The organism is Streptomyces sp. JJ36 (assembly GCF_021696945.1).
Lineage (GTDB): Bacteria > Actinomycetota > Actinomycetes > Streptomycetales > Streptomycetaceae > Streptomyces.
Map to the genome: position 1 here is coordinate 1 of NZ_JACYHE010000011.1, position 115,343 is coordinate 115,343.

Annotated in this window: 91 protein-coding genes and 1 pseudogene (1 of these 92 running past the window's edge); 50 read left to right on the top strand and 42 right to left on the bottom strand. The window is 73.7% G+C overall.

The annotated features are described in order from the left end of the window. The coding region (locus tag HOY81_RS06620; protein WP_237319210.1) for a hypothetical protein at positions 1-573 on the bottom strand (573 nt) is incomplete at its 3' end. 75 nt (positions 574-648) lie between these two features. Further along, a complete protein-coding gene (locus tag HOY81_RS06625) occupies positions 649-2,847 on the bottom strand; it encodes a RecQ family ATP-dependent DNA helicase (RefSeq protein WP_237319211.1) in 2,199 nt (732 codons plus the stop codon). 174 nt (positions 2,848-3,021) lie between these two features. On the opposite strand from HOY81_RS06625, the gene HOY81_RS06630 reads away from it, so the two are divergent. The 5 genes from HOY81_RS06630 to HOY81_RS06650 all read left to right on the top strand — a co-directional run bounded on the left by HOY81_RS06630 (position 3,022) and on the right by HOY81_RS06650 (position 10,168). Further along, positions 3,022-4,269, top strand: coding sequence for a DUF4192 domain-containing protein (locus tag HOY81_RS06630; RefSeq protein WP_237319212.1), 1,248 nt, complete (start codon positions 3,022-3,024; stop codon positions 4,267-4,269). A gap of 45 nt (positions 4,270-4,314) precedes the next feature. Then, positions 4,315-5,070, top strand: a complete 756-nt coding sequence (locus HOY81_RS06635) for an NUDIX domain-containing protein (RefSeq protein WP_237319214.1) — start codon at positions 4,315-4,317, stop codon at positions 5,068-5,070. A gap of 83 nt (positions 5,071-5,153) precedes the next feature. Continuing rightward, entirely contained in the window at positions 5,154-7,073 is a 1,920-nt protein-coding gene (locus HOY81_RS06640; protein ID WP_237319216.1) for an ATP-binding cassette domain-containing protein, read from the top strand. A 144-nt stretch (positions 7,074-7,217) separates the two neighbouring features. Beyond that, complete coding sequence (locus HOY81_RS06645; protein WP_308340954.1) at positions 7,218-8,192, top strand: FadR/GntR family transcriptional regulator; 975 nt, start codon at positions 7,218-7,220, stop codon at positions 8,190-8,192. A gap of 359 nt (positions 8,193-8,551) precedes the next feature. Next, complete coding sequence (locus HOY81_RS06650) at positions 8,552-10,168, top strand: RNA polymerase sigma factor (RefSeq protein WP_237319219.1); 1,617 nt, start codon at positions 8,552-8,554, stop codon at positions 10,166-10,168. Positions 10,169-10,489: 321 nt separating this feature from the next. On the opposite strand, the gene HOY81_RS06655 is transcribed toward HOY81_RS06650, so the two are convergent. Then, positions 10,490-10,720, bottom strand: coding sequence for a hypothetical protein (locus tag HOY81_RS06655; RefSeq protein ID WP_237319222.1), 231 nt, complete (start codon positions 10,718-10,720; stop codon positions 10,490-10,492). A gap of 426 nt (positions 10,721-11,146) precedes the next feature. Between HOY81_RS06655 and HOY81_RS06660 the strand changes: the two genes are divergently transcribed. The 5 genes from HOY81_RS06660 (at position 11,147) to HOY81_RS06680 (ending at position 18,184) form a co-directional block, all read left to right on the top strand. After that, positions 11,147-13,273 carry a type IIA DNA topoisomerase subunit B gene (locus tag HOY81_RS06660; RefSeq protein ID WP_237319224.1) on the top strand — a complete coding sequence of 709 codons (2,127 nt, stop codon included), beginning with the start codon at positions 11,147-11,149 and terminating at the stop codon, positions 13,271-13,273. Between the two features lie 112 nt (positions 13,274-13,385). Beyond that, positions 13,386-13,949: a DUF485 domain-containing protein gene (locus HOY81_RS06665; RefSeq protein WP_237319226.1), complete on the top strand. Its 564-nt coding sequence runs from the start codon at positions 13,386-13,388 to the stop codon at positions 13,947-13,949. Then, positions 13,946-15,556 carry a cation acetate symporter gene (locus tag HOY81_RS06670; protein ID WP_237319227.1) on the top strand — a complete coding sequence of 537 codons (1,611 nt, stop codon included), beginning with the start codon at positions 13,946-13,948 and terminating at the stop codon, positions 15,554-15,556. The genes HOY81_RS06665 and HOY81_RS06670 overlap by 4 nt, the downstream gene beginning before the upstream one ends. Before the next feature lie 289 nt (positions 15,557-15,845). Then, complete coding sequence (locus HOY81_RS06675) at positions 15,846-17,705, top strand: glycoside hydrolase family 15 protein (protein ID WP_237319229.1); 1,860 nt, start codon at positions 15,846-15,848, stop codon at positions 17,703-17,705. Then, positions 17,702-18,184, top strand: a complete 483-nt coding sequence (locus tag HOY81_RS06680) for a hypothetical protein (protein WP_237319231.1) — start codon at positions 17,702-17,704, stop codon at positions 18,182-18,184. The genes HOY81_RS06675 and HOY81_RS06680 overlap by 4 nt, the downstream gene beginning before the upstream one ends. A 71-nt stretch (positions 18,185-18,255) precedes the next feature. Here the strand turns inward: HOY81_RS06680 and HOY81_RS06685 are convergent, their stop codons facing one another. Together HOY81_RS06685 and HOY81_RS06690 are read right to left on the bottom strand one after the other, a co-directional pair. Further along, a complete protein-coding gene (locus tag HOY81_RS06685) occupies positions 18,256-20,055 on the bottom strand; it encodes a sensor histidine kinase (protein WP_237319233.1) in 1,800 nt (599 codons plus the stop codon). Between the two features lie 16 nt (positions 20,056-20,071). After that, on the bottom strand, positions 20,072-21,013 hold the full coding sequence (locus HOY81_RS06690) for a sucrase ferredoxin (protein WP_237319235.1): 942 nt from the start codon (positions 21,011-21,013) through the stop codon (positions 20,072-20,074). 132 nt (positions 21,014-21,145) lie between these two features. Between HOY81_RS06690 and HOY81_RS06695 the strand changes: the two genes are divergently transcribed. Then, positions 21,146-22,252 carry a GTP-binding protein gene (locus tag HOY81_RS06695; RefSeq protein WP_237319237.1) on the top strand — a complete coding sequence of 369 codons (1,107 nt, stop codon included), beginning with the start codon at positions 21,146-21,148 and terminating at the stop codon, positions 22,250-22,252. Positions 22,253-22,508: 256 nt separating this feature from the next. Here the strand turns inward: HOY81_RS06695 and HOY81_RS06700 are convergent, their stop codons facing one another. After that, entirely contained in the window at positions 22,509-24,956 is a 2,448-nt protein-coding gene (locus HOY81_RS06700) for a DNA topoisomerase (ATP-hydrolyzing) subunit A (protein WP_237319239.1), read from the bottom strand. Between the two features lie 197 nt (positions 24,957-25,153). Between HOY81_RS06700 and HOY81_RS06705 the strand changes: the two genes are divergently transcribed. The 4 genes from HOY81_RS06705 to HOY81_RS06720 all read left to right on the top strand — a co-directional run bounded on the left by HOY81_RS06705 (position 25,154) and on the right by HOY81_RS06720 (position 30,184). Beyond that, positions 25,154-26,551, top strand: a complete 1,398-nt coding sequence (locus tag HOY81_RS06705; RefSeq protein ID WP_237319240.1) for a pitrilysin family protein — start codon at positions 25,154-25,156, stop codon at positions 26,549-26,551. 29 nt (positions 26,552-26,580) lie between these two features. After that, positions 26,581-27,951: a pitrilysin family protein gene (locus HOY81_RS06710; protein ID WP_237319348.1), complete on the top strand. Its 1,371-nt coding sequence runs from the start codon at positions 26,581-26,583 to the stop codon at positions 27,949-27,951. A 661-nt stretch (positions 27,952-28,612) separates the two neighbouring features. Then, a complete protein-coding gene (locus tag HOY81_RS06715; protein WP_237319242.1) occupies positions 28,613-29,392 on the top strand; it encodes a M23 family metallopeptidase in 780 nt (259 codons plus the stop codon). A 72-nt stretch (positions 29,393-29,464) separates the two neighbouring features. Further along, complete coding sequence (locus HOY81_RS06720) at positions 29,465-30,184, top strand: GntR family transcriptional regulator (protein ID WP_237319244.1); 720 nt, start codon at positions 29,465-29,467, stop codon at positions 30,182-30,184. A gap of 123 nt (positions 30,185-30,307) precedes the next feature. On the opposite strand, the gene HOY81_RS06725 is transcribed toward HOY81_RS06720, so the two are convergent. Then, entirely contained in the window at positions 30,308-30,589 is a 282-nt protein-coding gene (locus HOY81_RS06725) for an HPr family phosphocarrier protein (RefSeq protein ID WP_237319246.1), read from the bottom strand. Positions 30,590-30,697: 108 nt separating this feature from the next. Between HOY81_RS06725 and HOY81_RS06730 the strand changes: the two genes are divergently transcribed. The 4 genes from HOY81_RS06730 (at position 30,698) to HOY81_RS06745 (ending at position 36,199) form a co-directional block, all read left to right on the top strand. Then, complete coding sequence (locus HOY81_RS06730) at positions 30,698-33,541, top strand: GNAT family N-acetyltransferase (protein WP_237319247.1); 2,844 nt, start codon at positions 30,698-30,700, stop codon at positions 33,539-33,541. Between the two features lie 53 nt (positions 33,542-33,594). Then, on the top strand, positions 33,595-34,203 hold the full coding sequence (locus HOY81_RS06735; RefSeq protein ID WP_237319249.1) for a DUF5998 family protein: 609 nt from the start codon (positions 33,595-33,597) through the stop codon (positions 34,201-34,203). Further along, on the top strand, positions 34,200-35,414 hold the full coding sequence (locus tag HOY81_RS06740) for an alkaline phosphatase family protein (RefSeq protein WP_237319251.1): 1,215 nt from the start codon (positions 34,200-34,202) through the stop codon (positions 35,412-35,414). The genes HOY81_RS06735 and HOY81_RS06740 overlap by 4 nt, the downstream gene beginning before the upstream one ends. Before the next feature lie 74 nt (positions 35,415-35,488). Continuing rightward, the gene (locus tag HOY81_RS06745; RefSeq protein ID WP_237319252.1) at positions 35,489-36,199 is read left to right on the top strand and encodes a thymidine kinase; all 711 of its coding nucleotides are present in this window, start codon (positions 35,489-35,491) and stop codon (positions 36,197-36,199) included. On the opposite strand, the gene HOY81_RS06750 is transcribed toward HOY81_RS06745, so the two are convergent. Next, positions 36,174-36,977: a VOC family protein gene (locus HOY81_RS06750; RefSeq protein ID WP_237319254.1), complete on the bottom strand. Its 804-nt coding sequence runs from the start codon at positions 36,975-36,977 to the stop codon at positions 36,174-36,176. The genes HOY81_RS06745 and HOY81_RS06750 overlap by 26 nt on opposite strands. A gap of 214 nt (positions 36,978-37,191) precedes the next feature. Between HOY81_RS06750 and HOY81_RS06755 the strand changes: the two genes are divergently transcribed. Further along, positions 37,192-38,025 carry a sulfurtransferase gene (locus HOY81_RS06755; RefSeq protein WP_237319255.1) on the top strand — a complete coding sequence of 278 codons (834 nt, stop codon included), beginning with the start codon at positions 37,192-37,194 and terminating at the stop codon, positions 38,023-38,025. Positions 38,026-38,525: 500 nt separating this feature from the next. Here HOY81_RS06755 and sepH read toward each other — a convergent pair whose 3' ends face one another. Both sepH and HOY81_RS06765 read right to left on the bottom strand, forming a co-directional pair. Further along, complete coding sequence (sepH, locus tag HOY81_RS06760; RefSeq protein ID WP_237319256.1) at positions 38,526-39,623, bottom strand: septation protein SepH; 1,098 nt, start codon at positions 39,621-39,623, stop codon at positions 38,526-38,528. Positions 39,624-40,245: 622 nt separating this feature from the next. Continuing rightward, on the bottom strand, positions 40,246-41,601 hold the full coding sequence (locus HOY81_RS06765; RefSeq protein WP_237319257.1) for a D-arabinono-1,4-lactone oxidase: 1,356 nt from the start codon (positions 41,599-41,601) through the stop codon (positions 40,246-40,248). A gap of 150 nt (positions 41,602-41,751) precedes the next feature. Here HOY81_RS06765 and HOY81_RS06770 point away from each other — a divergent pair, with 150 nt between their 5' ends. Both HOY81_RS06770 and HOY81_RS06775 read left to right on the top strand, forming a co-directional pair. Then, a complete protein-coding gene (locus HOY81_RS06770; protein ID WP_237319258.1) occupies positions 41,752-42,864 on the top strand; it encodes a ferrochelatase in 1,113 nt (370 codons plus the stop codon). An 89-nt stretch (positions 42,865-42,953) separates the two neighbouring features. After that, positions 42,954-43,766 (top strand): inositol monophosphatase family protein, encoded by an 813-nt coding sequence (locus HOY81_RS06775; protein ID WP_237319259.1) that lies wholly within the window; start codon positions 42,954-42,956, stop codon positions 43,764-43,766. Between the two features lie 94 nt (positions 43,767-43,860). On the opposite strand, the gene HOY81_RS06780 is transcribed toward HOY81_RS06775, so the two are convergent. Further along, entirely contained in the window at positions 43,861-44,052 is a 192-nt protein-coding gene (locus HOY81_RS06780) for a hypothetical protein (RefSeq protein ID WP_237319354.1), read from the bottom strand. 275 nt (positions 44,053-44,327) lie between these two features. Between HOY81_RS06780 and HOY81_RS06785 the strand changes: the two genes are divergently transcribed. The 4 genes from HOY81_RS06785 (at position 44,328) to HOY81_RS06800 (ending at position 47,923) form a co-directional block, all read left to right on the top strand. After that, positions 44,328-44,981, top strand: coding sequence for a response regulator transcription factor (locus tag HOY81_RS06785; protein ID WP_237319260.1), 654 nt, complete (start codon positions 44,328-44,330; stop codon positions 44,979-44,981). Between the two features lie 8 nt (positions 44,982-44,989). Continuing rightward, positions 44,990-46,240, top strand: a complete 1,251-nt coding sequence (locus HOY81_RS06790) for a cell wall metabolism sensor histidine kinase WalK (RefSeq protein WP_237319261.1) — start codon at positions 44,990-44,992, stop codon at positions 46,238-46,240. Between the two features lie 468 nt (positions 46,241-46,708). After that, positions 46,709-47,008 (top strand): DUF4193 domain-containing protein, encoded by a 300-nt coding sequence (locus tag HOY81_RS06795; protein ID WP_093662716.1) that lies wholly within the window; start codon positions 46,709-46,711, stop codon positions 47,006-47,008. 12 nt (positions 47,009-47,020) lie between these two features. Then, positions 47,021-47,923 (top strand): hypothetical protein, encoded by a 903-nt coding sequence (locus HOY81_RS06800; protein ID WP_237319264.1) that lies wholly within the window; start codon positions 47,021-47,023, stop codon positions 47,921-47,923. Between the two features lie 76 nt (positions 47,924-47,999). On the opposite strand, the gene HOY81_RS06805 is transcribed toward HOY81_RS06800, so the two are convergent. After that, positions 48,000-48,461 (bottom strand): DUF3093 domain-containing protein, encoded by a 462-nt coding sequence (locus HOY81_RS06805; RefSeq protein WP_237319266.1) that lies wholly within the window; start codon positions 48,459-48,461, stop codon positions 48,000-48,002. Positions 48,462-48,537: 76 nt separating this feature from the next. Here HOY81_RS06805 and HOY81_RS06810 point away from each other — a divergent pair, with 76 nt between their 5' ends. The 3 genes from HOY81_RS06810 to HOY81_RS06820 are packed head-to-tail and all read left to right on the top strand — an operon-like array spanning position 48,538 to position 50,436. Continuing rightward, the gene (locus HOY81_RS06810; protein WP_237319349.1) at positions 48,538-49,113 is read left to right on the top strand and encodes a PaaI family thioesterase; all 576 of its coding nucleotides are present in this window, start codon (positions 48,538-48,540) and stop codon (positions 49,111-49,113) included. After that, positions 49,110-49,625, top strand: a complete 516-nt coding sequence (dut, locus tag HOY81_RS06815; protein ID WP_237319268.1) for a dUTP diphosphatase — start codon at positions 49,110-49,112, stop codon at positions 49,623-49,625. The genes HOY81_RS06810 and dut overlap by 4 nt, the downstream gene beginning before the upstream one ends. A 1-nt stretch (position 49,626) precedes the next feature. Beyond that, positions 49,627-50,436, top strand: a complete 810-nt coding sequence (locus HOY81_RS06820) for a DUF3710 domain-containing protein (protein ID WP_237319270.1) — start codon at positions 49,627-49,629, stop codon at positions 50,434-50,436. Between the two features lie 264 nt (positions 50,437-50,700). On the opposite strand, the gene HOY81_RS06825 is transcribed toward HOY81_RS06820, so the two are convergent. Further along, the gene (locus HOY81_RS06825) at positions 50,701-50,955 is read right to left on the bottom strand and encodes a DUF4235 domain-containing protein (protein WP_237319272.1); all 255 of its coding nucleotides are present in this window, start codon (positions 50,953-50,955) and stop codon (positions 50,701-50,703) included. Between the two features lie 168 nt (positions 50,956-51,123). Between HOY81_RS06825 and HOY81_RS06830 the strand changes: the two genes are divergently transcribed. Genes HOY81_RS06830 through HOY81_RS06845 form a run of 4 tightly spaced genes read left to right on the top strand, consistent with a single transcriptional unit; the run spans position 51,124 to position 55,723 of the window. Then, positions 51,124-53,703, top strand: coding sequence for an ATP-binding protein (locus tag HOY81_RS06830; protein WP_237319274.1), 2,580 nt, complete (start codon positions 51,124-51,126; stop codon positions 53,701-53,703). A 44-nt stretch (positions 53,704-53,747) separates the two neighbouring features. Continuing rightward, positions 53,748-54,443 carry a response regulator gene (locus HOY81_RS06835; RefSeq protein WP_237319276.1) on the top strand — a complete coding sequence of 232 codons (696 nt, stop codon included), beginning with the start codon at positions 53,748-53,750 and terminating at the stop codon, positions 54,441-54,443. Positions 54,444-54,475: 32 nt separating this feature from the next. Next, positions 54,476-54,880: an OB-fold nucleic acid binding domain-containing protein gene (locus tag HOY81_RS06840; RefSeq protein ID WP_237319278.1), complete on the top strand. Its 405-nt coding sequence runs from the start codon at positions 54,476-54,478 to the stop codon at positions 54,878-54,880. Positions 54,881-54,883: 3 nt separating this feature from the next. Further along, positions 54,884-55,723 (top strand): DUF3159 domain-containing protein, encoded by an 840-nt coding sequence (locus HOY81_RS06845; protein ID WP_237319280.1) that lies wholly within the window; start codon positions 54,884-54,886, stop codon positions 55,721-55,723. Between the two features lie 162 nt (positions 55,724-55,885). Here HOY81_RS06845 and HOY81_RS06850 read toward each other — a convergent pair whose 3' ends face one another. Together HOY81_RS06850 and HOY81_RS06860 are read right to left on the bottom strand one after the other, a co-directional pair. Further along, complete coding sequence (locus tag HOY81_RS06850) at positions 55,886-56,554, bottom strand: TrkA family potassium uptake protein (protein ID WP_272892462.1); 669 nt, start codon at positions 56,552-56,554, stop codon at positions 55,886-55,888. Beyond that, positions 56,551-57,222 (bottom strand): TrkA family potassium uptake protein, encoded by a 672-nt coding sequence (locus HOY81_RS06860; RefSeq protein ID WP_237319281.1) that lies wholly within the window; start codon positions 57,220-57,222, stop codon positions 56,551-56,553. The genes HOY81_RS06850 and HOY81_RS06860 overlap by 4 nt, the downstream gene beginning before the upstream one ends. Before the next feature lie 70 nt (positions 57,223-57,292). Between HOY81_RS06860 and HOY81_RS06865 the strand changes: the two genes are divergently transcribed. From HOY81_RS06865 to HOY81_RS06875, 3 genes are all read left to right on the top strand, one after another. Then, positions 57,293-59,395 (top strand): APC family permease, encoded by a 2,103-nt coding sequence (locus tag HOY81_RS06865; RefSeq protein WP_237319282.1) that lies wholly within the window; start codon positions 57,293-57,295, stop codon positions 59,393-59,395. A gap of 107 nt (positions 59,396-59,502) precedes the next feature. After that, the gene (locus HOY81_RS06870) at positions 59,503-60,993 is read left to right on the top strand and encodes a class I SAM-dependent RNA methyltransferase (RefSeq protein ID WP_237319283.1); all 1,491 of its coding nucleotides are present in this window, start codon (positions 59,503-59,505) and stop codon (positions 60,991-60,993) included. A gap of 541 nt (positions 60,994-61,534) precedes the next feature. Beyond that, positions 61,535-63,217 carry a hypothetical protein gene (locus tag HOY81_RS06875; protein ID WP_237319284.1) on the top strand — a complete coding sequence of 561 codons (1,683 nt, stop codon included), beginning with the start codon at positions 61,535-61,537 and terminating at the stop codon, positions 63,215-63,217. Positions 63,218-63,342: 125 nt separating this feature from the next. Here the strand turns inward: HOY81_RS06875 and HOY81_RS06880 are convergent, their stop codons facing one another. Further along, positions 63,343-63,525 carry a hypothetical protein gene (locus tag HOY81_RS06880; protein ID WP_237319285.1) on the bottom strand — a complete coding sequence of 61 codons (183 nt, stop codon included), beginning with the start codon at positions 63,523-63,525 and terminating at the stop codon, positions 63,343-63,345. A gap of 85 nt (positions 63,526-63,610) precedes the next feature. Between HOY81_RS06880 and HOY81_RS06885 the strand changes: the two are divergent. The 4 genes and pseudogenes from HOY81_RS06885 to HOY81_RS06900 form a co-directional block, all read left to right on the top strand. Then, positions 63,611-63,739: pseudogene (locus HOY81_RS06885) on the top strand (IS5/IS1182 family transposase); the annotation flags it as partial. A 164-nt stretch (positions 63,740-63,903) separates the two neighbouring features. Further along, complete coding sequence (locus HOY81_RS06890) at positions 63,904-64,743, top strand: radical SAM protein (RefSeq protein WP_237319286.1); 840 nt, start codon at positions 63,904-63,906, stop codon at positions 64,741-64,743. Beyond that, complete coding sequence (locus HOY81_RS06895; RefSeq protein ID WP_237319287.1) at positions 64,740-65,159, top strand: DUF6375 family protein; 420 nt, start codon at positions 64,740-64,742, stop codon at positions 65,157-65,159. The genes HOY81_RS06890 and HOY81_RS06895 overlap by 4 nt, the downstream gene beginning before the upstream one ends. 2 nt (positions 65,160-65,161) lie before the next feature. Continuing rightward, entirely contained in the window at positions 65,162-69,169 is a 4,008-nt protein-coding gene (locus HOY81_RS06900) for an NACHT domain-containing NTPase (protein WP_237319288.1), read from the top strand. Between the two features lie 192 nt (positions 69,170-69,361). On the opposite strand, the gene HOY81_RS06905 is transcribed toward HOY81_RS06900, so the two are convergent. From HOY81_RS06905 to HOY81_RS06945, 10 genes are all read right to left on the bottom strand, one after another. After that, entirely contained in the window at positions 69,362-69,733 is a 372-nt protein-coding gene (locus HOY81_RS06905) for a hypothetical protein (RefSeq protein ID WP_237319290.1), read from the bottom strand. A gap of 1,303 nt (positions 69,734-71,036) precedes the next feature. Then, a complete protein-coding gene (locus tag HOY81_RS06910) occupies positions 71,037-71,804 on the bottom strand; it encodes a TIGR02678 family protein (RefSeq protein WP_237319293.1) in 768 nt (255 codons plus the stop codon). Next, positions 71,801-73,390 carry a TIGR02677 family protein gene (locus HOY81_RS06915; RefSeq protein WP_237319295.1) on the bottom strand — a complete coding sequence of 530 codons (1,590 nt, stop codon included), beginning with the start codon at positions 73,388-73,390 and terminating at the stop codon, positions 71,801-71,803. The genes HOY81_RS06910 and HOY81_RS06915 overlap by 4 nt, the downstream gene beginning before the upstream one ends. Positions 73,391-73,461: 71 nt before the next feature. Further along, a complete protein-coding gene (locus HOY81_RS06920; protein ID WP_237319298.1) occupies positions 73,462-75,735 on the bottom strand; it encodes a UvrD-helicase domain-containing protein in 2,274 nt (757 codons plus the stop codon). Next, positions 75,732-82,667, bottom strand: a complete 6,936-nt coding sequence (locus HOY81_RS06925) for a DEAD/DEAH box helicase (protein ID WP_237319300.1) — start codon at positions 82,665-82,667, stop codon at positions 75,732-75,734. The genes HOY81_RS06920 and HOY81_RS06925 overlap by 4 nt, the downstream gene beginning before the upstream one ends. A gap of 82 nt (positions 82,668-82,749) precedes the next feature. Next, positions 82,750-82,872, bottom strand: a complete 123-nt coding sequence (locus HOY81_RS27300; RefSeq protein WP_272892463.1) for a hypothetical protein — start codon at positions 82,870-82,872, stop codon at positions 82,750-82,752. Positions 82,873-82,979: 107 nt separating this feature from the next. Then, positions 82,980-83,450 (bottom strand): ATP-binding protein, encoded by a 471-nt coding sequence (locus tag HOY81_RS06930; protein WP_237319302.1) that lies wholly within the window; start codon positions 83,448-83,450, stop codon positions 82,980-82,982. A gap of 85 nt (positions 83,451-83,535) precedes the next feature. After that, positions 83,536-83,724, bottom strand: a complete 189-nt coding sequence (locus tag HOY81_RS06935) for a hypothetical protein (protein ID WP_237319303.1) — start codon at positions 83,722-83,724, stop codon at positions 83,536-83,538. A gap of 54 nt (positions 83,725-83,778) precedes the next feature. After that, positions 83,779-85,950, bottom strand: a complete 2,172-nt coding sequence (locus HOY81_RS06940) for a hypothetical protein (protein ID WP_237319304.1) — start codon at positions 85,948-85,950, stop codon at positions 83,779-83,781. A gap of 222 nt (positions 85,951-86,172) precedes the next feature. Then, complete coding sequence (locus HOY81_RS06945) at positions 86,173-86,607, bottom strand: hypothetical protein (RefSeq protein WP_237319305.1); 435 nt, start codon at positions 86,605-86,607, stop codon at positions 86,173-86,175. 455 nt (positions 86,608-87,062) lie between these two features. On the opposite strand from HOY81_RS06945, the gene HOY81_RS06950 reads away from it, so the two are divergent. Both HOY81_RS06950 and HOY81_RS06955 read left to right on the top strand, forming a co-directional pair. After that, positions 87,063-87,752, top strand: coding sequence for a dienelactone hydrolase family protein (locus HOY81_RS06950; RefSeq protein ID WP_237319306.1), 690 nt, complete (start codon positions 87,063-87,065; stop codon positions 87,750-87,752). A 66-nt stretch (positions 87,753-87,818) separates the two neighbouring features. Continuing rightward, positions 87,819-88,478 carry an SMI1/KNR4 family protein gene (locus HOY81_RS06955; RefSeq protein WP_237319307.1) on the top strand — a complete coding sequence of 220 codons (660 nt, stop codon included), beginning with the start codon at positions 87,819-87,821 and terminating at the stop codon, positions 88,476-88,478. Between the two features lie 217 nt (positions 88,479-88,695). Here the strand turns inward: HOY81_RS06955 and HOY81_RS06960 are convergent, their stop codons facing one another. After that, the gene (locus HOY81_RS06960) at positions 88,696-89,277 is read right to left on the bottom strand and encodes an RICIN domain-containing protein (protein ID WP_237319308.1); all 582 of its coding nucleotides are present in this window, start codon (positions 89,275-89,277) and stop codon (positions 88,696-88,698) included. Between the two features lie 350 nt (positions 89,278-89,627). Here HOY81_RS06960 and HOY81_RS06965 point away from each other — a divergent pair, with 350 nt between their 5' ends. The 3 genes from HOY81_RS06965 (at position 89,628) to HOY81_RS06975 (ending at position 93,891) form a co-directional block, all read left to right on the top strand. Next, the gene (locus tag HOY81_RS06965) at positions 89,628-90,275 is read left to right on the top strand and encodes a dihydrofolate reductase family protein (RefSeq protein ID WP_237319309.1); all 648 of its coding nucleotides are present in this window, start codon (positions 89,628-89,630) and stop codon (positions 90,273-90,275) included. 232 nt (positions 90,276-90,507) lie between these two features. After that, positions 90,508-91,782, top strand: coding sequence for a wax ester/triacylglycerol synthase domain-containing protein (locus HOY81_RS06970; RefSeq protein ID WP_237319310.1), 1,275 nt, complete (start codon positions 90,508-90,510; stop codon positions 91,780-91,782). A gap of 285 nt (positions 91,783-92,067) precedes the next feature. Then, entirely contained in the window at positions 92,068-93,891 is a 1,824-nt protein-coding gene (locus HOY81_RS06975; RefSeq protein WP_237319311.1) for a hypothetical protein, read from the top strand. A gap of 67 nt (positions 93,892-93,958) precedes the next feature. Here the strand turns inward: HOY81_RS06975 and HOY81_RS06980 are convergent, their stop codons facing one another. The 6 genes from HOY81_RS06980 to HOY81_RS07005 form a co-directional block, all read right to left on the bottom strand. Next, complete coding sequence (locus HOY81_RS06980; protein WP_237319312.1) at positions 93,959-94,975, bottom strand: type IV toxin-antitoxin system AbiEi family antitoxin domain-containing protein; 1,017 nt, start codon at positions 94,973-94,975, stop codon at positions 93,959-93,961. Between the two features lie 210 nt (positions 94,976-95,185). Beyond that, positions 95,186-96,250, bottom strand: a complete 1,065-nt coding sequence (locus HOY81_RS06985; RefSeq protein ID WP_237319314.1) for an acetylserotonin O-methyltransferase — start codon at positions 96,248-96,250, stop codon at positions 95,186-95,188. Further along, positions 96,247-96,843, bottom strand: a complete 597-nt coding sequence (locus HOY81_RS06990) for a hypothetical protein (RefSeq protein WP_237319316.1) — start codon at positions 96,841-96,843, stop codon at positions 96,247-96,249. The genes HOY81_RS06985 and HOY81_RS06990 overlap by 4 nt, the downstream gene beginning before the upstream one ends. Then, positions 96,830-98,734, bottom strand: coding sequence for an alpha/beta fold hydrolase (locus HOY81_RS06995; protein WP_237319317.1), 1,905 nt, complete (start codon positions 98,732-98,734; stop codon positions 96,830-96,832). The genes HOY81_RS06990 and HOY81_RS06995 overlap by 14 nt, the downstream gene beginning before the upstream one ends. Before the next feature lie 79 nt (positions 98,735-98,813). Beyond that, on the bottom strand, positions 98,814-99,110 hold the full coding sequence (locus HOY81_RS07000) for a hypothetical protein (RefSeq protein WP_237319319.1): 297 nt from the start codon (positions 99,108-99,110) through the stop codon (positions 98,814-98,816). A 546-nt stretch (positions 99,111-99,656) separates the two neighbouring features. Next, positions 99,657-99,959 carry a helix-turn-helix transcriptional regulator gene (locus tag HOY81_RS07005; protein WP_237319321.1) on the bottom strand — a complete coding sequence of 101 codons (303 nt, stop codon included), beginning with the start codon at positions 99,957-99,959 and terminating at the stop codon, positions 99,657-99,659. 65 nt (positions 99,960-100,024) lie between these two features. On the opposite strand from HOY81_RS07005, the gene map reads away from it, so the two are divergent. Further along, positions 100,025-100,807, top strand: a complete 783-nt coding sequence (gene map, locus HOY81_RS07010; RefSeq protein WP_237319323.1) for a type I methionyl aminopeptidase — start codon at positions 100,025-100,027, stop codon at positions 100,805-100,807. A 73-nt stretch (positions 100,808-100,880) separates the two neighbouring features. Here the strand turns inward: map and HOY81_RS07015 are convergent, their stop codons facing one another. From HOY81_RS07015 to HOY81_RS07040, 5 genes are all read right to left on the bottom strand, one after another. Beyond that, positions 100,881-101,726 carry a pentapeptide repeat-containing protein gene (locus tag HOY81_RS07015; RefSeq protein WP_237319325.1) on the bottom strand — a complete coding sequence of 282 codons (846 nt, stop codon included), beginning with the start codon at positions 101,724-101,726 and terminating at the stop codon, positions 100,881-100,883. A gap of 189 nt (positions 101,727-101,915) precedes the next feature. Next, positions 101,916-104,219 carry a M48 family metalloprotease gene (locus HOY81_RS07020; RefSeq protein WP_237319327.1) on the bottom strand — a complete coding sequence of 768 codons (2,304 nt, stop codon included), beginning with the start codon at positions 104,217-104,219 and terminating at the stop codon, positions 101,916-101,918. Further along, positions 104,216-105,064: an RNA polymerase sigma factor gene (locus HOY81_RS07025; RefSeq protein ID WP_237319328.1), complete on the bottom strand. Its 849-nt coding sequence runs from the start codon at positions 105,062-105,064 to the stop codon at positions 104,216-104,218. The genes HOY81_RS07020 and HOY81_RS07025 overlap by 4 nt, the downstream gene beginning before the upstream one ends. Before the next feature lie 656 nt (positions 105,065-105,720). Beyond that, positions 105,721-107,124 (bottom strand): FAD-dependent oxidoreductase, encoded by a 1,404-nt coding sequence (locus tag HOY81_RS07030; RefSeq protein ID WP_308340957.1) that lies wholly within the window; start codon positions 107,122-107,124, stop codon positions 105,721-105,723. Positions 107,125-107,374: 250 nt separating this feature from the next. Beyond that, complete coding sequence (locus HOY81_RS07040) at positions 107,375-108,430, bottom strand: aldo/keto reductase (protein ID WP_237319329.1); 1,056 nt, start codon at positions 108,428-108,430, stop codon at positions 107,375-107,377. A gap of 99 nt (positions 108,431-108,529) precedes the next feature. Between HOY81_RS07040 and HOY81_RS07045 the strand changes: the two genes are divergently transcribed. After that, a complete protein-coding gene (locus HOY81_RS07045) occupies positions 108,530-109,150 on the top strand; it encodes a TetR/AcrR family transcriptional regulator (protein WP_237319330.1) in 621 nt (206 codons plus the stop codon). A 209-nt stretch (positions 109,151-109,359) separates the two neighbouring features. Here the strand turns inward: HOY81_RS07045 and arsB are convergent, their stop codons facing one another. Together arsB and HOY81_RS07055 are read right to left on the bottom strand one after the other, a co-directional pair. Then, a complete protein-coding gene (arsB, locus tag HOY81_RS07050) occupies positions 109,360-110,403 on the bottom strand; it encodes an ACR3 family arsenite efflux transporter (protein WP_308340959.1) in 1,044 nt (347 codons plus the stop codon). Between the two features lie 83 nt (positions 110,404-110,486). Continuing rightward, positions 110,487-110,801: a helix-turn-helix transcriptional regulator gene (locus HOY81_RS07055; protein ID WP_237319331.1), complete on the bottom strand. Its 315-nt coding sequence runs from the start codon at positions 110,799-110,801 to the stop codon at positions 110,487-110,489. 95 nt (positions 110,802-110,896) lie between these two features. Here HOY81_RS07055 and HOY81_RS07060 point away from each other — a divergent pair, with 95 nt between their 5' ends. Next, positions 110,897-111,319 carry an arsenate reductase ArsC gene (locus HOY81_RS07060; protein ID WP_237319332.1) on the top strand — a complete coding sequence of 141 codons (423 nt, stop codon included), beginning with the start codon at positions 110,897-110,899 and terminating at the stop codon, positions 111,317-111,319. A 94-nt stretch (positions 111,320-111,413) separates the two neighbouring features. Here the strand turns inward: HOY81_RS07060 and HOY81_RS07065 are convergent, their stop codons facing one another. Both HOY81_RS07065 and HOY81_RS07070 read right to left on the bottom strand, forming a co-directional pair. Beyond that, on the bottom strand, positions 111,414-113,636 hold the full coding sequence (locus HOY81_RS07065) for an NADP-dependent isocitrate dehydrogenase (RefSeq protein WP_237319333.1): 2,223 nt from the start codon (positions 113,634-113,636) through the stop codon (positions 111,414-111,416). A gap of 225 nt (positions 113,637-113,861) precedes the next feature. Further along, complete coding sequence (locus HOY81_RS07070; protein ID WP_237319334.1) at positions 113,862-114,296, bottom strand: PGPGW domain-containing protein; 435 nt, start codon at positions 114,294-114,296, stop codon at positions 113,862-113,864. A 309-nt stretch (positions 114,297-114,605) separates the two neighbouring features. Here HOY81_RS07070 and HOY81_RS07075 point away from each other — a divergent pair, with 309 nt between their 5' ends. Both HOY81_RS07075 and HOY81_RS07080 read left to right on the top strand, forming a co-directional pair. Next, positions 114,606-114,752: a hypothetical protein gene (locus HOY81_RS07075; RefSeq protein WP_237319335.1), complete on the top strand. Its 147-nt coding sequence runs from the start codon at positions 114,606-114,608 to the stop codon at positions 114,750-114,752. Positions 114,753-114,908: 156 nt separating this feature from the next. Continuing rightward, positions 114,909-115,343, top strand: the start of a protein-coding gene (locus tag HOY81_RS07080; protein WP_237319337.1) for a universal stress protein. It continues 636 nt past the right edge of the window; 435 of the gene's 1,071 nt are visible here — the first part of the coding sequence; the start codon lies at positions 114,909-114,911; its stop codon lies off the right edge, out of view.

The following is a 115,343-nucleotide window of genomic DNA, read 5'->3' on the forward strand; positions in this document are numbered from 1 at the left end:
GGCGGCCCCGGAACGGGCCGGCCCGGCGCGGCGCGGCCCCGGCACCTCGGGCGCCGGGGGCCCGGGAACGGCGCGCGGAGTGCGCCCCCCGCGGCCCTCGCCGAGCACCCGCCACCCCCTGCCGTTCAGCGCGATGTACGCGCCGCAGCGCAGCCCGTGCAGGGTGCTGGCGTCCCGCAGCCCCCACATCCAGGCGCCGTCCGTCTCCGTCCAGGACAGCTCGTCCTCCCGGCAGAAGAGCAACACGGCCGTACGGACGGGAAGGCGGAGGCGGAGGTCGTGCGGCAGCACGGCGCGCAGCCGGGCCAGCAGGGCGTTGCGGAACTCCCAGCCGTCGGGCCGGGCGGTGTCCTGGGTGAACGACGCGCTGGCCACCACGCGTTCGTCCCGGCCGAGGACCGCGACCACCGCGGTCGACGGTGCGGGCGCGTGCAGCGCGAACAGCCCGCTCACCACGGCCCGCGGGTCGCGCAGCAGCGGGATGCCCGCCGCGGCCCACTCGGCCGGTTCGAGGGTGCGGGAGAGCCGGGAGACGGAATCGGTGGTGGGGGCGGGGGAGAAGCCCGTTCTCACGTCTCCCCCTTCCGCCGGCTGCCGCCCCGATTGTCTCCCGCGCCCCTGCCCTGCGGCAATGCGCCCGGAGCCGCCTCACCCCTGGACGGCGAGCACCAGCGGCAGCACGCCGGACGCGCCGGCGGCGCGGAGCATCCGGGCCGCGACGGCCAGCGTCCATCCCGTCTCGGTGAAGTCGTCCACGAGCAGCACGGGCCCGTCCGCCCCGGCGACCGCGTCCGCCAGCGGCTCGGAAAGGCGCAGCGCGCCGTCGAGCTCCCGCAGCCGCTGAGCGCTGTTGGAGCGCGGCCCGGCGGCCCCCGGCGCGTCCGGTGCGTACTCCAGCGCGCCCAGCAGCGGCAACCGGCCGACCGTCGCTATGTGGGTGCCGAGTGAGCCCACCAGCTCCGGGCGGCTGCGGGAGGGCAGGGTCACCACCCCCGCCGGACGCGGTGCCGCCGGCTCGCCGGAAGCCCACCCCTCGGGACTGCGCGCCCAGTCCGTCAGCACGCCGACGACGGCGTCCAGCACGTCGCCCGGCACGGGGCCGTCCGGGGCACCGGAGGCGAGCAGCGGCCGCAGCCGGTTCCCCCAGCCGATGTCGGAGAGCCGGCCCAGAGCGCGACCGGGAGCGGCCTGCCGGTCGGCGGGGATACGCCCCTTCAGCTCCAGGCCGACCGCGGAGAGGCCGCTGGGCCACATCTTCCGCGGCTCCACCCGCACGCCCGCGCGTTCCAGCTCGCCCCGCGCGGCCTTGAGCGCGGCGGCGGAGACCTCGGTGGTGAAGCGGGGTCCCGCGCAGGTGTCGCAGCGGCCGCAGGACGCCGCCTCCGGATCGTCGAGCTGCAGGCGCAGGAACTCCATCCGGCACTTCCCGGTGGTCACGTACTCCCGCATGGCGTCCTGCTCGGCCTCGCGCTGGCGTGCCACCCAGGCGTACCGCTCGTGGTCGTACTCCCAGGGCCGGCCGGTCGCCTCCCAGCCGCCCTTGACCCGGCGCACCGCGCCGTCCACGTCGAGCACCTTGAGCATCGTCTCCAGGCGGGAGCGGCGCAGCTCGACCCGTGGCTCCAGCGCGGGGAGCGAGAGCGGGCGCCCGGCCTCGCGCAGCACGTCCAGGGTGTGCCGCACCTGCTCCTCGGGCGGGAAGGCCAGCGAGGCGAAGTAGCGCCAGATCGCCTCGTCCTCGCGGCCCGGCAGCAGCAGCACCTCCGCGTGCGCCACGCCGCGGCCGGCCCGCCCGACCTGCTGGTAGTAGGCGATGGGGGAGGAGGGTGAGCCCAGGTGGACCACGAAGCCCAGGTCGGGCTTGTCGAAGCCCATGCCGAGCGCGGAGGTCGCCACCACCGCCTTGACCCGGTTCGCCAGCAGGTCGGCCTCGGCCGCCTCGCGGTCGGCGTGCTCGCTCTGCCCGGTGTACTCGGCGACGGTGTGCCCGCACTGCCGGAGGAAGGCCGCGACCTCGCCGGCGGCCGCGACCGTGAGGGTGTAGACGATCCCCGAGCCCGGGAGCTCGTCCAGGTGGTCCGCGAGCCACGCCATCCGGTGCGCCGCGTCCGGGAGCCGCACCACCCCCAGCCGCAGGCTCTCCCGGTCGAGCGGGCCGCGCAGCACCAGCGGCCCGGCGCCGCCGGCGCCGTACGCCGGGCCGTCCCGGCCGGCCGTGCCGAGCTGGTCCGCGACGTCGGCGGTCACCCGGGCGTTGGCCGTGGCGGTCGTCGCGAGTACCGGGACGCCCGGGGGCAGGTCCGCGAGCATGCTGCGCAGCCTGCGGTAGTCCGGGCGGAAGTCGTGGCCCCAGTCCGAGATGCAGTGCGCCTCGTCGACCACGAGCAGGCCGGTGGCGGCGGCCAGTCGCGGGAGGACGTGCTCCCGGAAGTCCGGGTTGTTGAGCCGCTCCGGGCTCACCAGCAGCACGTCGACCGTGCCGGCGGACACCGCGGCGCGTACCTCGTCCCACTCCTCGGTGTTGGCGGAGTTCATGGTGCGGGCGTGGATTCCGGCGCGCTCCGCCGCGGCGATCTGATTGCGCATCAGGGCCAGCAGCGGGGAGACGATCACGGTCGGTCCCGCGCCCTCCCGGCGCAGCAGAGCCGTCGCCACGAAGTAGACCGCGGACTTGCCCCAGCCGGTGCGCTGCACCACCAGGGCGCGCCGGCGCTCCCGCACGAGCGCCTCGACGGCCCGCCACTGGTCCTCCCGGAGCCGGGGCGGCGGTGCGTCGCCGTCCTCCGGGGCGCCGACGAGCCGGGCGAGGAGTGCGTCGGCGGCGCGGCGCAGATCTGTGTCGCTCATGCCCCCATGCAAGCGGATCGGCGGGGCCGGGGGCCAGCCGGTGCGGGCGGGGCTGTGGAAAACGCGGTGCCGGGCGCTCGCTGGACGAGCAGCCCGGTACGACAAGCGTATGCATGCTGACCGCCTGTGGACGAGCGACCGCACGGGGTGCCTCCGGGACGGCACTGTCGGGGCATGACACAGCACGACAGCGGCCGACCCGCCGCGACCGACCGTTCCGTCCCCGACCCCGTGGCCGAGGTCTCCCTGCGCGGTCCGGCCGAGCTCGCCGACGCCCTGCCCTATCTCCTCGGGTTCCATCCGGACGACTCGATCGTCCTCGTCGCCCTGCACGGGGAGGCCGGCCGGTTCGGCGGCCGCATCCGCACGGGCATCCCCGCCGCGACGGGGGAGTGGCCCGCCGTGGCGCGCCAGCTCGCCTCCTGCCTGGAGAGCGGGTCCGTCTCCCGTGGGGGCCGTCCGGACGGCGTGGTGGTCTTCCTGTGCCAGGACCCGGCCCGCGGCGAGCCGGCGCGGGCCGTCAGCGAGCGGCTCCGCCCGCTGGCCCGGAGTCTGCGCACCGCATGTGGCGCGCTCGGCATGCCGGTCTTCGAGGCCCTGTGCCTCTCCGGCGGGAGGTACTGGTCCTACACCTGCCCCGACCCGGGCTGCTGTCCCCCGGAGGGCGCACCGGCCGGCCCGTCGGGCACCTCCGCGATGGCGGCCGCCGCGGTGTACGCCGGCATCCGGGTGCGCGGCTCCCTCCGGGAGATGGAGGCCCGGCTGGCACCCCTCGGCCCGGCCCTGGCGGAGCCCCAGCGCCGGGCACTCGACGCCGCGGCCGCCGACCTGGTGCCGCGCATGCTGCGGGAGGACCGGGGACGCACGGCGGTGCGGGCGGAGACGGTGGTGCGGGCCCGGAGGCTGATGGGGCGGCTCCGTGCCGCGCCGGGCGGGCAGGGCGAGGGCGGCGGGGACACCGCGGTCCAGGACGCCCGGGACGACGCGCTCGTTCCGCCCGGGGACGCGGCGACGGTGATTCTCGGCCTCCAGGACCGCGGCACGCGGGACCAGGCGGCGGAATGGATGGAGGGCCGGGATGCGCCCGCGGCCCTGCGCCTGTGGCGGACGCTGGCCCGCCGCTGTGTCGGGCCCTACCGCGAGCACGCCGCGGCCCCGCTCACCCTCGCCGGCTGGGTGGCCTGGTCCACGGGAGACGAGGCGTTCGCGCGGGTGGCCTTCGGGCGCGCGCTGGAGACCGATCCCGGCTATGTCTTCGCCCAGCTCCTGCACCGTGCGTGCAACGAAGGGCTGGACCCGGAGCCGCTCCGGCGCTGCATGCGGGAGGAGCGGGCGGCACGCCGGCGGCGTGGTGCCCGGCGCCGGCCGCGAGGCTCCGGTGGCCGCGGTGGGGGTCGGTGGCCGGATCGGGGCACCGGGTGACAGCAGAGCCCTTTTTATCGTCAGGGAGACGACTATGATCGCAGCATGCCCTATGACCCGTCGGCTTTCCCGCCCTTCGCCGTCACCGTCGACCTGGTCGTGCTCACCGTGCGCCGGCACGCGCTCTGCGCTCTGGCGGTCCGCCGCGGAGAACCGCCGTACCAGGGCCGCTGGGCGCTTCCGGGCGGCTTCGTGCGTGCCGACGAGGACCTCGCCGCGGCGGCCGCCAGGGAGCTCAACGAGGAGACGGGGCTCCGGGCCCACGAGCCGGGCAGCACCGGTCCCGAAGCCCACCTCGAGCAGCTCGCCACCTACGGCGACCCGGACCGCGACCCGCGGATGCGGGTCGTCAGCGTGGCCCATCTGGTGCTGGCCCCCGATCTGCCGTCTCCCACGGCCGGAGGGGACGCGCACAGCGTCCGCTGGGCGCCGGTGGAAACGCTGCTCGCGCCCGCCGGGAGTGCGGGTCGCGAGGGGGAGCAGGTCGCGCCGCTCGCCTTCGACCACGCACGGATCCTCGGCGACGGCGTGGAGCGGGCACGATCCAAGATCGAGTATTCCTCGCTCGCCACCGCCTTCTGCCCGCCGGAGTTCACCGTGGGCGAGCTGCGCCGGGTGTACGAGGCCGTGTGGGGCGTGGCGCTGGACCCGCGGAACTTCCACCGCAAGGTGACCGGCACCCCCGGCTTCCTGGTCCCCACCGGGGGCACGACGACCCGTCAGGGCGGCCGTCCCGCACAGCTCTTCCGGGCGGGCGGTGCGACACTGCTCAATCCGCCGATGCTGCGTCCGGAGGTCTGACGCCCCTCGCGCCGCACCGGAAAATCGGACATATCGCGCTATCGTGCCGGGGTGCGTCCTTCACGCGTCCCGCGGGAGAAGCGATGATCCAGGCCATCGGTCTCACCAGCCCTCCTCGTCGCGGTCAGCGGCCGGCCGTGGACGACCTGACCTTCGAGGCCCGGCCCGGAGCGGTCACGGTGCTGCTCGGACCGCGCGGAGCCGGGAAGACGACGGTCCTGCGGCTGATGCTGCAACTGGCCCCCGGGCGTGGTGTCGCGCTCTTCCGGGGCCGTCCGCTGCACCAGGCCGAACACCCCGCGCAGGAGGTGGGCATCCTGCTGGGCGATGTGCCCGGCCATCCGGAGCGCACCGCGCGTGGGCACTTGCGGATGCTCGCCGCGGCGGCGGGCGTCCCGGCTGCCCGGGCGGACGAACTGCTCGACGTGGTGGGCCTGGGCCCGCTCGCGGAACAGCCGCTCGGTACCTTCTCGCTCGGCATGGACCGCCGGCTCGGGCTGGCGGCGGCGCTGCTGGGCGATCCGCACGCGCTGGTGCTGGACGAGCCCGCGCAGGGGCTCTCCCCGCGGGAGACCGGCTGGTTGCACGGGATTCTGCGCGGCTACGCCGGGCAGGGCGGCACCGTGCTCACCACCCTGCGCGATCCCCGGGAAGCGGCCCGGATCGCCGACCGCGTGGTCACGATCGAGGGCGGCCGGCTCGTCGCGGACCAGGACGCACCCGAGTTCGCCCGCACGCGGCTGCGCCCCCGGGTGGCCGTCACCTCGCCGCACGCCGAGCGGCTGGCCTCCGTGCTGCGCCGGGAGGCGCGTTCCGCGGAGCCCGGCCCGGTGACCGGCGGCGGCCCGGAGCCCGGTGCCCGGGAGCTGGAGGTGGTGCGGGAGAGCGGCAACCGCCTCTCCGTGTACGGCGTCGGCTGTGCCGCCGTCGGGGAGACGGCCTACCGCAACGGCATCCTGGTGCACCGGCTGGCCGACGAGACCGGTGACATGGGCAGCCCGGCTCTACCGGCGGACCGGGCGGGCGGCGCGCTCCACGGGCATCCGGCGGCCGGGCACGCGCGGGAGCCCGGGCCGGGTTCGTCCGCGGCGCCGGCCCCGGGCGCGGGCGTCTCCGCGCCGGCTGACGGTGTCTCCGCCCCCGGCGACCGTGCGGGCCGCCCGCCGGCGGACCCGCCGCCCCGCCTGCCCGTCGCCCCCCGGCCGGGCCCGGCCGCCCCGTTCCGCTACGAGCTGCGCCGCTTCCTGGGGCTGCGCAGCCATGGCTATGTGCTCGCCGGCGCCGTGCTCGCGACGCTGCTGACCTCGCTCACCATGGCGGCGCTCGGCGGTCCCGGCCGAGACGCCGACTCCGCCCTGCGGCTGCTCGCCGGCTGGCCGGACCTTCCGTTCCTCCTCGTACCGCCCGTCGCGGCCGCCGCCGGGCTGCTCGGCGCCCTCTCCTTCGGCCAGGAGTTCCGCTATCCGGCGCTCGCCCCCGCGCACACCGCGGTGCCGCGCAGACTCGGCCTGCTGGCCGCCAAGCTGGCGCTGACCGGATGCCTCGCGCTGCTGCTCTGCACGGTCACGCTCCTGCTCGACGCGGCGCTGCTCGCCGTGCTCTTCGGGCCGGGCCCGCTCGCCGGTGCGGCGGCCCCGGAAGGCCTCGCCCTGCAGGCGCTCTGGCTGCTCCTGCTCACTCTCGGCTGCGCCTGGGCGGCGGTGCTCGGTGCCGGGGCCGCCCGCTCCACCGCGGTGGGCCTGGCCGCCGCACTCGCCGTTCCGCTGGTGGCCGTACCCGTGCTGCGGGACCTGTTCACCGACCCCGCGGGTGCCGGCGCGCGGGAGGGTTTCGCCGCGCGGGCCCGGGACGCCCTCCTGGCCCCGTGGCCCTCCGGCACCGAGCGCTGGCCGGCGGTCGCGCTGCGGTTGCTGGCGGAGCCCGTGGGCCAGGCGCTCGGGCTCTCCCTGCTCGTCCTGGTCTGCGCCTATGTGCTGCTGAGCCTGCGTAGCCGGACCCGCTGACCTCGGCGGTCGCCGCACCCCAGAGCGTGCAGCGCACGCGTTCGCGCCCCCCGCTTGCGCCCGTGGGCACCGACCTGCGCACCGGAAGCCTGTTTCTTTCCGATAAGGCGTCAATTGTGCGGAAGTCAGCGATCACCCTTTCGTGTGCTTTTCACCAAAGCCCTCAAGGCCGTCCTGAGGGCCGCCGACAAAGGTTCCGTGACTACCCTTGCGCACACCACGACGACCGCGGCTCGCCCCACCGACACCGGCCTCGTCGGCCCGGGCGAGCTGGACCGCTACGCGTACGCGGAGTCCTCCGGGGCACCGCGCGCCACGACCAAGGCCCCCGCCTGGGAGGGCCCGGAGAGTGATATCGGCCGTGTGGGCCGCCGGGTCGCCGGCAATCGCGGCCGCGGCCTGCACGGCCAACTCGTCCAGCAACTCGGCCAGATGATCGTCTCGGGCGACCTGGGCGCCGACCGTCCCCTCGTTCCCGAGGAGATCGGTCAGCGCTTCGAGGTGTCCCGCACCGTCGTCCGGGAGTCCCTCCGGGTCCTCGAGGCCAAGGGCCTGGTGAGTGCCCGGCCGAACGTCGGCACCCGGGTCCGCCCGGTGACGGACTGGAACCTCCTCGACCCGGACATCATCGAGTGGCGCGCCTTCGGGCCGCAGCGCGACGACCAGCGCCGGGAGCTGTGCGAACTCCGCTGGGCCATCGAACCACTGGCCGCCCGGCTGGCCGCCGGCCGCGGCCGGGACGAGGTGCAGCAGCGGCTCGCGGACATGGTCGAGATCATGAACCAGGCCCTCTCCCAGGGGGACACGCTCACCTTCTCCCGCGCCGACACCGAGTTCCACGGCGTCCTGCTGCAGTCCGCGGGCAACCGCATGCTGGAGCATCTCTCCGGCATCGTCGGCTCGGCACTCCAGGTCTCCGGGGCGGCCGCGGGCGGTTGCGTGCGGCCCAGCGAGGCGGCCGTCGCCCAGCACCGGCAGGTGGTCGACGCGCTCGGCGCCGGCGAGAGTGCGGCAGCGGAGACCGTGATGCGCCAGCTTCTCTCCGGCGGCACCGACCCTGTGCCGGGCGGGCAGGCCGGTGGTGACGGCCATGTGGTGCCCGCCCCCCGGGAGCACTGACCCGGCGCCCGCGGCAGGTACGGCGGCGGCGCCGGGCTCCGGCGCCGCCGCACACGCAGCCGCCGGCCCCGGCGTGCCGCCCGCCCTCCTGCCCCGGCGGTACGCGGTGCGCCGGTCCCGCCGGGGCCTGCCGTGGCGATTTGTCCGCTTCTCCTCGCGTACGGGTGGATACGCGGTGTGACTCGGACCACGCGAAGGGTGCGTAACGCTTCGCGTTGCAGTGCGATGACTCAAGAGGTGGCAGCAGAGGTGGGAATACGCAGCCGGTCGTGGACGCTGTATTCCCTCCCGGCTCAGCCCGCGCCGTCGGTTCAGCACCGCCGACGGTCCGCCATTTCCATCGTTCCGAGAGGTTGTTCGTGTCGGCCAGCACATCCCGTACGCTCCCCGCGGAGATCGCCGAGTCCGAGTCCGTGTTGGCACTCATCGAGCGGGGAAAGGCTGAGGGGCAGATCGCCGGCGATGACGTGCGTCGGGCCTTCGAGGCTGACCAGATTCCGCCAACCCAGTGGAAGAATGTTCTGCGCAGCCTCAACCAGATCCTCGATGAGGAGGGTGTGACGCTGATGGTGAGTGCCGCAGAGGCGCCCAAGCGCACCCGAAAGAGCGTTGCTGCGAAGGCGCCCGCCAAGAAGACCGCCACCAAGGCCGTGCCCGCCAAGGCCGCCCCGGCGAAGAAGGCGGCCAAGACCGCCGCCAAGGCGACCCCGCCACCCGCCGTCGCACCCGCCGACGAGGCGCCCGAGGCCGTCGCGGAGAGCGAGGCGGCTCCGGCCCCCGCGAAGAAGGCCGCGGCGAAGAAGACCGCTCCCGGGAAGAAGGCCGCGGCCAAGAAGACGGCTGCGAAGAAGGCCGCTCCCGCGAAGAAGACCGCGGCCAAGAAGTCCGTCGTGGACGAGATCCTCGAGGGCGAGGACGAGCTGATCGTCGACGAGCCGGTGGTCAAGGAGGCCCCGAAGGGTCCGGAGGACGGTCCCACGGCCGAGGTCAAGAACGAGAACGAGGGCTTTGTCCTCTCCGACGAGGACGAGGACGACGCCCCGGCCCAGCAGGTCGCCGCCGCCGGCGCCACCGCCGACCCGGTCAAGGACTACCTCAAGCAGATCGGCAAGGTCCCGCTGCTCAACGCCGAGCAGGAGGTGGAGCTCGCCAAGCGGATCGAGGCCGGGCTCTTCGCCGAGGACAAGCTGGCGGCCGCGGACAAACTCGCACCGAAGCTCAAGCGCGAGCTGGAGATCATCGCCGAGGACGGCCGCCGTGCGAAGAACCACCTGCTGGAGGCCAACCTCCGGCTCGTGGTCTCGCTCGCCAAGCGGTACACCGGTCGCGGCATGCTCTTTCTGGACCTGATCCAGGAGGGCAATCTCGGCCTGATCCGCGCCGTCGAGAAGTTCGACTACACCAAGGGCTACAAGTTCTCGACCTACGCGACCTGGTGGATCCGGCAGGCGATCACCCGGGCCATGGCCGACCAGGCCCGCACCATCCGCATCCCGGTGCACATGGTCGAGGTGATCAACAAGCTGGCCCGGGTGCAGCGCCAGATGCTCCAGGACCTGGGCCGCGAGCCCACCCCGGAGGAGCTGGCCAAGGAGCTCGACATGACCCCGGAGAAGGTCGTCGAGGTCCAGAAGTACGGTCGTGAGCCCATCTCGCTGCACACCCCGCTCGGCGAGGACGGCGACAGCGAGTTCGGTGATCTCATCGAGGACTCCGAGGCCGTGGTGCCGGCGGACGCGGTGAGCTTCACCCTGCTCCAGGAGCAGCTCCACTCCGTCCTGGACACGCTGAGCGAGCGGGAGGCCGGGGTGGTCTCCATGCGCTTCGGGCTCACCGACGGCCAGCCCAAGACGCTGGACGAGATCGGCAAGGTCTACGGGGTGACCCGGGAGCGCATCCGCCAGATCGAGTCCAAGACGATGTCGAAGCTGCGGCACCCGTCCCGCTCGCAGGTCCTCCGGGACTACCTCGACTGAGGGAGCCCGCAGGTCCGCGAGGACCCGGCGTTCCGCACGCACGAGGGCCGGCACCCCCAGGGGGCGCCGGCCCTCGTGCGTGCCGTGCCGACGGGACGGGAGAGCCGTCATGGAGCCCGGCGGGCCCGGGGGCGGCAGGCCGACGGTGGCGGCCTGGCGGGACGGAGGGAGGCCACCGCCCCGCCACGCCGCGTGTCCGTCCCGGAACAGCGCGACGGGCGGCCTCCCGGGGTGTGTCACCGGGGGAGACCGCCCGCCGCATCCGGCCCTGGGCCGGTCCGAGCTCGTCGGACGGGGACGTCGTGGTCAGGTCGGACGGCGTCAGCGTTCCTCGTCGCCTGCGGTAGCCGGAGTGGCCGTCAGCTTCTCCGTCTCGTCCTGTATCTCCGCGGCGATCTTCTTCAGTTCCGGCTCGAACTTACGACCGTGGTGTGCGCAGAACAGCAGCTCTCCGCCGCTGAGCAGCACCACGCGCAGGTACGCCTGGGCGTTGCAGCGGTCGCAGCGGTCGGCGGCCGTCAGCGGGGTCGCGGGGGTCAGAACAGTAGTCACGTCGCCTCTTCTCTAGCTCGACGAGCTGTCGTACCAGGGTTCAACATCCAACCAGTCCGAAACGTTCCCGGGCTGGGTCCCTCCGCGGGGATTTCACTCTCCGCGAAGCGGCCGGATGCTGCCGGTGGCGGCGAATGAGCCGTAATACGTCGGTTACTGGAAGTTCATGCGGTCGTCGGGGTCGTCCTTGTTCATCTTCCGGCCTCCCGAACCTCTGGAGTGGTTCGTTCATGAGGACGTGCCCGGAGCCTAAACGGTTCATGCCTCCAAGGGAACGTGATGTTCGTGTCACCCCTCCGTGTTATCGAACACATGTCCGGAGCTGCGCTAGCATGGCGCCCTGCACGCCAGGCTCCACGGGGGCTCGGTACCCTCTCACCCGGCAACACAGCCACGACTAGCAGAATTCAGCGAGGAGCGAACCGCGTGACCGCCGAGATGTCCGTGCCGTCTTCCACCGCCCTGCTGTCCGGAGCAGACCGTGACGGCGGCTCCAACTACACCGCACGGCATCTGCTCGTTCTCGAGGGGCTCGAGGCGGTGCGCAAGCGCCCTGGCATGTACATCGGGTCGACGGACAGCCGGGGGCTGATGCACTGCCTCTGGGAGATCATCGACAATTCCGTGGACGAGGCCCTGGGCGGCCACTGCGACCGCATCGAGGTGCTGCTCCACGCGGACGGCTCGGTGGAGGTGCGGGACAACGGCCGGGGCATCCCGGTCGACGTCGAGCCCAAGACGAAGCTGTCCGGCGTCGAGGTGGTGATGACCAAGCTGCACGCGGGCGGCAAGTTCGGCGGCGGCTCGTACGCGGCCTCCGGCGGCCTGCACGGCGTCGGCGCCTCGGTGGTCAACGCCCTCTCCTCCCGGCTCGACGTCGAGGTCGACCGGAACGGCCGCACCCACGCGATCAGCTTCCGCCGCGGCGTCCCGGGGATCTTCACCGAGCAGGGCCCGGACGCCCCGTTCGACCCGTCGGGCGGGCTGCACAAGGGCAGAAAGATCCCGAAGACGACCACCGGCACCCGGGTGCGCTACTGGGCCGACCGGCAGATCTTCCTCAAGGACGCCCGGCTCTCCCTGGAGACCCTGCACGCGCGGGCCCGCCAGACCGCCTTCCTGGTGCCCGGTCTCACCCTGCTGGTGCGGGACGAGCGCGGGCTGGACGGCCAGGAGGCCACCGAGGAGGTCTTCCACTACGACGGCGGCATCAGCGAGTTCTGCGAGTACCTGGCGCCGGACAAGCCGGTCTGCGACGTCCTGCGGCTGGGCGGCCGGGGGACCTTCAAGGAGACGGTCCCGGTCCTGGACGACCGCGGCCACATGATCCCCACCGAGGTGCAGCGGGAACTCAGCGTGGACATCGCGCTGCGCTGGGGCACCGGCTACGACACCACCGTCAGGTCCTTCGTCAACATCATCGCCACCCCCAAGGGCGGCACCCACGTCTCCGGCTTCGAGCGCTCCCTGACCCGCACGGTGAACGAGGTGCTGCGGTCCGCCAAGCTGCTCCGGGTCGCCGAGGACGACGTCGTCAAGGACGACGCGGTGGAGGGCCTGACAGCCGTGGTCACCGTCCGGCTGGCCGAGCCGCAGTTCGAGGGGCAGACCAAGGAGGTGCTCGGCACCTCGGCGGCCTCCCGGATCGTGGCCCAGGTGGTGGCCAAGGAGCTCAAGGCCTTCCTCACCTCCGGCAAGCGGGACGCCAAGCAGCAGGCCCGTGCCGTGCTGGAGAAGGTGGTCGCGGCCGCCCGGACGCGCATCGCAGCGCGCCAGCACAAGGAGGCGCAGCGCCGCAAGACCGCGCTGGAGTCCTCCGCGCTGCCGGCGAAGCTCGCCGACTGCCGGAACGACGACGTGGAGCGGGCGGAGCTGTTCATCGTCGAGGGCGACTCCGCGCTGGGCACCGCCAAGCTGGCCCGCAACTCCGAGTTCCAGGCCCTGCTGCCGATCCGCGGCAAGATCCTCAACGTCCAGAAGTCGTCCGTCGCGGACATGCTCAAGAACGCCGAGTGCGGCGCGATCATCCAGGTGATAGGAGCCGGGTCCGGGCGGACCTTCGACATCGACGCGGCCCGTTACGGCAAGGTGATCTTCCTGGCCGACGCGGACGTGGACGGCGCGCACATCCGCTGTCTGCTCCTGACCCTCTTCCAGCGCTACATGCGCCCCATGGTGGAGCAGGGCCGGGTCTTCTCGGCGGTGCCGCCGCTGCACCGGATCGAGCTCGTCAACCCGGGCAAGGGCCGGGAGAAGTACATCTACACCTACTCCGACAACGAACTGCGCCAGACGCTGCTCGACCTGGAGCGGCAGAAGATCCGCTACAAGGACTCCATCCAGCGGTACAAGGGCCTCGGCGAGATGGACGCCGACCAGCTCGCGGAGACCACCATGGACCCGCGGCACCGCACCCTGCGCCGTATCAACATCAGCGACCTGGAGGCCGCGGAGGAGGCGTTCAGCCTGCTGATGGGGAACGAGGTGGCGCCGCGCCGGGAGTTCATCACCACCTCGGCGGCGACCCTGGACCGTTCCCGTATCGACGTCTGAGTCACCGGCCGGTGCGGCACCGGGCCGGCCCGGTGTCTGCCCGCTTCACCTGAAGGAGTGAACGAGGCCGCATGCCCCGGTGGGGCGTGCGGCCCTCTGCCCATCCTGGGGCATGCGCATCGACGACCCCTGGCACCGCACCCCGGCCGACGGCTGGCTGGAGGAGCGCGAGGCGACCGAGGCGGCGGAGGCGACCGCGGCCGGAGGGGCGCCGCCGGCCGGCCCCCGCACGCCTGCCGGGAACCCCACTCCGCTCGGCAGGAACGATCCGCCACCCGGCAGGAACGATCCGCCACCCGGCAGGAACGATCCGCCGCACGTGCCGCCCGCCGGCCCGGCCGCGGCGGACGCCGTCCACGTGGCCGTGCAGCACAGCCCCGCCTTCCGGCGGGTGCGCGCCCGGCACCGCGGATTCGTGCTGCCGGCCGGTGCCGCGCTGCTGCTCGTCCATCTCGCCACGGTGGTGCCGGCCGCCGTGGCGCCGGAGCTGGCGGCCCACCGCGTCGCCGGGCCGCTCGACGCCGGGACGGCCGCCGGGCTCGCCCAACTGGTCGTGGCCCTGCTGGTCGCCGGGGCCTACGCCCGGCATGCGCGGCTCCGCCGCGACCGGACGGCCCTGGAGCTGCGCTGGGACACCCAGGAGCTGGTCCGCGGCGCCGGGGAGTGCGGCCGGTGACCGGCAGTCTCCGTGCGCCGGCGCTGCTGCTCTGCGGGGTCCTGGCCTTGACGGCCCTGCTGCTCGCCCACCGGGCCGCGCGGCGGCGGGCCACCGCCGCGGACTTTTACGCCGGCGGGCGGCTGCTCTCCCCGCCGGCGAACGGCCTCGCTCTTGCGGGCGGCCCGCTCTCCGCCGTCTGCTTCGTGGGGGTCACCGGGCTGACCGCCCTGGGCGGTCACGACGGCGTCTTCTACGCCGCCGGACTGCTCCTGGGCTGGGTGGTGGCGTTGCTGCTGGTGGCCGAGGGCGTACGGAACTGCGGCCGCCACACCCCGGCCGACGTCGTGGTCTCGCGACTCCGCGACCGCCGGGTGCGGGCCGCCGCCGGTGTCGCGGCCGTGACGGTCTCGGTGCTCTGCCTGGTCGCCCAGCTCGCCGCCGCGGGCAGCCTGGCGGCGCCGCTTTTCGGCGGCGGTGCCGTAGCCCGGACCGGGACGGTGCTCGCGGGGGGCGCGCTCATGGTCGCCTGCGCCTGCCGCGGCGGCATGCAGGCCGTCACCCGCATCCAGCTCGTGCACGTCGTGCTCCTCCTCGGCTGTGCCGGAGTCCTCTGCGGCCTGGTGCTGCTGCGGTACGGCGGCGACCCGGCCGCCCTGCTCCGCGCCGCAGCCGGGCGGGCCACCGCCGGAGCGGCAACAGCAGTGCCGGAGGCCACCGAGCAGGGCGGCTGGGCCGTCCCGGGGCCGGCGTACGGGGAGGGCACGGCGGAGCGTCTCGACGCCGTCAGCCTGGGGCTCGCGCTCGTGCTGGGCACCGCGGGGCTGCCGCACGTCCTCGCCCGCTGCGGCACGGTGCCCACCGCCCCTGCCGCCCGGCGCTCCGTCGGCTGGGCGATCGGCCTCCTCGGCTGCGTCTGCCTGCTCACCCTGGGGCTCGGCCTGGGCGCCGCGGCCCTGCTCGGCCCGGAGACCGTGCGGGAGGCGGGCCCGGCCGGACACGCCGCGGTGCCGCTGCTCGCCGCCGAGCTGGGCGGGGAGGCCGGCACCGGGGGCGCGGTGCTCGCTGTGGTCGTCTCCGCGGTGGCCCTGGCCGCGATCCTGGCGGTGGGGGCCGGCATGACCCTGGCCGGCGCCGCGGCCGTCGCACGGGACCTGCACACCCCGCGGGGCGGCCGCCCGGGCCGCGGCGAGGTCCGCGTGGCCCGGACGATGACGCTCGCCGTGGCGGTGCCGGCCCTCGCACTCGCGCTCCCGGCACAGCGGCTGAACGCCGCCCTGCTGCTCGGGCTCGCCCTCGCGGTCGCCGCCTCGGCGCTCCTCCCGGCGCTGTCGTACGCGCTCTTCTGGCACCGCTTCACCGCACGGGGCGCACTCTGGGCGCTCTGGGGCGGCCTGGTGCCCGCGGTGCTGCTGATCGCGGTCTCCCCGGTGGTGTCGGGCGGGGAGCACGCGCTCCTCCCCGGAGCCGATGTCGCGGTCTTCCCGCTGGGGAACCCGGGGCTGGTCTCCATCCCGCTCGGGTTCCTGGCGGGCTGGCTCGGCACGGTCACCTCCCGGGCACCGGCCGACCCCGTGCGGTACGCCGAGACGGAGGTGCGGGCTCTGACCGGCGCCGGAGCGGTGTAGCCGTGGTCAGCCGCCGGGCGACGCGGCCCCGGCCGCAGCCCGGGACCGCCCTCGCTCCCGGAAGCAGCGCCGCCCGACGTGCCCGGCGCGGACCGAACCCGCCCTGGACTCCCCGTGTGAGGCGGGCCTACGGGCGGTGCACGGCGGTCACGGGGCGGGCGGGGAGGAATCCGGCTCCAGGCGGACACAGCAGTGGCCGGGGCCGGGCGGGTCGGCTCGTCGAGTGCGGCGAGCGGTCGCCGGACCGGGCAGGCGAGCAGGGCGCCCGGCCTGATGGGAGGGTGGTGCCATGGGAGCCGTCCAGGGTCCGTCCGGGGACAGCGGACCTCGCTCGCCGGCCGCGGTTTCGCGGATCGGCGGCTACGCGCCGCTGCGCGACTACGCGGTGATCGGCGACGGCCGCACGGCCGCCCTGGTCGCCCGGGACGGGTCGGTGGACTGGCTGGGCCTGCCCGATCTCGACTCACCCTCGGTGTTCGGCGTTGTGCTGGACTCCGCACGGGGCGGACGCTGCACGCTCGAGCCCTCCGTGCCGTACCGGGCGGAGCGCCGCTACCTGCCCGGCACCAACGTGCTGGAGACGACCTTCCTGACCGGCACCGGGGCCGTTCGGGTCACGGACGCGCTCAGCCTCCACGACGACGCGGGCCTCGCACCGATGCGGGAACTGCTGCGGCGTGTGGAGGGGCTGTCCGGAGCCGTGCCCATGCGGTGGGGCGTGCAGCCACGCTTCGGGTACGGCACGCGCCGCACGCGGCTCTCCCTGCGTGCCGGTGTCCCGGTGGCGGCAGCCGGCAGGGATGCGCTCGCCGTCTGCGCCTGGGACGCCGGCGATGCCCGATGCGACGGGGACGCGTTCACCGGCCGCTTCGAGCTCGCCCACGGCCGGCGTGCCATGATCGCGATGCCGTTCGCGCATCAGGAACCGCTCGTCCTCCCCGCACGCTCCGAGTGCGAGGCACGCCTGGACAGCACCTGCGCGGCCTGGCGGAACTGGGCGCACGACCGCCTGTACACAGGGCGGTGGCATCAGGCGGTGATGCGCAGCCTGCTGACACTCAAGCTGCTCGTCCACGCCCCCTCCGGAGCGGTGGCCGCCGCGGTGACGGCCGCGTTGCCGGAAAGGATCGGCGGGGAGCGCAACTGGGACTACCGCTTCTCCTGGGTGCGCGACTCCGCCTTCACGCTGGCCGCGTTCCTGCGGCTCGGCTGTCCCGCGGAAGCACAGGCCTACTTCTGGTGGCTGATGCACGCCTCCCAGCTCACCCATCCCCGCCTGAACGTGCTGTACCGCCTGGACGGCGGCCACCGCACCCCGGAGCGCGTCCTCTCCTGGGAGGGCTACCGCGGCTCACGGCCGGTCCGCATCGGAAACGCCGCGGTCGGGCAGCTCCAGCTCGACACGTACGGCGAGCTGCTGCAGACGGCCTGGCAGTACGCGCAGGCCGCCGGAGGCCTCGACGCCGAAGTCGCACGCCGCCTGGCGGAACTGGCCGACCTCGTGTGCGCGACCTGGCAGCAACCCGACGCGGGCATCTGGGAGGTCCGCAGCCGGCACCGCCACTTCACCCAGTCCAAGATGATGTGCTGGGTGGCCCTCGACCGGGCCGCCGACCTCGCCGCACGCGGAATCGTCCCCTCCCGGCACCTGGCCCGCTGGTGCCGGGCACGCGACGAGATCCGCGCCTTCGTCGAGTCCCGGTGCTTCTCCTCCCGTCTCGGCAGCTATGTCCGCGCCGCCGGTGGTGAGGACCTGGACGCCGCCGTCCTCCTGGGGCACCTGTACGGATATGGCGGCGAGGAGCAGCGGATGCGGGCCACGATCAGCACGCTCACCCGGGAGCTGCGGCGCGGTCCGTACGTGGAGCGGTACACCGGGGAGGACGGCCTCACGGGCAGCGAAGGCGCCTTCCTGGCCTGTTCCTTCTGGCTCGCCGAGTCCCTCGCCCGCACCGGCCGCCTCCGTCAGGCGAGCGACCTGATGGAGGAACTGGTCGGCCTCGCCAACGACGTCGGCCTCTACAGCGAGGAGCTCGACCCCGCCACGGGTGCTTTCCTCGGAAACCTTCCCCAGGGCCTGAGCCACCTGGCGCTGATCAGCGCCGCCTGCGCCATCGGTGCCGCCGACGACGAGGGCACGGCACGGTGAGCGTGTGGGCAGCGGCCGCGGGCGCCTTCGTCGGCACTCTGGCGCTGACGACCGCCCTGCGCGCGGGCGGCGAACTGGGGCTGACCCGTATGGACCTGCCGTTTCTGCTCGGTACGGCGGTGACCGTCAACCGCACCCGCGCCAAGGCCCTCGGCTACCTGATGCACTTCCTCAACGGGCAGGTCTTCGGGTTCCTCTACTTCGCCGTCTTCCTCGCCATCGACCGAGCGGGCTGGCTGCTTGGCGCCCTGTTCGGGCTCGCACACGGTCTCTTCGCCGGCACCGCACTCGTCAACATCCTGCTGCCGCTCGTCCACCCCCGCATGGGCAGCCCGCTGACCAGCGCCCCGGAGGTGGCACTCCTCGAACCGCCCGGCTTCCTCATGCGCAACTACGGTCCCGGCACGCCCGTGGTCACCGTAGGCGCCCACATCGGCTACGGAGCCGTCGTCGGAGGCTTCACCTCCTTGGGCGCCTGACCATGACAGCGCCGGGACGGACGGCGCGCTCTCCGGATGGCCAGGCGTGGCCGCTGTGACGCGTGGCCGGGTCACAGCCCGGGCGGAGGCGGTGGCCCGGCGTGGCCGCCCGCGCCGTCCGCCCGGCCTCCGTCGCCCGCGCACCCGGTGCCGGAGGTGTCGTCGGCCGCAGGGGGAGCGCCCGGTCCTGCGTCCGGCCCGGGCCACCCGTCCCGGCCGCCCGGCGGGCCGACTCGCGGGCCGTCCGCCGGGGCGAGGGCGTCGGGGAGCAGCACGGTGAACTCCGCGCCGCCGTCCGCGGCCTCCCCGACCTGCACCCGGCCGCCGTGCCGTTCCGCCAGCCGCCGCACCAGGGCCAGACCGAGGCCGCGCTTGCCGTGGGCGGGCGGGGGCTTGGTCGTCCAGCCGTCGGTGAAGACGAGCGCGCGCCGGTCGGCCGGGATGCCCGGCCCGCTGTCGGCGACCCGGAGCCGTACGCCGGTGGCGTCGACGGTGGTCAGCTCCACCTCCACCCGTGCCCCGGACGGGCCGGCCGCGGCGTCCAGTGCGTTGTCGACGAGATTGCCCACGACCGTGACCAGCTCCCGGGCGTCCACCACCCGGTCCGGCAGCAGCGTGCCGGGGGCCACCCGCAGCGCCACCCCGCGCTCCGCGGCCACCGTGGCCTTGCCCACCAGCAGCGCCGCCAGCAGCGGATCGTGGATGCGCCCGGTGATCTGCTCGGCGGTCGCCCGGTGCACGCCCACCACCTCCGAGACGTACTCCAGAGCCTCGTCGTGGAGCCCCAGCTCCAGCAACCCGAGCAGGATGTGCAGCCGGTTGGCGTGCTCGTGGTCCTGGGCGCGCAGTGCGTCGACGAGGCCGCGGGAGCCGTCCAGCTCCCGGCCCAGCAGCTCCAGCTCGGTGCGGTCGCGCAGCGTCGCCACGGCGCCCCCGTCGTCCGTGGGCATGCGGTTGGCCACCAGCACCCGCCCCGCCCGTACGGTCAGCAGATCGGCTCCGGTGGCCCGTCCCGCCAGTACCTCGGTGGTACGGCCGGGGCCCAGCGCGTCCTCCAGCGGTCGCCCGGTGGCCTCGGGCCGCAGCTCCAGCAGTCGCTGGGCCTCGTCGTTGATCAGCCGGATGCGGTTCTCCGCGTCCAGGGCCACGACGCCCTCCCGGATGCCGTGCAGCATCGCCTCCCGCTCCGCGAGCAGCGCCGAGATGTCGGAGAAGGCCAGGTCGTGGGTGCGTCGCTGGAGCCGCCGGGACACCAGGAGCGCGGCCAGCACGCCCGCGCCCAGGGCCGCACCGGCGTACGCCAGCAGCTCCGGGACCGCGCCGAGCAGCCGGTCGCGCACGCTGTCGTAGGCGATCCCGACGGAGACCGCGCCGACGATCTCGCCGCGGTCGTCGCGCAGCGGGACCTTGCCCCGTGCGGAGCGGCCCAGCGTGCCGACGTCGATGTTCCGCACCTCGTGCCCGGCGAGCGCCGCCCGCGGGTCGGTGGAGACATGGCGGCCGATCCGGGCCGGCTCCGGGTGCGACCAGCGGATGCCCCGGGTGTCCAGGACCACCACATAGCTGGCCCCGGTCGCCCGGCGCACCTGTTCGGCCCGGCGCTGCACCGGCCCGGTCGGGGAGGGCCCGGGCCCCGAGCGGAGCTGCTCGGCCAGGCCGGGCTGGACCGCGGTGGACTGCGCGATGGCCAGCGCCCGCCGGGTGGCCAGGTCGTCCAGCTCGGAGCCGAGCGGTGCCAGGAAGAGGCCGGTGGCCAGCGCCGTCACGCCCGTGGTGATCGCCAGTTGCATCAGCAGCACCTGGGAGAACACCCGCCGGGGCCTGCCGGGGCGCAGCCAGCGCGGACGGTGCCGTGCGTCCGTTCCGTTCATCCGGCGGACGGTACTCTCAGGCGCGCCCGTCCGCTGTGCCGCGGGCGCACTCCTCGACCGCCTCGACGTGCATCCGGTCCGCCGTGCCCGGAGCGGCGCCGCAGCTCGCCGGGGCCTCCACGCCGGGGACGGCGGCGACCCGCACCCGCCAGCGGCGTCCGTCGGTGTGGGCGACGCCGACGCTCCAGCGTCCCTCGCCGTCCGGCTCGGTCCCGGTGACGGTGAGGGCGCCGGCGCGCGGCTCCCGTACGCGCGCCCGGACTGCCAGATCGGCGGCCTGGCCGGGCCGGTCCCAGGCCGAGCGGCCGCGGCAGCTCCCGGTCAGCACCTGCCCGCGGCGTACGGCGTCCAGGACGTCCTTGACGGTGTGGGCGCCGATCCGCCCGTACGCGTAGCCGTACGGCAGGACGAGCAGGGTCGGCGCGAAACGGTGACCGCCGAGGTGGGTGACCTCCCAGACGTCCGCGGCGGCGGAGGCGGCCAGTTCGGCGGCGAGCGGCCGGCCGAGCAGCGCGCAGCAGCGGTCGCGCTTGCCGTTGGTGCACACCAGGGCGAGGGGTTCGCCGTGGTGCGGCTCCCAGCCGGGGCCGGCGGCGGTGGCGTCCCCGCGCCCGAGCGCGGCGAAGTCGAGGTCGAGGAGGTCCTGCGGCTGCCCCGGCACCTCGGTGGTGCGGATCCAGGAGTCGCCCGGGAGGGTGTGGGCGAGGTAGAGGCGGCGGGGTGCCCGTCCGCCCGGGTCAGCGTGCCGCCCGGGGCGCCGGATGAGCGCCACACGGACGCCGTGCGGCGCGGCGGCGCGGTCGAGGGCCGCGCCCAGCTCCGGGTCGAGGTGGCTGGCGGTCAGGGCCTTGGCGCCCCAGGGGCCGGGCTGCTCGACGAGCAGCCAGGTGGGCGCGGTGGCGGCGGTGGCCGCGAGGGGCTCGCCGAGCACCTGGGAGGCGGTGGCACAGCTCTTCACGAAGGCGAGCCTAACGGCTGTCCTGATTCCACCCCTCACCGTACGGGACAACCTGGTCCAGGAGGCCACATGCACGCGGCGCGGCCCCCGGCTAGGATCGTGGGCCGCCCGCACCGCTGGAGGTACCCCGGAGTGACCCGCAGGATCCCCGTGGTCGTCCTCGCCGGCTTCCTCGGCTCCGGCAAGACCACGCTCCTCAACCACCTGCTGCGACGCAGCGACGGCACCCGCATCGGCGCCGTGGTCAACGACTTCGGCAGCATCGAGATCGACGCCATGACCGTGGCGGGGCAGGTGGACGCCATGGTCTCGCTGGGCGACGGCTGCCTCTGCTGCGCGGTGGACACCAGCGACCTGGACGAGGTGCTGGACGTGCTGGCCCGCCCGGCGGCGGGGATGGACGTCATCGTGGTGGAGGCCAGCGGGCTGGCCGAGCCGGAGACGGTGATCCGGATGATCCTCGCCAGCGAGAACCCGCACATCCGCTACGGGGGACTGGTCGAGGTCGTCGACGCCGCCGAGTACCCGGAGACCCGCCGTCGCCATCCCGAGCTCGACCGGCATCTGCGCGCCGCGGATCTCGTGGTGCTCAACAAGACCGACCGGGCCGGGGAGCGCGCACTGGCGGCGCTGGACGGCACGCTGCGGGAGCTGACTCCGGGCACGCCGGTGGTCCGGGCCGCGTACGGGCGGGTGCCGCCCGAGCTGCTCTTCGACCGGGCCACGCGGGAACGGCCCGCGGTGGAACAGCTCTCCTTCGACATGCTGCTCCGCGCGGAGGAGTGCCCGGAGGGGGCGCACGACGGCCACCTGCACGCGGCGTACGAGAGCGTGGACTTCGCCACGGACGCCCCGCTCGCGCCGCGGCCGCTGCTGGACTTCCTGGACGGGCGGCCGCCGGGGCTCTACCGCCTCAAGGGGTTCGTCGACTTCGGCCCGCTCGACCCCGCGCACCGCTACGCCGTGCACGCCGTCGGCGGCTTCCTGCGCTTCACCCCAGCCCGCCGCCGCCCAGACGAGGCGGGCGGCACCCGACTGGTGCTGATCGGCTCCGGCCTCGACACCGCGGCCCTCCGCGACGGGCTGGCCGCCTGCGTGGCCGGGGACCCGGCGGCCGGGGCGGACCCGCGGGCGCTGTGGGGCGTGCTGCGCCATGTGGACGAGGCGGACCGCCCGGCGGAGGCGGTGCCGGACACCTGGGACCTCGCCGCGGAGGCGGAGACGCCCGGCCCCGCCTGAACCGCCCGCCGCGGGGGCTCGCGGCGTGCACCGGTCGTCCGCCCCGGCACCCCTACGTCCCTCCGGGTGGGGCGGCCACCCGGCCGCCCGGCCCCCCACCGGCCCGTGCGCCCCGTGGCCGGGCGGCCGCGGGGCGCAGGGACACACGGGGCAGGTCACCCGCGGCCGGCCCGCCCGGGCCTCCTCGGGCCGGACGCGGGCGTCTCCGGCGGGAGGGAGTACGTGCGGGCGGTGCGGGCCGGCCCGCGGCGGCCCGCTACACCGGCCCGGCGACCGCCGCGATCGCCTTCTTCAGCGGCACCCCGGAGCCGTCCCGGCGCGGGTCCGGCTCCGGCAGCTCGGCCGGGGCGCCCGACGCGGTGGCCGCCCGGGCGGGCGCCGGCCCGGCCCAGGCGAGGGTCAGGCAGTCCTCGCCCTTCAGGAAGCGCTGGCAGCGCACCCCGCCGGTGGCCCGCCCCTTCCGCGGATACTGGTCGAACGGGGTCAGCTTGGCCGTGCCCACCGCGCCGTCCAGCGTGCCCTGCGAGCCGGCCACGGTGAACACCACCGCCTCCGCCGCGGGGTCCACCGCGGTGAAGGTGAGCACCTTCCCCTCCGGGCCCAGCTTGACGCCGGCCATGCCGCCGGCCGCGCGGCCCTGCGCGCGCACCTGGCTCGCCGGGTAGCGCAGGAGCTGGGCCTCGCTGGTGATGAAGACCAGATCCTCCTCACCGGTCCGCAGCTCCACCGCGCCGGCGATCCGGTCGCCCTCCCTGAGGGTGATGACCTCCAGCTCCTCCTTGTGCGCGGGGTAGTCGGGCACCACCCGCTTCACCACGCCCTGCTCGGTGCCCAGGGCCAGGCCGGGCGAGGACTCGTCCAGCGTGGTGAGGCAGACCAGCGACTCGTCCGGCTCCAGCGTCAGGAACTCCGAGACCGCGGCGCCACCCGCCAGACTGGGGGCGGCGGCCGTCTCCGGGAGCTGCGGCAGGTCCACCACGGGGATGCGCAGCAGCCGTCCCGCCGAGGTCACCGCACCCACCTCGCCACGCGTCGTGGCGGGGACGGCGGAGACCACCACGTCGTGCTTGGCCCGCTTGGCACTCGCGTCGAACGCCGCGTCGCCGACGGCCGTACGGGCCAGCAGCCCGGTGGAGGAGAGCAGCACCCGGCACGGGTCGTCGGAGACCTCCAGCGGCACCGCGGCCACCGGGACCGCCGCCGAGTCCAGCAGCTCGGTGCGGCGCGGCGTGCCGTACTTCTTGGCGACCGCGGCCAGTTCCGAGGAGACCAGCTTCCGCAGCTCCCTGTCCGACTCCAGGATGCGGGTCAGCTCCTCGATCTCCTCGCGCAGCCGGTCCCGCTCGCTCTCCAGCTCCAGCCGGTCGAAGCGGGTGAGCCGGCGCAGGGGCGTGTCGAGGATGTACTGCGTCTGCACGTCGGAGAGGTCGAAGCGGGCCATCAGCGACTCCTTCGCCGCCGCGGCGTTCTCGCTGGCGCGGATGATCCGGATCACCTCGTCGATGTCCAGCAGCGCGACGAGCAGGCCCTCCACCAGGTGCAGCCGGTCGCGCCGCTTGCCGCGCCGGAACTCGCTGCGCCGCCGCACCACCTCGAAGCGGTGGTCGACGTAGACCTCCAGCAGCTCCTTGAGGCCCAGGGTGAGCGGCTGTCCGTCGACCAGCGCGACGTTGTTGATGCCGAAGGACTCCTCCATCGGCGTGAGCTTGTAGAGCTGCTCCAACACGGCCTCCGGGTGGAAGCCGTTCTTGATCTCGATGACCAGCCGCAGTCCGTGTTCCCGGTCGGTGAGGTCCTTGACGTCCGCGATGCCCTGCAGCTTCTTGGCGTTGACCAGGTCCTTGATCTTGGAGATGACCTTCTCCGGACCCACCGCGAACGGCAGTTCCGTCACCACCAGGCCCTTCCGCCGGGCGGTGACCTGCTCGACCCGGGCGGTGGCGCGGATCTTGAAGGAGCCGCGCCCGGTGGCGTAGGCGTCCTTGACGCCTTCCAGACCGACGATGCGGCCGCCGGTGGGGAGGTCGGGGCCCGGCACATGACGCATCAGGGTCTCGAGGTCGGCGCCCGGGTGCTTGATCAGGTGCCGGGCGGCGGCGATCACCTCGGAGAGGTTGTGCGGCGGCATGTTGGTGGCCATGCCGACGGCGATCCCGGAGGCGCCGTTGACCAGGAGGTTCGGGTAGGCCGAGGGCAGCGCGCCGGGCTCCTGCTCGCTGCCGTCGTAGTTCGGGGTGAAGTCGACGGTGTCCTCGTCGATCGACTCCACCATCAGCCCGGCGGCTGGCGCCGACCGGCACTCGGTGTACCGCATCGCCGCGGGCGGGTCGTCGTTCCCCAGGGAGCCGAAGTTGCCGTGGCCGTCGACCAGCGGCACCCGCATGGAGAAGGACTGTGCCATCCGGACCAGCGCGTCGTAGATCGCCGAGTCGCCGTGCGGGTGGAGCTTGCCCATCACCTCGCCGACGACGCGCGCGCACTTCACGTACGACCGGTCGGGGCGCAGGCCCATGGCGTGCATCTGGTAGAGGATGCGCCGGTGCACCGGCTTCAGGCCGTCCCGGGCGTCCGGCAGGGCGCGCGAGTAGATGACCGAGTAGGCGTACTCCAGAAAGGAGCCCTGCATCTCGTCGACGACGTCGATGTCGAGGATCCGCTCCTCGAAGTCGTCCGGAGGCGGGGTCTTCGTACTGCGGCGGGCCATCGCGGCAGCGCTCCTTCGTGCGGGTGGGCATCCACGGGCTGGGTGTTGACGCGGTCCATTGTGGCGCGCGCCCCGGACAACCGGACTCGCGGCCCGGCTCCCCGGCTCGTACCGTACGGGAACTTCGCGCGCCGTCGGCGCGCTTGCATAGAGTGACGGGGGTACATCACCTCCCGCGACGAAGGGACTCCACGCCCATGGGTCACACGGCCACGCCCCCGCCGGCCGGCGGCGGGCTGACAGCGACCGAGCACCGGCTGGCCAACGGCCTCCGCGTGGTGCTCTCCGAGGACCGTCTGACTCCGGTCGCGGCGGTCTGCCTCTGGTACGACGTGGGTTCGCGGCACGAGGTCCCGGGCCGGACGGGCCTGGCCCATCTCTTCGAGCACCTGATGTTCCAGGGCTCCGCCCAGGTGCCGGGGAACGGGCACTTCGAACTGGTGCAGGGCGCGGGAGGCTCGCTCAACGGCACCACCAGCTTCGAGCGCACCAACTACTTCGAGACCATGCCCGCGCACCAGCTCGAGCTCGCGCTCTGGCTGGAGGCCGACCGCATGGGGTCGCTGCTGACCGCCCTGGACGAGGAGTCCATGGAGAACCAGCGCGACGTGGTGAAGAACGAGCGCCGCCAGCGCTACGACAACGTGCCCTACGGCACCGCCTTCGAGCGGCTGACCGCGATGGTCTACCCCGAGGGCCACCCGTACCACCACACGCCCATCGGCTCCATGGCCGACCTGGACGCCGCCTCGCTGGAGGACGCCCGGGAGTTCTTCCGCACCTACTACGCGCCGAACAACGCGGTGCTCGCGATCGTCGGAGACATCGACCCGGAGCAGACCCTCGCCTGGGCGGAGAAGTACTTCGGCTCGATCCCGGGCCACGAGGGCAAGCGCCCGCCGCGGGACGGCACGCTGCCGGAGATCCTCGGCGCGGAGCGGCGCGAGCTGCTGGAGGAAGAGGTGCCGGCCCGTGCGCTGATGGCCGCCTACCGTCTCCCGGAGGACGGCGGCCGGGCATGCGACGCCGCCGACCTGGCACTGACGGTGCTCGGCGGCGGGGAGTCCTCCCGGCTGCACAACCGCCTGGTCCGGCGGGACCAGAGCGCGGTGGCGGCGGGCTTCGGGCTGCTGCGGCTGGCCGGGGCGCCCTCACTGGGGTGGCTGGACGTCAAGGCCTCGGCCGGCGCCGAGGTCTCCGCCATCGAGGCGGCCGTGGACGACGAGCTGGCCCGGTTCGCGGCGGAGGGGCCCACCGCGGAGGAGATGGAGCGGGCGCAGGCGCAGCTCGAGCGCGAGTGGCTGGACCGGCTGGCCACCGTCGGCGGCCGTGCCGACGAACTCTGCCGCTACGCCGTGCTCTTCGGCGACCCGCAGCTCGCGCTGACGGCCGTGCAGCGGGTGCTGGAGATCACCCCGCAGGAGGTGCAGGAGGTCGCCGCCGCCCGGCTGCGCCCGGACAACCGCGCGGTGCTCGTCTACGAGCCCGTCGAGGGCGCCGAGAGCGCCGAGAGCGCCGACAACCGCGAGGAGTCCGGCGAGCAGGCCGGGCCCGCGGAGCACGCCGAGATCGCAGCCGAGGAGACCGGTCAGTGAGCGACACCGCCAACCCCGCAGGGACGACGATGGAATTTCACCCGCAGCCCCGGGGCGGGGAGCCCAAGCCGTGGGCCTTCCCCGCGCCGGAGCGGAGCACCCTGCCCAACGGCCTGACGGTGCTGCGCAGTCACCGACCGGGCCAGCAGGTGGTGGCTGTCGAGGTCAACCTGCCGGCCCCGCTCGACGCGGAACCGGAGGGCCTGGACGGCGTCGCCACGATCATGGCCCGGGCCTTCGCCGAGGGCACGGACAAGCACGACGCCGAGGAGTTCGCCGCCGAGCTGGAGCGCTGCGGCGCGACCCTGGACACGCACGCCGACCACCCCGGGGTGCGGGTGTCGCTGGAGGTGCCCGCCTCCCGGCTGGCCAAGGCGCTGGGCCTGCTGGCCGACGCGCTGCGCGCCCCCGCCTTCCCGGACGACGAGGTGGCGCGGCTGGTGCGGAACCGGCTGGACGAGATCCCGCACGAGCTGGCCAACCCCGCGCGGCGGGCCGCCAAGGAGCTCTCCCGGCAGCTCTTCCCGGCCTCCTCCCGGATGTCCCGGCCCCGCCAGGGCACCGAGGAGACGGTGGAGCGGATCGACGCCGCGGCGGTGCGCGGCTTCTACGAGGCGTATGTGCGCCCGGCCACCGCCACCGCCGTCGTGGTGGGCGATCTGGCGGGGGTCGATCTCGACACCGCCCTCTCCGACACGCTGGGCGCCTGGACGGGCTCCACCGCCGAGCCGCGCCCGGTGCCGGCCATCAGCGCGGACGACACCGGGCGGGTGATCGTCGTGGACCGCCCGGGTTCGGTGCAGACGCAGATTCTCATCGGGCGGATCGGCCCGGACCGGCACGACCGGGTGTGGCCCGCACAGGTGCTCGGCACCTACTGCCTCGGCGGCACCCTCACCTCCCGGCTGGACCGCGTGCTGCGCGAGGAGAAGGGCTACACCTACGGTGTGCGGTCCTTCGCCCAGGTGTTGCGTTCGGCGCCGGACGGCACGGGCGCGGCGATGCTCGCCATCAGCGGCTCGGTGGCCACGGACGTCACCGGCCCCGCGCTCGCGGACCTCTGGCAGGTGCTCCGCACGCTGGCGGACGAGGGCCTGACGGACGACGAGCGCGACGTCGCCGTGCAGAACCTCGTGGGCGTGGCCCCGCTCAAGTACGAGACGGCGGCGGCCGTGGCGAGCACTCTGGCGGACCAGGTGGAGCAGCACCTGCCGGACGACTTCCAGGCGCAGCTCTACGCGCGGCTGGCGGAGACCGGCACCGTCGAGGCGACCGCCGCCGTGGTGAACGCCTTCCCGGCGGACCGGTTGGTCTGCGTGCTGGTCGGGGACGCCGCCCAGATCGCCGACCCGGTCCGCGCGCTGGGCATCGGCGAGGTCACGGTGGTCCAGGGAACCTGACCCGGGGCCCGTCCGGCCCCCGGCGGTACGTGACCGACTCCGTCCCCCGCGGTCCTGCCGGGAGTCCCGTCACTCCGTGCCGGCGTCACGGGCCGTGCCCTGCGGGCCGTGCCGGGTGTCCGGTCACCCCGTGCCTGCGGCCGGCCCTGCCCCGCGGAGGTGTCCGGGGTCCGGCCGGCTCCCGGGCCGGTGTCCGGGCGGGGCCCCGGGCGGCCCGGTCCTGTCGTTCCGGGCGCCCGCTCGGTGGCGCCGGCCCTGGCGTCGTGGGGCACCCTCCGATGCCCGTTCCCGCCGTCCCGGGGCACGCCCCGGGCGCTCCGACGAGCGAAGCCCCCGCCGGCCCGAGCGGCCGGCGGGGGCTTCCGTCATGCCGGATTCCCGGCGGCATGTCCGGCCCGTCCTGTGGCGTGCGCGACAAACCGCCGCTTCCGTTTGGTCCCGTCCCCGCGGCCCCTCTAGCGTCTCTCCGGCTGCGCGGCGGAAGCGCCGCGTCCGCGGCCACGCGCAGCCCTCGCCGCGCCCCCGCACCGTGCCGTCCGGGGGAGCCGGCGGCCCGGCAGCGGCCCGCCGGCCGCACCGGGCCGTACGCGTGGGCCCGCGGGCCCGTCCCGCCGCGCCCGGCCCGCCCGGCGAGAGGGAGGGAAAGGAGCAACGCCGCAGCATGGCCCTCACCCGTGCCACCGGAAGGCACCGCCGCCCGGCCCGTACCCGCCGGGTGAGGACGCACCTCACCGGCGCGGCCGGGCTCGCGACGGCCGGCGTCGTCGGGACGCTGGCCGCCCCCGCCGTCGCCGTCCCGCGGGCCGCCGTCCCCGCCGAACCGGCTGCCGTTTCCGCCGAATCGGCCGCCGAGCAGCGGACCGGCCTCGCCACGGCGCTGTCCGTCCGCACCGAGCTGGCCGAGGCGCTCGGCGCGCAAGCCGAGACCCAGCGCACCGCCGCAGCCGAGGCCGAGACCCGCCGGAGGGCCGCCGCGGCCCGGGCCGAGCGCCGGGAGCGCGCCGCACGGGCCGCCGAGCGCCGGGCGGCGCTGCGCCGCCACGTCGCACCGGTGGCGGGCTCGTACGTCTCCACTCCCTACGGCGCCGGTGGCGGCATGTGGTCCTCCGGCACGCACACCGGCGTCGACTTCCACGCCGCCGCGGGCACGCGGGTGCGCGCCGTCGCCGCGGGCGAGGTCGTGGAGGCTGGCTGGAGCGGTGCGTACGGGCTGAACGTGGTGATCCGGCACCGGGACGGCCGGTACACGCAGTACGGCCACCTGTCCTCGCTCGCCGTCGCGGCCGGCCGGACGGTCGCCCCCGGTGAGGGGATCGGCCGGGCCGGCTCCACCGGGAACAGCACCGGCCCGCACCTGCACTTCGAGGTACGCACCGCGCCCGGCTACGGCTCGGATGTGGATCCGCTCTCCTATCTCCGCCGGCACGGCGTACGGATCTGAGACCGCGGTCACTTTCCCGCCGTATTCACCGCCGTCATCGGAATCTCCTGGATTCTCGAATACAGTGCGGTCATGCGAATTTCCGCGCACGCGGTCTGCACGGCGATCCGTGACGACATCGTTCAGGGTGCGTTTCCGCCGGGGACGCGGCTCACCGAGGAGCTGCTGGCCCGGCGCTACGGCGTCTCCCGCGTTCCGGTGCGGGAGGCGCTGCGCACCCTGGAGTCCGAGGGGTTCGTGCGCACCCGCAGACATGCCGGGGCCACGGTCGCCGAGCCCACCGAGCAGGAGGCCGCCGACCTGCTGGAGGTGCGCGCCCTGCTGGAGCCGCTGGGGGCCGCCCGTGCGGCCCAGCGCCGCACCGAGCCGCATCTGAAGGTGTTGCGCGGGCTGGTCCGGCTCGGGCGGCAGCGGGTGGACCACGGCAACCTCTCCGACCTGCGCCCCCTGGAGGACTGGTTCCACGAGACGCTGGCGCAGGCCACCGGCAGCCCCAGCCTGGCGGCGATGCTGGTGCAGCTCCGGCGCAAGATCACCTGGGTGTACGCGGTGGAGGAGTCCCCGCACGCGGCCGCGGGCTGGCAGGAGCTGGGCGCACTGGTGGACGCGGTGACGCGCGGGGACGCCGAGCGGGCCCGGGGACTGGCCCGGCAGCACGCGGAGCGCTCGGCGGGCCTGCACCGGCTGCGGCGCCCGGCGCCCGGCGGGGAAAGCCGCGTCGGAAGGGGCGACAGAAGGGGTGCGGTGAGAAATCCGAAACACGCTGTAAACATCGCGCGCGACCGCGTGTGACAATTCTCGTATACACCTCGTCCGGGAGGAATGCGCGGACATTCCTCCCGGGTGATTCCGGGGCACTCGCGTCCTTTTCCGCGGAGTGCCGGCGGTGCCCGTACGCCTTTTCCGTCCTGCTGCTCAGACCGTTTCCGGAAGCTGCTCCAGGCCGTCGGTCACCAGCTTCGCCAGCCGGTCGAGGGCGGCCGCCGCGTCCTCCGACTCACCGGCGAGCACGATCTCGTCGCCGTTCCCCGCGCCCAGCCCCAGGACGCCCAGCATCGAGGCGGCGTCGACCGGGTCGCCCTCGCCCTTCCGCACGGTCACCGGCACGCCGGCCGCGGCCGCGGCGCGGCAGAAGATCGATGCGGGACGGGCGTGCAGGCCCTCGGCCCAGCCGACACGGACGCGGCGCTCAACCATGGTGTTGCCCTTCGGGTCGTTCGGGAGTGCTCCGATGTTGTCTAGACCATCCTGGCACGGCCGTCCGGTGCCACCGCGCCGCCCCGGTCCCGCGCTTACCCTGTGCCCATGCAGACCCCTGCGGAGCGTGCCTACCCCGCGCACTGGGAAGCCGACGTCGTGCTCCGCGACGGCGGCACGGCCCGCATCCGGCCCATCACGCCGGACGACGCGGACCGCCTGGTCCACTTCTACGAGCAGGTCTCGGACGAGTCGAAGTACTACCGCTTCTTCGCCCCCTACCCCCGGCTCTCCGCCAAGGACGTGCGGCGCTTCACGCATCACGACTACGTGGATCGCGTCGGCCTCGCGGCCACCGTCCGCGGCGAGTTCATCGCCACGGTGCGCTACGACCGCGTCGACGCCTCCGGGCGGCCCGCATCCGGCGGTGCGGGCCAGGCGGAGGTCGCCTTCCTGGTGCAGGACGCCCACCAGGGCCGCGGGGTCGCCTCGGCCCTGCTGGAGCACATCGGCGCGGTCGCCCGGGAACGCGGCATCCGCCGCTTCACCGCCGAGGTGCTGCCGGCCAACAGCAAGATGATCAAGGTGTTCACCGACGCCGGCTACACCCAGCACCGCAGCTTCGAGGACGGCTCCGTCCACCTCACCCTCGACCTGGAACCCACCGCCCGTTCCCTGGCCGTCATGCATGCCCGCGAGCAGCGTGCCGAGGCCCGCTCGGTGCAGCGTCTGCTCGCCCCCGCCTCGGTCGCCGTGGTGGGCGTGAGCCGCACCCGGGGCGGCGGCGCGGGACGCACCGTCCTCGGCAGTCTGCGGGCGGCCGGCTTCCCCGGCCGGGTGTACGCCGTGAACCACGCGCTCGGCGATCCGCCCGGCGAGCTCGCCGGCGCCCCCGCCCTCCGGTCCGTGCGGGACGCGCCGGAGCACGTCGACCTCGCCGTCGTGGCCGTGCCCGCCGCCCGGGTGCCCGCCGTGGTGGCGGAGTGCGGCGAGCACGGCGTGCAGGGCCTGGTGGTCCTCTCCGCCGACTTCACCCGGGACGCACAGCGGGAGCTGGTGCGGCAGGCGCGCTCGTACGGCATGCGCATCATCGGGCCGAACGCGCTCGGGGTGATCAACACCGCGCCGGGCGTACGGCTCAACGCCACCCCCTCGCCCGAACTGCCGGAGCGCGGCCGGATCGGGCTCTTCACCCAGTCCGGCGCCATCGGCATCGCGCTGCTGGCCGGGCTGCACCGGCGCGGCGCCGGGCTCTCCACCTTCGTCTCCGCGGGCAACCGGGCCGACGTCTCCGGCAACGACGTGCTGCAGTACTGGGACGAGGACCCGGACACCGACGTCGGCCTGATGTACCTGGAGTCCATCGGCAACCCGCGCAAGTTCACCCGGCTGGCCAAGCGCATCGCCGTACGCAAGCCGCTGGTGGTGGTCAAGGGCGCCCGGCACAGCGGAAGCGCCCCGCCCCCCGGGCACGCCGCGCCCGCCTCCCGCACCCCCGACGCCACGGTCTCCGCACTGCTCCGGCAGGCCGGGGTGATCACCGTGGACACCGTCACCGAGCAGGTGGACACCGGACTGCTGCTCGCCCGCCAGCCGCTGCCCGCCGGACCGCGGGTGGCCGTCCTCGGCAACACCGAGTCGCTCTCCCTGCTCACCTACGACGCGGCGCTCTCCGACGGGCTGCGCCCGCTGCCGACCCGCGATCTGACGACCGCCGCCGCCCCGGAGGACTTCCGCCGGGCGGTCCACGAAGCGCTCACCGACCCGCAGACCGACGCCGTGCTGGTGACCGCGATCCCCTGGGTCGGCGACACCCCGGTCGCCGAACTCGCCGACGCCCTCCGGGACGCCGACGCCCTCCGGGACGCCGCCGCCGGTCCGGAGGCCGCCGGCAAGCCGCTCGCCGTCGTCCACCTTGCCATCGAGGGCCTGGACGACGCCCTGGCCGGCCGCGGTATCCCCGCCTACCCGGCGCCCGAGCGCGCGGTGCGCGCCCTGGCGCACGCCGTGCGGCACGGCGCCTGGCGACGCGCCGCCGAGTCACCCGGGCGCGTCCCCGACCTGGACGTCGACGAGGCGGCCGCCGCCCGGCTGCTGGAACGCGTCACCGAGCACGCACGCCCGGAGCCCGAGCCCGGACGCCCGGGCAGTGCTGACGGCGCTGACGGCACTGACGGCGCCGACGGCGCCCCCGGCGCCCAGCCCCCGGCCCCGCGCGAGGCCCCGCCCACCACGGTCGCCGCCACCGCCCCCGAACGGCACCGCAGCCTGCCGCTGGCGGCCGGCGACGCCGCCGAGCTGCTCGGGCACTACGGCATCACGGTGCAGCCGACCGTGCCCGCCCGCACGCCGGACGCCGCGGTCGCCGCCGCCAAGCGGCTGGGCTACCCGGTCGCCCTCAAGACCACCGCCCCGCATCTGCGGCACCGGGCCGACCTGGGCGGCGTACGGCTGGACATCGCCGGCAAGACCGAGCTGCGCCGCGCCTGGGCCGAACTCACCGCAGACCTCGGCGGGCCCGCGGAGCTGCGCCCCGTCGTGCAGGCCATGGCACCGCGCGGAGTGGACACCGTCGTACGCGCCGCCGTGGACCCGGCGATCGGCGCGGTGCTCTCCTTCGGGCTCGCCGGCACCCCGTCCGAACTCCTCGGCGACACCGCGCACCGTCTGGTCCCGGCCACCGACCGGGACGTCGCCGAACTGATCCGCGCCATCCGCTCCGCGCCGATCCTCTTCGGCTGGCGGGGCGCCCAGCCCGTGGACACCGGCGCGCTGGAGGAACTGCTGCTCCGGGTCTCCCGGCTGCTGGACGACCATCCGGAGATCGTGACGGCCGACCTGGAGCCCGTCGTGGTCGCCCCGCGCGGCCTGACCGTCCTCGGCGCCGGCGTCCGGGTGGCCGAACCGGCACCGCCCACCGACCTCGGCCCCCGCCGGCTGCCCGCGTACTGACCGGCCTCCCGGGCCCGGCGGAGCGCGCCCGCACAGGGCCTAGGATGGGCCGCATGGCGAAGACCGGTACGACGACCCAGGGGCTGCGTGCGGCGATCGAGCGCAGCGGTTACTACCCGGCGCTGGTCGCCGAGGCAGTCGAGGCGGCCGTGGGCGGGGAGCCCGTGTCCTCGTACCTGGTGCACCAGGAGACCACCTTCGACGCCAACGAGGTCCGCCGTCACGTCACCGTCCTCGTGCTGACGGGCACCCGCTTCATCGTCAGCCACACCGACGAGCAGCCCGCGGACGGCACCTCGCCCTCGCCGTACGCCACCACCTCCACCGAGTCGGTGAAGCTGGAGCGCATCTCCTCGGTGGTGCTCTCCCGCGTCGTCGCCAACCCCGAGTCCTACACCCCGGGCACCCTGCCCCGCGAGGTCGTCCTCACCATCGGATGGGGCGCCGTCTCCCGCATCGACATGGAGCCCGCCACCTGCGGCGACCCCAACTGCGAGGCGGACCACGGCTACACCGGCTCCAGCACCGCCGACGACCTCTCGCTGCGGGTCAGCGAGGCCGGCGACGGGCCGGAGACCGTACGCCGGGCGCTCTCCTTCGCCCAGGCGCTCTCCGAGGCCACGGTGTCCGCCCCCGGCACGCGACCGGGCGGCACGCGGTGACACCCGGGGACGCCGCACCGCCCGTCACCGCCGGCCACGGACCGCACGAACCCGTACCGCTGGACCCCCGGTCCGCCCCGGTCCCGCGCTACGGCACGGCCTCGCTGGCGGACCTGCTGCCCGCCGTGGCGGCCGGTCTCGGGGTGCCCGGCGCCGCCTCCGGGCTGGCGCTGGAGCCCGCCGACCGGGTCTGCGTCTTCCTCGTCGACGGCCTGGGCTGGGACGCCCTGGGCGCCCACCCCGAGGAGGCGCCCTTCCTCACCTCGCTGCTGCCCACCTCCACCGGTGGCACCGGGCGGCCGCTCACCGCCGGATTCCCCTCCACCACCGCGACCTCCCTCGCCTCGGTCGGCACCGGGCTGGCCCCGGGCGAGCACGGCCTCCCCGGCTACGCGGTGCGCAACCCGGACACCGGCGCCCTGATGAACCAGCTCCGCTGGCACCCGTGGACGGAGCCGCACGCGTGGCAGCCGCACCCGACGGTCTTCCAGCAGGCGGACGCGGCCGGGATCGAGACCTGCCAGGTCACCGCGCCGCACTTCGAGCACACCCCGCTCACCCGCGTCGCCCTCTCCGGCGGCACCTTCCACGGCCGGCTGGCCGCCGAGGAGCGGATGGACCTGGCCGCCGAGCGGCTGGCCGCGGCCGGCCGGACGCTGGTCTACACGTACTACGCCGAGCTCGACGGGCACGGCCACCGCTACGGCATGGACTCGGACGCCTGGCGCGGCCAGCTCCAGTACGTCGACCGGCTCGCCCAGCGCCTCGCCGAGCAACTGCCGCCCCGCGCGGCGCTCTACGTGACCGCCGACCACGGGATGGTCGACGTCCCCGGCACCGCGGAGGCGCGGTTCGACTTCGACGAGGACTGGGAACTCTCCGCGGGCGTGGCCACCCTCGGAGGTGAGGGCCGGATGCGGCACCTGTACGCCGTGCCAGGCGCCGCCCAGGACGTGGCCGCCGTCTGGCGCGAGGTGCTGGCCGGCCGGGCCTGGGTGGCCACCCGCGAGGAGGCCTGCGAACTCGGCTGGTTCGGGCCGCGGGTGGCGGACCGGGTCCGCCCGCGGATCGGCGACGTGGTCGTCGCGATGGACGGGGACGCCGCGATCGTCGCCACCCGCACCGAGCCCAAGGAGTCCGCGCTCCTCGGCATGCACGGCTCCGTCACCCCGGCCGAGCAGTTCGTCCCGCTCCTCGAGGTGCGGAGCTAGCCCCGCGCCCCCGCCCGCCGTGCCCGCAGCAGCCCCACCCGTCACGCCCCCGACCAGGAAAGGCCCCACCACCCATGCCCGAGCTGGTCTTCTTCTCCGGGACCATGGACTGCGGGAAGAGCACCCTGGCGCTCCAGATCGAGCACAACCGCTCCGCACGCGGGCTCCAGGGCATGCTCTTCACCCGCGACGACCGGGCCGGCGAGGGCCGGCTCTCCTCCCGCCTCGGGCTCGTCACCGAGGCCGTCGAGGCGGGGGAGGCCTTCGACTTCCACGCCCATCTGGTGCGGCACCTGACCGCCGGCGGGCGCACGGACTACGTCATCGCCGACGAGGCGCAGTTCCTCTCCCCGGAACAGATCGACCAGCTCGCCCGCGTCGTCGACGACCTCGGCATCGACGTCTTCGCCTTCGGCATCACCACGGACTTCCGGACCAAGCTCTTCCCCGGCTCCCAGCGGCTGATGGAGCTGGCCGACCGCATCGAGGTGCTCCAGGTGGAGGCCCTGTGCTGGTGCGGGGCCCGGGCCACGCACAACGCCCGCACGGTGGACGGGCGCATGGTCGTCGAGGGCGCCCAGGTCGTCGTCGGGGACGTGGGCGGCGAGGGGCTGCGCGGCGAGGTGGGCTACGAGGTGCTCTGCCGCCGCCACCACCGCAGACGGCTGACGGCGGCCGCCGCACGGGCCGGCACGCTCTCCCCGGACGTGCTGCCGGTGGACGCGCAGGGCCGGTCCGGCGCCGCCGGCGCGGTGCGGGTCAGCGCGCCCCGCCCACCCGCCTGATCACGCTGAACCGGGCGCCCTCCGGATCCACCACCGTCGCCCGGCGCCCGTACGGCAGGTCGCGCGGCTCGCGCACCACCCGGCCGCCCAGCTCGGCGGCCCGGTGCGCCGCGGCGTCCGGGTCGGTCACCGCGAAACACGTCTCCCACTGCGGCATCTGACCGCGCGGCAGCGCGGAGCCGACGCCGCGCACACTCGCCACCGGGCGGCTGCGGAGCCGCAGCACCAGCAGGTCGCCCTCCTCCGGATCCTCGCGGCCGGTCTCCGCCGTGTCGAAGCCGAAGACGGCGCTGTAGAACTTCGCGGCCGGCGCGGCCTCCCGGGTGGTGAGCTCGAACCAGACCGGGGTGCCGGGAGCCCCCGCCTCCCCGGCGCCCATTCCCGGGTGCGTGCCGGCCTGCCAGACCCCGAAGGTCGCACAGGACGGGTCCGCGGCGACGGCCATCCGCCCCGCGCTGTCCGCGTCCAGCGGGCCGACGGCCACCGTGCCGCCGCAGTCCCGGATCAGGGCGGCCGTCCCGTCGGCGTCGTCGCCCGCCAGATACGGGATCCAGGCGGACCGGAAGTCCCGGCCCCGTGCCATCTCCCCGAGACCCGCCACCTCCCGGCCGCCCAGCACCGCGCGCACGTACGGGCCGAGCGGCTGCGGCCCGGTACGGAACTCCCAGCCGAAGAGCGCGTGGTAGAAGTCGCGGGTGCGCGCCAGGTCGCGCACCATGAGACTGGCCCAGCAGGGCGTGCCGGGGGTGTGGCCGTGCCCGGTCGCTGCCTCGGTCATCAATGTTCTCCTCGGGACCCTTGTCGATGTGTCGTGCGATGGACGGGTGCGTGCGGTGCGCGCCGGTGAGCGCGGCCGGTGAGGGGATGCTGCAAGTCTGGTACCCCGTACGCGGTCGCACCACCGTGCGGTCCTTTCGCGCCTGTCACGCCCCGCAGGTCGGCCGGAAGTCGCCTACGCACCGGGAGCCGTCCCGATGCGGGACGATGGGGGCATGAGCGTCCTCATCACCGCCCCCGAGCTCGCCGCCGCGCTGACCGGGCCGCGGCCGCCGGTCCTGCTCGACGTCCGCTGGCAGCTCGGCGGGCCGCCCGGCCGGCCCGAGTACCTGGCCGGGCACCTGCCCGGAGCCGTGTACGTCGACCTGGAGACCGAACTGGCCGGGCCCGCCGGGCCGGGCGCCGGGCGGCACCCGCTGCCCGCCGCCGCGGAGTTCGGCGCCGTCATGCGGCGCGCCGGGGTCCGCGCCGACCGGCCGGTCGTGGTCCACGACGGCGGCCAGGGCTGGGCGGCCGCCCGCGCCTGGTGGCTGCTGCGGTGGGCGGGCCACCCCGACGTGCGGGTGCTGGACGGCGGCCTCGCCGTCTGGGACGGTCCGCTCGAGACGGGTGACCCCGAACCCACCGAGGGCGACTTCACGCCACGCCCCGGCGGGATGCCCGCCCTCACCGCCGACGAGGCGGCCTCCCTGGCCCGGACGGGGGTGCTGCTGGACGCGCGGGCGGGGGAGCGGTACCGGGGCGAGGTGGAGCCGATCGACCCGGTCGCCGGCCACATCCCGGGCGCCCTCTCCGCGCCCACCACGGAGAACGTCGCCGAGGGCGCCACCACCCTGCGCCCCGCCGCCGAACTCGCCGACCGCTTCGCCCGCCTCGGGGTGACGCCCGGGACCGCGACCGGCGTCTACTGCGGTTCGGGGGTGTCGGCCGCGCACCAGGTGCTCGCACTGGCCGTCGCGGGGGTGGACGCGGCGCTCTACCCGGGGTCCTGGAGCGCTTGGTGCGCCGACCCCGCCCGTCCGGTCGCCACCGGACCCGCCCCCGGCTGACGCGCACCCACCGCGCGCGCCCCCGCCCGGGGCGCCACCGGTCGACCCGCTGACCGGGCGGGGCGCCGGTACGGGCCGCTCCCGGCGGGACGTACCAGCGTCCGGGCCGCTCCCGGCGGGGCACCGCCCTTCACCGGGTGCCTTTTCCCACCGGACACGGCTGCCGGCCGAGGCGGAGCAGGAACGACCGGGGCACGCGGGGGCTGCGCGGCTCACCGCGTGCCCCCGCACCCACGGTGGTCCGTCCGCGCGGTGCGGGCCCGGCGTCCACGGTGGCCGGTCGGCACGTCGCTTCCAGGCGGCGGTCCGGTGGCGCACTCGCCCGGGTGGGCGGTCGCCGTGACCGCTGCCCGGCGGGCTCCCGGCGGGAGGCGGCACGCGCCGGCGCCTCAAGCTTGCCGCCGCTGCGGCCCGTCCGCGCGGCGCGGGCCCGGCGCGCCGGGCCGGCCGCCCCACTGCACGGGGCACCCCGGGGAGACGCGGCGACCCCCCCCGGAGGCCTACTCCTTCTTGCGGCGCGTCCCGAAGACGATCTCGTCCCAGCTCGGCACCGCGGCCCGCCGCCCGGGGCGGACCCCGTCCGCCTCCGCCTGCCGGTCGGTGTTCCCGGTCAGCCGGTCACGGTGGGCGCTCACCGAACGGGGCATCAGCACATCGGCGTACGCCGACCCCGCGCCGGCGGCGGTCGCCGGCGGGTCGACCTGTTCCCGCTCCTCGGACTCCGGCTCCCCGGCGGCCGCCGCGGCGCCCTCGCCGGGTTCGTCCCCGTCCTCGCCACCGGCCGGCGCGCCCGCGCCGGACTTCTCGGGCACCACCATGTCGCCGCGGAAGTTCGGCACCGCCTCCAGCAGGCTGGTCAGCGAGTCCGGCCCGCTGTCCGCGCCGTCCCGCCCGGCGCCGTCCAGCGGCGCGGGCGGCAGGGCCGAGGGCTCCAGCTCGGCCCGCTCGACGCGGTCGCCGCGGTCCCCCCGGTCGCGCGGCAGCCGCGCGATCCGGGGCACGAACGGGAAGCTCGGCTCCGGGGTGTCGTCGGTCTCACCGATCAGCGCACGGGCCTCGTCGTCGACGGCCTGCACCAGCCGCCGCGGCGGGTCGTACGTCCAGCCGGCGGTGTGCGGTTCCCCGGCGATCCGGTAGACGAGCAGCACCTCCCAGGTGCCGTCGTCGCGCCGCCAGGAGTCCCAGCGCGCGCTGTCCTTGTCGGCGCCGCGCAGCAACAGCCGTTCGGCGACCGCCTCGCCGAGTTGCGGGCCGGTGTTCTCACCGGGCCGGCGCACGGGGGTCTTCCGGGCCCGCTCGGCCATGAACGCGCGCTCGGCGAGCACCGGCCCCTCGAACCGGCGCACCCGCTCGACCGGGATGCCGGCGAGCTGCGCCACCTCCTCGGCGGAGGCACCGGCCCGTATCCGGGCCTGGATGTCCCGGGGACGGAGGTGGCTCTCCACCTCGATCTCGATCTGCCCCAGCCGGGCGCGGTCGTTCCGCACCGCGGCGCGCAGGCGCTCATCGATCGGAAGCGTGTATTCCGTGCTGTCGGCAGCCTTGAGCACCAGTCGTGTGCCGTCGTTGCTGACGGCCACGACACGCAGTTCGGGCATCGGAACCTCCCGGGTGGTGCCTGCCGACGTCACGTGCGTCGCTGCTCCCGCTAGACGAGTGTGGCCTGCCCGGGTGCAGCCTGCCACAACCTTGCCGACTTGCCCGGCGTGTCGAACCCCTGTCCTGATCCGCCGTTATGGCACGGTGACTAGTTTGCCACGCAAGGTGACTCATGGTCACTCCGTTATGCAGAGCCGAGGGCAGGGCCGAGGCCAGGGCTCGTCACACTACTCCATTCGTGCCACCAGGAGTGGGGCGGCGCGCCGCCGAAGTCGCCCGGGCCCGATCGGGGTTGGACGGCGGTGCCGCGGTCGCGGGGAGCAACCGGTCCCCGGGCCGGAGCGGGCCGCCGGCTGCCGGTGGGAAACCTCACAGAACCGGCACAAGCGGAATCCGCCCCGGCCCAGGACCGGCCGGACCGGCCGCCCCGCCTCCGCCGCCGGCGCGGAAGCCTCCGCGGGCCCGCGCCGGGAATTCAGGCCCACGGGTGAGCGGACGCCCCCTCCGCCGCGCCCGGCGGGACGCGTACGGGCTCCGCGCACACGGCGCACCGATGCGGGAGGGTCGGCGCCGGCGCGCCCGGCGCGGACGGCGCGCGCCCGCCACCCGCAGCATCCGCCGTCAGTCGCCCAGCACCCGGCGCAGGTAGTCGTTGGTGAAGACCCGGTCCGGGTCCAGCCGGTCGCGCAGCGCGGTGAACTCCCCGAACCGCGGGTACGCCCCGGCCAGGTAGGCGGCGTCCCGGGAGTGCAGCTTGCCCCAGTGCGGGCGTCCGCCGTGAGCGGTCATGACCCGTTCCGCGGCGGTGAAGTACGCCTGGTGCGGCGTTCTCCGGTACATGTGCACCGCGATGTAGACGGTGTCGCGCCCGGACGCGGTGGACAGCGGGATGTCGTCGGCGGGCGCCACCCGTACCTCCACCGGGAAGCCGATGCGGAAGTCCGAACGCTCGATCAGCGACCTGAGTTCACGCAGCGCCGGCCCGGCGGCCTCGCGGGGCAGCGCGTACTCCATCTCCACGAACCGCACCCGGCGCGGGCTGGTGAAGACCTTGTACGGGATGTCGGTGTAGCGGCGGGCGGAGAGCGCCCGGCCGGCCAGCCGGGCGAGCGCGGGCACCGTGCCCGGTACCGCACGGCCGAGGGAACAGGCGGCCTGGAAGACGCCGTTGGAGAGCAGCTCGTCGTCCAGCCAGCCGCGGAGCCGCGGCAGCGGGCGGGCGGGGCCGGGGCTGCGGTTGTTCCGCTTGGTGAGGCAGCACTCCGTGTGCGGGAACCAGTAGAACTCGAAGTGCTCGTTCTCCGTGACCAGCCGGTCGAACTCGGCCACCACCCGGGCGAACGGCATCGGCTCCTCGCGCGCGGAGAGCAGGAAGGCGGGCTCCACCGCGAAGGTGAGCTCGCTGATCACCCCGAGCGCCCCCAGGCCCACCCGGGCCGCCGCGAACACCCCGGGATGCTTTTCGGCGGAGCAGCGCAGCACCGACCCGTCGGCGAGCACCAGCTCCAGGCCCCGGAGCTGGGCGGCCAGGCTCCCGGAGTCCCGGCCGGTGCCGTGGGTGCCGGTGCTGACCGCGCCGGAGACGGTCTGCTCCATGATGTCGCCCATGTTGGCCAGCGAGAGCCCCTCGGCGGCGAGCGTCTCGTTGAGCTGCCGGAGCGGTGTGCCGGCGGCGACCCGCACCGTGCCGCGCTCCCGGTCGATCTCGCGCACCCCGCAGAGCCGCTCCGGGCGCAGCAGCACCCCGCCCGTCGCGGCGACCGGGGTGAAGGAGTGGCCGGTTCCGGTCGCCTTGACGGTGAGACCGTCCTCCGCGGCCCGGCGCACGGCCTCCGCCAGCGCCGCGGTGGAGGAGGGGGCGACGGTGCGCAGCGGGCGTACCGTGACGTTGCCCGCCCAGTTCCGCCATGCCGCCGGGGCCGCCGGGTTCGCAGGGCGCTCCGGGTTCGCCGCGCCGTACCTCGACCGCACGCCCATGCCCGCATCTCCCTCGTCGGTTGCGGGGCGATCATACTCACGGCGGCCCACCCGGCCGGAGTCCCGTGCGACGACGTGAGCGGTGATTCCGCCGCGAGGACGCCGGGTGCCGGTCCGCGCCGACGGGGCGCGGATGGCAGGATCGGGGACATGTCCGATGCGCTCGCTGCACGCCCGTACGACGCCCTGCTGCTGCTCTCCTTCGGCGGCCCCGAGGGGCCCGACGACGTGATCCCGTTCCTGGAGAACGTCACCCGTGGCCGGAACATCCCGCGCGAACGGCTGCAGGAGGTCGGCGAGCACTACTTCCTGTTCGGCGGCGTCAGCCCGATCAACGCGCAGAACCGCAGTCTGCTGGAGACGCTGCGCACGGACTTCGCCGGGCACGGGCTGGACCTCCCGGTCCACTGGGGGAACCGCAACTGGGCGCCCTATCTCACCGACACCCTGCGGGAGATGGTCCGCGCGGGTCACCGGCGCATCCTGGTGCTGGCCACCAGCGCCTACGCCTCGTACTCCGGGTGCCGCCAGTACCGGGAGAACCTGGCGGAGTCGCTGGCCACGCTCCGGGCCGAGGGCCTCCCGCTGCCGCGGCTGGACAAGCTGCGGCACTACTTCAACCACCCCGGATTCCTCGAACCGGTCACCGACGGCGTGCTCGCCGCGCTCGGCGACCTTCCCGACCAGGTGCGGGACACGGCCCACCTGGTCTTCACCACCCACTCCATCCCCACCGCGGCCGCCGCGACCGCGGGTCCGGACGGCGGCGCCTATGTGGCCCAGCACCTGGACGCCGCCCGGGTCGTCGCCGGGGCGGTGCGCGAGCGGACCGGCGTGGACCGGCCCTGGGAGCTGGTCTACCAGTCCCGCAGCGGGGCCCCGCACATCCCGTGGCTGGAGCCGGACATCTGCGATCACCTGGAGACGCTGCACGGGGCCGGCGCCCCGGGCGCGGTGATGATCCCCATCGGCTTCGTCTCGGACCACATGGAGGTGCTCTACGACCTCGACACCGAGGCGCAGGCCAAGGCCGGCGAACTGGGACTGCCGGTGGCCCGCTCGGCCACCGTCGGTGACGACCCACGGTTCGCCGCCGCCGTCCGCGAGCTGGTGCTGGAACGCGCCGCCGCCGAGCGGGGTGAGGAACCCCGCCGCCGGGCACTCGGAGACCTGGGACCGAGCCACGACGTGTGCCCCGCGGGGTGCTGCCCGCCGCGGGAGCCGCGGCCCGCCGCCGCGGGCGCCGACAGCCCCTTCCCGTGACCTTCCGGGCCGCCCGCGGCCCGTACGCCGACCGGCCGCGCGGCGCGGTCCCCGCGCCGCCGCCGACGACCGCACAGCCGAGGAGAACAGTGACCGACGACCGGCTCGACCAGCTCAAGGCCGACCTGCTCGAGATCGCGCTGGAGGCCGCCCGCCGCGCCGGCGTCCTCCTGCGCGACGGGCGCCCCGACGACCTGGGCGTCGCCGCGACCAAGACCAGCCCGATCGACGTGGTCACCGAGATGGACATCGCCGCGGAGAAGCTGATCACCGGCTACCTCGCGGAGCAGCGCCCCGAGGACGGCGTACTGGGCGAGGAGGGGGCCGCAACAGAGGGCAGCAGCGGCGTCCGCTGGGTCGTGGACCCCCTCGACGGCACCGTGAACTATCTCTACGGGCTCCCGTCCTGGGCCGTCTCCATCGCCGCTCAGTACCGGGGCGAGACCGTGGTCGGCGTGGTGGAGGCCCCGGCGCGCGAGGAGACCTACCGTGCGGTGCACGGCCACGGCGCCTTCCTGAACGCCCAGCCGCTGCGCTGCCGCCCCTCCCCGGAGCTGGACCAGGCGCTCATCGGGACGGGGTTCAACTACGTGCGGGAGCGCCGCGCCGCCCAGGCCGAGGTCGCCCGGCAGCTCCTCCCGCAGGTCCGCGACATCCGCCGCTCCGGCTCCGCCGCGATCGACCTCTGCGACGTCGGCGCCGGGCGCCTGGACGGCTTCTACGAGCGCGGGCTCAACCCCTGGGACTTCGCCGCGGGCGACCTGGTGGCCCGCGAGGCGGGCGCCCTCACCGGTGGTCGCCCCGGCACCGCCGCGGACGGGGACCTGACGGTCGCCGCCTCGCCCGGGGTCTTCCGGGTGCTCCAGCCGCTGCTGGACCGGCTCGGCGCCTGGCACGACTGAGCACGGGCCGCGGCCGGGCACGGGCCGCGGGCCGGGCATGACGGAGCCCCGGACACCTCGCGGTGCCCGGGGCTCGCCGACGGTGCTCCCTGCCTCAGCAGGTCGGTGCGCCGACCTCCACGCCGTGCTCGGCGGCGAGACGGCGCAGGTCCTCCAGCTCCGACTGCTCGACCTCGGCCAGGAAGTCGTCGCCCGACTCACGAGCGCGGAGCAGGTCGGACTCGGTGTTCCGTATGCGCTGCAGGATGCCTGCGGTGAACGCGTCCATGGTGCGCCCCCTCGTCATGGGTCGGTGGCACGGGGGTGTGCCGAGGGTTTTCGGGTGATCACGCCGGGTACGCCGCCGGGCGGCCGTCCGAAGGGAGAGACACGCCGCCGCATCACGTGATCGCGGGGTGTGCACTCGTCCTCCCCATCCGGAACCTCAGAGAAACCTCAATCCCGGGGAAAAATTCGGAAAGCCCCCCGGCTCACCCGCTTACGGCCGGTTTACCGAGGTGGCAGGCAGGATGAAGGGGGGCGCACCGCCCCGCCGAGCAGGAACGGAAGGAAGGACCAGCCGTGCGCGTACTCGTCGTCGAGGACGAGCAGCTCCTCGCCGATGCCGTGGCGACCGGGCTGCGCCGGGAGGCCATGGCCGTCGATGTGGTCTACGACGGCGCGGCGGCCCAGGAGCGGATCGACGTCAACGACTACGACGTCGTCGTGCTCGACCGCGACCTGCCGCTGGTCCACGGTGACGACGTCTGCCGCCGGATCGTCGACCTCGGGCTGGCCACCCGCGTCCTGATGCTCACCGCGTCCGGCGACGTCAGCGACCGCGTGGAGGGCCTGGAGCTCGGCGCCGACGACTACCTGCCCAAGCCGTTCGCGTTCAGCGAGCTCACGGCCCGCGTACGCGCCCTCGGGCGCCGTACCACCACCGCGCTGCCCCCGGTCCTGGAACGGGCCGGGATCAAGCTCGACCCGAACCGGCGCGAGGTCTTCCGCGACGGCCGGCAGATCCAGGTCGCGCCGAAGGAGTTCGCCGTGCTGGAGGTGCTGCTGCGGGCCGAGGGCACCGTCGTCTCGGCCGAGCAGCTCCTGGAGAAGGCCTGGGACGAGAACACCGACCCCTTCACCAACGTCGTCCGGGTCACCGTGATGACCCTGCGCCGGAAGCTCGGCGAGCCTCCGGTGATCGTCACGGTCCCCGGCGCCGGCTACCGGATCTGACAGGCACCATGACCGCTCCCGCCGCCCCGCCCCCGCACGCGCCGCCCAAGCCCACCTGGGACCCCCGCGCGCCGCAGCGCCCGTACCCGTGGCTGCGTCCCACCATCCGGATACGGCTCACCCTGCTCTACGGCGGGATGTTCCTGATCGCCGGGATGATGCTGCTCACGATCATCTACCTGCTCGCCGCGCAGGCCCTGCACGACCTCGGCGAGCTGCCCTTCCGTTTCCTGAACGTGCAGGCGCAGCTCCAGCTCACCTCCGACGCCTGCCCGCAGCTCGCCGGCCGGATGGACAACGAGGAGCTGATGCGGCGCCTCGGCGAGTGCGCGGACGTCCAGCGGGCGCAGGCCCTGGACGAGCTGCTGCGCAGCTCCCTGCTGGCGCTGCTGGGGCTGGCCGTGGCGGCCTTCGCCTTCGGCTACGTGATGGCCGGGCGGGTGCTCTCGCCGCTGGGCCGCATCACCCGCACGGCGCGCACGGTGGCCGGCTCGGACCTGCACCGGCGGATCGAGCTGGAGGGGCCGGACGACGAGCTCAAGGAGCTGGCGGACACCTTCGACGAGATGCTGGACCGGCTGGACCGGGCCTTCACCGCCCAGCAGCGCTTCGTCGCCAACGCCTCGCACGAGCTGCGCACCCCGCTGGCCATCAACCGCACCCTGCTGGAGGTGCAGATGTCCGACCCGGAGGCCTCGCCCGAGCTCCAGCAGCTCGGCAAGACGCTGCTGGCCACCAACGAGCGCAGCGAGCAGCTCGTGGAGGGCCTGCTGCTGCTCGCCCGCAGCGAGAACGAGATCGTCGACCGCAAGCCGGTCGACCTCGCCGAGGTGGCCGGGCAGGCGGTGGACCAGGCCCGCGGCGAGGCCCAGGAGAAGGGCGTGGAGCTGCGCGGCGTGCGGCAGCCCGCCTACGTGCAGGGCAACGGGGTGCTGCTGGAGCGGGTGGCGCTGAACCTGCTGCAGAACGCCGTGCGCTACAACCTGCCGGAGGACGGCTGGGTCTCGGTGAGTACCCGCGCGGAGGCCGGGCACGCGGTGCTGGTGGTGGAGAACACCGGCCCGGTGGTCCCGGCGTACGAGGTGGACAACCTCTTCGAGCCCTTCCGGCGTCTTCGCTCCGAGCGCACCGGCAGCGACCGGGGCGTCGGGCTGGGGCTGTCGATCGTGCGGTCGGTGGTCCGGGCGCACGGCGGCGCGGTCAGCGCGGAGCCGCGCGAGGAGGGCGGGCTCACGGTGCACGTCGTGCTCCCGGTGTGAGCCCGCGGCGCGGGCCCGTCCCGGCGAGCGGGGGGCGCACCCCCGCCCGCCGGAAGGGGGAGCTACCCTCGGGGGGCTTCATCGGAGGTGGGTCATGTACGGAATTCTGGGGACACGCTCCCCACCGGCCTGCCCGCCGCACGGTCTGTGAGCGATCACACAGGGCGTTTTTCGGCCCTCTGGCGGGCCCCGGCCCCAGAGGGGGAAGAAATCCCGCAAAATCCATGTTTTCGCAGGTGGTGATCGTGGGCAGACCACGGAGTGTCGTGCGCGAAGTGCGACATTCAGACCGTCTTCGGTCCCGTTCGACAGCCGAGCCGATCGCCTCTTCGGGGGTCCGGTTGGGTGTCGATTGAGTAACAGACCTTGATGTGAGGCAAAATCTCCGCCTCGGGTCGGGCACAAGCCCGGCCTCTCGCGCGTTAGTGCGCTGGAGACACCCACAGACACCCGGAGGGGGAGAGCGACATGGCAACGGATTACGACACCCCACGCAAGACCGACGACGATGTCAACGAGGACAGCATCGAGGAACTCAAGGCCCGGCGGAACGACAAGTCGGCGTCCACCGTGGACGTGGACGAGTTCGAGCAGGCCGAGGGTCTCGAGCTGCCCGGCGCCGACCTCTCCAACGAGGAGCTGTCGGTCCGGGTCCTGCCGCGGCAGGCCGACGAGTTCACCTGCATGAGCTGCTTCCTGGTGCACCACCGCTCGCAGCTCGCCGCGGAGAAGAACGGGCACCCGATCTGCCGCGACTGCGCGGCCTGACACGGCTCGGCAGTGGGGGACGACGACGCACGTGAAGGGCGAGGTACCCGCCGCAAGGGCGCCTCGCTCGCACCGGCGGCCGCGCGCGGCCTGCGCCGGCTGCGCGACCGCCGACGCGCGGCCCGGCCCGGCGACACCGGGCGCCCGGCGGAACCGCGCCCCGGCGACACCGGCGCCGCTGAGGGCGCCGACGGTCCGTACGGCGCCGGGCGCGCCGGTCCGGAGGCGCCCGGCGGACGCCCCGAGCAGGCGGAGCGGCTGCGACGCCGGCGGCTCCGCACCGCCCTGGGCGTGCTCGCGGACCGCATCCTGCTGATCGCCCCGCGCATCCCGGTACGCGACCTCGCGACCCTGCGCCGGCAGTTCCCGGGCCTCGGCCCGGAGGAGATCGCCGACCGGCTCGTCACCGGTGCCCTGAAGGGCTCCGCCACGGTCGGCGCCGGCGTCGGCGGCGCCGCGATGCTCCCGGTGCCGCCCGCGATGCCCGCCGAGCTCGCCGCGGAGATCACCGGGGTGGCCGCGGTGGAGCTCAAGCTGATCGCGGAGCTGCACGAGGTCTACGGGCAGCGCCCGCCGGGAAACCTGCACCAGCGCACCACGGCCTACCTGCGGGCCTGGACCTCCGAGCGGCGCATCGACGTGGCGCGCCCCGCCACCGTGGACGCCGCCCTCGGCGGACAGCTCCGGCGCGAGCTGCGCCAGCGGCTCCTCAAGCGCACCCTGCGGAACCTCCCGAACCTGGCGCCCTTCCTGATCGGCGCGGCCGTGGGCGCCGCCATGAACCGCCGGGAGACGGCCCGGCTCGCCGACCGGGTCCGTGAGGACCTGCGCCGCTCCGCCGTCCCCTGGGAGAAGCTCCCCGGTGACACCCGCGGCGGCGCCCTGCCGCCGGCGGACGGCCGCGGCGGCGGCTGAGAGCGGCTCGCACCCCGGCACGGGTGGTCCCGGAGGGGCGAGTGCCGGTGGGCTCGCGGCGCGCGCCTGCGAGCGTTCAGGCCGTCCGGGCCCGCTCCAGCGCCGCCACCAACCGCTCCGGTTCCCGGGTGGACAGATAGACGTACGGCGTCGGGTCCTCGGGGTCGGCGATTTCCACCCGCACCGCGGTCGGCACATACCCCCGCAGCACCATGTGCGCCCGTGGGTCCGCCCGGTGGGTGCGCCAGTCCCGGGCCTCCTCCGCGTCCAGCGCCCGCGCCTCGCCCAGCGCCGTCAGCGGGATGCGCGCGTCCCCGGCCACCAGCGACCCGGCGACCACCCGGATGCGCACCGCGCCGTACGCGCTCACCGCCACCGCGGCGAGCGCACCGCCCACCACCAGCCCGCCCAGCGACGGCAGCGTGCCCAGCGGCATCAGGATCAGCGCGCAGGAGACCCCGGCCAGCGCGGCGATCAGCCACCAGGAGGCGGGCGCGGTGAGGCGTTCGTCGTACGCGGGCGCGGAGGGCTGCTGCATGCCCCCAGCTTGGCACGGCTGCGAGCGGCCACCCGCGGCGGCGGTAGGGTCTGCACACGTGACTGCTCCCCGATCCATCAGAACGACCCTGACGCCCCCGGACGACGCCGTCGTCCCGGAGCGCCACCCGGAGGCCCCGGCCCCCGGCGAGCTGCTCGGCTCCCACTACGGCCAGTGCTTCGGCTGCGGCTCCGAGCAGCCGCACGGACTGCACCTGGCGGCACGCGCCGGCGAGGGCGTCAGCGTGACCGCCGAGTTCACCGTGAAGCCGGCGCACCAGGGCGCGCCGGGCCTCGCCCACGGCGGGGTGCTGGCCACCGCGCTCGACGAGACGCTCGGCTCGCTCAACTGGCTGATGCACACCATCGCCGTGACCGGCCGCCTGGAGACCGACTTCATCGCCCCGGTGCCGGTGGGCAGCACCCTCCACCTGGACGCCGAGGCGACCGCCCGCCACGGCCGGAAGATCTTCTGCACCGCCACCGGGCGGCTGGACGGCCCCGAGGGACCCGTCGTGGTCCGGGCCGACGCGATGTTCGTCCGGGTCCAGGTCGAGCACTTCCTCGACAACGGGCGCGACGAGGAGATCCAGGCGGCCATGTCCGACCCGGACCAGGTCCGGCGGGCCCGCGCCTTCGAGGTGAACCCGTGACCCGGCGGCCCGTCGACGTGCTGATCCGGCGGCTGGACCCGGAGGTCCCGCTGCCCGGGTACGCGCATCCGGGGGACGCCGGCTGCGACCTGGTGACCACCGAGCGGGCCGAGCTGGCGCCGGGGGAGCGGACCGTGCTGCCCACCGGGGTGTCGATCGCCCTGCCGGACGGGTACGCGGCCTTCGTCCACCCGCGGTCCGGGCTCGCCGCGCGCTGCGGTGTCTCGCTGCTGAATGCCCCCGGAACCGTGGACGCCGGGTACCGTGGAGAGATCAAGGTGATCGTTGCCAACCTGGATCCGCGTGGCACCGTGCGGTTCGAGCGCTTCGACCGCATCGCCCAACTCGTCGTCCAGCAGGTCGAGAAGGTGCGCTTCCACGAGGTGGCGGAGCTGCCCGGCTCGGCGCGGGCCACGGGGGGCTTCGGTTCCACGGGCGGCCATGCCGCCGCACTGCAGAATGATGTCGTTGCGGTCGATCCCGGCCAGGATGCCGACCTGAGAGGACAGTGACGTGTTCGGACGTCGTCGGAAGAAGAGCGGAAAGCCTGAGCAGGGCGCCTCGGACGAGTTCGAGACGGACGAGACCGCCGGCGAGCGGGACGCGGAGGCCGAGGACGCCGCGGGCGCCGGGAAGGACGCCTCCGGCGACGCCGAGGCCCGCCGTGTGAAGCTGCCGCCCGCGCCCCGGCCCGACGGCCCGTGGGACGTCTCGGAGGTCGCCGACCCGGGCACCGGCCGGGTGAACCTCGGCGGCGTGTACGTGCCCGGCGTCGAGGGCATGGAGCTGCGGGTCGAGGTCGCCGGGGACGCCATCGTGGCGGCCACCATCGTGCTCCGGGACAGCGCCGTCCAGCTCCAGGCGTTCGCCGCGCCCAAGCGCGAGGGCATCTGGGACGAGGTGCGCGAGGAGATCGCCTCCGGGATCACCCGGCAGGGCGGTGTCATCGACGAGACCGAGGGGCCGCTCGGCTGGGAGCTGCGGGCCCAGGTGCCGGTGCAGCTCCCGGACGGCAAGCACGGGGTGCAGGTGGTGCGCTTCGTCGGCATCGACGGCCCGCGCTGGTTCCTGCGCGGCGTGATCTCCGGTCAGGGCGCGGTGCAGCCGGAACAGGCCGGGCTGCTGGAGTCGATCTTCCGGGACACCGTCGTGGTCCGCGGCGACGCGCCGATGGCGCCCCGCGACCCGATCGTCCTGAAGCTGCCGGACGACGCGCAGATGGTCCCGGACGGGGTGCAGCAGGAGACCGTCGAGGAGGGCTCCCGCTTCGCGGGCGGCATCGACAAGCTGCAGCGCGGCCCGGAGATCACCGAGGTCCGCTAGGGCCTGCCCGGCGGATCTTCCCGGGCCCGCGACGCCCCGCACGCCGCACGTCCGCTGCGTCGTCGCGTCCTCCACTTACGCCCGGAGGTCTCGGCCACGGACGCCCGGCGGGTCCACCGGATACGCCCTGGACCGGCCCGCCGGGCACGGCGGCCCGTACGCGCGGGGCCGCGTGCCGACGCGGCCGGTTCCCCGGCCGCCGGGGCCCGTACGCCGGCGGGCCCGTACGCCGGCGGGGTGAGCCCGGGCCGGGCCGGGCCGGGCTCACCCGGGCCAGTTCCCCGTCGCCCGCCGCATGCCCGCAGCCCCGCCGCGGGCCACCGCCGCCCGTACCACACCGGCCATCGCCCCCTGGGCTGCGGAGGCCGCCAGGACCTCCTTCCAGGGCCGCTCCTCGTCGGTCGGCTGCGGCGCGTCGTCCTGGCGCGAGACGCCCTTCCACAGGCGCTGGAACAGTTTCCCGGCGAGGATGCCGCCGAGCAGGGTGGCCACCGTGCTGAACACCTTGTAGAGCTTCATGCCCATGGGGTCCTCGCCGCCTTTCCGGCTCCGCCGACGTTCCTGTGCAGAGGGACCCTCCCCGCAGTGCCACACTCGCCGCCCCGGAAAACCCGCCCGCCCCGCCACGGGCCGGCCGGGGACCGCCCCGCCCTCCCAGGGCCGCCGGGTGCCGCCACAATAGGGGCCATGGCGGCCAGCATCCCCGCCCGGCGCGGCACGCTGCGGATCTACCTCGGGGCGGCACCCGGCGTCGGCAAGACGTACGCGATGCTCGCCGAGGCACACCGCCGTGCCGGGCGCGGCACCGACGTGGTGGCCGGCGTCGTCGAGCACCACGACCGGCCGCGCACCGCCGAGCAGCTCGACGGCCTGGAACAGATCCCCCGCGGCACCGGGGCGCCCGGCGGAGCCGCCGCCGGCGAGCTGGACACCGCGGCCGCGCTGGCCCGCCGCCCGGCCGTCGTCCTGGTCGACGAACTCGCCCACGCCAACGCACCCGGCTCCCGGAACCCCCGGCGCTGGCAGGACGTGGAGGAGCTGCTCCGGGCCGGGATCCACGTCATCTCCACGGTCGACATCTCGCAGCTCGAGTCGCTCGGCGACGTGGTGCGGAACATCACCGGGGTACGCCCGCGGGAGACCGTCCCGGACGAGGTGGTCCGCCGCGCCGACCAGATCGAGCTGGTGGACATGTCCCCGGAGGCCCTGCGACGGCGCATGGCGCACGGCAACGTCTACCCCGCGGACCGGATCGACGCGGCGCTCTCGCACTACTTCCGCCCCGGCAACCTGACCGCGCTGCGCGAGCTGGCGCTGCTGTGGACGGCCGACCGGGTGGACGCCTACCTCCAGCGGTACCGCACCGAGCACCACGTCTCGGCCATCTGGCAGGCCCGGGAACGCATCGTCGTCGGCCTCACCGGGGGCCCGGAGGGCCGTACGCTGCTGCGCCGCGCCGCCCGCATGGCCGCCAAGGGCTCCGGCAGCGAGATCCTCGCCGTGCACATCGCACGCGGTGCGGGGCGGCGGGGCGGCTCGCCCCGCGAGCTGGCGGTGCAGCGGTCCCTCGTGGAGGACCTGGGGGGCACCTTCCACCGTGTCGTCGCGGTCGCCGGGGACCGCGTACCGGAGGCGCTGCTGGAGTTCGCCCGCGGGGTCAACGCCACCCAGATCGTGCTGGGCACCAGCCGCCGCCGGAGCTGGCAGTACGTCTTCGGGCCCGGCGTCGGCGCCACCGTCGCCCGGGACTCCGGACCCGACCTGGACGTGCACATCGTCACCCACGAGGAGGCCGCCCGGGGCCGCGGGCTGCCCGTCCCGGGCGGCTTCCGGCCCCGGCGTGCCCGCCGGGCCGCCGCCTGGGCGCTGGGCCTGACCGGGCCGCTGCTGCTGACCGCGCTCCCCGACCGCTACCAGCCCGCGCACGCCCCGGGCCTCGCCCACGAACTGCTGCTCCTCACGGCCGTGTCGGTGGCCGCCGCACTGCTCGGCGGGCTGCTCCCGGCCCTGGCCTCGGCCGCCCTCGGCGCCCTGCTGCTCGGCTGGTACGTCACCCCGCCGCTGCACCGGTGGGCCGTCGCCGACCCCCGGAACGCCGTCGCGCTGGCGGTGTTCTGCGCCGTCGCGGTGACCGTCGCCGCGGTCGTCGACCTCGCCGCGCGGCGCACCCAGCAGGCCGCGCGACTGCGCGCCGAGTCGGAGATCCTCTCCCGCCTGGCGGGCGGCGTGCTCCGCGGCGGCACCACCCTGGAGGCACTGCTGGAGCGGGTCCGGGAGACCTTCGGCATGGAGTCCGTGGCGCTGCTGGAACGCCTCGACGACGCCGCCCCGTGGAGCTGTGCGGCCGCCGCCGGGCCGCGCCCCGCCCGGCGCCCCGAGGACGCCGAGGTGGACATGCCCGTCCGGGACGGCCTGGCCCTGGCGCTGAGCGGCCGGGTGCTGCCGGCCCGGGACCGCCGGGTGCTCGCCGCCTTCGCCGCCCAGGCCGCGGTCGCCCTGGACCGGCGGCGGCTGCTGGACGAGGCGCAGCGGGCCCGCGAGCTCGCCGAGGGAAACCGGATCCGGACCGCACTCCTCGCCGCGGTCTCGCACGACCTGCGTACACCGCTGGCCGCCATCAAGGCCGCCGTCACCTCCCTCCGCTCCGGCGACGTCGACTGGACCCCGGAGGACGAGGAGGGGCTGCTGGAGGCCATCGAGGAGGGCGCCGACCGGCTGGACCACCTGGTGGGCAACCTGCTGGACATGTCACGGCTCCAGACCGGCACGGTCACCCCGCTGATCCGGGGGACCGACCTGGACGAGGTGGTGCCGGCGGCCCTCGGCGGGGTGCCGGAGGACAGCGTGGTGCTGGAGACCGACGAGGCGCTGCCCATGGTCGCCGTCGACCCCGGACTGCTGGAGCGCGCGGTCGCCAACCTGGTGGAGAACGCGGTCAAGTACGGTCCCCCGGGGGAGCCCGTACGGGTACGCGCAAGCGCGCTCGGCGACCGTGTCGAGCTCCGGGTGTGCGACCGCGGGCCCGGCGTGCCGGACAGCGACAAGGAGCGCATCTTCGCGCCGTTCCAGCGCCACGGCGACGCGCCGCGCGGCACCGGGGTCGGACTCGGGCTGGCCGTGGCCCGTGGCTTCGCCGAGGCCATGGGCGGCACCCTGGAGGCCGAGGACACCCCTGGCGGGGGCATGACCATGGTGCTCACGCTGCGCGCCGCGGGGGACCACGGCCCCGCGCCGGAGGAGGAGCGGCCGGCCGGGGTGACCGGCTGAGACGACCGGCCGAGGCGACCGGCTGAGCAGGAGGGAAGTCCGCAATGCCCCGCAGACACCGGGTGCTGGTGGTCGACGACGAGCCGCAGATCGTCCGCGCCCTGGCGATCAACCTCAAGGCGCGGAAGTACGAGGTGGACGCCGCTCCGGACGGCGCCCGCGCCCTCCGGCTCGCCGCCGACCGCCACCCCGACGTGGTGATCCTCGACCTCGGTCTGCCGGACATGGACGGGGTGGACGTGATCCGGGCGCTCCGGGCCCGTACCCGGGTGCCCGTCCTGGTGCTCTCCGCCCGGCACACCTCGGAGGAGAAGGTCAAGGCGCTGGACGCCGGCGCGGACGACTACGTCACCAAGCCGTTCGGCATGGACGAACTGCTGGCCCGGCTGCGTGCCGCCGTGCGCCGGGCGGAACCCGCGGCGGGCGAGGGCGTCGGCTCCGGGATCGTCGAGACCGCCGCCTTCAGCGTCGACCTCACCGCGAAGAAGGTGCACCGCGACGGCCGGGACGTCCGGCTGACCCCGACCGAGTGGCACCTGCTGGAGGTGCTGGTGCGGAACACCGGGCTGCTGGTGAGCCAGAAGCAGTTGCTGCAGGAGGTCTGGGGGCCCGCCTACGGCACCGAGACCAACTATCTCCGCGTGTACATGGCACAGTTGCGGCGCAAGCTGGAAGCCGACCCCGCCCGTCCGCGGCACCTGCTGACCGAGCCCGGCCGGGGCTACCGGTTCGAGCGGTGATCGTGCCCGCCCGCACGGGTACGCTGGCGGTTATGGCAGGCGACACCCGAGACGACAAGGGCGGCGGCGGGCGCTTCCGGCGCTTCCTGGAGCGGCTCTCCTCCTCGGAGGAGGACCTGCGGTCGGCCGAGCTCCGCGAGGACACGGACACCCTCACCGGGTGCTCGCGCATCTCCGAGTGCGGGGACCGGCAGTTCGTCCGCGTGACGGGTACACTGCGCACGGTCACGCTGCGGCCACGCGCCGGAGTCCCCACGCTGGAGGCGGAGCTCTTCGACGGGTCGGCGGCCCTGGACGTCGTGTGGCTGGGCCGGCGGGCCATCGCCGGCATAGAACCGGGCCGGAAGATGATCGCCTGGGGACGGATAGCGATGCACCGCGGCCGCCCCGTGCTGTTCAACCCCAAGTACGAACTGCGACCCCTCGGACAGGAGTAGCGGGTGACCTCACTCGACAAGCAGACCGCGGCAGGCTCCGCGGACTCCGCCGGCACGGCGAACTCCGCGGAGCAGCAGCAGGTCACCGAGGCCGCCCTGTTCGAGGCCTTCGGCGGGTTGCGCGGGCTGGCGGAGACGACCCTCCCCGGCCTGGTCTTCATCCTCATCTACACGATCAACAAGGACATCCACGCCGCGGCCCTCGCCGCGCTGGTCCCGGCCGGCCTGATGGCACTGGCCCGGCTGGTGCGCCGGGACACCGTCAAGCACGCCTTCAGCGGGGTCTTCGGCGTGGTCGTCGGCGTGGTCTTCGCGATGGTCACGGGCAACGCGAAGGACTTCTACCTGCCCGGCATGCTCTACGGCCTGGGCCTGTCGCTGGCGTACCTCATCAGCGCGGCCGCCGGCTTCCCGCTGCTCGGGCTCATCCTCGGCCCGGTCTTCAAGGAGAACCTCTCCTGGCGGACCCGTAACCCGGGGCGCAAGCGGGCGTACGTCAAGGCGAGCTACGCCTGGGGATTCATCTTCCTCGGCAAGGCCGCGATCCTCTTCCCGCTCTACTGGTGGGCGGACCCCACCAAGTTCGGCTGGGTCACGGTCGCCCTGAAGATCCCGCCGCTGCTGCTCGCCGTCTACCTGACCTGGATCTTCCTGGCCAAGGCGCCGCCGCCGATCAATGTGATCGCCGAGATGGAGGCAGAGGAAGCGGCGCGGAGCGCCGCTGCGGAGGGTGTGGCGCGGAGCGCCGCGTCGGACAGCGAGGCGCGGGACGCCGGGCCGGACGCAGCGGGGCCGCACACCGTCGCGGAGGACACCGCGCGGCGCGACGGCGGCAGCGCCTGACCGGGCCGCCGGCCCGGCTCGCGGGGCTCCCGGCACCAGGGTTCCGCCCGTGCGCGGGCGCGGGTGCGTCACCTCCCCGCCCCAGCGCGGGCGCCTGGCTCCCGGCCCGCTGGCCGGGCACCTGCTTCCCGGTTCGCCGGGGGCGAACCGGGGGAAGCCCCGTCAGCCCCCGGCGCGCACCGACAACAGGTCCTCGAGCTGCTCCTCCCGCGCCGGCGCGGCCACGAACAGCAGCTCGTCGCCCGCCTCCAGCGCGTCCTCCGGGTCCGGGGTGAGCACCCGGTTCCCCCGGATGATGGTGACCAGCGCGGTGTCCTGCGGCCAGGTCACATCGCCGACCCGGGTCCCCGCCAGCGCCGCCTCCGGCGGCAGCGTCAGCTCCACCAGGTTCGCGTCACCCTGCGAGAAGCGCAGCAGCCGCACCAGGTCGCCGACGCTCACCGCCTCCTCGACCAGCGCCGACATCAGCCGCGGGGTGGACACGGCGACGTCCACGCCCCACGACTCGTTGAACAGCCACTCGTTCTTGGGGTTGTTCACCCGGGCGACGACCCGGGGCACCCCGTACTCGGTCTTCCCCAGGAGCGACACGACCAGGTTCACCTTGTCGTCGCCGGTGGCCGCGATCACCACCTGGCAGCGCTCCAGCGCGGCCTCGTCCAGCGAGGTGATCTCGCAGGCGTCCGCCAGCAGCCATTCGGCCTGCGGCACCCGCTCCACCGAGATCGCCGTCGGCGCCTTGTCGATCAGCAGCACCTCGTGCCCGTTCTCCAGCAGCTCGCCGGCGATGGAGCGGCCCACCGCGCCCGCGCCCGCAATCGCAACCCTCATCGCTGCTGCGCCTCCTCCGGCCCCTTCGCGAACGCCGCCTCCACCGCGGCCACCTGATCGCTGCGCATCATCACATGCACCAGATCACCCTCCTGGAGCACGGTCTGCGACGTCGGCAGCATGGCTTCGCCCATTCGGGTGAGGAAGGCCACCCGTACCCCGGTGTCCTCCTGGAGCCGGCTGACCCGGTGGCCGACCCAGGACTCCGCGGCGTGCACCTCCGCGAGCTGCACCGCCCCGCTGGGGTCCCGCCACAGCGGTTCCGACCCGGAGGGCAGCAGCCGCCGGAGCATCTGGTCGGCCGTCCAGCGGACCGTGGCGACGGTCGGGATGCCCAGGCGCTGGTACACCTCGGCACGGCGCGGGTCGTAGATGCGAGCCGCGACGTTCTCCACGCCGAAGGTCTCCCGCGCCACCCGGGCGGAGATGATGTTGGAGTTGTCACCGCTGCTGACCGCGGCGAAGGCACCGGCCTCCTCGATGCCGGCCTCCCGGAGGGTGTCCTGGTCGAAGCCCAGTCCGGTCACCCGCCGCCCGCCGAAACCGGCGCCGAGCCGCCGGAAGGCGGTCGGGTCCCGGTCCACCACGGCGACGGTGTGGCCCTGCCGCTCCAGCGCCTGTGCGAGCTCGGCCCCCACGCGGCCGCAGCCCATGATCACAATGTGCACGCCCGTCCCTCTCACTCCCGTACAGCGGGCCGTATCAGGATCGCATGACTGACCGCATACGATCCTCCCCGTGCCCAAGATGACCGACCTGCCGAAGCGGATTCTCATCGGCCGAGCGCTACGCAGCGAGAAGCTCTCCGAGACGCTGCTGCCGAAGCGGATCGCCCTGCCGGTGTTCGCCTCCGACCCGCTGTCGTCGGTGGCCTACGCACCCGGCGAGGTCCTGCTGGTGCTCTCCCTGGCGGGGGTTTCGGCGTATCACTTCAGCCCGTGGATCGCCGCCGCCGTCGTCGTGCTCATGTTCACCGTGGTGGCGTCCTACCGGCAGAACGTCCGCGCCTACCCCTCCGGCGGTGGGGACTACGAGGTCGCCACCACCAATCTGGGCCCCCGCGCCGGCCTCACCGTGGCCAGCGCACTGCTGGTCGACTACGTGCTCACCGTCGCCGTGTCGATCTCCTCGGGCGTCGAGAACCTGGGCTCGGCGGTGCCCTTCATCGTCGAGCACAAGACGGCCTCCGCCGTCGCCGTCATCGTACTGCTGACGTTGATGAACCTGCGCGGGGTCCGGGAGTCCGGACGGCTCTTCGCGATCCCCACCTACTGCTTCGTGGCCGGCGTCCTGGCGCTCATCGGCTGGGGCGTGGTCCGCATCGCGCTCTACGGCGACGATCTCACCGCCCCCACCGCGGACTACGAGATCCGCACCGACCACCCCGAAGGGCTGGCGGGCTTCGCACTCGCCTTCCTGCTGCTGCGGGCCTTCTCCTCCGGCTGCGCCGCGCTCACCGGCGTCGAGGCGATCAGCAACGGTGTGCCGGCCTTCCGCAAGCCCAAGTCGAAGAACGCGGCCACCACGCTCGCCCTGATGGGCCTGATCGCGGTCACCATGTTCTGCGGGATCATCGCGCTGGCGCTCGCCTCGGACGTCAAGATGTCCGAGAACCCGGCCAGTCACATCCTCATCGACGGCGCACCGGCCGGACCCGAGTACGCCCAGGACCCGGTCATCACCCAGGTCGCCTCGGCCGTCTTCGGCCACGACTCGCTGCTCTTCGTCTATCTGGCGGCGGCCACCGCACTGGTGCTCTTCCTCGCCGCCAACACCGCCTACAACGGCTTCCCGGTGCTCGGTTCGATCCTCGCCCAGGACCGCTACCTGCCCCGGCAACTGCACACCCGCGGCGACCGGCTGGCGTTCTCCAACGGCATCGTGCTGCTGGCGGGGGCCGCCGCGATACTCGTGGTCATCTACGACGCCGACTCCACCCGGCTCATCCAGCTCTACATCGTCGGCGTCTTCGTGGCCTTCACGCTGAGCCAGACCGGCATGGTCCGGCACTGGAACCGCCATCTGCGCACCGAGACCGTCCCGGCCACCCGCCGCCACATGATCCGCTCCCGGGCCATCAACGCCTTCGGGGCCTTCTTCACCGGGCTGGTGCTGATCGTGGTGCTGGTCACCAAGTTCTCGCACGGCGCCTGGGTCTCGATCGTCGGCATGGCGCTGTTCTACGCCGTGATGACCGGTGTCCGGGGCCACTACGACCGGGTCTCGGAGGAACTCGCTCCCGAGGGCCTCCCGGAAGAGACGGCGCGCCCCTCCCGCGTGCACTCCCTGGTCCTCGTCTCGAAGATCCACAAGCCCACGCTCCGTGCCCTGTCGTACGCCCGGCTGATGCGCTCCGACACCCTGGAGGCCGTCACCATCAACGTCGACCCCGAGGAGACCCGGGAGCTGCGCGCCGAGTGGGACCGGCGGGGCATCGACGTGCCGCTGAAGATCCTGGAGTCGCCCTACCGGGAGATCACCCGGCCGGTGATCGACTACGTGAAGCGGCTGCGCCGGGAGAGCCCGCGGGACATCGTCAGCGTCTACATCCCGGAGTACGTCGTCGGGCACTGGTACGAGCAGCTCCTGCACAACCAGAGCGCCCTGCGGCTCAAGGGCCGGCTGCACTTCACCCCGGGCGTCATGGTGACCTCGGTGCCGTACCAGCTCGAGTCCTCCGAGGTGGCCAAGGCGCGGGCGCGCAAGCGCGCGGAGTGGAGCGCACCCGGCGCCGTGCGCCGCGGGCCCGTCCCGCGCCAGGGCCAGGGCGGCCACCGGAACCAGGGCGGCGGCCGGGACCGGAACCAGGGCCGGGGCGGGGGCGGGCGCCCGGAGCAGTAGACTGGACGGCTGCCGTCCGGAACGGCCCGCCCTCGCGGTGCCGCCGCGTCCCACGCCGGCCCAGGCAACGCCCCGCACACCCCCGTAACCAGTGGAGCCACCCCCTCATGGCCGAGTCCCAGCCCGAGCCCGCCCAGCCGACCGAGGGTGCCGAGCCGGCCGACGCCTCCACCGGGCCCGCCGTGCCCTCCGCGTCCACCGGACCGGCCGCCGCCACCGGACCGGCACCGGCACCCGAGCCCGCCGGACCGGCCGGGTCCGCCGACCCGGCGGTCCAGCCGGCCGACGCCTCGCTCGTCGGCCGCGAGTACACCGTCGAGATCGGTCCTGTCGCTCACGGCGGGCACTGCGTGGCCCGCACCGACGAGGGCCGGGTGCTCTTCGTGCGGCACACCCTGCCCGGGGAGCGCGTCCGCGTCCGGGTCACCGAGGGCCGGGAGAACTCCCGGTACCTCCGGGCCGACGCCGTCGAGGTGCTCACCGCCTCCAAGGACCGCGTCCCCGCACCGTGCCCCTTCTCCGGCCCGGGCCGCTGCGGCGGCTGCGACTGGCAGCACGTCAAGCCGGGCGCCCAGCGGCGGCTCAAGGCGGACGTGCTCACCGAACAGCTCGACCGGCTGGCCGGGCTCACCCCGGAGGACGTGCACTGGGACGGCACGGTCGAGCCGGCCCCCGGCGACAAGGTCCCGGCCGGCGAGGTGCCGGCCTGGCGCAGCCGCGTCCAGTACGCCGTCGACGAGCAGGGACGGCCCGGGCTGCGCCGGCACCGCTCGCACGAGGTGGAGCCCGTCGACCGCTGCCTGATCGCCGCCCCGGGCGTGACCGAACTGGGCGTCGAGAAGCGGGAGTGGCCGCAGATCGCCACGATCGAGGCCGTCGCGGCCACCGGCTCGCAGGACCGCCAGGTCGTGCTGACGCCGCGGCCCGGCGGGCGGCTGCCCCTGGTGGAGCTGGACCGTCCGGTCTCGGTGCTGCGCGTCGGCGAGAAGGACCGGGCCGTGCACCGGGTGCACGGCCGCCCGTACGTCCGGGAGCGTGCCGACGGGCGCACCTGGCGGGTCGGCGCCGGCGGTTTCTGGCAGGTGCACGTCCGGGCCGCCGAGGTGCTGGTGGACGCGGTGATGCGCGGCCTCACCCCGCGCAAGGGCGAAACCGCCCTCGACCTCTACTGCGGCGCGGGCCTCTTCGCCGGTGCCCTCGCCGACCGGCTGGGGGAGCAGGGTGCGGTGCTGGGGATCGAGTCCCACAAGCGCGCGGTGGAGGATGCCCGGCACAACCTCGCCGACTTCCCCCGGGTCCGTATCGAGCACGGCAAGGTCGAGTCGGTGCTGCCCCGCACCGGGATCACCGAGGCCGACCTCGTCGTCCTCGACCCGCCGCGCGCCGGCGCCGGCAAGCAGACCGTGAACCGCCTCGCGGCCCTCGGCCCCCGCCGCATCGCCTACGTCGCCTGCGACCCGGCCGCCCTCGCCCGCGACCTCAAGTACTTCCGCGACGCCGGCTACGTCCCCCACTTCCTCCGCGCCTTCGACCTCTTCCCGATGACCCACCACCTGGAGTGCGTCGCCGTCCTCAAGCCCGCCCCGCAGGACTCCTGACCTGCGGTTTTGTCGATGTGCATTATGTGCCGTGTGGGCGTTACGGGCGACTTCTTGACGCTGAAATGACGCTCGTGACGCTCATTTGACGCTCGTTGATCATGGTTCCGGTCAGCGGTTGGCGGGCTGCTGAGGGGTTGCCCGACTTCCGCAAGAAGGGAGTCGGGCCGGTGCTTGGTGATCTTGTGATGGTCCGTCGGCCCCAGGGGGAAGGAGAGGCGACACTCTCGGCACGGATGTCGCGCAAGAGACCAGTGAACGCGATGACCTGCCGCGATGAGTGGCCTGTGGTCGCTGAGCTGCGCGAATTACCTTTCGGCTGTTTCACGCTCGTGCAGCTTGATGGGGCCGGAAGTCCCAGAAAGGTCCCAAGGGACTCCCGCCGCTGACGGGTGCCTTTCGGCTCGGTACGGCAGTACGGGCAGTCGAACGGCCTCGTTTCCAGCGAGGGTGGTGGAGCCTGGATGTAGCAGGAGCTCGCGCATAGCGTTCCGCCATGTTGTCGGACCGGCGTGTGACGATGCTGAGGGAGGCGAGTGACGTGGCAATCGAGTGGGACCGCATCGGGCAGCCGGCCTTTGACCGGCATGTCGAGGCGCTGCTGCACCGGATGTTCGATGACGCCGGGCAGGTGATCGTGGTCAATGGGCGTGGTGGCGACGATGGCATCGACGTCCAGGTCACCACGGACGTTGGTCTGCGAATCTTCCAGCTGAAGTACCACCCAGATGGCTTCCCCGGTTCACTCAAGGGTCGCCGCACTTCGATCAAGAAGTCGTTCAGCCGGGCCATGGCTCACAAGCCAGTGGAATGGACGCTGGTGGTGCCGTGCACGCTGACGACGTCCGAGCGGGCCTTCGTCAACAAGCTCGCCGATGGCAAGGCGGTGAAGGTCTCCATGCTCGACCGCTCTGACCTGGACTGTCACTTCGCCGTCCACTCAGACCTGGAAGCCAGTTTCACCCGCGACCTGTTGCGCGAGGCAGCCAAGGACTTCAACCAGGAGAAGGCCATGCTGCTGGGCGCGGACGATCTCGTCGACCGTGTCCGGGCCCTGGGCGGCCGGGCCGACACTGTGGACCCCGATTGGACCTGGGACTTCCAGCGGCGCGGCGACACTGTCATTCAGACGCTGCGCGCCAAGCACTCCCGCGCCCACGAGGTCAGCCCCATCTCCCTGCGTCTGGTCGGCCGCCCGGGGGCGATGAGCACCGACCTCACCGCGGCCATCACCCGCACGCTCGGGTTCGGAACTGCCGAAGACGTCGCGCTGCCCTCTGAGGCAGTGGAATGCCTGACCATCGACGGCCCCTCGTGGCTGTCACGGACCGTCAACGACATCGAGGTGCTCTGGAAACCCGCACCGATGTCTGCACCCGCCGGAACCCCCGTCGAGGTAGCCTTCCTGGACTCCGACGACGGCGTGGCCGCCCGCTACACCGGGCGGCTGAACAACGTCGGCTCCGGGGGGTTGGGTGCCTCGGTCGACACCGACATCCACGGTGCCCGGCTCCAGATGATGCTGCCCTTCGACGACACCGCCGCCGGCACGCTCAGGTACTCCTTCGATCTGGAAGGCCGCGAGCCTGCGGAGGCGCTGAAGATCATGCGACTGTATCAGCGGCTTCTGTGCGGTGGAGCGTTCCGCCTCAGCGTCAGCGGTAGCAACGCCGGTGTCGGGACGCTGGCGCCAAGCGGCACCCCGGACCAGCTGCGCGAGGTCGAGCACCTGCTGCTGTACCTGTCGGACTGGGATGTCCTGCAGCGGCACTGTGAGAACTACTTCCCCACGCCACTGACGTACACCGCCGTCGAACGCATCCAGGTCCGGATCGCGCGGCTGGTCGTGGAGGGCCACTGTGCGGCGTATCCCTTCGCCCGAACCCTCACGTTCACGCTCAACGGCCAAGACCATCCGGCTCTACGCGCCGTACTCGGCGATCACCCCCAGTGCATGCGCGTCAGTCCGCCCGGCTTCGAGGTCGCCGTCGGCGGGCACACCCTCGACATTGGTCCCGTGCACCTGTTCCACACCCAACTGCGCGCCGACAACGGCCAGGAAGCCCTGCGCGCCCTGACTACCGGGCAGGGCGCGGGCACCAAGGTCACCCTGCGCCCCGCCAACGACATGAGTTACCGGCTCTACCTCGCCGACACTCCCGACGACGGCCGCCCTCTGGTTCCCACCCCTCTGGGGCTGGACGGCTACACCGATCCCAGGTAGCACGCCACCTCGTTCCCCAACACACTCTCGGGTGATCAGCACCGCCGACGATGGCTGATCACGATGTCGACCGCGCCGGTGTGTCGAGGTGCGGTCGGTGCGCGCCGACGCCGGTGCGGCAGCTCTCAGAACGTTGTGGCGGTCGGAGTCTGCCGGAATCCGGGGGCGATCTCATGGTGACGTGCGGGCACCGTGTTCGGGCCGACGCGGACGTAGAACTCGGGGCGCGCTCCGTTGCGGTAGGCGTGCATTTGGCCTCTACCGGATACCTCGATGGCGGGGACCTTCTTGCCGTCGTGGTCGATCACGCGTGACTCGTAGGACGGCACCGGCTCCAGGTGCTCCCGAACCATGCTGACGACCTGGAGCACCTGCTTATCGACGTTTGATCCCTCGGGCAGGCCGACGATCTACAGCATGAACGTACAGGTCCTCGCCCATCCCTTCGGCCGTCTGCTGTGGGCCTCCCCATCCATGCGCGGAGCTGTCCACGACGTCCGCGCAGCCCGCGGCCACGGCCTCGCCGGCGTCCCCGTGCTTCGTGTGCTTTCCGGAGGACAGGAGGCGGTCCGCGGCGATGGTCGATCGGCAGAAGCTTGCCGTCCAGCGGTGGCATCATATTGTCCGTGAGGTGCAAGATTCGTAAGTCCGCAGCCGGTGTTCACCTATTCGATCGCGTTTCCGGGATGAACGTGCTGCTCGACGAGGTGCCCGTTCCCGCGGAGCAGTTCTCCGCTGCTCCGCGGTACCTGTCCGTCGCGCTAACGAACGCCTGCGAGCTCCGCTGTAACTACTGCTACGCGCCCAAGTACGCCGCCGCGCTCGACAGGGAGCGTGTACTCGCGTGGGCGGTCGAACTCGACGCTGCTGGGTGTCTCGGTCTCGGTTTCGGAGGGGGGGAACCGACTGCGTACCGAAGGTTCGCCCAACTGTGTTGGGACATAGCCCAGTCCACGTCTATGGCGGTGACTTTCACGACCCATGGGCACCGGCTCACATCCGAACTCGTCGAATCCCTGCGTGGGGCCGTGCACTTTGTCCGACTGTCAGTGGACGGGGTCGGAGCCACCTACGAGCGGCTCCGCGGTCGGCCGTTCGCGGCCGTGGTCCAGGCGGCCGGATTGCTCGGCTCCCTCGCTCCGTTCGGCATCAATGCCGTCATTAATGCCGACACGGTCGGCGAACTAGATGACCTCGCCGAGTTCGCCGACAAGGTTGGCGCGTCCGAACTTCTGCTTCTGCCAGAGCAGCCAACTGCAGCAACTCCCGGTATAAGCGAGGCCGACGCTCAGCGCCTCGTCGAATGGGCCGCGACCGCCAGGGCCGGAGTTCGGCTCGCGATCTCCCGTACTGGCCTTGAAGTTTCGCTGCCCACTGCGGAGGCCGTCCCAGGCGAGCGCCCCCTCGACGCGCACATGCACGTCGACGCGACCGGCGTCCTACGCCCTCACGCCTACGCGCCCACCGGATTGTCAGTCGGAAGTTCCATCATAGAAGCCGTGCAGGCGTTGAGGGAGGCACGATGAGGATCTGGAACGGCTACGGCTCGGAGCACTCGATGGACCTGGTCTTGATCGGCCGATTTCAGACGGTCACCGGTGCCAAGGCAGCGGAGGAGCGTATGGAGGCTCTGAAGGCTCTTGCCGAGGACGCGTGGTCCGATGACGACTGGCAGAGCCCTGGCGAGCGCATGCCTCGCGAACTCGGCGAAGCACTCGCCGAAATGAAGTTGTACGACATGGGGAGGTACGACGTCGACGTCTTCGCCCTTGACCACACCGTCACCCGCACCGGAGAGACGGTCCGGATCTGGACCGACGAGTCCGAGGTCCAGGGATTCCTGAAGACACTTCTCCACGACGGCGCGAAAGTCGAGATCTTCTCCCGTCACGAATGGGACGAGGACACGATCACTCGGTCGGATGCAAGCACTCGGGAGTGACAGTGGACCTGACCGATCTGGAACGTCTGCCTGGCGCCGCCGACCGGAACTTCGAAGCGCTCACACGGGCCATCGTCTCCCGCCGCTACGGCGCACTGGGCACGATGCGGGAACGCCGCAACCAGCCCGGCGTCGAGTTCTACCTGCACGTCGACCACGCCGGTGCTCTCGGCGACCCCGGCCGCGTCTGGGGTTGGTCGTGCAAGTGGTTCATCCTCAACAGCAAGAATGAGCTCAGCGCAGGCCAGCGCAAGCAGATCGAGGACTCGCTCTCCAAGGCTATCCAGCACGTCGTAGGGCTGACCGACTTTGTGCTCTGCCTCCCAGAGCGGCCCGCCAAGGGGGACGAGGAATGGATCAACGGACTCGGTCAGCAGGGGGTCAGCGTCAAACTTTGGTCCACCGAGAACTACGACGACCAACTCGCGGGACACGACGAGCTCCGCTCCACCTTCTTCGGTGAACTCGCCCTCACCGCAGGGGTACTGGCGCAAGCCCACAAGCGATCTGTTGCACCCATCGAGGCAAGGTGGACGCCACGGCTGCACACCTCCCACCACGTGGAGCATCGCATCGACCGGGCCTTGCTGCGCCCGGCGTCGTTCGAGTGGCTGCAGCAGCGCACCGACGACACCGCAGCCCGGATCCAGGCACTGCGCGCAGCCATCGACGGCCTCGACAACACGATCCGCCAAGACGCCGTAGAGATTGCCGACGACCTGGAGCGGTTCGTCGACGACCTGTGGGAGGTCCTTGACGCCGGGAGGAGTCTCCGGCCCTGGGAGGTCCGCGAGCGCCTCGCCGAACAGCGGCCGCCAGCAACTTCTCCCCGAACGCTGCGACGGCTGGTGCTCAAACTGAGGCAGCGTCGCCTGCCCGAGGCGCTGCTGGCTACCGGTCTCGGCGCGGAGATCCGCGACATCGTCCAGTGGCTGCACGACGCACGGGCGGACACCGAAGCCCCCTTGCTCGCCGTCATCGCCGCCGCGGGACAGGGCAAGACGCACCTTGCCGCGCAGATGACCTCACCGAACGACCAGCCCACGGCAGGAGTCTTCATTCAGGGCGGGAACCTGCGCGCCGGCGGGACCCTCGACGACTTCGCGCGAAGGATCCCCGGACTGAAGGTCGACTACTTCGAGGACCTCCTGGAAGCTCTTAACTCAGCCGGTAACCGCGCTGGCTGCCGGATTCCGTTGATCGTCGACGGCCTGAACGAGGCCGAACGGCCCTCGGAGTGGAGGACACTGCTCGCCGGATTGGCACCGGCCCTGGGCGCCTATCCTAACGTGGCGGTGATCGTCACCCTCCGCGAGGCGCTCGCCGACCGGGCCCTCCCGAAGGACACGGTGCCCCTGGAACTGGAGTGGCAGCGCGCGGAAGTCGACGACATCCTCCGCGTCTACTTCCGTCACTATCTGATCAACCCGGCCGACGCCTGGCTACCGATGGAAGAGTGCCGCAACCCGCTCTTCGTCCGCATGTACTGTGAGGCCGCAAACCACGACCGCCGAGTGCCGGTGGGTGTCGAGGCGCTGCCTCACTCTCTCATCGGCGTCTTCGAGTTGTACCGCGAGGGCGTGGTCGAGCGGCTGGCCCAGGATCCGGCTCGCATCCCGGTGCCGGCCGACCAGATCCAGCGCCGCCTCACGGCTCTGGCGAGGCACATGTGGACGCACAACGTACGTCGGCTTCCGTTCGACGAAGCGCGAAGAGTCCTCGACGCTGACCAGCCGAACTGGGACGAAAGCCTGTTCCGGCGCCTCGTTGAGGAGGGAGTGATCTTCCGCGAGGAGATCAGGGGTTCCGACGACGCTGAGTGCGGCTTCGTTTTTGACCGCTTCGCTGGATACTTGATCGCCGACGCGATTCTGGTGCGTATTCCCCCCGCGGACGTCAACGAGCAGTTCGCGGAGGCGGCTCTCTGGCAGTCCCTCCTGGGCGACCAAGCGCACCCCCTCGGCGAGGACATCCTCATCAGTCTCATCTCACTGATGCCCCGCCGCTTCACCCGGCACCACCTGTGGCGCGTCTCCCCCGAGGAGCACCGTTCGTTGGTGCTCGCCCAGGAGCTCACCACCGAGTCGGACTTCCTCGACAACGAGACCGTCGACGCGCTCGCAACCGCGCTCGTTACCGCGCATCCCGGCAAGAGGAAGGGCAGACCAGCGTTCAGCCGTCTGTGGGAGATCCGCAGGTCCGCCCCGCACCGCCTGAATGCCGTATTCCTCGACCGCGTCCTGCGCCAGCTGCCCCTTCCCGAGCGTGACCTGCGCTGGGCCGAATGGGCTCGAGGCCAGGCTCCAGGTCGGCTGACGGCAGACCTGGAACGATCGATCGGCAGGTGGTCCGGAAATAGCAATCGCGCCGAGAGCGACGACCTGGACGCGCTGGCCATTGCCTGGCTACTGACTTCCACGGACACGGGCATGCGGGATCTGGCGACAAAAGCCCTGCAGCGCTACGGCCGGCCAGAACCCAAGCGGATGTTCGACCTCGCCGCCCGGATGCTCGATATCGATGACCCTTATGTCATCGAACGGGTCGTCGCCGCAGCGTTCGGCGCCGTCAGCGCTCACCAGATGCCCGATCCCGGCGGACCGCTCGAAGGCGCGTTGCGGGACTGGCTGGTGCACCTGCGCGACCGCTTCCTGGACGGCGGGACCACACCCACCTCGCACGAGCAACTGCGCGGCCACGTACGGGCCACCTATGAATTCGCCGGCGCCCTCCATCCTGCCGCCGTCCCGGAGGGTGTCGATGCCTTCGCGCCAAGGTTCACTGCCGTGGCGCCCGCCGAGGTGATGGAGGACGACGACCCCAACGCCGAGGAGTGCGCCCGCACCTTCGGCATGGACTTCGAGAACTACATCATCGGGGCCGCCATCAACGGCAGGGCCAACTACGACTTCACCAACCCGGACTACCGAAGGGCCCGCGCCGAGGTCATGGCCCGGGTCTGGGAACTAGGCTGGCGCGAGAAGGAACTCGGCAGCGTTGACCAGTCTATTGTTGCGAACGCCGAGCGGCCTTACAGCTCCAGGAGGAGGGTGGAGCGGTACGGCAAAAAGTACGGCTGGATTGCCTACCACGAAATGGTTGGCCGCCTCGTGGATGCCGGCCGCGCACCGTCCCCCTTCGGGGACGCCGAACGCTTGATGCCCGACATCGACCCGACCTTCCCCGACAGGCCCCCGGTGGCGCCCATGCCCCTTCCGCTGTGGGCACCCGTGGAACCGACCGACGACCAGACTTGGCTCACCTCGGGGACGGTAGACGTCCCGGACCAGCTGTGGTCACCCGAGGAAATTCACGGAGTGAAGGGCGGCTGGCTCCTGGCCGAGGGGTATCTGAATCACCGCTCCGACGGGCGAACGGTGTTCGGGTTCTTCCGCACACTCCTGCTGGAGCCGGAAGACGCGGAACCCGCCCAGAAGCTCGCTGGCGACCGTCAGCACCTAGGAAACCACTTCTTCCCTCAGCTGCCGATGGTCCGCGACGTGCTGGCCGCTGAGATGCCGTGGAGCCCCCGGTTCGAGCTGACCCGCGACGACAATGCCTCAGGCGCCTTCCCGCACCGCGCGCTGCGTCGCGACTGGCAGGACGACGGCATCGGGCTCGACCAAGTCGCCGTGGAGTTCGCCTCCGACAGCACTTCGGAGATCGGCCTCGGCGGGAGCTTTGACGTGCCCTCGTCCGAGTTCGCTGCCAGGTTTGGCCTGCGCCAACTGCCCGGCAGTGTGGACCTTGTGGGCCTGGATGGCCAGCGCGCCTCCGCAGTCTTCCGCGTGGATAAGTCCTGGCGCGGCCACCTCCTCTTCCTGCGCCGCCAACTCGTCGAGGAATTCGCAGGTGACCGCCGGATCATGCAGGTGGCCTGGGGCGAGCGCGAGGTGGCGGTCGACTGGCCCTCTGCTCCTTCCTGGGTAGTGGCGGCGCAGCGCAGCCACGCGAACGGGTGGCGTCATATACGGCTGCTCGGAGCGGACCAAAGCAGCGCCGAAGACTAGCCTCGATCATTCGTGAGCTCCCGTCAGCTTGCTGGCGGGACCCTTCGATGTTCGTGGTGATGTGTCTCTTGGTGTTCAGGCAGGCTGATGGCCCGGCTGTCGTGCAGGGTGGGCGCTGGGATTCCACTTCTCCCGGGGTGGGGTGCGCGGGTTGCAGGGCCAGAACGGCCTAGGGACGCCGCCCGGGCCGGACTAGGCGCGTGCGGGAGGCAGGTCGTAGCGGCTGACGGCCAGGTACGTTTCCGGCGTGGCCGCTTCGAGGAGACCCTCGTCGCCATCCAGGTCGAGCTTCGGCTCCTGCGGACGACGCAGCAGGTGGCTCCAGTCGCTCGCTGCTCCCCGCTCATAGGCGTCGCGGAGTAGGGGGCGCAGCCGTGGGCGGGCTTCCTCTTGCTGCTCGCCGAAGACCCGCCGCTGGGTGAGCCGTTGTACTTCTTGGGCTTCGTCGCTGAGGCCCTGGTCGAGGGCCGGCTGATCCTCGGCGCGCAGTCCCGGGGTGCGCCGGACGATGGCCAGATCTTCTTCGTGGAGGCGTGCGCAGGCGGAGAACAGCTTTCTGGACATGCCGAGGTGGACCTCGGTTCCAGGGATGCGGCAGGTGAGGAAGTCGTCGAGCCCCCAGGAGCGGATCTGGTAGCGCAGGGTGCGCGACTCGATGTGGAGGGCCGCTCCGCGGCGTCCGCCCGCATGGCGAGGGTGAGGTCGTCGTTTTCCAAGGGGGTGGTCAGCCCGGAACGCCGGCGGCGGGAAGCGCGGTCGGCCGGCACCGGCACAGTGCGCAACTGAGAGGCGGGAGCGGAGCGCAGCGCCAGGTAAGCGAGCATCTGGGCACGGGCCGCGCCGATGAGCGCGTCGTCGCTTTCCCCGAGGTGGTCTTCGAGGTTGCCGGGGCCGACCGCTGCGTCGTTGGCGCCGGATCCGGCCGGGGGGAGGGGTGGCTCGCCGGAGTGCAGGTCGTGGTCGATCGTGAGGAAGAGGTCGTCTCCGGGCCGCACGGACGCCCCGACTAGAACGATGCGGTGCTTGAATGAGCCTAGGATCTTGCTGCCGGCCTCCAGTTGTGCCCATCCTTTGCGGAGTGCGCCGACTCCGACATTGCCGCCCTTTGCCTCGATCAGCCAGTACATCCCTTCCGCCTCGTGCCGTCCCCACAGGTCGGGCAAGGTCCTCATCGGGTCCTTGAACGTGCCGCTCAGGGCGGGTATGGGGCCGCCGAGTTCGAGGTGGTGAGTCTGTCCGAGGCCCAGCAGGGAGCGGCAGGCCCACTCGGTCATCGTCATGCCCAGCCGGTAGGCGACTGCGCTCTGCGCAGTGCGCTCGGTGCCGTGCTCGTACACCGGGTTCAGGGTCAGGCGCTGGCCCTTTGCGCCCGGTACAGGGTGCCGGGGCGTGACAGGATGGGCGCCAAGATAGGCGTACAGCGGGGAGATCCGGGCGATGAGTTCCCCGTGCGCGTACCGGGGCTGGTTCTGCAGGTGCGGGGTGACGTCGCGGCCGACCTCGGTGGCGGCCTTGATGATCTCCCGCCACGTGGTGGTCGGGGCGTACCAGCCGTCGGCTGCCGGGAACCCGCCCGACGCGCTCCACGCCTCGTGCTCGGCCGTGCGCCACTGCCTCTTGGGCTTGTTCGCGGGTCCGTTGCGGAACAGGACCGGTACGTCGAAGCTGTCGGCGTAGGTGAGCGGCGGCTCGTCAGGGATCTGTGCGGGGATCATGAGGATACTCTGGCACGGTTCTGGACCCGTCCGGACGCGCCTGGCAGCGGGCCGCCGATCTGCTTGACTCTCGTCGTTACGGCGCAGGCGCGACCATGTCCGATGGCGACCGGTGTTGTTGGCCTGCCACCCGCCTCCTCGGGTTCTACTGCTCATGGTCGGTTGGGCCAGAAGATCGACAAAGGGAGTCGACGGAGGGCAGCTGTACCGCCTGGATCGGTCCGAGAGCGGCTGCTGAGCTCCTCGCTGTCCAGCGCGGTTTCGGCGGTCAGCTCGGTCAGCCGCTCCGCGAAGCCGCCGGCGAGAAGGGTCGACGGCCCGCGGCGGGCGGAGAGCAGCCCGGCCAGGACGCGGCGCTGCACGTCGTACAGCACGTCCCCGGACCCGCTGACATAGGCGTCCTCGTCCCCGGCCACCCGCCGCAGCACTCCGTACCGCAGCAGCAGCCGCACCACCGCCGCCAGGTCCGCCCGTTCCTCGCGCCGCTCCAGGGTGAACTCGATGCCGGCGGCGGCCAGCTGTGGATCGGCGGCGTCCAGCACCACCTGCTCGGCCAGCCGCCCCAGCGCGGTCTGCGACTCGCCCCGCTCCAGCGCCGCCAGCGCCAGGCACAGCAGGACGTAGCGTCGCCGGGTGAACGGCGCTCGGGCGCGGGCCGTCTCGCGCGCCGGGTGGGTCGCGTCCGTCAGGGTGCCGGGCGTGCGGTGCAGGCGGGCCGCCTCCGCGTCCACCCGCAGCGCCCAACCGGTGTTGCGTTCGAACCAGTCGCGCAGCTCCCCGGCGTACTGCCGCACCAGGCGGAACGCGTCCGCCGACGGCCCGTGCGCGAGCAGCAGCGGCTCCTTCAGCAGGGCGCGGGCGGCGCGCTGCAGCTCCGCCGCGCGCCGCCCGTCGAGCACATCACCCAGGGACGTCGTCATCGTTCCTCTCCCGCCGCCGTCACCACTGCGGACCGTACCCGTCCGTCGTGGGCCAGGTCCGTGATCTCGACGAGATGGTCGGGCCCGCGGAAGGTGCCGTCCGGCGTGTGGACGGCGGCCGTCGTCCCGTCCGTCAGAGCCGTCAGCCGGATCTCCAGCGTGCCGTCGTTGCTGGTCGCCACGGTCGTGGTCGCCCCCGGCCGCCAGGTGGCCAGGGCATCGCCGAGCAACGACAGGAACAGGCCGAAGGCCGCCGGGTCGAGCTCGCCGAGCGCCGACAGCCGGGTGGTGCCGTCCGTGGCCAGCCGGGCGCGGGCCGCCGCGATCTCCGCCGCCTGCCGCGCGGCGATCTCCGCCAGCCGCCGCCGCTCCCCGGACCGGTCCTGCACCTTGCGCGCCCTGCCACGCCGCTCGTAACTGCCGGTACGGCGCAGCTGCGGGCTGATCCGCAGCGGCTCGGCCCCGGACCACGGGGTGGACGCGGGTACCGGGTGGGTCGTCCGCTCGGTGAGGGTGTCGGCGTCCACCGTCAGGTGCCGGGACGGGTACAGCCCGAAAGCAGCCCGCCACAGCTGGTGCCGGGCCTCGTCGTCCGGCGCCTCGGCGAACCAGCGGGCCAGTGCACGGAAATCCGCCGACCGGTCCGAGCGCCCGGCCCGCCGCTCGTTCAGCTGCCGTACGACGGCCAGCAGTTGCGGGATCGCCCCCAGGGCCCGCCCGCGCAGCAGCCGGGCCTGAGCCTGACGCCCGTCCGCCGACACGAACCAGGCGGCCAGTCCCGCCCACCGCGCCGCCCACCGCGCGTACGCCTGCGCCTCGGCGCTCTCCGCCTCCTCCGGAGCGGCGTCGGCCGCCTCCCGGGCCGCCGCCAGCCGCAGCAGCGCGTCCGCCCGGCCGTCCTGCTCCAGCTCGTCGATGAGCAGCGCGATCCGTCCGCCCAGCGTGATCAGGTCCTGGATGAACCGCTCCAGGTACTGGATCAGCCGATCTTTGTAGGCGAGGAACACCTCCACCTCGACGCCGTGCAGGTCGATCGTGCGCTGCAACGACCCCATGAACGCCCGCGCGTTCTCGGCCAGCGCCTCGAACCGGGCCGCCAGCGCGGACAGCGCCAGATGCGCCTTCGCGTCGTCCGGCGTCTCCCCGGCCGCGATCGTCAGCAGCGCCTGCAGCTGGGTGACGATGTCGTGCAGGGCCACCGCCTGCAGCGCACCGCGCCGCCCCAGCGCCTCGTCGTACGCGCTCAGCGCCTGCTCGGCGGCCTCTCCGGCCTGGGTGAGCTGGTAGATGAACCGTTTGCGGTAGAAGTCCTCGACCGCCGTGACCCGGGAGGTGTCCGGGTCCGCTCGCAGGTTGCCCCACTCGACCAGGCTGTCCAGCGCCTTCACGAGCGCGTCCGGATCCCCGGGCCGCTGCTCCGGCGGCAGCGCCGCGTACACGTCCTCGGGCCGCAGGTGTACCGCGAACCGCTCCTTGGCGGCCAGGAACGCGCGCATCACCTGCCGGTACAGCGCCGCGTTGGGCACGGTCAGGTGGGCGAAGGGGGCGTGGTCGGTCCGGTCCCGGCGGGGAGGCTGCGAGGTCATCGTCCGGCATTGTCCTTCATGTACACCTGGTCGCAGCAATGCACCGCGAGCTCCTGGCAGGCATCCCTCGGCTACGCCGTGTCCGGCGCACCGAGCAGGGCGTCGAGGAACGGGCTGGGTTTCCCGTGCCAGAAGACGTCCAGGCTGTCCCGGGCGCGCGTGGCGGCGACGAAGAGGAGCGAGCGGGCGCGTTGCAGGTCCCGGCGGTAGCGAACCGGGTCGCTGCGGCGCCGGCGCTCGATATCGCTGCGGGGCACCAGGCCGTCACTCGCACCGGCGATGATCATGTGCTGGTACTCCAGCCCCTTGAAGCGGAACATCGTGCCGATGTGGACGCCGCCGTCACCGCGTGGTCCGTCGGGGCCGATCTCCAGCGGCCGGATGCCGTGCTCGTGCAGGGTCGCGGCGGTCTCGGTGACCATCCGGTTGGTGGGCACCGCGATGGCGATCTGCTCGTGCGGCACGTCCCCGCGGGAAGCGATCAGCTCGGCGACAGCCGCACGCTCCGCCTCCCAGTCGGGGAGACCGTGCAGTCCGGGGACGCCGCCGCTGAGGACCGAACGGTAGCCGGCGAGCGTCTCGTCACTGCCGTCGAGGTCGTCGTACTTCTCCTCCCCGAGGACCCGGAGGGCGGAGAGGAGGATCTGCCGGGTCGTGCGGTAACTCAGCGAGAGCCGCGACGAGCGGCCGCGGATGTTGATGCCGAGGCTGCCCAGCGTCACCTGGTTCTTGTAGATCCGCTGGTAGGTGTCCCCCACGAGGAACAGGTCGTTGCGGCCGGGTGCGACCATGGCACGCAGCATCTTCCAGTGCGCGGGGCGCAGGTCCTGGGCCTCGTCCACGACGATGTGCCGGTACCGGTAGCGGAGCCAGCCGCCGGAGCCGTCCTGGAGGTGGACGTTGTCCAGGCCCCCGGCGTCCTCCTTCTGCCGGGCGATGCCCTCGATACGGCGCGCCCGGTCACGCTCCAGCTGTGCCGCCCACTCGGCCACCTGGTCCCAGGTCTGCATGCCCTGCCGGTCCAGACGCTGGGTGAACTGCTCGGTGAGCTGCCAGATCGCGGCACGGTCCGCGCGGGTGACCGTCCGGCCCCGGCCCGCCCGGCGGGCGCGGAAGTACTCGGTGCGCGAGGCGATGGCCTGCCCCAGGACGACCTGCGCCCACTCGTCCTGGAGGAACTCCGCGTCCCACCGGTCCTCGCCGAGCTCGTCGAGGAGCGCACGCCACTCCCGCACCGCCTGGTTGTCGTCGATGAGCCGCTTCCGGTTACCCGGTTCGGCCTCCCGTACGGTCCGCAGCGAGAGCTGGTCGACGTGGCTGATGTCCACCCGGGACAGCAGCTCTTCACCGCCGAGCGCCAGCAGACGCGAGCGGAGGTCGGCCGCGAGGTTCTTGTTGAACGTGGTGAGCAACACGGGCTTGTTGTGCCCTGGGGGCAGCCGGTCCACCAGGTGCTTGACGCGGTGCAGGGCGACGATGGTCTTGCCCGTTCCGGGGCCGCCGCCGACCCGTGCCGGGCCGTTGTGGTCGCGGGACACCAGCTTGGCCTGGGTGGGGTGCAGGAAGACCTTCCACCGCCCGAAGTCCTCGCCTTCGAGTGCCTCGCGGAGCTGGTCGTCCGTGGTGGTGACGACGGTGGCCGGGCGGGAGGCGGCGGTCACGAAGTCGGTCGTGTCGACAGGTCCGGCGGCCGCCACGGGCGCTGTGACCTGGTCCAGCACCTCGTCGTAGGGCTTGCCGTCGTGCAGGCTGAGCAGCACCTCGCCGGTGAGCTGCGGTGCGTACTCCACGAGACCGAGCAACTGGTCCTCGGTCGTCAGCGCCCGGACGACGGGCAGCAGCGTGCCGGTGACGCCCAGGTCGGTGAGTTGTTCGTCGGACCACGCCGAGAACAGGGTGGCCGGGGTCTCCGCCACGTCCGGCTGCTGCGGCCCGGGTGCGGACGCTGCCCGCTCCGGGACCGTGCCCGGCTCCGGACGGCCGGCCTCGCCGGGCAGCACGCGTTCCTGGACGGTCTGGAGGTCGATGTACTCGATGCCGCCGCTGACCGGGTTGACGGTGATGCGGCTGAGGTGGTCGTAGACGTCCTTGCGGTGCTTGACGGAGACGATCAGCCAGTCGTCGTCGGCCAGGCGCAGCAGCAGTGCCCGGTACTCGTCGTTGACCCGGGCGGAGAACAGCTTGTCGTGCCCCTTGAGCTGCTTCAGCCGCAATCCGGGGGAGTCCGGGTTGGTGCGGAACTTGTGCTGGAAGTCGTAGATCGCGCCCTTGACCGGCCGCGGGAGCCGGAGGATCTCCTTGTCCGCCTTGTCGAGCAGGCGCAGGGTCACGTTCGTGCCGCTCACTGGGGTCCGTTCTCCTCGTCGTCTTCTCGGGCGCCGCCGGCCCGCCGGGCATGACCCGCCCCGTCGCCGGATGGTTGTACGTCGTCCGGCGCCCGCCCACCCGTGCAGCCGAGGGCCTTGGCGAGGTCGGCGACGTGCCAGGCGGTAGCGGTCCCGACGTGCCACCCGGCCGCACGGAAGGCCGAGTCGCGGTCCTCGGCCTCCGGGTCGCCCTCCTGACCGGCGTCCGGCCGCGGTGCCGTCACGACCGCGACCCGCGCCGCGGGCCAGGCGAGCTCGGCCATCCAGCCGCCCCGGGCGTCCAGTTCGTACCCGACCTCCGGGGCGGGCACGCCTCCGTGGCCGGCGAGGGCTTCGGCGAGCCCGGCGAGGCCCGGTTCCTCCGGGTCGAGCAGATCCAGGGCCTCGGCCCAGGCGGGATCGCGCGGCGGAAGGCCCTCCCGCGCCTTCGGTTGCGCGGCAGGGCGGGTGGCGGACGCCGCGCCGGCGGGTCCGCCCGGCTCGCCGTCCGCCCGGTGGTCCGCCGCCGCCTCCGGCGGGGGGATTTCTGTCCGTACGGAGCCGAGCACGCCGCCCCCGCCGGCGACCGCGAGGGCGTCCGGCTCGAAGTGGTCCAGTCCGGAGACCGTGAGCTGGACGCCGTCCCCGCCGCCGTGCTCCAGGAACTGCAGCAGATTGCTCCAGAACAGCCACGCCTGCCAGCGCCGCCGGTGGGCGTCCTCGTCCCGGTGCGCCGCCACGGTGTCGTCGAGCACTACCAGTCCCGTCCACACGGGGGGCCTCTCCCGGCCGTCGGCCGCGCACACCAGCAGGCACCCGGAGGCGTCCGAGGCGGTCAGCACCTGCACCTTCCCCGCCCGCTCGCCGGCGTCCCGGGGCACGCCACCGCGCAGCGCGGCGGCGATCTGTTCTCCCACGGAGCCGGGAACCGGCCGCCCGCCGCGGCCGCGCGCCTGCACCAGCCCGGCGAGCGCGGCCTCGGCCCGCCACTGCCAGCGTGCCGCGTCCGGCTGCCGCAGGTAGGCGGTCAGCAGGTCGGCCGGGTTCACCCACACCGTCTCCGGCAGCTCACCCGCCAGGCCGTCCCGCACCCGGCTGTAGTAGGCGCGTGCCTGGGCCACGCCCTGCCCGTCGTACGGCTGCCACACCGGGTCGGCGGGGCCCGCGCCAGCGGTGCCGGTGTCGCGCACCCGGCGTTGCCACTCGTGGACGTCGGGATAGGTGAGCTGGAAGACGCGCAGCCCGTCGGCCCGCAGCCGGGTCCGCTTCTCCGCGTCCCCGGCGACCCGGTTGTGTTGCCGGGCCGCGTGGTAGGCGTAGCCGTCCAGGTAGAGCGCGACGCGCGGTCCGGGAGCGTCCACGCGTTCGAACAGCACGTCCGGGCGGGTGCCGTCGAACGTCCGCTGCTGGGAGACACGCCAGCTCAGCGTCGTCCCGTCGGAGGCGGTGAGCCGCAGGTCGAGGGCGTGGGTGCCGGCGGGGGTGACGTACGGGTCCGCGGTGGCCCCGTTCTCCGGCAGCTGCGCCCACTCCCGGAGCGTGTCGAGGAACATCACCTCCAGGTCGCTCTCGGCCTGTGCCTCCATCGGGATGTGCTGGGTGGTGGCCACCTCCGCGGTGTCCCACCGTTCGCCGTCCGCGCCCAGCAGCTCGTCCAGCATCTGCCGGACCCCTTGGCGGCTGACCTTGTCGTACAGCGCGGGAGGGACCCGGCGCAGCAGGCAGCGGTGGCAGCCGTCGAGCCCCTTCTCGCGGCAGCCGCACTCCTCGATGACCTCGCGGGCCTTCAGCAGCACCTCCTTGAACCCGCCGGGGGAGGCGAGCCGGTGCAGGTACCCGGTGCCGCCGGGCAGCCGGTCGTACACCACCAGGAAACGACGCGGCCAGTCCGAGCCGGCCTCCGGCATCGCCGCCGCCGTGATCTCCAGGTGGTCGGGGTCGCCGCCGTAGCGGGCGGCGATACCCGCGAACAGGGCCGCGGTGAACGAGGCCATGCGCTCCGTCACGCGGGAGACCGAGGCGGGCAGCAGGATACGCACGGCCTCCGTCGTCAGCTCGTGCGCCAGCAGCAGTGGGACGTCCTCCCCGGCGCCCTGCTCCTCCCCGCTGCCGCGCAGCCGCCGTCGGGGGCACCACAGCTGATGGTGGGCGCTGGCCCGCGTCGACCGGGCGAGGGACTCGCTCAGTGCGTGCTGCGGCCGGTCCACGACCGGACGTCCGTCGGCGGTGGCGCCGCCGCAGCTGGTGCACACGTAGAAAGGGTTGAGCCGCACGTCGTCGCCCGCGAGCGGCACGGTGCTGCTGCCGTCCTGGCGGTCGACGCCGAGGTTCAGGGTCCGCACCACGGCCCGGCGGGTGAAGTCGGCGCCGAACACCGCGCCGGTGTGCCGCCACGAGCCGGCCGCCAGGTGCCTGGGGTCGATGTCGACGGTGTCGAGCACCGCGTAGGTCTTCCGGTCCCGCTCGTCCCGGTCGTCGCGTACCCGGGCGTCGTCCCGCTTGTCGCGCGCCAGGACCCGCTTGGGCTGGAGCACGTGCTGGACGCAGCCGGCGTCCGCGATCTCCCGCGCTCCGCACCGGGGACAGGGCGAGGTGTCGTCCTGCGCGTTCTCCGTGCGCACATAGCCGCACCCGGGGCACAGGCGCCACAGCGTCCAGGCGCGCCGCTCCGGGCCGCCGACGTCCAGCGCCCGCACGACGTGCCGGTAGCCGCCCACGTAGAAGCTGTTGCCCGGCGCCAGCTCGGTCAGCGCGAGCCGGCGGGACCGCTCGTAGTCCCGCACCTCGCTGCGGTACGCCGACTCCGCACCCTCCTCGGCGGTCTCCTTCCAGTAGAGCGTGCCCTCGAGATGGGTGACGCTGTCGGTGAGGCTGTAGTTGGGCAGCAGCCCCAGATCGACCAGCGCCCCGTGCGCGGGGGCGCGGCTGAGCGTGCTCAGCAGCCCGCCGGTGACGCGGCGTTCGGCGAGCAGTTCCCGGCGCTCGGCGCCCTGCTCGCGGTCCTCGGGCAGCAGCCCGTCCACCGCCTCGTCGATGGCCGCCAGACGCCGGCGGAGTTCCTCCCGGCGGGCCGTCCAGTCCTCCTCCGCGTCCGCCAGCGCCCGCGCGACGCCCCCGGTCGCGTACGCGCGCAGCTCCTCGGCCGCGTGCCCGGAGACCCCGCCGTCGTCGCCTCCCCCGCGGGCGGCGGGGAACAGCGCCAGGAACTCCTCGGCGAGGCGGGCGCCGTGGGTCAGCGCCGCGTCGCTCAGGTCGTGCACCCAGCCCGTCGGCCCGAAGAGCGCGGAGGCCAGACGCGGCGCGGGCATCAGCGTCTCGCCGTCCCCGGTGGTCAGGTCGCCGCGCGCGGCGCGGTCCAGCAGGTGCGCGGTGTACTGGCGGCGCAGGATCTCCACCGCCGACAGATAGCAGCCCGGCGGCACGATGTCCCCGGCGATCATCGCCGCCGGGTCGTCCAGGTAGTAGCGGTCCCGGGCCCGCCGCCCGGCGAAGGACACCACCAGCGCGTTGCCGGTCTTCCGCCCGGCACGCCCGGCGCGCTGCACGTAGTTCGCCGGCCCCTTCGGCAGCGAGCCGAGCAGCACCGCCGACAGGTCGCCGATGTCGATGCCCAGCTCCAGCGTCGGCGTGCAGGACAGCACATTGGGGTCCGTGTAGTGGGTGCCCGCCCGGAAGGTGCGCTCCACCCGCTCCCGTTCCGGGCGGGTGAGCATGCCGGTGTGCTCCGCCGTGACCACCCGGTAGGTGCCGCCCGTCAGGTACAGCCGCCGGTAGTAGTCGCCCCGGTAGTCCCGCTCCAGCCTGCTGCCGAAGCCGCCGCTGCCCGAAACCGGGCCCGACCCTGCCGGTGCAGTGCCGTCCTGCGGCGGCGTCAGGAACCCCTTGCACCGGTAGCGGGGGCACGGGTGCCCGTACCAGCGGGTGCGCCGCTCCGGCGCGACGACCTGCTGCCAGCCGCAGTCCGCACAGGCCACGAACGCCTTGTTGACGACTGCGTCGTCCAGCAGCCGCACCTGGATGTGGCCGGGCTGCAGCCCGTACACCCGGGTGCTGCGGTCCTGCGCGGTGCGTACCGCGAGCAGGCCCTCCTCCGCGAGGAGGGGCAGCAGCCGGCGGAGATACTCCGTCACCCCCGCGTCGTCCAGGCCCAGGCAGCGGCGCGTCCAGTCCTGGTACCAGCCGCCCCGGCCGGCCACCGAGTCGAACCGGCTCTTCTCCTTCAGGCCGTCCAGCAGGAACCGCGGCGGTGCCACATGGCCCTCCGGGAAGGCCGGCATGCCCGGAGGGCGGCCGCCGGAGATCAGATACTGGTTGACGCCCGCTTCCCTGATCCACGTCTCCAGCCAGCGGTGCCGCACCCCGCCGCGCAACCGCATCCGTTCCAGCAGCCCGCGCACGAACGCCAGATAGCGGTCGACCGACGGCAGGGAGTCTCCCGTCACCAGTTGCCCGGGCAGTTGCAGGTGGACGTCCCGCGCCAGGGAGGCGATCCGTGCCGGGTCTTCGATCACCACCTCGGCCGCCGTGGTGCGCGTCAGCTCCAGGGTGCGGCCCAGCCGCGAGCGCAGGCCGAACTCCAGCACGGTGGCGAAGGCGAGCCGTTCCCCGATCAGTTTCCAGGTGGCCGCGTTCCCCGTGCCCCGCCCGGACAGCAGCCGGTCCACACCTGCCTCGTCGTGCAGGTCGGGCGGCACCACCGCCGCGAGCGCCTGCGCGTCGTCCACGGAGTCCAGCACGTTGCCGATCAGGTCGTTCAGCCGCAGCGGCTCCTCGAAGTCGCCCAGTTCGTGCGCCAGCAGGGACCGCAGTGAGAATTTGTACGACGCGTTCGCCACATAGCCCGCCCGGTGCGCCGCGTCCTGTGTCGAGTCGTTGAACAGCAGCGTCTTGCGTTCCTCGGGCGCCAGCGCGATCTCGTGACCGCCGGTGAACAACTGCGTCACCGCGGCGGAGGCCAGCGCGGCGGGCGCGGTACCGAGGAAGCGGATGCCGTTGTCGGTGTGGCAGGCCGGGCACCGGTCGTCCTTCGCCGCCCGGTCGGCCGTCTTCCTGTCCAGGATGGCCCGGGCGAACCAGGCGTCCTGCAGATCCTCCGCGTCCTCCGCGACCGGCATCCGGTACGTACTCTGCGCCCCGTCCAGCACCACCACCGACACCGGGTCGACACCGCCCGCCACCGGCCGGCTGCTCCCGCCGGTGAGCGCCGCGAGCGCCTCCTCGGCCTCGGCCGGGGTCGCGGAGAGGAAGTACCGCAACCGCCGCTTGTCGCGGCCCACGCCCGCCTGCCAGATCTTGACCGGGTTGGTCTCCAGCTGCTGCGGATCGGCCTCCGGGGAGAGGGCCGCCCAGCCCGAGCGCCCGCAGGTACGGCAGTAGATCGCCGGCAGGAAGGCCTGCGCCGGCCGTCGTACGGTGTCGGAGCCGGGCAGCGGCTCGGGGCGCCGCGCGTCCCCGGACGGCCAGTCACCGCTCTCGGCCGTCTCCTCCGCGGAGGGCGCCGAGTGCAGCGCCGCCCTGCGCGCCGCCGCCCGCTCGTCCTCGTACCAGCGGAACTCCGGCACCCCGCTGACCCCGGCCAGCACCCGGCCCACGGGCCGCACCCACAGATGCGCCTCGATGTGCACCAGCGGCCGCGGCCGCCGTTCGGTCGACTCCGGGTCGCGTGCCGACGCCAGCAGCGCCACGAAGCGCGACAGTGCCTCCAGCGCCAGCCGCGGGTTCTCCTTCGCGGTGCGCGCCCACGCGTACCCGAACCGCGCCATGCGGTCCCGCAGCCCCCACTCGTCGAGCGGGTCGCCGCCGAGCAGTGCCAGCACGCCGTGGGTGAAGTCGTGCTTCTTCAGCAGCCGCCCGATCCGGAACGCGTCCAGCCCCGGACGGCCCAGCATCCTCGCGGCCAGGCCGTCAAGGTCCAGCCGGTCGGGATCGGACTCGACTCCTGGACCGCCCGAAACCTCGATGACTTCCCGCGGGTCCGGCGGCTCCGGCAGCTCGTAGTCCACCTCGCCGACGAACTCGTCCGCGCTCTGCCGCCCTTCCCCGATCACCGACGCCGCGTCGAAGGGCACGCCGAAGACCTGCCCGGCGACCTGCCGGATGCCGTCCGCGTCGCCGCCGCCCTCGCCGAGCGTCGCCGAGGTGGCCACCGGGCAGACCGGCCCGAGCGGCCGCCCCTCGCTGCTCGCGCCGACCGAGGCGGCCAGCCGGCGCAGCAGCATCGCCACATCCGTGCCCTGCGCGCCGTCGTAGGTGTGGAACTCGTCCAGCACCACATACGCCAGGTCGGCGCCTTCCCACAGCGGCCGGTCCTCGCCACGCTGGAGCAGCAGGTCCAGCATCTTGTAGTTGGTGATCAGCACGTCAGGAGGCGAGACCCGCATCTCCTCCCGCCGGGTGTACACCCGGCGGAAGCCCCTGTCCGGCCGGTCGCCGATGTACAGGCCCGCCGTCACCTGCGCCAGCTCCGGCCTGGCCAGATACTCCCCGATCCGTCCGGCCTGGTCGGTCGCGAGGGCGTTCATCGGGTACAGCAACACGGCCTTCACGCCGCCGCGTCCCCGGGCCTTCTCCCGCCGGCAGTGGTCGAGCACCGGGACGAGGAACGACTCCGTCTTGCCCGAGCCGGTGCCCGTCGTCACCAGCGTCGGTTCCGCCGGGCCGTGCAGCGTGCTCAGCCGCCGCCACGCCTCCGCCTGGTGCCGGTACGGCGGGAAGCCCGGGTCCCACTCCAGCGCCGACCGCCACGTCTCGTCCGCCCGGTGGAAGGGGGTGCGGATGCGCAGGTACGGCCCGCGGAAGATGCCCGACTCCGGGTCGCCGAGGAACCGCTCCAGCGCCCGCCGGGTGTCCTCGTCCGCCAGCGCGTACGTCGTCGTGAGGTACTGCGTGAGACTGCCGCGCAGCTGCGCGGCGGCCAGAGTGGGCTTCAACACGTGCCTTTCGGGTCCGGCGGGGGCGCGTGGGGGGATCTTCACCCAACGTATCGCCCGTTCGGCCCTGCGTGCACCGGTTTCGTCAGGCGAGGTCCTCGGAGAACCGGCTGATCGCCGAGGACGGCGCCGTGTCGACCACCGGCTGGACCTCGTCCCACCGCGCGGCGGCGTCCTCGGTGTGGACGAGCGTCACACTGTCCGGCACGTGCGGGTGCTCGAAGACCCGGTGAAGAAGCAGAATTCCCGCGGAGTCTGAGGTGCAGACGCCCCCACCAGTACCCGTCGCTGTTGAGCGACGCACCGCTCGGGGGATCACGGCGCCGGACGGGAGATCTCGGCCGGCGCGCCGGAAGCCACAGCCACGTCTGCCCATACGGTCTTCCCCGGCCCGGGGAGGCGGTCGCGCACGCCCCACGCGCCGCTGAGAGCGGCGACGAGCAGCAACCCGCGCCCCGACTCGGCGTCGTCGTCCGGCAGGCCGACAAGGGCGGGGTCGGGGCGGCACTCGGTGCGGGTGTCGCTGACCTCCACTCGGACGCTGCCCGCTGCACTCGTGAGCCGGAGATGGAAGTCCCGGCCCGGTACGTGACCATGGCTGACGGCGTTGGCGCAGAGCTCGGCCGCGATAAGGGTGACTGTCTCGTTGACCGGGCTGTCGTACGGGTACCCCCACGCATCGAGCCGCTGGGAGACGAGCCGCCGGGCGAGGCGCGCGCCGCGTCGGGTCGAGGTGAAGGCCATGGCGAACTCGCACGCGGGCGAGGTGATCTGGTCGGTGTCCACAGCGGAAAGCCTGGAGCCGCAGAGGCCCCCCTGCTACCTCCCGCGGTTGTACGGCGACCCTCTGTACATGACTCATCGTGTGCGGTCAGCGCCAGGCGTTCAGTTCCGCCAGGAAGTCGTCGTAGGAACGACGGGAGCCGACCGGCGAGGCGAGTAAGCCCTGCTTCAGGGCCGGGTGTGACGACAGGCTGCGCACCCCCGCACGACGACGCCCGGGTGCCGTCGGACACCCGGGCGGGACGTCGAGGGCGAGGAGAGCGGAGGGACTAGGCATCAGAAAGGTGAGAAGGAAGTCCGTCCATGGCCTCGCCGTGGCCGAGCGTAGCAGTCAGTCCGGGATCAGGTCGCGCAGATTTCCCGGAGTGATGACCCGGGAGTCCGGGTGCAGCCCGTCCGGGCGTTCCAGGCCGATGTAGGTGACGGGCCCGTCCGGGACCGTTGTGCCGTCCCACAGCGTGGTGGCCGTGGCGCGGCCGGCCATCAGGTCGGTGAGGTGCCGCACCGTGAGGTAGTCGCGCTCCACGATGCCGCGCACCAGCGTCGCCACGGACACCCGGTTCCCCTCGACCTGGTTGGCGGCCGCGTTGCCGCGGAGGTAGACGTGCAGCCACTTGGCGCGCCAGCTGCCGTCGGTCCCGCGTAGGAACGCCAGCGGCAGCGCCACCCTGCCCGGGCCGCGCAGCTCCGACTTCATCCGCACCGTACGCGGCTCGAACGGCCGGCCCCGCTGCTCGGCGTCACGCAGCATGAAGCCGAAGAACGACTCCTCGGCCTCCTCGAACCCTTCGCCCGAGAAGATGTTGACCTGCGGGACGATGAAGGCGCGGCGCACGGCGTTCAGCCGCAGGTCGATGAACTCCGAGGCGCCGTCGGGTGCGTCCGTGATGTCGCCGGAGTGCTCGCCCTCGACCGCTGTGAGGTTGGTGTACGACAGCCAGGAGGGGCTTGCGTACCGGGTGTCCAGCATCAGCGCCGACAGGTCGTAGTCGGTGCTGCGTGCCGTCTGCTTCCAGTGGACGAAGAAGCGCAGCAGGTCACCGTCGACCGGGGAGAGGGAGCCCCGGGGCAGCACGCCCAGTCCGGCGGCCGTCGCCTTGCCGCTGAGCGGCAGGGCGACGTCGAGGACGCCGGGGTCGACCAGCAGGTGCCCCGGCTGCGGGAGGCGGCGGCGCGTCTCGGCGTCCAGCGCGGCGATCAGCCGCTTCCGCTCGGCCGGCGGTACGGGTGCGCGGGTGTCGGCGGTCGCCCAGGCGCGGGCGCGGCTGTTGACGAAGACACGCCGCCCGGCCCGGTCGTCCGTACGGTTGTGCAGGTGCTCACGTACGGACAGCAGCACCCGGCCGGAGACCTGCGGGGCGACCTGCTCGGCGGTGGCCACCACGGCGTCGCGCTCGTCCTGGGTGCGGCACATGCGCAGCAGCCGGTCCAGGGAACGGAACAGCTTGCCCGGCGCGGCCGTCAGCAGCCGCGCGGCGCCCGTGACGTCGTGCGCGCCCAGCAGCTCCTCGAACCGGCTGTCGAAGGACCGGACCTCCCTCTCCCCACGCGCGACGGCGAACACCTCCGCGGCATGCGGCAGACGCGGGTACTCGTGCGGGTGCAGTCGCTCCCCGAGCCGCTTGAACGCCTCACGGTGTGCGGTGACGTCGGCGAGTTTGGCGGGGGCTGCCGCGATCACCGCGTCGAGACCGGCGAGCAGCGCCCGGCGGACCGGCCGAGGCAGCGACCGGAACCGGGTCGGTTCCGTCAGCGTCACGTCGCCGCCCGAGAGTGCGCAGGCCAGGCGGAGCACGTCGGTGACGGTGTCCAGCAGGAGGTCCGCCCCCGCCTCGAGGCGCGCTTGGTTGACAACGGCGCGGTTCTCCCGGACGGGTATCGCCTTCGGCTGCGGGCCGTCGGCGCAGCGCCGGGCGAGCGCAGCGAGGTCGTGCAGGTGCTCCTCGCCCAGCGGGGTGGTGCTGCCCGCCAGGGCCAGGTAGAGGCCGGTGACCTCGTCGGCCAGGGGACCGCCGGGGTGCAGGACGGTCACGCGGTCGCCAGCGGCTTCGATCAGCTCGTCGTGGGCGGCGAGCATCTCGGCGTACGTGTGCTGGTAGGTGCCGTACGACGGCAGGGTCAGCAGATCGACCACGCCGGTGCGGAGCTGGGCCAGGGTGCTCTCGCGGGAGGCGTCGTCGGCCAGCGCCTCCCAGATGCACCGCATCCAGAACTCGACCGTGTCCGGCACGTTGGCCGGAAAGTCCCGGAAGTAGACGTTGTGCCGGACGTGGTCGCCGACCATCTCGCGGACCGTGTCCAGTGTGCGCGTGGCGGTGCCGACGACCGTTTCCCCGGACAGCCGCGACAGGCGCTCCAGCAGTGGCGCCGACAGCTTGAAGCCCACGGACATCAGCGCGGCGTCGAACTGCCGCGCTGCCACGTCGCCCTGACCGGCAGGTCCGGACGGCTCGGGGAGACGGTGGGTGTGCCGGATGACCAGCGGTTCGAGGAGGTGGTCCATCCGGGCATGCTCCCAGAGCAGCCCCGGCGCGGCATCCGCGTTTTTCGCCCGCCGCGGGCAGCGGCCGGCCGCTGCCCGCGGGCGGTCAAGGTTCCTCATGAGGCGAGCTCGGCGTGCTGGACGGCTGCCGCAGAGGTCGCCCGGGGAGAGTAACCGGCCCGCGGTGGTGCTCGCCGCCACCGGCACGAGGCGCCGGCCCGGCCACGAGCTCTCATCCGCCGGTCAAAGCTTGCCGGCGATCACCCCGCGCCACGTCCATCCCGCCGCGAGGACCGTGTCGCGCACGGCTTCCTTCAGCGTCGCGTTGTCGAAGCGGAACGTTTCCGTCGCCTCAACACCGCCCTCGTCGCTGCGTCCGAGCGTCCGGTGCCAGGAGACCGTCTTCACCTGTCCACGCGTGGAGCCGGCTGGCAGCGTGAGTCCGGCCCGGTCCCCCGACCCGGGTGACCTCCCACTGAGGTCCAGCGCACGGACCTCGTGGCGCGCCGGAACCAAGCGCATCCGGACCTGAAGGACACGGCTCATCTGCGTCCTGGCGAAGAACGACTGCCACGCCGGCTCCGCAACCCGCCACTCCGCCACCAGATCGGCGCCCTCCTCCGGTTTCCCCTCGCGTACGAGGTAGGGGACGTCCGTCCGGCTGAGGCCGAAGAGCACGGCTCGGACCTCGCCGACGGAACCCGGCGTCACACCACTGCTGGGCCGCCTCGTCCCCGTCAGTCTGTCGGAAAGGCCCATCGATCAACCTCTGAGTGTCTTCGTTGTCGCCGTCCGCCCACTCTATGGTCGGTGATGTGCGGTGCGTACGGGCATCGCGTGCCCGGGACCGACCCTACCGAGGGAGCCAGCAGCGCCTGTCCGGCGGCGAGCGACGCTCCTCGGGGCCCGCTTTTCGCACGGCGAACCGGGCGCACACCTCGACGAGGTGTCGTCGGTGCACGGCAGCGCCTATGGTGACGAAAGTGATCATCAGTGGTTGACGTGACGTCACGGACGGTGCGGCCGCCCGGGGCGGCCCTGCTCACCGCCGCAGGTACCGCAGACGCTGACCTACCTTGCGCTCCGTCAGCTCCGTTCCACGGGCCGGCCCCCTCACGTCAGGAAGGAAAAGCTTGCCCACCAAGACCCTGCGGATTCCCACCACGGACGGCGCGGCGGACGCCTTCGGCGTGCGGCCCGCGCTGCGGGAGACGGCTCGCGAACTGGCCGAGCACGGTTACTACGTGCTCGTCCCCAACCTTTACTACCGGCACGGCCCGGCACCGGTGACCGAACTCCCCGAGCACATCGGGGCGGGCGTCCGGCCCGCGGTCATCGGCCGGCTGATGCCTCTGATCGAGGCGCACACACCCGAACTCGTTCAACGCGACGCCGACGCCTACCTGAGGTTCCTCACTGCTCAGCCGGAGGCCACCGCCGGACCGGTCGCCGTGATCGGCTACTGCGTGGGCGCCGCTTTGGCAGTACGTACCGCGGCGGCCCACCCCGGCCAAGTGGCCGCCGTGGCTGGCTTCCACCCCGGTTTCCTGGTCACCGATGAGCCCGACAGCCCGCACCGCCTCGTGCCCGGGCTCACGGCTGAAGCGCACCTCGGCTTCGCGGAAGGCGACGTGACGCCCGAGGCGCTCAGCGAGCTCAACCAGGCTCTGGACACCGCGGGCGTCGGCTACACCACCGAGGTCTACCCCGGCACCGTCCACGGTTTCACCATGTCCGACACCGACGCCTTCGACCCCTCCGCCAAGCAGCGCCACTGGGACCGGCTGCTCCCCCTCCTCGAACGCACCCTGCGAGACGTGTGAGGCGTGGTGCGGCGCGCGCACCGGAACCGGGAGCCTGGCGAACGGCCGGTAGGTACGGTGACCGGCATGACCGAGGACGCGGAGAGCGTGCGTGCGGCCTGGCAAAGGATCGAGGCGTGGCTTCGTGAGTGTGCTCCGGCTTCGGCGGCCCTGCTGCGCCCGCCGGCTTCCGATGGGCAGCTCGCCGCCCTGGAGTACGACCTCGGTGTGCGCCTGCCGTCCACGGTGCGCGCGTGGTACCGGATGCGCGACGGTGCGCTGGGCTCACATCCGGACGACGGTGCCCGCCCCGGGGAGGTCTGGGGCGTGGCCGGGTGGCTCCCGGGTGCTTACACCTGGCTGCGGCTCGAAGAGGTGCGCCGGTTCTACGAACTCCAGGTGGAGCACTGGGATCGTGAACCCGGCCTGGTTCCCGTCGCCAGCGACCCGGGCGAAGGCTCGTACGGTCTCTATGTCGACTGCCGCGAGGGCGAACCCGCCTACGGCACCCTCGGCACCTGGGCAGTCGAATCCGAGAGCGAGCCGCTGCCTCCCGGCAGCGACGGCTGGCCCCTTGGGGACTGGCTGCATGAGCTCGCATCGGCGCTGGAGCAACACCGGTGCCTGCGCGGGCCGGACGGCCGCGAGGACGTCCACCATCGGCCTGTTCTCCATCTGAGTGGTGTGACCTGGGTCGACGACCGGGACGGCTGCAAGGACGGGATGCGTGACCTCAGGGGTCTCTGAATCCCTGCACGAGGATCTTCGGTCGGCAGCGCCCACCGTGTGACGACCATGCGTCGCGCAGTGTGACGAGCGGGCGGCGGCGGTCTCCGGATGGCCCGCCGGCCCTCCGGGCCGGAAGAGAGGAGCCGCGCCGGCCAGGAGGGGATGGCCTGGCCGGCGCGGAGACATGGCCGACGTGTGGCGCCTTGCCGGGCGGTAGCGGCCGGTGGCGGCCGGGTCAGTACCGCCACGGCTGGTCGTTGGGCCGGAGGGCCCAGAGCCGGTCGGAGGACGGGTAGGACGTGTCGAGGTAGAGCGTGTTCCAGCTCCCGTTCCCGTACGTGTCGAGCGTCAGCGCGAGCCTCGTGTTCACGACGGGACGCCAGATCCGCCAGCGGGTGTTCGTGCCGCCGACCGTCTCGGGCTGGAGGTTCCACTTCTGGAGGTCCGACCCGTTGCAGGTCTTCACCACGATGCGCATGCCCCGCGTGGGCGAGGTGGTCTGCGGCTGGAGGCACTTGTTCGCCGCCACGTTCCGGAGGACCCGGTTGTGTGTGCCGTCGGGCAGCCGGTCGCCGACGACCTGCGACGTCCACTCCTCCGTGCTGTACTTCCAGCCCGGGTCCCGCAGGCTGTTGGCGTACGCCCCTTCGGCCACGGTGTTGTTGTCCACCAGGGCGAGGCGTGAGCCGTCCTTCTTGTTGATGAGGTCGAAGGAGCCGGGCTCGGCGGAGGCCGGTGCGGCGCCGGCGGCGACGAGGCTGGCGAGGGTCAGTACCGCGGTGGAGGCGGCGACGGCGGTGCGACGAAGCGTGGGCATGAGTGTGCTTCCCTCCCAGGGGCCGGGGTGCGAACCAACTGGTCCGGCACGAGTCTGCACGCCCGAAGGGGAATACCGGGGCGAGAGCGGCGAACACCGTTCGATGGTGTAAGGACCTCGCTTAGCAGGCATTCCACCGGCCCGGCTCGGGTAGAGCCGACGCTACGCTGCTTGCGCTCCCTTGATGCCGGCGGCCGCCGCCTCGCCGGTGCCACATCCGTCTGAGGGGCACCGGCGCCGACGAGGCGAAGGGCGGCGTCCCGGCGCAGACCCGATGTGCGTCACGGACGCAGCGATGAGTTTTCCCGGCTCGGAGAGTCTCACCACTGTCGACAACACGGGAGAACCACGTGACACAACTGCTGAGAGTCCAGAACTTCAACGTCTCGAGTGACGGGATCGGGGCCGGAGAGGGCCAGAGCCTCGACCGGCCGTTCGGCACCGTCGACCGGCCCGAGAGGCTGTTCGCCTGGGCAGGCGCCACGGCGAGCTGGCCCAACCGGACCGACCCCGGAGGGAGCCGGGGCCTCGACGACTACTTCACCCGCGACTACGCACACAACATCGGCGCCGAGATCATGGGCCGTCACAAGTTCGGTCCCCAGCGTGGGCCCTGGCGCGACCACGAGTGGCGCGGCTGGTGGGGTGACGAGCCCCCCTTCCACACTCCGGTGTTCGTCCTGACGCATCATGAGCGTCCTTCGTTCACGCTCTCCGACACCACGTTCCACTTCGTCGGCGGTGACCCGGCCACCGTCCTCCGGCAGGCACGGGAGGCCGCGCACGGCAAGGACGTACGGCTCGGCGGCGGGGTCACCACCATCCGCCAGTTCCTGGACGCCGACCTCGTCGACACCCTGCACGTGGCCGTCTCCCCGGTGGCGCTCGGGACCGGGCTCAGGCTCTGGGATTCCCCCGACGACCTGCTCGACCGGTTCCACCACGAGGCCGTGCCCAGCCCGAGCGGGGTGACGCACCACCTGTTCTGGCGCAGGTGACAGGAGGACCCGCTCAGGGACGCCCGGAGCGCGCGCTCCGGGGAGGCGGGCGCGGCACCGTACGGGGGCCGGGAAGCGCCGGCTCCCGGCACCGGTGCGTGCAGCGCTGTGGGCGTCGGCCACTGCGGCCGGTACGGCCGGGCGGGCCCTCGCCCTGTCCCGCTGCCTTCGCTCCGCCGACCGCAGAACGGGAAAAGTGGAGCGCGTGCACACAGGAGCGTACGGTCGGCTTGTGGAGGGACCGAAGCGGCTCAGCGCCGACGACGCCCGGCTCCTGGAGCTCGAGTCGGCGGCGATCGCCGGCCACACGCTGAAGATGATCGTGCTCGGGCCCGGCCGCGACCCGCTGGACGTCGGCCGGCTGCGGGAGCACGTCGACGCGCGGCTCGGTCCCGGATCACGCGGCCGCGAGCGGGTGGCGCTCCCCGAAGCGCACTGGGTCACCGACGACGCGTTCGACATCTCCGCCCACGTCCGCCGCTGCGACGGCACCGCCGGGATCGACGAGCGCGACGCGTGGGCGGTGGCGGGTGAGCTGATGTCCGAGCGGCTCGATCACCGCCGCCCGCTGTGGGCCATCGACCTCGTCGGTCCGCTCGCCGACGGCCGCGAGGTGATCGTCGCGCGCATCCACCACGCCATGGCGGACGGGATCAGCTGCCTTCGCTTCCTCGACGAGGCCCTGTGGGAGCCGCCCGGCGCTGCGCCGCCGCCCGCACACCGGGCCGGCGCAGCGCCGGGGCCGGCCCGACCGCCACGGCACGAACTGCGCCGGCTCCCGGCGACGCTGCGGCGCGAGTTCGGCCACCGCGCGAGGGACTCGGCACTCGACCGCGAGATCGGTGCCCGGCGCGAGCTCGCCGTCACCGCGGTACCGCTTGCCGAGCTCAAGGCCATCGGTGCCGCGCGGCCCCATCGGGCCACGGTCAACGACGTGCTGCTCGCCGCCGTCTGCGGCGCCCTGCGCACCTGGCCGGCCGCCGACGGGCGCCTCGGCAGGCTCCGGGCCCAGGTGCCGGTCAGCCTCCATCGCCGCGACGAGGACGCGGCGGGGCCCGGCAACCGCGACGCGTTCCTCAACGTCGACCTGCCCCTCACCGAGCCCGATCCGCCGACCCGTCTGGACCGGATCAGCGGCGAGACCGCCACCCGTAAGGCCGCCGGCGACGCCCAGGAGCTCTACGACTTCTTCCACGCCCTGGCCCGCTGCCCGCCGCTCGGTCGGATCGTCGGACGCCTCGCCGCAGGGCCGCACGAGTTCAGCCTGGCGATCTCCAATGTGCCCGGGCCGCGCACGGCGCTCTCGGTCACCGGCCGGCCGGTCACCGGCTTGTACTCCGTCGCCGAGCCGGCGCAGCGGCACGCGCTCCGGGTCTCGGCGCTCTCCTACGCGGGGACACTCGGTGTCGGGGTCTGCACCGACCCCGAGGTGCTGCCCGGGATCGCCGGGCTGGCCGACGCGATCGGCGAGGCGGTCGCCGAGCTGCGGCGAGCCGTGCCCGGATGACGCCCGCGCCGCCCACTGCTGTGGCCTCGCGGCGCCTCGTCAGGTCGTCAGCATCAGGCGTCGACGACCGCCTTCCCCGATCTCCGCCGGCGGGACTCACAGGTCGCACTGGGCCGGCTCACCGGGCTCGCAGCCGGTTCGTGGGACCGGATCGGCCACCTGCTACACCGGCCGTGGTTCCCGCACCTGCCGCGTGAGCACCGCACTGGAGCGAGTCCCTCGATCCCTCAGGTGCGGATCGAACGAAGGGCCGTACCGCGGCGCGCCGAGCCGTAGACTTCGGCCGTGAACGCCGACGACGTCTGGCCGTTGCGCGCCCCCGCAGGAGGAGATCGCATGCAGGACCCTTCGGACTCGATGGAGATCACCGAGCCTGAGGAGAACGGCCAGAGCAATACCGCCGACGCACCTGTTGCGGACGATTCGGCACCCGACTCGGACCTCGACCCGACGGCGGTATCGACCGTCCTGGCGGAGGTCCTCCCAGGGGTTGCTGCCGTCTTCGGTGACGTCCCGGCGGAACTCAAGTCGCATCTGATCGACTTCGGGCTCGTGCCGGCCGCCGACCGCAAGCAGATCTCCACAGTGCTCGCCTCGGTGGGGAACACGGCGACCGTGGCCGGCAACCTCGGGAACGCATTCGCCGGTCTTCAGGGGCTCTACAGGATCAGCGACGCGACACAGACCCTGCTGAAATCCGGCGCAACGCTCGCCGTCAAGGACGGCGCGAACCTCGGAACGGTGATGTTCCAAGGCCGCGTCATCGCTCAGGCCCGCTTCATCCCCGCGACCAGGGTGAGCGCGGCGCAGACCGCTGCCGCGATCGGGCCGGCACTGGCCATGGTCGCCCTGCAGATGCAGCTGAGCGAGGTCACCGGCCTCGTCAGGACCAACATCGCGCTGACCAGCCAGGTACTCACGACCATCCGCCACGAGCAGTGGTCCGAACTGACGGCGCTCGTCGCCACCGTCGATTACGTGGTCGAACAGGCGCGAGAGATCGGATCGGTCCCGACGTCCCTGTGGGACACCGTCGCGGGCAGAGAAGCGTCGCTGCGCAAGCAGCTGGAGCTGTACCGGCTGAACGCCGGCAGCCACATCCGGCAGCTTCATCAGCTCGACGCACACGGCCGCCGCCAGTACCTCGAGACGAACGCCGAGGCGATCCTCTTCGACTCGCACGCCCTGCTGTCTTCCATGAAGGCATGGACCGGATACCAGGCGCTCCGCGCCGCGCGGGCGAGAGCCGCCGGCCCCGAGGACGCCGGCGAGGCCCGGCTCGTCGACACCATCGCGCGCGACACCGGCAAGGCACTCGACTCCGCCCTCGCCGAGACGACGGGCCTCGTCGACGGGCTGACGCGGGAGCTACGTATCATCGCCGAGCTCCCCGGCCGCGACACACTGGCCCTGCCGGGGAAGCGGAGGGACGCGATGGCAGCCCGCCAGACCTCCGCCCGCCTTCTCGAGGCGATCGAGCCCCTTGCCGACGCTCTCCATCCGCCGCCACCTCCGCTCGAGCCTCCGGGCGTCGTCTGCGCACCCGAGTCGCTGGAGGCCGAGCCGTACCTTCGCATCCTGCGCTGGTTCCTCGAGGACGGAGAGACCCTACGCGTCCTCGGCTTCCCCGACCAGCTCGACGCTCTCGGCCCCCTTTCCGCGATCTTCAGCGGAGCGAGGGAGAAGTTCGCGGCGGCGAGGGACAAGGCGGCGGCGAAGACACTGGTCGCCGTCACTGATCGCCGCATCCTCACGGCCAGGACGAACACCTTCCTCGAGCAGGGCGAGATCCGTCAGGACACCCCGATCGACCGGGTGCGATACGTCCGGGCAGCGACCACCACACCGGACAGCAGCGGGCGCTTGGCGATCGACCTCATCACGCGGGACGAGAACTTCCGGTGGCTCTTCCCCGCGGACATCGGCCGCACCCAGGTGAACGCGCTCGCCGCCGTCCTCGCCGAGTCGATGACGATCCCGGACATCGAACGCGATGAGCTTCAACAGCGGCGCCACACCCCCATCGAGGCCGGCAGGACGGGCGAGAGTACCGGCACGAGCCCTACGAGACCGACTGGTTCCCAGGCCACGACCTGCGAGGCCGAGTAGACCCCGAACCGGTGGACCGCCTGTGCCGCCCCAGGCCCACGCAACGGCGGATGGGCAGCCTTGCCCCTCACCTCCCCACCCGGACCCTGGTCACCGGCCCGTGCGGCCCGGCGGTCAGGGCCGCCCGCAGCGCCGCAACGACCTCGCCGGGGCGGTCCCGCACCTGCTTCGGGGACACGTGCAGTACCCGGAATCCCAGTGCGGCCAGCCGGTTGTGGCGGGCCATGGTCGCCTCCCAGTCCTCCACGGCCCAGTGGTGCCGCTTCGAGTCCACCTCCAGGATCACTCCGTGCCGCGGCCAGTAGGCGTCCGGCACCGCCAGGAACGCGCCGTCCAGGGTGAGCCGGGGATTCCACAGCGGCCGGGGCAGATCCGTGGCCAGCACCACCCCGCGCGCCAGGCCCTCCGCCGGTGACCGGGCTCCGTCCGCCACCTCTTCCAGCACACCCGCCACGTCCTCCCGTCCGGACAACTGGGCAGCCCGCAACTCCTCGGCGAGCTGATCCGGCGCCAGGCGCCCGGTCTGCACCACCTCGTGCAGCAGCCCGGGGACGGTGACGCCCTGGCCACCACGCCCGCGGACGGCGTCCGCCACCGCGCGCCGTAGTGGCGCCACCGGCAGCCGTCCGTCCAGCAGCACCGCCCGTGGCAGGCGCTTCGTCCGGTGCACCCGCACACCGCCCCGGGAACGTACGCCGCACCACTCCGGCACCAGCACGTCCACCTCCCGGACGTGTTCGGGCGCCGGCGCGCACCGCAGGCGGTACGCGGACAGTGCGGCCACCCCGGTGATCAGTGCCGCCCCGGACCGCCCGGCACCTGCCGCGCCCCTCCGGGCTCCCGCGTACAGCAGAGCAGACCGGTAGCGCTGCTGCCAGGTGAGCGGGCCGGAGTGCAGGACGACGACACCGGGTAAGGGGCGCTGCCACACCCCGGACCGGCACCGATGGCTGACGGTGCGCGGGGGCACGCCGGCGGCTGCCAGCTGGGTGCGGGTCGCCACGTCCTGCTGGCGCCGGGCGAGTGCACAGACGGTCGAGGTGGGGGAGGGAGTGGCCGTGGTGGTCTTCGGTTCGGCGGTCATGGGTGTGCCCTGCCCGCTGGGTCGTGCCCACTCACGACAGGCCGCTCCGGAACGGAGAAGCTCACCCTGGAGGGGGACAGGAGGCACGTTTCCGCGTGTGGGCACGGCAACCACGCTGCCGTGCCCGCACATGGGACGGAGGGAACGGAAGCGCGGGGGAGACGACTCACGGTGCGGGGGAGGCGTGCGACGGGGAGGCGGCGGTGTCCGCTACGCGGAGCCGCCTCGCTCCGGGGAGGCGAACAGCACGGCGTGGTGGGCCAGTCCGGGGAGTTTGACGACGGAGGTGAGCCGCAGGCCGCTGCGGGCGAAGAGGTCCTCGTGCTCGGCCAGGGTCCGCTCCCGTCCCGGCGTGAGCACCATCATCTCGACATCGCTCATCGCCACCATCAGCGCGTCCTCCGCGGCCCCGATGTCCTCCGCGGTGGGCATGAGGAGCGTCGGCACCATCACGCTGCCGCGGGACGCCTCCGCCGCGCCGGCGCAGTGGCGCAGCACCCGGACGCAGTCCTCGTCGTCCCAGTCGTGCAGGACGTTCTTCAGGACGTAGAGGTCCCCGCCCTCGGGAACGGAGGCGAAGAAGTCGCCCTCCAGCAACGTGCAGCGGTCGGTCACGCCGGCTGCGGCCAGCGTGTGCTCCGCCGCCCGCAGCGCCGTGGGGCGCTCGTGCAGGGTGCCCTCCAGGGACGGGTACGCGGTGAGGAGGGCGGCGAGGAGGGAGCCGTCGCCGCCGCCGACGTCCACGACGTGCCGGAAACCGCTGACGTCGCAGTGGTGCACGATGGCGGGGATCATCACCGAGGTGGACAGCGCCATGCCCGCCGTGAAGCGGTCGCCGAGGCGGGTGTTCTCCTCGCAGGCCAGGAAGAACGGGGTCCCGTGCACCCGGTCGAACGCCGGCTTGCCGCCGCGCACCGCGTCCTCCAGCCCGCCGAACGCCTCCCAGACGGCGGGGTCTCCGTACAGCTCGACGATGGTGCGCGACGGCCGGCCGCGGCGGAACTCCTCGCCCAGGGGCGTCAGCCGGTGGACGCCGTCGGAGACGGTCAGCAGCCCGAGCGCCACGGCGGCGCGCAGCAGCCGGGCCAGCCGGGACGCGTCCGCTCCGCAGTCGCGCGCCAGCTCCGGTGCGGTCGCGGGCCCGGAGGCGAGCCGGTCGGGTATGCCGAGCCGGGCCATCGTCCCGGTGACCTGGGCCAGGGCGAAGCCCATCACGAGCGCCATCCGGGTGTCGTCCACGGACGTCCGGCCGCCGGCCGGTGGTGGGGAGGTCATACGGCTCCTTGACGGGTCCGGGCCGGGTGGCCGCCGGGGTCGGGGTCGAGGTCGTGGAAGGCCGAGGTGAAGACGGCGCGCGGCTCCTCGGTCCGCTCCCGGCCGGCCGACGTCACCAGCATGAACTGGACCTTTCGCGCGTCGGGCGGGTGCGGGCACCGGTGGGTGACGAAGTTGAGCAGGCTCAGGTACGGGAGGGAGAGCTGCAGGTGCTCGATCCGCCGTTCCGTGCGGACGATCCGGCTCAGTTCGGAGGCGGCGTCGAAGAGCACCTTCTCCTTGCGCCGCACCGGGTGCCAGAGCATCTGACGGAGGGTGCGCTCCTCCACGACGCCCTCCTCCGCCCACTCCGTGACGGTGCCGTCCGCGCGTTGCGCACGGAACAGCAGGTGGGTGTCGTGGACGCCCGGGTGCGGGGCGAAGAACGTGGACACCGGCACGCAGACGTTCACCGGGTCGACGGCGGTCAGCCTCCCGGGCCGCCGGTGGAACTGCTGGGCGACGGTGAGCGAGAACCAGCCCGCCAGCAGCCCGCGCAGGGCCCAGCGTGCCGCGGTGCCGGCACCGCGGGCGGCCGTGTCAGTCGCGGACATACGCCCCCTCCTTCTCCCGTGCCCATGCCAGCGCCCCCACGACCTCGCCCGCGTGCGCGGCGGACATCACCAGCGACTCGTGCGTCGCCTCCTCCACGAGCCGGTGGCGGGAGACCGGCGACAGGCCCGCCAGGTCCCGCTGGAGCTCCAGGTGCACGGGGTCGGTGCGGGAGGTGCGGCCGGCGGTCAGCACCGCCACCGGACGCGTCCCGGCCTCGTGCAGGCGGCCGGCGTCCGCGGCCCAGGAGCGCAGCCACCGGCTGATCTCACGCCGGGCCGCCAGCCACATCCCGGGGTCCTCCAGGCAGGCCCGGGTAGGCCCGACGAGGTGCTCGGGCAGCGTGTCGAAGGGGGTGTCGCCGCTCTGCCGGCCGCGCGCCGGCGTGAGCGCGGTACGCAGCCAGGTGGTGGTCATCCGCTGGCGGACGACCGGCGTGGTGCGGCGCTGCCGAGGGGAACGCTCCAACTGGTCCGGGTGCGAGGAGTCGACGAACACCAGCCCGTGGGTCTCGTCGGGGTGCCGGAGGGCGAAGCTGCGGATCAGCAGGCCGCCGACCGAGTGCCCGGCCAGGAGGAAGGGCGGGCGCGCGCCCACGGCGTGCAGCAGCTCGCGCAGGTCCGCCGCGCTCTGCGCGGCGTCCCGCGGCCCGCCCGCGGCAGGCGACCACCCGGTGCCGGGCCGGTCGTAGGCCACGTAGGGGACGTGTTCGGGGAGCTGTCGCAGCACCCAGCCCCACTCCGTCGACGGGCAGGCCATGCCGTTCTCGAAGACCACGGTGGGGCCCTCGCCCCGCGTCCGGTCCAGTACGTGCACCGGGCGGGAGGCGACGCGGACGAAGCGGCCCGGGGCGCTCGCGCGGACGGCTTGGCGGCGGCGGTTCCTGCGGTGCACGGCCCCCGCGCCGGCGAGGGCGAGGAGCCCGGCACCCGCGGCCGCGGCGCTCCGTGCGACCCCCGGACGGGCCGGCCGGGCGGCCGCCTGCGGGAGGGGTCGGGCGGCCGGTGGCTGCTGCGCGGCTCCGGCGACGGCCCGCGTCCAGGTGCCGAGCAGCGAGGTGCCGGAGGCGCGCCGGGCGGCGCGGGCCGCGCGCAGGGTGCGTCCGGCGTGTTCGACGGCCGGATAGGTGGCGCAGTACGACCAGAGGAAGCGGTTCAGCCCCATGAAGCGGGCATTGCCCAGATGGAACCCGGCGCCGGCCGCCATCAGGCCCCGCGCGACGGGCGCGGGCGCCACCAGCGCCAGGGGGAAGGCGAGTTCCCCGGCGATGGTTCCCCAGGCGACGGTCCTGGCCAGCCAGGGGCGGTCGCGGACCGCGTCGTGGAAGCCGGCGTCCCCGTAGGTCGAGGTGCGGAAGATGCCGGGGATGGCGCTGCCGTCCCGCCAGGCCGGCGACATGAGTTTGGAGACCCCGGCCACCAGATAGGAGAAGCAGCTCTGCAGGGCGAGGAAGGCCGCGATCTCCTCCCGGGCACGCGGGTCGTGCGCGTAGAGCTTCTCCAGGGAGGCGCAGGCGTAGTTGAGGAACGCGAAGTGGTCGGAGCCGTCGAATCCGTAGACCATTCTGGTCTGGGTGGCGTAACTGCTCGCGCACAGGAATCCGGAAAGGACACCGCGGTGGGTGCGGCTGATTCCGGGGAGCAGCAGCGACGCCCCGGCGAGCGCACGGGCGCCGAACACGGAGAGAATCTGTGGATAGCCCAGTGCCTTTTCGGCCAGGGAGTCGTGAGCCCGCCACAGTTTCGGCCCCCGTAATCTGGTGACGTGCCGGCCGAGCAGGTGGTCGTCGGCCAGAATCCCGGGGTCCGACAATTGTTCCAGGGCGCCGATGGTCGCGCCCAGCGAGGTCAGGAACTCGACCTTACGGAAGACTGCGTCCAGTTCTTCGGACATCTCGATGGTCACCTGTCTCCGGGACGTCTCGGGAAGGGGGTCCGGCGCCCGGGATCCCCGGGCGCCGGACCCGCAGGAATCAGACCGCCGGGTGGTCGGCGAGCAGTTCCTTCACCGGACGTCCGGCCTCGAGGGCACCGGAGACCTCGTTGTTGCCGGGGGGCGGGGTGGCGCCCACGATGTGGCCCGTGACGCCGCCCACGGCACGGGCGGTCCCCACGGCCACGCCGGCGGCACCGGCGACCGCGAACGTCGCGAAGATGGGGGTGGTCAGCACGGGCACGGCCTCATCGGCCTCGGGGATGCGGTGCGCGCACCATTCCCCCACGTTCTCCTGAGCCCAGCGTGCAGCGCAGGATTCCCTGGTGACGGACATGTTCCTTCCTTTCTGGAAGCGCCGGTCGCAGCCGCGCAGAACGCCGGGGACATGGTTCGCCGTCGGTGGTGCACCCGGTCGGCCCCGGTCCTTGGGGGAAACGGGCACAGACGGCGCCCCCGGAGACGGCCGCAGTGGTGCTGGTGCCTCACCTCGTACCGCGGGGAAATCGCCTTGGTCAGGGGCTTTCCGTGAACGTGGTACGCCTCGTGCGTGCTGCGCGTGCTCGGCTTTCCGCTGGTGGGCTTTGCACCATGCATGATGCTCCACGCCCACACCGAGGGCAATTCGCTTCGGGTGGAACGCGGCGCCCGTTTTCGGTCCGGTTCGCCTCCGGGAAAGGCGCCCGGGCGGGGAGGAAGCGGGTGATTCGGGCGTCCGGCATTTCTGCTTCGGCTGATGGGCCGTGAGTTCCCGGCCCGTTCACGGGAGTTCGGCGCCGGGCCCCGGGGGCGCTGCTCGTCCCTCCGCTGCCGGGCCGGTGCGGCGGCCGGCCGGTCGCGGCCCCGCGGTGGGATGTCCCCATGCCGGCAGCGGGGCCGGGGCTTACGAGGCCAACCGGTCCCGTGCGGGGTGACCGGACTCGGCCGGCCCCACGCCACGTTCGGGCCGGCTGATCTCGGCCCACACCGCATCGAGGGAGAGCCCGAGGACCTCGGTGACCGCCGCGATCGTCGGAAAGGCGGGGGTGGCCACGCGGCCCGACTCGATCTTCCGGAGGGTCTCCGGTGAGACACCTGCCTCGAGTGCGACCTCGAGCATCGATCTCTCCCCCCTGGCCCGGCGCAGGAGGGCGCCGAGGCGCCGTCCGCGTTCGACCTCTGCGGGGGTGAGCGGCAACCTGACCATGGCCCGATTCTAGTACCGGTATAGTTGGACCGGTATTGTTATTGGAAGGGCATGAAGGGCGCCGCGTGATCGAGATCCTGAACCCCACCCGACTGGCCCGTGCACACGTCGCCGGTGCCCTGGTCGCCGACATCCTGCAGACGCTGAAGCGCCGCAGCACGGTCGGCACGAACCTGCTGGACATCGACCGGTGGGCCAAGGCCCTGATCGTCGAGGCGGGGGCGCTGTCCTGCTATGTCGACTACGCGCCGTCCTTCGGGCGCGGCCCGTTCGGCCACTACATCTGCACGGCGGTCAACGACGCCGTGCTCCACGGGCGGCCGCACGACTACCGCCTCGCCGACGGCGACCTGCTGACACTCGACCTCGCCGTCTCGCACGGCGGAGTCGCGGCAGACGCTGCCGTCAGCTTCCTCGTGGGCGACGCGGAACCCCCGGAGAGCGTCGCGATGATCAGCGCCACCGAGCGCGCGCTGGCCGCGGGGATCGCCGCTGCCGGGCCCGGGGCTCGCGTCGGCGACATCTCCCATGCCATCGGCACGGTCCTCAGCGAGGCGGGGTACCCGGTCAACACCGAGTTCGGGGGTCACGGCATCGGGTCCACGATGCACCAGGACCCGCACGTGGCGAACACCGGACGGCCCGGACGTGGCTACCGGCTGCGCCCCGGGCTGCTGCTGGCACTGGAGCCCTGGGTCATGGCGGACACCGCCGAACTCGTCATGGACGCCGACGGGTGGACGCTCCGCAGTGCGACGGGCTGCCGGACGGCACACAGCGAGCACACCATCGCCGTCACCGACGACGGAGCCGAGATCCTCACCGTGCCCAAGCAGGCGACGTCGTGAGGGCGGAACCCCCGCGTTCCGCTTCGCCGAGCGCCGTCTCGCCTCGTCGGCGCGAAGGCACGTCGGGCGGGCGTCACCGCGCCGGCGGGTCCCAGTGCGCGGGGCGGCGGAGGTGGGCGGGCAGGCGGGTCGCGGCGTCGCCCCGGGCGGCGTCGAGCTGGGGCTGGGTGAGGAAGAGCGCACCGGTGAGGTCGGCACCGTGCAGTGCGGCGTCCCGCAGATCCGCCCCGGTGAGGTCGGCGGTGCGCAGGTCGGCCCCGGCGAGGTCGGCGCCGGTCAGCAGCGCGCCGCGCAGGTTCGCCCCGCGCAGCGCGGCGCCGCGCAGCCGGGCGCCCAGGAGGTCGGCACCCCGGTGGTTCCGCTTCCGGCCCGGCACCCCGGCACGGGCCAGCTCGCCGGCGCGCAGCAGCAGCACGTTCACCTCCCCGCGCAGCGCCCCGGTGTCAAGGGCGAGCAGGGCGGCGGCGGGTTCCCGGGTCAGCGCGTCGATCCGTTCGTACGCGTGGCGCAGCTCCCGGTGGACGGGCCGGGCCGCCGGGAGCTCCAGGGCCTCGGCGGCGTACCGCAGCAGCTCGTGGAGCTGCCGCATGACGGGGAACACCGCGTACATCTCGCGGGCCGACTCCGGGTCCTCCCGCCAGCTCCGGCCGCCGAACGTGACCTGCGAGACCTTCTGCCCGGCGCCGAAGCAGTCGAACACCGTGCAGCCGGCGTAGCCGTGCTCCCGCAGCCGCGCGTGGATGCCGCAGCGGAAGTCCTCCTGAAGGTTCCCGCACGGGGTGCCCGCGGGCTTGTCGGCGGCGAAGTCCGCCGAGCGCGCGAAGGGCAGGGCCACACAGCACAGGCCGAAGCAGCGTGCGCAGTCGGACTGGAGACCGGGGTGGCTGGGGCGTGCGGTGTGCGCGTCGGTCCGGGTCACGGCGGTGCTCTCCTCGTCCGGCGGTGAGGTGTGGTGCGGCGGCGCCCGGGCGGCGGGCCGGCCGCCGGCTGCGGGGCCGTACGAGCCGCCCGTCCGGCGTTCGCGGCCGGGCCCGGGACGGCCCATCCTAGGCCGTGGTCGCCGTGGCGGGCCCGCCCCGCGGGGCGCCCGGGGCGGGTGTGCGCCGGCTCAGTCGCAGTCGGTGCGGACCAGGCCGACGAGGCCACTGGGGACCTCGAGCTCCTGGCCGGCGCGGAGCCGGGTGCTCGTCAGGTCGTTGCGGGCCATGAGGTCCTCGACGGTGGTGTCGTAGCGGCAGGCGAGCTGCGAGAGGGTCTCCCCGGGAGCCACCACGACCGTCCCGGTGGGGAGGAGGTCCTCCGCCGGTGGCAGGGTGAGCCGGTCCAGCGGCACCAGCGGCTCCTGCGGCAGCCCGTCGCCGAGGGGCGGGCCACCCGGCAGCGTCCCCGTCCCCTCCTGCGGGATCTCGTACGGGCCGTCGCCGTCCGCCCCTCCGCCGGGCAGGGCGTGCCCGTAAGGGCCGTCGGTGAAGGAGGGGGCGCCGGGACGATCGTGGGTGCTGTCGGCGGGGCCCGTCATCGGCTGGTGGGGACGTTCGTCGACGGCCATGTTCGCCAGCGTGATCAGGACCGCGGCCACCACCGCTGCCGCCAGCCCGGGCCGCGGCACCCGGCGGCGGAAGCCGGTCGGTGCGGGGGTGGCGGGGACGGCGCCGTCCACGGCGGGGACCGGGGGCGCGGGGACGGGGAGGCGGGTAGAGGCCGCGCACCGGTCGAGCCGTTCCCGCAGCTCCGGTACGTGCTGCGGATCGGCGGCGGCTGCGGGGGCCAGCTCCAGCGCGGTCTCCGCCGCGAGGTCCAGCGGGGCCGGCACGGACGGTCCCCGCCAGGCGATGCGCCGGCGGGCCCGGCCCGCCACGACCAGTGCGTGCCCCGCCAGGGCCCGCAGCGCCGCGGCGGTCGCGTCGCGGCGCCCCTCGTAGGGGCCGTGACCCCACTCCCGCCCCCAGCCGGTGGTCCGCAGCGCGTCCTCCAGCTCCTGGCCGCGCCCGGACTCCAGGAGGGTCAGCACCGCCTCCAGCGGCGCGGGGCTCTCCGGCAGCAGCAGGCCCAGCGGCAGGGGGAGTCCCGCCAGCGGCGCCGTGCCCCGGAGCTCCGCCGCCTCGTCCAGCCAGTCGCGCCAGGGGACGGGGCGCGGTTCTCCCGGGCCCGTGCCCAGCCGGGCGGTACGGGCCCGGCGCACACCGGCGGGCTGCCGGCCCGGCGGTCCGCCGGAGACCCCGCCCGGTGCAGGGGACCGGCCGGTACCCCGCCGGCCCGCACCGCCCCGGTCGGCGTGGCCCCGGCCGGTCGCGGCGGGCGGTTCCCCTGCGAGGCCCCGGGAGAGCGTGCGCCACGCCGCGGCGGGCAGCGTCTCCGCCGCGCCCAGCAGCACCCGCGCCGGGCGCAGGTCGCGCTCCGGCGCCGGGAGGGGGCCCGGCAGCGCCGCCAGGGCCGTCAGCCGGTCGGCCAGCGCCGGGTGCGCGCTCCACCGGTCGTGACGGGCGGCCGGTGGCCGCTGCCCGTACCACTCCGCCAGCAGGGTCCCGTACCCCGGATCGGTGAGCATCGCGCGGAAGGCGGCCATCGGGTCGTCGGGGCAACGGCCGGTATGACGCGCCACCGGGTCGAGGAAGCGTGCGCGGAAGTCGCCCCAGGCGGCGGCGAGCATGTGGGCGCAGGACAGCGCCTCGGCGGTGGCCCGGCGGCCCGCCACCGCGGCGGCGGCCGCGTCGGCCTCGTACTCGGTGCGGCGCCGCACCGACAGCGACACGGTGTCGTAGAACCGGGCGTAGAGCCGCAGCGAGCCCCGCTGGATCGCGCCGTAGGAGGCCACATACCAGTGGGTGTCCCGGTAGGCGCGCTCCAGGGCCGCACGGGCGGCGTGCAGCGCCGCGGAGCCGCGGTGGACCGCAGCGGCGAAGCGGGCGTGGCCCCGGGTGTAGTGGGCGAGTTCATGGCAGAGCACCGCGCGCAGCTCCTCCGCGCGCAGGCCCGCCAGCAGGGGTACGCCCAGGTAGAGCCGGCGCACCTCCGTGCGCCGCCCGAAGGGGCCGCCGTCCTCGCTGACCGCCGCGTTGGCCTCCAGGGTGAGCCGGATCTCCGTCGGGGGAGGGGCGTTCACCCGCCGCGCCAGCCCGGTGACCAGCTCCCACAGCTCGGGGGCCTCGCCCCGGGTGACGCGTGCGGTCCCCGGGAGCGGGCCGGTCCGGCGCACCCCGCCCAGCACGCCGTTCAGCACGGCGGCCACGGCCGGGCACATCATCACCACGCCGGTCAGCAGGGTCGGGTTGTCCATCCGGACCTCGCTGCTGAAGGCGAGCGTCAGCACCGCCACCGCGAACACCGCGTACGCCAGCGCCATCACCACGACCATCGCGCGCAGCGCCCCCACCAGGGCGAGGGCGAGCAGGGCACGCAGGGTGGCGGTCACCGCGACGGCTCCCCGGGAGCCCCGGCGGTGCCGGGGATCTCCGTGGTGCCGGGGGCCTGCGGGGCACCGGGGACGTCCGGGACTCCGGGGTGCGCCGTGACGCCCGGCGCGCGGAGCCGCCGGGTGAAGCCGGGCGCCCGGGTGAGGCCGCCGCGCAGCCAGAGTTCGGCGCGGAGCAGGGCCGCGGCGACGCCGTCGGCGGGCTCGTCCGGCCGGGCGGTGCCACCGGCACCGGCCGGCACCAGCTCGCCCCGGTCGTGCTGGACCGGGCGGCGGCGGCCGGGGACCGTTCCCTCGTCGGCCGTGCCCACCACGCCTTTCAGCCTGCGGCGGGCCTTGTGCAGGTTCGCCGCCACGCCGCCGCGGGAGAGCCCCAGTTCCCCCGCGATCTCGTCCTGGGGTAAGCCCTGCAGGCAGTGCAGCACCAGCACGGTCCGCTGCCGGGCCGGCAGTCCGGAGAGCGCGGCCAGCACGGCCCGTACCTCCGCCGTCTGCTCGACGCTGGCCGCGGCCGGCGGTCGCATCTCCGCGACCGGGTCGTCGACCGGGCGGGTGCGGCGGCGCGAGCGGGCGGCGCCCCACAGCCGCTGCCGCACCACCCGGTAGACCCAGGCGTCCGGGGCGTCGTACCCGCGCAACCGGTCCCAGCGGCGCAGCGCCTCGGCGTACGCCTCCTGGACGGCGTCCTCGGCGTCCTGCGGGTGGCCGCAGAGCAGCATCGCCCGGGCGAGCATGCCGGGCAGCGAACGGGCGAAGAAGGTCTCGAAGTCGCCGTGCGCGGCGCCTTCCGCGGTGCCGCCTTCCGCGGTCTCGTCTCTGCCGCCGCTTCGCATGGTGCCCGACACGGACGTCGCCTCCCCCCGATGCGCTGTCTCGGCCGGTGTGCGGGTGCCGCTGGTCACCGGGCACCACCGCCGCGCCTCGTCGCCGGGCCTGGCCGCCCGGTTCCCCGGTGCCCCAGCGTGACACAAGTGCGGCCCCTGCGCGGGGAGTCGGGCGCCACCGGGGTGCGGCCGCGGTTCCGCGGCGCCGGGCCGTCCGGTGCTCCCGAGGGTGGTGCCTCCGGGCGCGGTGCTCCGTGGTGCGGCGCCCGGGGGGCCGCGAACAGCGGAGTGCCGGGCGCCGGGTCGGGCGGCGGTGCGCACATCATGGGTCTCGTCCTTTCGCCGGTCCGGTCCGTCCGGTCCGTGTCGTCGCGACCCGGCACGGGGACGTACGGCGTCGCCGCGGCCCGGGTCACACCCGTAACAGCCGGGGGACGGCGCCCTGTTTACCGGCCGGCCCGCACTGTCCCGGCGGATTCCGGCCCGCGGGCGGACGCGCCTTCGCGGGGAGGAGGCGGACGGCCCCCGGCCGGCGTGGGCGGTGACGCAGCGGCGTCGGCCGGTCGCGTCACGGCGCGGTGTCCGGAAAGGCCCGGTTGCCGCCCCGGTACGGATGCGGCGCGGCGCGGGGCCGCGACCGGCCCCCGTACCGGTCGCGGCCCCGCGGGCGAGGGTGGTCAGGAGCCGCAGCAGCCGCCTGCCGGAGCCTCCTCGGCTGCCGGCGCCGCCGCCGGTGCGGCGAGCGCGACCGGCTGCGGGGCGGAGGGGGCGCAGCAGCCGCCGCCGTCGGCGGCCTGCGCGTCGGGCTCGTCGAAGAGCCCGGCGCCGCCGCAGACCCCGGTCTCGGGGAGGGTGAGTTCGACGCGGTCGGCGGCCTCGAGGTCGCCGGCGAGGGCGGCGGCGATGGAGCGCACCTGCTCGTAGCCGGTCATGGCCAGGAAGGTCGGGGCGCGGCCGTAGGACTTCATGCCCGCCAGGTAGACGCCTTCCTCGGGATGGGAGAGCTCGCGGTGGCCGTGCGGGTGGACGGTGCCGCAGGAGTGGACGTTGGGGTCGATCAGCGGCGCCAGGTCCACCGGGGCCTGGAGGCGTTCGTCGAGGCGGAGGCGGAGCTCGGAGAGGAAGGACAGGTCGGGGCGGAAGCCGGTGAGCACCACGACCTCGTCCACGGGCTCCAGTCGCCGGCCGTCCTCGCCGGTCAGGACGAGGCGCCCGGCGCTGTCGCGCTCGACGGCCGCGGTGCGGAAGCCGGTGACGGCGTCGGCGTACCCCTCGTCCACGGCGGCCTTGGCGGCCAGGCCCAGGGCGCCGCGTGCGGGAAGCTGGTCGGCCTCCCCGCCGCCGTAGGTGTCACCGGAGATGCCGCGGCGCAGGAGCCACACCGCCCGCGTGCCGGCGCCGTCGCCGGACCGGGCGAGGTCGGCGAGCCCGGCGAGGGCGGTGAAGGCGGAGGCGCCGGAGCCGATGACGGCGGTGCGCCTGCCGGCGTGACGGGCCCGGACGGCCGGGTCCTTGAGGTCGGGGACACGGTAGCCGAGGCGATCGGACGCGGCGTGCTCCCCGAGGGCGGGCAGCCCGCTGCCGCCGGCCGGGCCCGGGGTGGCCCAGGTGCCGGAGGCGTCGATCACCGCGCGGGCGGTCAGACGCTCCTCCCCGCCGCCGGCGAGCGCGACATGGACGGTGAAGGGCTGGGCCGCGCGGCCGGCGTCCACGACGCGGTCCCGGCCGGCCCGGGAGACGCCGGTGACGGTGGTCCCGAAGCGCACCCGCTCGCCCAGGGCGTCGGCGAGCGGCTGGAGGTACAGCTCCGCCCAGTCGCCGCCGGTGGGGTAGGAGGCGGCGTCCGGCCGGGTCCAGCCGGTGGGGGCGAGGAGCTTCTCCGCGGCCGGGTCGGTGACCTCGCCCCACGGGGAGAAGAGCCGTACGTGCGCCCAGGCGCGCACCGCGGTGCCGGCGGCCGGCCCGGCCTCCAGCACCAGGGGTTCCAGGCCCCGGTCCAGCAGATGGGCGGCGGCGGCGAGCCCGGTGGGGCCGGCGCCGATCACGACGACGGGCAGCTCGGTGCTGGTGGGCGCGATCACGGTGACTCCCTGGCTGTTTCGATGTTCTTCTATGTCTACGCCTCAGTTTCCCAGGGGATTCGACATTCGTCAATGTATAGGCCTGCTGTGTCCCTGTCCGGTCCTGATCTCCGACGCCGTGGCGCCCGGCAGGCCGGCCGGTGCGGTGGTCTAGACCGCTTCCAGGGCAAGTGGAGGCTGTGGAGGCGGGGCGGGTGCGCGCGGCGACCGGGGCGCGGCCCCCGCTCGTACGGCAACGCCGTCGGCCACGTCAGGAGGTGGCCGGGAGCCGGTCGCCGACCGGTGGGTTGAGCCGTGCGAAGCCTTCCTGGCGCTGGTAGGGGAAGTGCGGATAGGGGGCCGCCTGGCTGCTTGCCGCGTCGAGTCGCGCCATCTGGTCGGGCGTGAGCGCCCAGCCCGTGGCTTGGAGGTTCTGGCGCAGTTGCTCCTCGTTGCGGGCGCCGATGATGACGGAGGAGACGGTCGGCCGCTGCAGCAGCCAGTTGAGAGCGATCTGCGGAACGGTCTTGCCGGTCTCCTGCCCGATCTCGTCGAGGGCGTCGACCACCCGGTAGAGGTGCTCGTCCTCGACGGGCGGGCCGTAGCCGGCGGTGCGGTGCAGTCGGCTGGTGGCGGGCAACGGCTGGTTGCGGCGGACTTTGCCGGTGAGTCGTCCCCAGCCGAGCGGGCTCCAGACGAGCGCCCCGAGGTTCTGGTCGAGTCCGAGGGGCATCAGCTCCCACTCGTAGTCGCGGCCGACCAGGGAGTAGTAGACCTGATGGGCGACGTAGCGCGGGTGGCCGTACCTCTCTGCGATCGCGAGGGACTTCATCGTCTGCCAGCCGGAGAAGTTGGAGACTCCCGCATAGCGGATCTTCCCTGCGCGGACGAGTGTGTCGAGTGTGGACAGGGTCTCCTCGATCGGCGTGCCGGCGTCGAAGGCGTGCAGCTGGAACAGGTCGATGTGGTCGGTGCCGAGCCGGCGCAGCGCGTTCTCGCACGCGGTGATCAGGCGGGAACGGGAGGAGCCCGCCTCGCCCGGGCCGTCACCCGTCGGCAGGCCGGTCTTGGTGGAGACGATCGCCTGGTCCCTGCGGCCCTTGAGCGCGGCGCCCAGCACCTCCTCGGACGCCCCACCGGAGTAGACGTCGGCGGTGTCGAACATCGTGACCCCGGCATCCAGGCAGATGTCGACAAGGCGGCGTGCTTCGTGAGCGTCGGTGGTTCCCCAGGCACCGAACAGCGGTCCCCGGCCGCCGAAGGTGCCCGCGCCGAAGCTCAGTGCGGGGACCTTCAGGCCGGACGCGCCCAGTCGTCTGTACTCCATGGTCGTACCTCTTCCGTGGATAGCTAACGGGTCTGTGGCCCCGTTAGTGCGAGACCTACGCTAGCACTGAGGCGCAATAAACGAAACTGGAGTTCTGTTATGGAGTCCGAAGGTGTGGAGCCGGGTACCGTCCGGCCCGGCGGGCGCACGGCACGGGTGCGGGCGGCGGTGCTGCAGGCGGCTGGTGACGCTCTGGCTGAGCAGGGCTTCGCCGGCCTGGATCTCGCCGACATCGCCCGCCGGGCCGGTGTGGGCAAGACGACCGTCTACCGCCGCTGGGGGACGGTGGCCGGCCTGGTGGCCGACCTGCTGAGGGACATGGCCGAGCACTCACAGCCGCGTACCGAGACCGGCTCGTTGCTCGGCGACCTCCGTGCCAACGCGCGGCTCGTGCAGCGGACCCTGGCCGACCCGCGGCAGGGAGCGCTGTTCAAGGCCGTGATCGCCGCAGCCACCAGTGAGGCGAAGACGGGGGAGGCGCTGCGGCGCTTCTACCGCATCCGTGTCGCGGAATGGGCGCCCTGCGTCCAGCAGGCCGTCGAACGGGGCGAGGTGCCCGAAGGGACCGACGCCCACGAGGTGATCCGGGCCGTCTCCGCCCCCCTCTACTACCGTCTGCTGGTCAGCGGAGGGCACATCGACGAAGCCGTCGCGGACCGGGCGGCCGAGGCCGCTGCTGCTGCGGCGCGCGCGGGAGCGTACGCCGTGCGTCCGCGGTAGGGCGGGAGCGGCCCGGGCGCCGGTACCGGAACCGCGCAGGCCCGATGCCGGCCCGGCCGCCGCTCGGTGACAACCGGACGGTGAGCACCGGAGTCCCGCCCCCGGGGGCGCGCCGAGCACTCCGTGGTGCAGGGGGGCCGAGGTCCGTGCGGGCACGGGGCGTGCCGGGTGCCCCGCGGTGAGCAGGGGCCCGGTCGCCGCCCGTCAGGCTAGCGGGCGGCTGCCGGGAACTTCTTGCGCCAGGCCAGCGAGACGTACACCAGGGCCACCAGGGCGGGGACCTCGATGAGGGGGCCGACGACGCCGGAGAGGGCCTGGCCGGAAGTGACCCCGAAGGTGGCGATCGCCACCGCGATGGCGAGTTCGAAGTTGTTGCCGGCGGCGGTGAAGGCCAGCGTGGCGGTGCGGTCGTAGGGCAGGCCGGCGGCCTTGCCGAGGGCGAAGGTGCCGAACCACATCAGCGCGAAGTACACCAGCAGCGGCACCGCGATCCGGGCCACGTCCAGCGGCCGGGAGGTGATGGTGTCGCCCTGGAGGGCGAAGAGGATCACGATGGTGAAGAGCAGCCCGTAGAGCGCGAAGGGCCCGATGCGCGGCAGGAACCGGTTCTCGTACCGCTCCCGGCCCATCCGCCGCTCGCCCAGGCGGCGGGTGAGGAACCCGGCGACGAGGGGGACGCCCAGGAAGATCACGACGTTGAGGGCGATCTCCCCCACGGAGACGTCGAGGGCCTCGCCCTGGCCGAGGCCGAGCCAGCCGGGCAGCAGGTCGAGGTAGAACCAGCCGAGGAGGCCGAAGGCGAGGACCTGGAAGACCGAGTTCAGGGCGACCAGGACGGCGGCGGCCTCGCGGTGGCCGCAGGCCAGGTCGTTCCAGATGATCACCATGGCGATGCAGCGGGCGAGGCCGACGATGATCAGTCCGGTGCGGTACTCCGGCAGGTCCGGCAGGAAGACCCAGGCCAGGGCGAACATCACCGCGGGACCCAGCACCCAGTTGACGACCAGGGAGGAGGCCATCAGGGTGCGGTCGCGGGTGACGGCGTCCAGCTTGTCGTAGCGGACCCTGGCCAGCACCGGGTACATCATGACCAGCAGCCCGAGCGCGATCGGCAGGGAGATCCCGCCGGTCTCGACCGCCGCGAGGACGTCGTTCAGGCCGGGCACCGCGCGGCCCAGGCCGAGCCCGGCGGCCATCGCCGCCAGGATCCACACCGCGAGGAAGCGGTCCAGGGTGGAGAGCCGGCCGGCCACCTGTGTGCCGCCGCCCTCGGGCGGCGGCGTCGTGGCGGGACCGGCGGGCGGACGCGGCGGGGTGGACGGGGATGCGGTGCCGGTCACGGACAGGACCTCTTCGTGTCGGTGGCGCGTGTGGTGCGGGCGGCGGCCGCGAGGGCGGAGAAGGAGCCGGCGACCGCCTCGATGACGTCCGGCCGCAGCTTGTAGTAGGTGAAGCGGCCGCAGGGTTCGGTCTCCACCACCCCCGCCTCGCGCAGCACCCGCAGGTGGTTGGAGAGGTTCGTCTGGCGGGCGCCGGTCTCGGCGACCAGGTGGGTGGTGCAGAGCGTCTCGTGCGCGAGCAGTGTCACGATCTTCAGCCGGAGCGGGTCCGCCAGCACCCGCAACAGTTCAGTGTCGACTGACGTCAGCATGCGCTGATACTGTCACATCACCGGTGGCTGACACCACCGGGCGGTGACGCACCGGTCGCCGCTGCAGCTCCGACGGACAGGAAAGCCGCCCCGCCATGACCGAGAAGCCCTCCGTGCTCTTCGTGTGCGTCCACAACGCAGGCCGCTCGCAGATGGCCGCCGCCTGGCTCACCCACCTCGCGGGCGACCGCGTCGAGGTCCGCTCGGCCGGTTCCGCACCCGCCGACCAGGTCAACCCCGCCGCCGTCGAGGCGATGCGGGAGGCCGGCGTCGACCTCACCGCGGCGCGGCCGAAGGTGCTCACCCCCGAGGCCGTCCAGGCGTCCGACGTCGTCGTCACCATGGGCTGCGGCGACGCCTGCCCCGTCTTCCCCGGCAAGCGGTACCTCGACTGGACGCTGGACGACCCCGCCGGGCAGGGCGTCGAGGCCGTACGGCCCATCCGCGACGACATCAGGACCCGGGTCGAGGGACTGATCGCCGAGATCGCCCCGGAGGGCGCCGGCACCTCCGGGTGACCGCCGCCCGGGCGTACGGGCCGGGCGTACGGGGACGGGGCGGGGCCCCGGGCGCCCGGCCCGGGCCCCGCCCCGTACGGCGAGAGTCGCGTCGTCAGGCGGAGAGGCTCGCCAGCGCCTCGTTGAGGGTCTTCGACGGCCGCATCACGGCCCCGGCCTTGGTGTCGTCCGGCCGGTAGTAGCCGCCGATGTCGGCCGGGGAGCCCTGGACCCCGGTCAGCTCGTCGACGATCGTCTGCTCCTGCTCGGTCAGCGTGCGGGCCAGCGGCTCGAACGCCTCGGCGAGCCGGGCGTCCTCGGTCTGCCGCGCCAGCTCCTGCGCCCAGTAGAGCGCCAGGTAGAAGTGGCTGCCGCGGTTGTCGATGCCGCCGATGCGGCGGGTGGGCGACTTGTTCTCCTGCAGGAAGGTCGCCGTCGCCCGGTCGAGGGTGTCCGCGAGCACCTGGGCACGGGCGTTGTCCGTGCGCTGCGCGAGGTGTTCGAAGCTGACCGCCAGCGCGAGGAACTCGCCCAGGCTGTCCCAGCGCAGGTAGTTCTCCTTGACGAGCTGCTGGACGTGCTTCGGGGCCGAGCCGCCGGCGCCGGTCTCGAACAGCCCGCCGCCGTTGATCAGTGGGACGACGGAGAGCATCTTGGCGCTGGTGCCCAGCTCCAGGATGGGGAACAGGTCGGTCAGGTAGTCCCGCAGCACGTTCCCGGTGACCGAGATGGTGTTCTCGCCGCGGCGGATGCGCTCCAGGGAGAACGCGCACGCCTGGGCCGGGGCCATGATCTCGATCTGCAGGCCCTCGGTGTCGTGCTCCGCGAGGTACTCCCGCACCTTGGCGATGAGGTTCGCGTCGTGGGCGCGGGTCTCGTCCAGCCAGAAGACGGCCGGGTCGCCGGTGGCACGGGCGCGGGTGACGGCCAGCTTGACCCAGTCCCGGACCGGCACGTCCTTGGTCTGGCACATGCGGAAGATGTCGCCGGTGCCGACGGTCTGCTCCAGGACGACCTCGCCCTTGCCGTCGGTCACCCGCACGGTGCCGGTGGCGGGGATCTCGAAGGTCTTGTCGTGGCTGCCGTACTCCTCGGCCTTCTGCGCCATCAGGCCGACGTTGGGCACCGAGCCCATGGTGGCCGGGTCGAAGGCGCCGTTGGCCCGGCAGTCGTCGATGACGGTCTGGTAGACCCCGGCGTAGCTGCTGTCCGGGATGACCGCGAGCGCGTCCTGCTCCTGGTCGTCCTTGTTCCACATGTGGCCGGCGCTGCGGATCATCGCCGGCATGGAGGCGTCGATGATCACGTCGCTCGGCACGTGCAGGTTGGTGATCCCGCGGTGCGAGTCCACCATCGCCAGGTCCGGGCCCTCGGCCAGCTCGGCCTCGAAGGACTCCTTGATCTTCTGGCCCTCCGGCAGCGACTCCAGGCCCTTGAGGATGCCGCCGAGCCCGTCGTTCGGGGTGAGGCCGGCCGCGGCCAGGGCCGAGCCGTGCTCGGCGAAGGTCTTCGGGAAGAAGGCCCGCACGGCGTGGCCGAAGATGATCGGGTCGGAGACCTTCATCATCGTGGCCTTGAGGTGCACCGAGAAGAGCACGCCCTCGGCCTTGGCGCGGGCCACCTGCTCCTTGAGGAACTCGCGGAGCACCGCGACGCGCATCACGGCGGCGTCCACCACCTCGCCCGTGGTGACCGGCACCGACTCGCGCAGCACGGTGGTGCTGCCGTCGTCGCCGACCAGCTCGATGCGGAGGGTGTCGTCCGCCGGGACGACCACCGACTTCTCGGTGGAGCGGAAGTCGTCGCCGGTCATGTGGGCGACGTTGGTCTTCGAGCCGGCGGACCAGGTGCCCATCCGGTGCGGGTTGGACCGGGCGTAGTTCTTCACCGAGGAGGGGGCGCGGCGGTCGGAGTTGCCCTCGCGGAGCACCGGGTTCACGGCGCTGCCCTTGACCTTGTCGTACCGGGCGCGGATCTCCCGCTCCTCGTCGGTCTTCGGCTCGTCCGGGTAGTCCGGCAGCGCGTAGCCCTGCTCCTGGAGCTCGGCGACGGCGGCCTTGAGCTGGGGGATCGAAGCCGAGATGTTCGGCAGCTTGATGATGTTGGCCTGCGGGGTCTTGGCCAGCGCGCCCAGCTCGGCCAGCGCGTCCTCCATGCGCTGGTCCTCCCGCAGCCACTCGGGGAAGCTCGCGATGATCCGCCCGGCGAGCGAGATGTCGCGGCTCTCCACGGCCACCCCGGCCGTCGAGGCGTACGCCCGGACCACGGGCAGGAAGGAATAGGTGGCCAGGGCCGGGGCCTCGTCGGTCTGCGTGTAGATGATGGTCGAGTCAGTCACCGGTACTCCGCTTCAGTCACGCGATCGTCTCGACGTCAAGATATCTCGTGGGTGCCGCCCCGGGACAGCGACCCCCGTGGGGGCGCGCGTACGGCCCGCTGCCGGGGGCGCCGGCACCGTACGGCCGTGCGGTTCGCCGCGCCCACGGGCGCCCGGCCCCCCGGGACCCGTGCTGCGGGTGCCCGGCTGCGGTGCCCGGGGCGCGTAGGCCCGGCCGGCCCGCGCTCACGACCCGGAGTCCGTCCCGGACGGCAGGCTCGCGCGGCCGTGGCCGTGCGTACGGCGGTGGCTCCACCAGAGCAGGCCGGCCAGGATCAGCCCGGACAGGATCAGCCCCGAGCCGGTGCTCCAGCCGCCCACCGGCAGCCGGTCCACCAGGCCACAGGCGATGCCCGCGGCCACCAGGCACAGTGCCACGCACGCCGAGGCCGCGATCCGCCAGCGCGAGGAGACGCTCTCCGCCGCGGCCTGCATCGCCCGCGTCCGTACGGGGGCGATGAAGCGGTCCACGGCCGGGAACTCCCGGGCCAGCACGATCAGCCCGGCCAGCACCAGCAGCAGCCCGGGGCCCGGCAGCACCAGCAACAGGGTGCCCACCAGCAGCAGCACCCCGCCCAGAGTCACCGCGAAGACGCGCCTGACGTGTCGCACGGGCGTCATGCCGTTCCCTCCACTGGTGTATGGCTGCCGGTTCTCACCGTAGTCGCGTACCCGGCACGGGGCCGGGCGGCCGCCCCCGTGCGGTCTCCGCACCACCGGGGCGGCGGGCGGCCTCCCGGGCGGTACGGCCGCACCGGCGGCCCGGTCGTCCGTCCCGGTCCGCGACGGCGGGGTCCGGCGCCCGGGGGAGGCGCACCGGACGGACGGGGATCACCCGGCCGTCACCGGGTATGCGGAGAACGGGCGGCCCGGCCGCCCGTACGCAGGCCCCGGAGACGCCGGGGCCCCACGGACCGAGGAGGCACCACCATGGCCGGACTGATCTCCCAGCTCAAGCGGTTCAGCCGCACCCCGCAGGGGCAGCGGGCGATCGCCGCGGCCCGGCAGGCCGCGAACGATCCGCGGAAGCGGGCGCAGGCCCAGCGGCTGCTGAGCCGGCTGCGCGGGCGGCGCTGAGCCGCCCGGCGGCCCCGGGAGCGGGCCCGGTGCCCCGCGCCGGGGACGCTGGTGGGGGCGCCGGCGTGGCGACCGGGTGGCGGCGGGTGAGGGACGGACCTGCGGCGGGTACCCCTGCCGGACCGCCGAGCGTCGCCGTGGAGGGAGCCGTGCGCCATGCAGGACACCGACGAGGAGCCGGGCGTCATCGCAGTCGGTCTCGACTACTCGGCCGCGAGCGGGGCCGCCGCCGGGTGGGCCGCCCGGCAGGCCCGCATCCGCGGCCTGGCGCTGCGCCTCGTCCACGGATGGAGGACCGCGCCCAGCGACCGCCCCGCGTCCGGCGCCGCCCCCGGGCGGGAACGGGCGCGGCGGCTGCTCGACGACACCCGGGACCGCCTGACCGGCCGGTACCCCGGTCTCTCCGTGACGGCCGACCTGGTGGAGGAGCCGCCCGGCCCGGCGCTGCTGGCCGCGGCCCGGGACGCGCGGGCGCTGGTGCTGGGCACCCACGGACTGCACCGGTTGCCGCGCTTCTTCCTCGGCGGCACCGGGCAGGAGGTGGTGGCCCGTGCGGAGCGGCCCGTGGTGCTCGTACGGGCCGGGATGGAG

Coding starts and splice junctions, on each gene's coding strand:
- HOY81_RS06805 (WP_237319266.1), bottom strand. CDS start 48,461: ATGCAGCAGCCCTCCGCGCCCGCGTACGACGAACGCCTCACCGCGCCC.
- HOY81_RS06635 (WP_237319214.1), top strand. CDS start 4,315: ATGCCCTATGACCCGTCGGCTTTCCCGCCCTTCGCCGTCACCGTCGAC.
- HOY81_RS06640 (WP_237319216.1), top strand. CDS start 5,154: ATGATCCAGGCCATCGGTCTCACCAGCCCTCCTCGTCGCGGTCAGCGG.
- HOY81_RS06795 (WP_093662716.1), top strand. CDS start 46,709: ATGGCAACGGATTACGACACCCCACGCAAGACCGACGACGATGTCAAC.
- HOY81_RS06890 (WP_237319286.1), top strand. CDS start 63,904: ATGAACGTGCTGCTCGACGAGGTGCCCGTTCCCGCGGAGCAGTTCTCC.
- HOY81_RS07070 (WP_237319334.1), bottom strand. CDS start 114,296: ATGACGCCCGTGCGACACGTCAGGCGCGTCTTCGCGGTGACTCTGGGC.
- HOY81_RS06895 (WP_237319287.1), top strand. CDS start 64,740: ATGAGGATCTGGAACGGCTACGGCTCGGAGCACTCGATGGACCTGGTC.
- HOY81_RS06705 (WP_237319240.1), top strand. CDS start 25,154: ATGGGTCACACGGCCACGCCCCCGCCGGCCGGCGGCGGGCTGACAGCG.
- HOY81_RS06715 (WP_237319242.1), top strand. CDS start 28,613: ATGGCCCTCACCCGTGCCACCGGAAGGCACCGCCGCCCGGCCCGTACC.
- HOY81_RS06725 (WP_237319246.1), bottom strand. CDS start 30,589: ATGGTTGAGCGCCGCGTCCGTGTCGGCTGGGCCGAGGGCCTGCACGCC.
- HOY81_RS06745 (WP_237319252.1), top strand. CDS start 35,489: ATGCCCGAGCTGGTCTTCTTCTCCGGGACCATGGACTGCGGGAAGAGC.
- HOY81_RS06980 (WP_237319312.1), bottom strand. CDS start 94,975: ATGACCGCCGAACCGAAGACCACCACGGCCACTCCCTCCCCCACCTCG.
- HOY81_RS07005 (WP_237319321.1), bottom strand. CDS start 99,959: ATGGTCAGGTTGCCGCTCACCCCCGCAGAGGTCGAACGCGGACGGCGC.
- HOY81_RS06625 (WP_237319211.1), bottom strand. CDS start 2,847: ATGAGCGACACAGATCTGCGCCGCGCCGCCGACGCACTCCTCGCCCGG.
- HOY81_RS06735 (WP_237319249.1), top strand. CDS start 33,595: ATGGCGAAGACCGGTACGACGACCCAGGGGCTGCGTGCGGCGATCGAG.
- HOY81_RS06915 (WP_237319295.1), bottom strand. CDS start 73,390: ATGACCTCGCAGCCTCCCCGCCGGGACCGGACCGACCACGCCCCCTTC.
- HOY81_RS06750 (WP_237319254.1), bottom strand. CDS start 36,977: ATGACCGAGGCAGCGACCGGGCACGGCCACACCCCCGGCACGCCCTGC.
- HOY81_RS07060 (WP_237319332.1), top strand. CDS start 110,897: ATGACCGAGAAGCCCTCCGTGCTCTTCGTGTGCGTCCACAACGCAGGC.
- HOY81_RS06630 (WP_237319212.1), top strand. CDS start 3,022: ATGACACAGCACGACAGCGGCCGACCCGCCGCGACCGACCGTTCCGTC.
- HOY81_RS06700 (WP_237319239.1), bottom strand. CDS start 24,956: ATGGCCCGCCGCAGTACGAAGACCCCGCCTCCGGACGACTTCGAGGAG.
- HOY81_RS06905 (WP_237319290.1), bottom strand. CDS start 69,733: ATGTCCAGAAAGCTGTTCTCCGCCTGCGCACGCCTCCACGAAGAAGAT.
- HOY81_RS06940 (WP_237319304.1), bottom strand. CDS start 85,950: ATGGACCACCTCCTCGAACCGCTGGTCATCCGGCACACCCACCGTCTC.
- HOY81_RS06730 (WP_237319247.1), top strand. CDS start 30,698: ATGCAGACCCCTGCGGAGCGTGCCTACCCCGCGCACTGGGAAGCCGAC.
- HOY81_RS06830 (WP_237319274.1), top strand. CDS start 51,124: ATGGCGGCCAGCATCCCCGCCCGGCGCGGCACGCTGCGGATCTACCTC.
- HOY81_RS06665 (WP_237319226.1), top strand. CDS start 13,386: ATGCGCATCGACGACCCCTGGCACCGCACCCCGGCCGACGGCTGGCTG.
- HOY81_RS06770 (WP_237319258.1), top strand. CDS start 41,752: ATGTCCGATGCGCTCGCTGCACGCCCGTACGACGCCCTGCTGCTGCTC.
- HOY81_RS06720 (WP_237319244.1), top strand. CDS start 29,465: ATGCGAATTTCCGCGCACGCGGTCTGCACGGCGATCCGTGACGACATC.
- HOY81_RS06675 (WP_237319229.1), top strand. CDS start 15,846: ATGGGAGCCGTCCAGGGTCCGTCCGGGGACAGCGGACCTCGCTCGCCG.
- HOY81_RS06685 (WP_237319233.1), bottom strand. CDS start 20,055: ATGAACGGAACGGACGCACGGCACCGTCCGCGCTGGCTGCGCCCCGGC.
- HOY81_RS06755 (WP_237319255.1), top strand. CDS start 37,192: ATGAGCGTCCTCATCACCGCCCCCGAGCTCGCCGCCGCGCTGACCGGG.
- HOY81_RS07045 (WP_237319330.1), top strand. CDS start 108,530: ATGGAGTCCGAAGGTGTGGAGCCGGGTACCGTCCGGCCCGGCGGGCGC.
- HOY81_RS06790 (WP_237319261.1), top strand. CDS start 44,990: ATGACCGCTCCCGCCGCCCCGCCCCCGCACGCGCCGCCCAAGCCCACC.
- HOY81_RS07040 (WP_237319329.1), bottom strand. CDS start 108,430: ATGGAGTACAGACGACTGGGCGCGTCCGGCCTGAAGGTCCCCGCACTG.
- HOY81_RS06955 (WP_237319307.1), top strand. CDS start 87,819: ATGACCGAGGACGCGGAGAGCGTGCGTGCGGCCTGGCAAAGGATCGAG.
- HOY81_RS06850 (WP_272892462.1), bottom strand. CDS start 56,554: ATGAGGGTTGCGATTGCGGGCGCGGGCGCGGTGGGCCGCTCCATCGCC.
- HOY81_RS06765 (WP_237319257.1), bottom strand. CDS start 41,601: ATGGGCGTGCGGTCGAGGTACGGCGCGGCGAACCCGGAGCGCCCTGCG.
- HOY81_RS06780 (WP_237319354.1), bottom strand. CDS start 44,052: ATGACGAGGGGGCGCACCATGGACGCGTTCACCGCAGGCATCCTGCAG.
- HOY81_RS07000 (WP_237319319.1), bottom strand. CDS start 99,110: ATGTCCGTCACCAGGGAATCCTGCGCTGCACGCTGGGCTCAGGAGAAC.
- HOY81_RS06835 (WP_237319276.1), top strand. CDS start 53,748: ATGCCCCGCAGACACCGGGTGCTGGTGGTCGACGACGAGCCGCAGATC.
- HOY81_RS06910 (WP_237319293.1), bottom strand. CDS start 71,804: ATGACGACGTCCCTGGGTGATGTGCTCGACGGGCGGCGCGCGGCGGAG.
- HOY81_RS06960 (WP_237319308.1), bottom strand. CDS start 89,277: ATGCCCACGCTTCGTCGCACCGCCGTCGCCGCCTCCACCGCGGTACTG.
- HOY81_RS06710 (WP_237319348.1), top strand. CDS start 26,581: ATGGAATTTCACCCGCAGCCCCGGGGCGGGGAGCCCAAGCCGTGGGCC.
- HOY81_RS06935 (WP_237319303.1), bottom strand. CDS start 83,724: ATGCCTAGTCCCTCCGCTCTCCTCGCCCTCGACGTCCCGCCCGGGTGT.
- HOY81_RS07055 (WP_237319331.1), bottom strand. CDS start 110,801: ATGCTGACGTCAGTCGACACTGAACTGTTGCGGGTGCTGGCGGACCCG.
- HOY81_RS06840 (WP_237319278.1), top strand. CDS start 54,476: ATGGCAGGCGACACCCGAGACGACAAGGGCGGCGGCGGGCGCTTCCGG.
- HOY81_RS06825 (WP_237319272.1), bottom strand. CDS start 50,955: ATGAAGCTCTACAAGGTGTTCAGCACGGTGGCCACCCTGCTCGGCGGC.
- HOY81_RS06995 (WP_237319317.1), bottom strand. CDS start 98,734: ATGTCCGAAGAACTGGACGCAGTCTTCCGTAAGGTCGAGTTCCTGACC.
- HOY81_RS06985 (WP_237319314.1), bottom strand. CDS start 96,250: ATGACCTCCCCACCACCGGCCGGCGGCCGGACGTCCGTGGACGACACC.
- HOY81_RS06870 (WP_237319283.1), top strand. CDS start 59,503: ATGGCCGAGTCCCAGCCCGAGCCCGCCCAGCCGACCGAGGGTGCCGAG.
- sepH (WP_237319256.1), bottom strand. CDS start 39,623: ATGCCCGAACTGCGTGTCGTGGCCGTCAGCAACGACGGCACACGACTG.
- HOY81_RS06990 (WP_237319316.1), bottom strand. CDS start 96,843: ATGTCCGCGACTGACACGGCCGCCCGCGGTGCCGGCACCGCGGCACGC.
- HOY81_RS07075 (WP_237319335.1), top strand. CDS start 114,606: ATGGCCGGACTGATCTCCCAGCTCAAGCGGTTCAGCCGCACCCCGCAG.